Source organism: Leisingera sp. ABM4_103 (assembly GCF_056158685.1).
In genome coordinates, this window is record NZ_JBSWTU010000005.1 from 1,355,814 (window position 1) to 1,466,916 (window position 111,103).

At 63.5% G+C, this 111,103-nt stretch carries 106 protein-coding genes, 4 tRNA genes, 1 pseudogene and 2 riboswitches (2 of these 113 only partly in view); of the genes and pseudogenes, 59 read left to right on the top strand and 52 right to left on the bottom strand.

Features of this window, described 5'->3' with window-relative positions:
- From addA to regB, 7 genes are all read right to left on the bottom strand, one after another.
- Positions 1 to 1,331: the beginning of a double-strand break repair helicase AddA gene (gene addA / locus ACXAED_RS08060; RefSeq protein ID WP_475048557.1), read on the bottom strand. Its footprint begins 2,023 nt before the window's first position; the window shows 1,331 of its 3,354 coding nt (coding positions 1-1,331); the start codon lies at positions 1,329 to 1,331; its stop codon lies off the left edge, out of view.
- A complete protein-coding gene (gene addB / locus ACXAED_RS08065) occupies positions 1,328 to 4,261 on the bottom strand; it encodes a double-strand break repair protein AddB (RefSeq protein ID WP_475048559.1) in 2,934 nt (977 codons plus the stop codon). Before addB ends, addA begins: the two co-directional genes overlap by 4 nt.
- Positions 4,251 to 4,943, bottom strand: a complete 693-nt coding sequence (locus ACXAED_RS08070) for a nucleotidyltransferase family protein (RefSeq protein WP_475048560.1) — start codon at positions 4,941 to 4,943, stop codon at positions 4,251 to 4,253. Before ACXAED_RS08070 ends, addB begins: the two co-directional genes overlap by 11 nt.
- Entirely contained in the window at positions 4,943 to 5,941 is a 999-nt protein-coding gene (locus tag ACXAED_RS08075) for an aminoglycoside phosphotransferase family protein (RefSeq protein WP_475053052.1), read from the bottom strand. Before ACXAED_RS08075 ends, ACXAED_RS08070 begins: the two co-directional genes overlap by 1 nt.
- Positions 5,938 to 6,414: a tRNA (adenosine(37)-N6)-threonylcarbamoyltransferase complex ATPase subunit type 1 TsaE gene (gene tsaE, locus ACXAED_RS08080; protein WP_475048563.1), complete on the bottom strand. Its 477-nt coding sequence runs from the start codon at positions 6,412 to 6,414 to the stop codon at positions 5,938 to 5,940. Before tsaE ends, ACXAED_RS08075 begins: the two co-directional genes overlap by 4 nt.
- A gap of 50 nt (positions 6,415 to 6,464) precedes the next feature.
- Positions 6,465 to 8,012: a PAS-domain containing protein gene (locus ACXAED_RS08085; RefSeq protein WP_475048564.1), complete on the bottom strand. Its 1,548-nt coding sequence runs from the start codon at positions 8,010 to 8,012 to the stop codon at positions 6,465 to 6,467.
- 89 nt (positions 8,013 to 8,101) lie between these two features.
- On the bottom strand, positions 8,102 to 9,496 hold the full coding sequence (gene regB, locus ACXAED_RS08090; RefSeq protein ID WP_475048565.1) for a sensor histidine kinase RegB: 1,395 nt from the start codon (positions 9,494 to 9,496) through the stop codon (positions 8,102 to 8,104).
- Between the two features lie 116 nt (positions 9,497 to 9,612).
- Between regB and ACXAED_RS08095 the strand changes: the two genes are divergently transcribed.
- Together ACXAED_RS08095 and ACXAED_RS08100 are read left to right on the top strand one after the other, a co-directional pair.
- On the top strand, positions 9,613 to 10,233 hold the full coding sequence (locus ACXAED_RS08095) for an SCO family protein (protein WP_475048568.1): 621 nt from the start codon (positions 9,613 to 9,615) through the stop codon (positions 10,231 to 10,233).
- Positions 10,234 to 10,311: 78 nt separating this feature from the next.
- Complete coding sequence (locus ACXAED_RS08100; protein WP_475048571.1) at positions 10,312 to 10,866, top strand: ActR/PrrA/RegA family redox response regulator transcription factor; 555 nt, start codon at positions 10,312 to 10,314, stop codon at positions 10,864 to 10,866.
- 3 nt (positions 10,867 to 10,869) lie between these two features.
- Here ACXAED_RS08100 and ACXAED_RS08105 read toward each other — a convergent pair whose 3' ends face one another.
- Positions 10,870 to 11,466: an HD domain-containing protein gene (locus ACXAED_RS08105; protein ID WP_475048573.1), complete on the bottom strand. Its 597-nt coding sequence runs from the start codon at positions 11,464 to 11,466 to the stop codon at positions 10,870 to 10,872.
- Positions 11,467 to 11,700: 234 nt separating this feature from the next.
- On the opposite strand from ACXAED_RS08105, the gene ACXAED_RS08110 reads away from it, so the two are divergent.
- Positions 11,701 to 12,015 carry a hypothetical protein gene (locus ACXAED_RS08110; protein ID WP_475048575.1) on the top strand — a complete coding sequence of 105 codons (315 nt, stop codon included), beginning with the start codon at positions 11,701 to 11,703 and terminating at the stop codon, positions 12,013 to 12,015.
- Positions 12,016 to 12,167: 152 nt separating this feature from the next.
- Entirely contained in the window at positions 12,168 to 13,556 is a 1,389-nt protein-coding gene (gene ahcY, locus ACXAED_RS08115; protein WP_475048577.1) for an adenosylhomocysteinase, read from the top strand.
- Between the two features lie 69 nt (positions 13,557 to 13,625).
- Here the strand turns inward: ahcY and ACXAED_RS08120 are convergent, their stop codons facing one another.
- The 6 genes from ACXAED_RS08120 to tsaD all read right to left on the bottom strand — a co-directional run bounded on the left by ACXAED_RS08120 (position 13,626) and on the right by tsaD (position 17,472).
- Entirely contained in the window at positions 13,626 to 13,898 is a 273-nt protein-coding gene (locus tag ACXAED_RS08120; protein WP_475048579.1) for a DUF4242 domain-containing protein, read from the bottom strand.
- Positions 13,899 to 14,277: 379 nt separating this feature from the next.
- Positions 14,278 to 14,673, bottom strand: coding sequence for a DUF1761 domain-containing protein (locus ACXAED_RS08125; protein WP_058287398.1), 396 nt, complete (start codon positions 14,671 to 14,673; stop codon positions 14,278 to 14,280).
- A 46-nt stretch (positions 14,674 to 14,719) separates the two neighbouring features.
- Positions 14,720 to 15,142, bottom strand: coding sequence for an EVE domain-containing protein (locus ACXAED_RS08130; RefSeq protein WP_475048581.1), 423 nt, complete (start codon positions 15,140 to 15,142; stop codon positions 14,720 to 14,722).
- Positions 15,142 to 15,414: a YciI family protein gene (locus ACXAED_RS08135; protein ID WP_475048583.1), complete on the bottom strand. Its 273-nt coding sequence runs from the start codon at positions 15,412 to 15,414 to the stop codon at positions 15,142 to 15,144. Before ACXAED_RS08135 ends, ACXAED_RS08130 begins: the two co-directional genes overlap by 1 nt.
- A gap of 1 nt (position 15,415) precedes the next feature.
- A complete protein-coding gene (locus ACXAED_RS08140) occupies positions 15,416 to 16,378 on the bottom strand; it encodes an NAD(P)H-dependent glycerol-3-phosphate dehydrogenase (protein WP_475048584.1) in 963 nt (320 codons plus the stop codon).
- Positions 16,375 to 17,472 (bottom strand): tRNA (adenosine(37)-N6)-threonylcarbamoyltransferase complex transferase subunit TsaD, encoded by a 1,098-nt coding sequence (tsaD, locus tag ACXAED_RS08145; RefSeq protein WP_475048586.1) that lies wholly within the window; start codon positions 17,470 to 17,472, stop codon positions 16,375 to 16,377. The genes ACXAED_RS08140 and tsaD overlap by 4 nt, the downstream gene beginning before the upstream one ends.
- 74 nt (positions 17,473 to 17,546) lie before the next feature.
- On the opposite strand from tsaD, the gene ACXAED_RS08150 reads away from it, so the two are divergent.
- The 3 genes from ACXAED_RS08150 to ACXAED_RS08160 are packed head-to-tail and all read left to right on the top strand — an operon-like array spanning position 17,547 to position 21,132.
- On the top strand, positions 17,547 to 18,272 hold the full coding sequence (locus tag ACXAED_RS08150) for a uroporphyrinogen-III synthase (RefSeq protein ID WP_475048589.1): 726 nt from the start codon (positions 17,547 to 17,549) through the stop codon (positions 18,270 to 18,272).
- A 51-nt stretch (positions 18,273 to 18,323) separates the two neighbouring features.
- Complete coding sequence (locus ACXAED_RS08155) at positions 18,324 to 19,625, top strand: COG4223 family protein (RefSeq protein WP_475048590.1); 1,302 nt, start codon at positions 18,324 to 18,326, stop codon at positions 19,623 to 19,625.
- A gap of 10 nt (positions 19,626 to 19,635) precedes the next feature.
- The gene (locus ACXAED_RS08160; RefSeq protein WP_475048592.1) at positions 19,636 to 21,132 is read left to right on the top strand and encodes a heme biosynthesis HemY N-terminal domain-containing protein; all 1,497 of its coding nucleotides are present in this window, start codon (positions 19,636 to 19,638) and stop codon (positions 21,130 to 21,132) included.
- Between the two features lie 144 nt (positions 21,133 to 21,276).
- On the opposite strand, the gene ACXAED_RS08165 is transcribed toward ACXAED_RS08160, so the two are convergent.
- Together ACXAED_RS08165 and ACXAED_RS08170 are read right to left on the bottom strand one after the other, a co-directional pair.
- Positions 21,277 to 21,363 (bottom strand) — tRNA-Leu (locus ACXAED_RS08165).
- Positions 21,364 to 21,441: 78 nt separating this feature from the next.
- Positions 21,442 to 21,852 carry a globin domain-containing protein gene (locus ACXAED_RS08170; protein WP_475048594.1) on the bottom strand — a complete coding sequence of 137 codons (411 nt, stop codon included), beginning with the start codon at positions 21,850 to 21,852 and terminating at the stop codon, positions 21,442 to 21,444.
- 239 nt (positions 21,853 to 22,091) lie between these two features.
- On the opposite strand from ACXAED_RS08170, the gene ACXAED_RS08175 reads away from it, so the two are divergent.
- Positions 22,092 to 23,081 carry a complex I NDUFA9 subunit family protein gene (locus tag ACXAED_RS08175; protein ID WP_475048597.1) on the top strand — a complete coding sequence of 330 codons (990 nt, stop codon included), beginning with the start codon at positions 22,092 to 22,094 and terminating at the stop codon, positions 23,079 to 23,081.
- A 61-nt stretch (positions 23,082 to 23,142) separates the two neighbouring features.
- Here the strand turns inward: ACXAED_RS08175 and ACXAED_RS08180 are convergent, their stop codons facing one another.
- Entirely contained in the window at positions 23,143 to 23,949 is an 807-nt protein-coding gene (locus tag ACXAED_RS08180; RefSeq protein ID WP_475048600.1) for an undecaprenyl-diphosphate phosphatase, read from the bottom strand.
- A 241-nt stretch (positions 23,950 to 24,190) separates the two neighbouring features.
- On the opposite strand from ACXAED_RS08180, the gene ACXAED_RS08185 reads away from it, so the two are divergent.
- The 7 genes from ACXAED_RS08185 (at position 24,191) to ACXAED_RS08215 (ending at position 35,610) form a co-directional block, all read left to right on the top strand.
- Positions 24,191 to 25,630, top strand: coding sequence for an NAD(P)-dependent oxidoreductase (locus ACXAED_RS08185; RefSeq protein WP_475048603.1), 1,440 nt, complete (start codon positions 24,191 to 24,193; stop codon positions 25,628 to 25,630).
- A gap of 111 nt (positions 25,631 to 25,741) precedes the next feature.
- Complete coding sequence (locus ACXAED_RS08190; protein WP_475048605.1) at positions 25,742 to 26,176, top strand: GFA family protein; 435 nt, start codon at positions 25,742 to 25,744, stop codon at positions 26,174 to 26,176.
- On the top strand, positions 26,173 to 30,705 hold the full coding sequence (gene gltB, locus ACXAED_RS08195; RefSeq protein WP_475048608.1) for a glutamate synthase large subunit: 4,533 nt from the start codon (positions 26,173 to 26,175) through the stop codon (positions 30,703 to 30,705). Before ACXAED_RS08190 ends, gltB begins: the two co-directional genes overlap by 4 nt.
- A 242-nt stretch (positions 30,706 to 30,947) precedes the next feature.
- A complete protein-coding gene (gene mtgA, locus ACXAED_RS08200) occupies positions 30,948 to 31,685 on the top strand; it encodes a monofunctional biosynthetic peptidoglycan transglycosylase (RefSeq protein WP_475048609.1) in 738 nt (245 codons plus the stop codon).
- Positions 31,686 to 31,750: 65 nt separating this feature from the next.
- Positions 31,751 to 32,416, top strand: a complete 666-nt coding sequence (gene fzlA / locus ACXAED_RS08205; RefSeq protein ID WP_475048611.1) for an FtsZ-binding protein FzlA — start codon at positions 31,751 to 31,753, stop codon at positions 32,414 to 32,416.
- Between the two features lie 71 nt (positions 32,417 to 32,487).
- Positions 32,488 to 33,531, top strand: a complete 1,044-nt coding sequence (queG, locus tag ACXAED_RS08210; protein ID WP_475048613.1) for a tRNA epoxyqueuosine(34) reductase QueG — start codon at positions 32,488 to 32,490, stop codon at positions 33,529 to 33,531.
- Positions 33,532 to 33,603: 72 nt separating this feature from the next.
- A complete protein-coding gene (locus ACXAED_RS08215) occupies positions 33,604 to 35,610 on the top strand; it encodes a hydantoinase/oxoprolinase N-terminal domain-containing protein (RefSeq protein WP_475048614.1) in 2,007 nt (668 codons plus the stop codon).
- Positions 35,611 to 35,760: 150 nt separating this feature from the next.
- On the opposite strand, the gene msrA is transcribed toward ACXAED_RS08215, so the two are convergent.
- The 8 genes from msrA to ade all read right to left on the bottom strand — a co-directional run bounded on the left by msrA (position 35,761) and on the right by ade (position 42,505).
- Positions 35,761 to 36,276 carry a peptide-methionine (S)-S-oxide reductase MsrA gene (gene msrA, locus ACXAED_RS08220; protein WP_475048615.1) on the bottom strand — a complete coding sequence of 172 codons (516 nt, stop codon included), beginning with the start codon at positions 36,274 to 36,276 and terminating at the stop codon, positions 35,761 to 35,763.
- Positions 36,273 to 36,722 (bottom strand): peptide-methionine (R)-S-oxide reductase MsrB, encoded by a 450-nt coding sequence (gene msrB, locus ACXAED_RS08225; protein ID WP_475048616.1) that lies wholly within the window; start codon positions 36,720 to 36,722, stop codon positions 36,273 to 36,275. Before msrB ends, msrA begins: the two co-directional genes overlap by 4 nt.
- A gap of 126 nt (positions 36,723 to 36,848) precedes the next feature.
- Positions 36,849 to 37,412, bottom strand: a complete 564-nt coding sequence (locus ACXAED_RS08230; RefSeq protein ID WP_475048619.1) for a DUF4202 domain-containing protein — start codon at positions 37,410 to 37,412, stop codon at positions 36,849 to 36,851.
- Between the two features lie 110 nt (positions 37,413 to 37,522).
- On the bottom strand, positions 37,523 to 38,428 hold the full coding sequence (locus ACXAED_RS08235) for a DMT family transporter (RefSeq protein WP_475048621.1): 906 nt from the start codon (positions 38,426 to 38,428) through the stop codon (positions 37,523 to 37,525).
- A gap of 50 nt (positions 38,429 to 38,478) precedes the next feature.
- The gene (locus ACXAED_RS08240) at positions 38,479 to 38,646 is read right to left on the bottom strand and encodes a hypothetical protein (protein WP_475048624.1); all 168 of its coding nucleotides are present in this window, start codon (positions 38,644 to 38,646) and stop codon (positions 38,479 to 38,481) included.
- Positions 38,647 to 38,811: 165 nt separating this feature from the next.
- Entirely contained in the window at positions 38,812 to 39,099 is a 288-nt protein-coding gene (locus ACXAED_RS08245; protein WP_008553440.1) for an HU family DNA-binding protein, read from the bottom strand.
- Positions 39,100 to 39,239: 140 nt separating this feature from the next.
- The gene (locus tag ACXAED_RS08250; protein ID WP_475048625.1) at positions 39,240 to 40,706 is read right to left on the bottom strand and encodes an AMP nucleosidase; all 1,467 of its coding nucleotides are present in this window, start codon (positions 40,704 to 40,706) and stop codon (positions 39,240 to 39,242) included.
- Positions 40,703 to 42,505, bottom strand: a complete 1,803-nt coding sequence (gene ade / locus ACXAED_RS08255) for an adenine deaminase (protein WP_475048627.1) — start codon at positions 42,503 to 42,505, stop codon at positions 40,703 to 40,705. Before ade ends, ACXAED_RS08250 begins: the two co-directional genes overlap by 4 nt.
- A 141-nt stretch (positions 42,506 to 42,646) precedes the next feature.
- Here ade and ACXAED_RS08260 point away from each other — a divergent pair, with 141 nt between their 5' ends.
- Positions 42,647 to 43,069 (top strand): VOC family protein, encoded by a 423-nt coding sequence (locus tag ACXAED_RS08260; RefSeq protein WP_475048628.1) that lies wholly within the window; start codon positions 42,647 to 42,649, stop codon positions 43,067 to 43,069.
- An 83-nt stretch (positions 43,070 to 43,152) separates the two neighbouring features.
- On the top strand, positions 43,153 to 44,343 hold the full coding sequence (locus tag ACXAED_RS08265) for a hypothetical protein (protein WP_475048629.1): 1,191 nt from the start codon (positions 43,153 to 43,155) through the stop codon (positions 44,341 to 44,343).
- Positions 44,344 to 44,364: 21 nt separating this feature from the next.
- Here the strand turns inward: ACXAED_RS08265 and ACXAED_RS08270 are convergent, their stop codons facing one another.
- Complete coding sequence (locus ACXAED_RS08270; protein ID WP_475048630.1) at positions 44,365 to 45,324, bottom strand: GlxA family transcriptional regulator; 960 nt, start codon at positions 45,322 to 45,324, stop codon at positions 44,365 to 44,367.
- Positions 45,325 to 45,403: 79 nt separating this feature from the next.
- On the opposite strand from ACXAED_RS08270, the gene ACXAED_RS08275 reads away from it, so the two are divergent.
- From ACXAED_RS08275 to ACXAED_RS08290, 4 genes are all read left to right on the top strand, one after another.
- A complete protein-coding gene (locus tag ACXAED_RS08275; protein ID WP_475048633.1) occupies positions 45,404 to 46,567 on the top strand; it encodes an acyl-CoA dehydrogenase family protein in 1,164 nt (387 codons plus the stop codon).
- Positions 46,568 to 46,570: 3 nt separating this feature from the next.
- Complete coding sequence (locus ACXAED_RS08280) at positions 46,571 to 46,867, top strand: Rdx family protein (RefSeq protein WP_475048635.1); 297 nt, start codon at positions 46,571 to 46,573, stop codon at positions 46,865 to 46,867.
- Positions 46,868 to 47,110: 243 nt separating this feature from the next.
- Positions 47,111 to 49,141 carry an acetate--CoA ligase family protein gene (locus ACXAED_RS08285; RefSeq protein ID WP_475048637.1) on the top strand — a complete coding sequence of 677 codons (2,031 nt, stop codon included), beginning with the start codon at positions 47,111 to 47,113 and terminating at the stop codon, positions 49,139 to 49,141.
- Between the two features lie 50 nt (positions 49,142 to 49,191).
- On the top strand, positions 49,192 to 49,989 hold the full coding sequence (locus ACXAED_RS08290; protein WP_475048639.1) for a carnitinyl-CoA dehydratase: 798 nt from the start codon (positions 49,192 to 49,194) through the stop codon (positions 49,987 to 49,989).
- Between the two features lie 202 nt (positions 49,990 to 50,191).
- Here the strand turns inward: ACXAED_RS08290 and ACXAED_RS08295 are convergent, their stop codons facing one another.
- Positions 50,192 to 50,827: a class I SAM-dependent DNA methyltransferase gene (locus tag ACXAED_RS08295; RefSeq protein WP_475048641.1), complete on the bottom strand. Its 636-nt coding sequence runs from the start codon at positions 50,825 to 50,827 to the stop codon at positions 50,192 to 50,194.
- A 74-nt stretch (positions 50,828 to 50,901) separates the two neighbouring features.
- Here ACXAED_RS08295 and ACXAED_RS08300 point away from each other — a divergent pair, with 74 nt between their 5' ends.
- Positions 50,902 to 51,771, top strand: a complete 870-nt coding sequence (locus tag ACXAED_RS08300) for an SDR family oxidoreductase (protein ID WP_475048644.1) — start codon at positions 50,902 to 50,904, stop codon at positions 51,769 to 51,771.
- Between the two features lie 59 nt (positions 51,772 to 51,830).
- Here ACXAED_RS08300 and dxs read toward each other — a convergent pair whose 3' ends face one another.
- The 6 genes from dxs to ACXAED_RS08330 form a co-directional block, all read right to left on the bottom strand.
- Positions 51,831 to 53,759, bottom strand: coding sequence for a 1-deoxy-D-xylulose-5-phosphate synthase (gene dxs, locus ACXAED_RS08305; RefSeq protein WP_475048646.1), 1,929 nt, complete (start codon positions 53,757 to 53,759; stop codon positions 51,831 to 51,833).
- A 52-nt stretch (positions 53,760 to 53,811) separates the two neighbouring features.
- On the bottom strand, positions 53,812 to 54,696 hold the full coding sequence (locus ACXAED_RS08310; RefSeq protein WP_475048649.1) for a polyprenyl synthetase family protein: 885 nt from the start codon (positions 54,694 to 54,696) through the stop codon (positions 53,812 to 53,814).
- A gap of 3 nt (positions 54,697 to 54,699) precedes the next feature.
- A complete protein-coding gene (locus ACXAED_RS08315; RefSeq protein WP_019297546.1) occupies positions 54,700 to 54,942 on the bottom strand; it encodes an exodeoxyribonuclease VII small subunit in 243 nt (80 codons plus the stop codon).
- Positions 54,939 to 55,865 (bottom strand): histone deacetylase family protein, encoded by a 927-nt coding sequence (locus ACXAED_RS08320; RefSeq protein WP_475048652.1) that lies wholly within the window; start codon positions 55,863 to 55,865, stop codon positions 54,939 to 54,941. The genes ACXAED_RS08315 and ACXAED_RS08320 overlap by 4 nt, the downstream gene beginning before the upstream one ends.
- 257 nt (positions 55,866 to 56,122) lie before the next feature.
- A complete protein-coding gene (locus ACXAED_RS08325) occupies positions 56,123 to 56,824 on the bottom strand; it encodes a response regulator (protein ID WP_475048654.1) in 702 nt (233 codons plus the stop codon).
- On the bottom strand, positions 56,821 to 57,333 hold the full coding sequence (locus tag ACXAED_RS08330; protein WP_475048657.1) for a MarR family winged helix-turn-helix transcriptional regulator: 513 nt from the start codon (positions 57,331 to 57,333) through the stop codon (positions 56,821 to 56,823). The genes ACXAED_RS08325 and ACXAED_RS08330 overlap by 4 nt, the downstream gene beginning before the upstream one ends.
- Positions 57,334 to 57,496: 163 nt before the next feature.
- Here ACXAED_RS08330 and ACXAED_RS08335 point away from each other — a divergent pair, with 163 nt between their 5' ends.
- The 4 genes from ACXAED_RS08335 (at position 57,497) to ACXAED_RS08350 (ending at position 60,646) form a co-directional block, all read left to right on the top strand.
- Complete coding sequence (locus tag ACXAED_RS08335) at positions 57,497 to 58,363, top strand: branched-chain amino acid aminotransferase (RefSeq protein ID WP_475048660.1); 867 nt, start codon at positions 57,497 to 57,499, stop codon at positions 58,361 to 58,363.
- Positions 58,364 to 58,572: 209 nt separating this feature from the next.
- Entirely contained in the window at positions 58,573 to 59,043 is a 471-nt protein-coding gene (locus ACXAED_RS08340) for an MgtC/SapB family protein (protein ID WP_475048663.1), read from the top strand.
- Between the two features lie 133 nt (positions 59,044 to 59,176).
- Entirely contained in the window at positions 59,177 to 60,136 is a 960-nt protein-coding gene (locus ACXAED_RS08345; RefSeq protein WP_475048665.1) for an AraC family transcriptional regulator, read from the top strand.
- Positions 60,137 to 60,274: 138 nt separating this feature from the next.
- Entirely contained in the window at positions 60,275 to 60,646 is a 372-nt protein-coding gene (locus tag ACXAED_RS08350; RefSeq protein WP_475048667.1) for an SPW repeat domain-containing protein, read from the top strand.
- Between the two features lie 3 nt (positions 60,647 to 60,649).
- On the opposite strand, the gene ACXAED_RS08355 is transcribed toward ACXAED_RS08350, so the two are convergent.
- Positions 60,650 to 61,486 carry a LysR substrate-binding domain-containing protein gene (locus ACXAED_RS08355; RefSeq protein ID WP_475048670.1) on the bottom strand — a complete coding sequence of 279 codons (837 nt, stop codon included), beginning with the start codon at positions 61,484 to 61,486 and terminating at the stop codon, positions 60,650 to 60,652.
- Between the two features lie 96 nt (positions 61,487 to 61,582).
- Between ACXAED_RS08355 and ACXAED_RS08360 the strand changes: the two genes are divergently transcribed.
- Positions 61,583 to 62,287 (top strand): SDR family oxidoreductase, encoded by a 705-nt coding sequence (locus ACXAED_RS08360; RefSeq protein WP_475048672.1) that lies wholly within the window; start codon positions 61,583 to 61,585, stop codon positions 62,285 to 62,287.
- Positions 62,288 to 62,342: 55 nt separating this feature from the next.
- On the opposite strand, the gene ACXAED_RS08365 is transcribed toward ACXAED_RS08360, so the two are convergent.
- Entirely contained in the window at positions 62,343 to 63,278 is a 936-nt protein-coding gene (locus ACXAED_RS08365) for a DMT family transporter (RefSeq protein ID WP_475048673.1), read from the bottom strand.
- Between the two features lie 94 nt (positions 63,279 to 63,372).
- Here ACXAED_RS08365 and ACXAED_RS08370 point away from each other — a divergent pair, with 94 nt between their 5' ends.
- Positions 63,373 to 64,875, top strand: coding sequence for a malonate--CoA ligase (locus ACXAED_RS08370; RefSeq protein ID WP_475048674.1), 1,503 nt, complete (start codon positions 63,373 to 63,375; stop codon positions 64,873 to 64,875).
- A 92-nt stretch (positions 64,876 to 64,967) separates the two neighbouring features.
- Here ACXAED_RS08370 and ACXAED_RS08375 read toward each other — a convergent pair whose 3' ends face one another.
- The gene (locus tag ACXAED_RS08375; RefSeq protein ID WP_475048677.1) at positions 64,968 to 65,606 is read right to left on the bottom strand and encodes a cation efflux transmembrane domain-containing protein; all 639 of its coding nucleotides are present in this window, start codon (positions 65,604 to 65,606) and stop codon (positions 64,968 to 64,970) included.
- Positions 65,607 to 65,679: 73 nt separating this feature from the next.
- On the opposite strand from ACXAED_RS08375, the gene ACXAED_RS08380 reads away from it, so the two are divergent.
- Positions 65,680 to 66,096, top strand: coding sequence for a MerR family transcriptional regulator (locus ACXAED_RS08380; RefSeq protein WP_475048678.1), 417 nt, complete (start codon positions 65,680 to 65,682; stop codon positions 66,094 to 66,096).
- 65 nt (positions 66,097 to 66,161) lie between these two features.
- Here ACXAED_RS08380 and aroC read toward each other — a convergent pair whose 3' ends face one another.
- Complete coding sequence (gene aroC / locus ACXAED_RS08385; RefSeq protein ID WP_475048680.1) at positions 66,162 to 67,262, bottom strand: chorismate synthase; 1,101 nt, start codon at positions 67,260 to 67,262, stop codon at positions 66,162 to 66,164.
- A 229-nt stretch (positions 67,263 to 67,491) separates the two neighbouring features.
- Positions 67,492 to 67,583: riboswitch (TPP riboswitch) on the top strand.
- A 32-nt stretch (positions 67,584 to 67,615) separates the two neighbouring features.
- Here aroC and thiB point away from each other — a divergent pair.
- The 3 genes from thiB to ACXAED_RS08400 are packed head-to-tail and all read left to right on the top strand — an operon-like array spanning position 67,616 to position 70,804.
- Positions 67,616 to 68,593 carry a thiamine ABC transporter substrate binding subunit gene (gene thiB / locus ACXAED_RS08390; protein WP_475048683.1) on the top strand — a complete coding sequence of 326 codons (978 nt, stop codon included), beginning with the start codon at positions 67,616 to 67,618 and terminating at the stop codon, positions 68,591 to 68,593.
- Complete coding sequence (locus ACXAED_RS08395) at positions 68,569 to 70,125, top strand: thiamine/thiamine pyrophosphate ABC transporter permease ThiP (protein ID WP_475048684.1); 1,557 nt, start codon at positions 68,569 to 68,571, stop codon at positions 70,123 to 70,125. Before thiB ends, ACXAED_RS08395 begins: the two co-directional genes overlap by 25 nt.
- The gene (locus tag ACXAED_RS08400; RefSeq protein ID WP_475048686.1) at positions 70,112 to 70,804 is read left to right on the top strand and encodes a thiamine ABC transporter ATP-binding protein; all 693 of its coding nucleotides are present in this window, start codon (positions 70,112 to 70,114) and stop codon (positions 70,802 to 70,804) included. Before ACXAED_RS08395 ends, ACXAED_RS08400 begins: the two co-directional genes overlap by 14 nt.
- A gap of 67 nt (positions 70,805 to 70,871) precedes the next feature.
- Here ACXAED_RS08400 and ACXAED_RS08405 read toward each other — a convergent pair whose 3' ends face one another.
- Positions 70,872 to 71,309 (bottom strand): 6,7-dimethyl-8-ribityllumazine synthase, encoded by a 438-nt coding sequence (locus ACXAED_RS08405; RefSeq protein ID WP_475048687.1) that lies wholly within the window; start codon positions 71,307 to 71,309, stop codon positions 70,872 to 70,874.
- Between the two features lie 79 nt (positions 71,310 to 71,388).
- Positions 71,389 to 71,538, bottom strand: a riboswitch (FMN riboswitch).
- 51 nt (positions 71,539 to 71,589) lie between these two features.
- Complete coding sequence (locus ACXAED_RS08410) at positions 71,590 to 71,886, bottom strand: antibiotic biosynthesis monooxygenase family protein (protein ID WP_475048688.1); 297 nt, start codon at positions 71,884 to 71,886, stop codon at positions 71,590 to 71,592.
- A gap of 112 nt (positions 71,887 to 71,998) precedes the next feature.
- Here ACXAED_RS08410 and ACXAED_RS08415 point away from each other — a divergent pair, with 112 nt between their 5' ends.
- The 4 genes from ACXAED_RS08415 to ACXAED_RS08430 all read left to right on the top strand — a co-directional run bounded on the left by ACXAED_RS08415 (position 71,999) and on the right by ACXAED_RS08430 (position 75,529).
- Positions 71,999 to 72,601, top strand: a complete 603-nt coding sequence (locus ACXAED_RS08415) for a glutathione S-transferase (RefSeq protein WP_475048690.1) — start codon at positions 71,999 to 72,001, stop codon at positions 72,599 to 72,601.
- Between the two features lie 212 nt (positions 72,602 to 72,813).
- Positions 72,814 to 73,374 carry a ubiquinol-cytochrome c reductase iron-sulfur subunit gene (petA, locus tag ACXAED_RS08420; protein WP_475048691.1) on the top strand — a complete coding sequence of 187 codons (561 nt, stop codon included), beginning with the start codon at positions 72,814 to 72,816 and terminating at the stop codon, positions 73,372 to 73,374.
- 12 nt (positions 73,375 to 73,386) lie between these two features.
- Positions 73,387 to 74,721 (top strand): cytochrome b, encoded by a 1,335-nt coding sequence (gene petB / locus ACXAED_RS08425; RefSeq protein WP_475048693.1) that lies wholly within the window; start codon positions 73,387 to 73,389, stop codon positions 74,719 to 74,721.
- A gap of 19 nt (positions 74,722 to 74,740) precedes the next feature.
- Positions 74,741 to 75,529 (top strand): cytochrome c1, encoded by a 789-nt coding sequence (locus ACXAED_RS08430; protein WP_475048696.1) that lies wholly within the window; start codon positions 74,741 to 74,743, stop codon positions 75,527 to 75,529.
- 85 nt (positions 75,530 to 75,614) lie between these two features.
- Here ACXAED_RS08430 and ACXAED_RS08435 read toward each other — a convergent pair whose 3' ends face one another.
- Complete coding sequence (locus tag ACXAED_RS08435) at positions 75,615 to 76,052, bottom strand: glyoxalase superfamily protein (protein WP_475048698.1); 438 nt, start codon at positions 76,050 to 76,052, stop codon at positions 75,615 to 75,617.
- A 403-nt stretch (positions 76,053 to 76,455) separates the two neighbouring features.
- Between ACXAED_RS08435 and ACXAED_RS08440 the strand changes: the two are divergent.
- Positions 76,456 to 76,803, top strand: a pseudogene (locus tag ACXAED_RS08440) (nuclear transport factor 2 family protein); the annotation flags it as partial.
- A 17-nt stretch (positions 76,804 to 76,820) separates the two neighbouring features.
- Here ACXAED_RS08440 and mtaB read toward each other — a convergent pair.
- Together mtaB and dapF are read right to left on the bottom strand one after the other, a co-directional pair.
- On the bottom strand, positions 76,821 to 78,083 hold the full coding sequence (mtaB, locus tag ACXAED_RS08445) for a tRNA (N(6)-L-threonylcarbamoyladenosine(37)-C(2))-methylthiotransferase MtaB (RefSeq protein ID WP_475048701.1): 1,263 nt from the start codon (positions 78,081 to 78,083) through the stop codon (positions 76,821 to 76,823).
- Entirely contained in the window at positions 78,080 to 78,922 is an 843-nt protein-coding gene (dapF, locus tag ACXAED_RS08450) for a diaminopimelate epimerase (protein ID WP_475053055.1), read from the bottom strand. The genes mtaB and dapF overlap by 4 nt, the downstream gene beginning before the upstream one ends.
- A 187-nt stretch (positions 78,923 to 79,109) precedes the next feature.
- Here dapF and ACXAED_RS08455 point away from each other — a divergent pair.
- The 6 genes from ACXAED_RS08455 to ACXAED_RS08480 all read left to right on the top strand — a co-directional run bounded on the left by ACXAED_RS08455 (position 79,110) and on the right by ACXAED_RS08480 (position 84,354).
- A tRNA-Lys gene (locus tag ACXAED_RS08455) sits at positions 79,110 to 79,185 on the top strand.
- Between the two features lie 344 nt (positions 79,186 to 79,529).
- Positions 79,530 to 80,228, top strand: a complete 699-nt coding sequence (locus ACXAED_RS08460) for a fumarylacetoacetate hydrolase family protein (protein ID WP_475048702.1) — start codon at positions 79,530 to 79,532, stop codon at positions 80,226 to 80,228.
- A 322-nt stretch (positions 80,229 to 80,550) separates the two neighbouring features.
- Entirely contained in the window at positions 80,551 to 81,594 is a 1,044-nt protein-coding gene (locus tag ACXAED_RS08465) for a TRAP transporter substrate-binding protein (protein WP_475048703.1), read from the top strand.
- 81 nt (positions 81,595 to 81,675) lie between these two features.
- Positions 81,676 to 82,257: a TRAP transporter small permease gene (locus ACXAED_RS08470; protein WP_475048705.1), complete on the top strand. Its 582-nt coding sequence runs from the start codon at positions 81,676 to 81,678 to the stop codon at positions 82,255 to 82,257.
- Entirely contained in the window at positions 82,254 to 83,759 is a 1,506-nt protein-coding gene (locus ACXAED_RS08475; protein WP_475048707.1) for a TRAP transporter large permease, read from the top strand. The genes ACXAED_RS08470 and ACXAED_RS08475 overlap by 4 nt, the downstream gene beginning before the upstream one ends.
- 166 nt (positions 83,760 to 83,925) lie before the next feature.
- Positions 83,926 to 84,354 (top strand): acyl-CoA thioesterase, encoded by a 429-nt coding sequence (locus ACXAED_RS08480; protein WP_475048710.1) that lies wholly within the window; start codon positions 83,926 to 83,928, stop codon positions 84,352 to 84,354.
- Positions 84,355 to 84,360: 6 nt separating this feature from the next.
- Here the strand turns inward: ACXAED_RS08480 and ACXAED_RS08485 are convergent, their stop codons facing one another.
- Both ACXAED_RS08485 and ACXAED_RS08490 read right to left on the bottom strand, forming a co-directional pair.
- Positions 84,361 to 85,563, bottom strand: a complete 1,203-nt coding sequence (locus tag ACXAED_RS08485; protein WP_475048712.1) for a winged helix-turn-helix domain-containing protein — start codon at positions 85,561 to 85,563, stop codon at positions 84,361 to 84,363.
- Positions 85,563 to 86,588 (bottom strand): LacI family DNA-binding transcriptional regulator, encoded by a 1,026-nt coding sequence (locus ACXAED_RS08490; RefSeq protein ID WP_475048714.1) that lies wholly within the window; start codon positions 86,586 to 86,588, stop codon positions 85,563 to 85,565. The genes ACXAED_RS08485 and ACXAED_RS08490 overlap by 1 nt, the downstream gene beginning before the upstream one ends.
- Positions 86,589 to 86,734: 146 nt before the next feature.
- Here ACXAED_RS08490 and ACXAED_RS08495 point away from each other — a divergent pair.
- Positions 86,735 to 86,811 (top strand) — tRNA-Arg (locus ACXAED_RS08495).
- A gap of 130 nt (positions 86,812 to 86,941) precedes the next feature.
- Here ACXAED_RS08495 and ACXAED_RS08500 read toward each other — a convergent pair.
- Positions 86,942 to 87,961, bottom strand: coding sequence for an AraC family transcriptional regulator (locus ACXAED_RS08500; protein ID WP_475048715.1), 1,020 nt, complete (start codon positions 87,959 to 87,961; stop codon positions 86,942 to 86,944).
- Between the two features lie 125 nt (positions 87,962 to 88,086).
- Between ACXAED_RS08500 and ACXAED_RS08505 the strand changes: the two genes are divergently transcribed.
- Together ACXAED_RS08505 and ACXAED_RS08510 are read left to right on the top strand one after the other, a co-directional pair.
- Positions 88,087 to 88,530 (top strand): cupin domain-containing protein, encoded by a 444-nt coding sequence (locus tag ACXAED_RS08505; protein WP_475048718.1) that lies wholly within the window; start codon positions 88,087 to 88,089, stop codon positions 88,528 to 88,530.
- Between the two features lie 11 nt (positions 88,531 to 88,541).
- Positions 88,542 to 90,029 (top strand): flavin-containing monooxygenase, encoded by a 1,488-nt coding sequence (locus ACXAED_RS08510; protein ID WP_475048720.1) that lies wholly within the window; start codon positions 88,542 to 88,544, stop codon positions 90,027 to 90,029.
- A 94-nt stretch (positions 90,030 to 90,123) separates the two neighbouring features.
- Here the strand turns inward: ACXAED_RS08510 and ACXAED_RS08515 are convergent.
- Positions 90,124 to 90,210 (bottom strand) — tRNA-Leu (locus tag ACXAED_RS08515).
- Positions 90,211 to 90,428: 218 nt separating this feature from the next.
- On the opposite strand from ACXAED_RS08515, the gene hemN reads away from it, so the two are divergent.
- Positions 90,429 to 91,784, top strand: a complete 1,356-nt coding sequence (hemN, locus tag ACXAED_RS08520; protein WP_475048722.1) for an oxygen-independent coproporphyrinogen III oxidase — start codon at positions 90,429 to 90,431, stop codon at positions 91,782 to 91,784.
- Between the two features lie 335 nt (positions 91,785 to 92,119).
- On the opposite strand, the gene ACXAED_RS08525 is transcribed toward hemN, so the two are convergent.
- The gene (locus ACXAED_RS08525; protein WP_475048723.1) at positions 92,120 to 92,914 is read right to left on the bottom strand and encodes a formylglycine-generating enzyme family protein; all 795 of its coding nucleotides are present in this window, start codon (positions 92,912 to 92,914) and stop codon (positions 92,120 to 92,122) included.
- 76 nt (positions 92,915 to 92,990) lie between these two features.
- On the bottom strand, positions 92,991 to 94,115 hold the full coding sequence (gene nirK / locus ACXAED_RS08530; RefSeq protein WP_475048725.1) for a copper-containing nitrite reductase: 1,125 nt from the start codon (positions 94,113 to 94,115) through the stop codon (positions 92,991 to 92,993).
- Positions 94,116 to 94,387: 272 nt separating this feature from the next.
- Between nirK and ACXAED_RS08535 the strand changes: the two genes are divergently transcribed.
- The 5 genes from ACXAED_RS08535 (at position 94,388) to ACXAED_RS08555 (ending at position 100,265) form a co-directional block, all read left to right on the top strand.
- Positions 94,388 to 95,224 carry a flagellar motor protein MotB gene (locus ACXAED_RS08535; RefSeq protein ID WP_475053057.1) on the top strand — a complete coding sequence of 279 codons (837 nt, stop codon included), beginning with the start codon at positions 94,388 to 94,390 and terminating at the stop codon, positions 95,222 to 95,224.
- Positions 95,225 to 95,348: 124 nt separating this feature from the next.
- Positions 95,349 to 96,656, top strand: a complete 1,308-nt coding sequence (locus tag ACXAED_RS08540) for a flagellar hook protein FlgE (RefSeq protein ID WP_475048728.1) — start codon at positions 95,349 to 95,351, stop codon at positions 96,654 to 96,656.
- Positions 96,657 to 96,702: 46 nt separating this feature from the next.
- Positions 96,703 to 98,151, top strand: a complete 1,449-nt coding sequence (flgK, locus tag ACXAED_RS08545; RefSeq protein WP_475048729.1) for a flagellar hook-associated protein FlgK — start codon at positions 96,703 to 96,705, stop codon at positions 98,149 to 98,151.
- Positions 98,152 to 98,154: 3 nt separating this feature from the next.
- Complete coding sequence (locus tag ACXAED_RS08550; RefSeq protein WP_475048731.1) at positions 98,155 to 99,162, top strand: flagellin; 1,008 nt, start codon at positions 98,155 to 98,157, stop codon at positions 99,160 to 99,162.
- Complete coding sequence (locus ACXAED_RS08555) at positions 99,159 to 100,265, top strand: flagellar basal body P-ring protein FlgI (RefSeq protein ID WP_475048733.1); 1,107 nt, start codon at positions 99,159 to 99,161, stop codon at positions 100,263 to 100,265. The genes ACXAED_RS08550 and ACXAED_RS08555 overlap by 4 nt, the downstream gene beginning before the upstream one ends.
- A 475-nt stretch (positions 100,266 to 100,740) precedes the next feature.
- On the opposite strand, the gene fliP is transcribed toward ACXAED_RS08555, so the two are convergent.
- The 4 genes from fliP to fliF are packed head-to-tail and all read right to left on the bottom strand — an operon-like array spanning position 100,741 to position 104,039.
- Positions 100,741 to 101,484 (bottom strand): flagellar type III secretion system pore protein FliP, encoded by a 744-nt coding sequence (fliP, locus tag ACXAED_RS08560; RefSeq protein ID WP_475048735.1) that lies wholly within the window; start codon positions 101,482 to 101,484, stop codon positions 100,741 to 100,743.
- A complete protein-coding gene (locus ACXAED_RS08565; RefSeq protein WP_259967947.1) occupies positions 101,481 to 101,777 on the bottom strand; it encodes a FliM/FliN family flagellar motor C-terminal domain-containing protein in 297 nt (98 codons plus the stop codon). Before ACXAED_RS08565 ends, fliP begins: the two co-directional genes overlap by 4 nt.
- Positions 101,770 to 102,369: a FliH/SctL family protein gene (locus tag ACXAED_RS08570; RefSeq protein WP_475048738.1), complete on the bottom strand. Its 600-nt coding sequence runs from the start codon at positions 102,367 to 102,369 to the stop codon at positions 101,770 to 101,772. The genes ACXAED_RS08565 and ACXAED_RS08570 overlap by 8 nt, the downstream gene beginning before the upstream one ends.
- A complete protein-coding gene (fliF, locus tag ACXAED_RS08575) occupies positions 102,369 to 104,039 on the bottom strand; it encodes a flagellar basal-body MS-ring/collar protein FliF (RefSeq protein ID WP_475048740.1) in 1,671 nt (556 codons plus the stop codon). The genes ACXAED_RS08570 and fliF overlap by 1 nt, the downstream gene beginning before the upstream one ends.
- 119 nt (positions 104,040 to 104,158) lie before the next feature.
- Here fliF and ACXAED_RS08580 point away from each other — a divergent pair, with 119 nt between their 5' ends.
- The 7 genes from ACXAED_RS08580 to flhA form a co-directional block, all read left to right on the top strand.
- The gene (locus tag ACXAED_RS08580) at positions 104,159 to 104,683 is read left to right on the top strand and encodes a flagellar basal body-associated FliL family protein (protein WP_475048742.1); all 525 of its coding nucleotides are present in this window, start codon (positions 104,159 to 104,161) and stop codon (positions 104,681 to 104,683) included.
- A 9-nt stretch (positions 104,684 to 104,692) separates the two neighbouring features.
- Positions 104,693 to 105,139 carry a hypothetical protein gene (locus tag ACXAED_RS08585; protein ID WP_475048745.1) on the top strand — a complete coding sequence of 149 codons (447 nt, stop codon included), beginning with the start codon at positions 104,693 to 104,695 and terminating at the stop codon, positions 105,137 to 105,139.
- A complete protein-coding gene (locus ACXAED_RS08590) occupies positions 105,139 to 105,753 on the top strand; it encodes a MotE family protein (RefSeq protein ID WP_475048747.1) in 615 nt (204 codons plus the stop codon). Before ACXAED_RS08585 ends, ACXAED_RS08590 begins: the two co-directional genes overlap by 1 nt.
- Positions 105,754 to 105,831: 78 nt before the next feature.
- Positions 105,832 to 106,701, top strand: coding sequence for a flagellar motor stator protein MotA (gene motA, locus ACXAED_RS08595; RefSeq protein WP_475040211.1), 870 nt, complete (start codon positions 105,832 to 105,834; stop codon positions 106,699 to 106,701).
- Entirely contained in the window at positions 106,698 to 107,195 is a 498-nt protein-coding gene (locus ACXAED_RS08600; RefSeq protein WP_475048749.1) for a hypothetical protein, read from the top strand. The genes motA and ACXAED_RS08600 overlap by 4 nt, the downstream gene beginning before the upstream one ends.
- 110 nt (positions 107,196 to 107,305) lie before the next feature.
- Positions 107,306 to 109,147, top strand: a complete 1,842-nt coding sequence (locus tag ACXAED_RS08605; RefSeq protein WP_475048751.1) for a hypothetical protein — start codon at positions 107,306 to 107,308, stop codon at positions 109,145 to 109,147.
- A 459-nt stretch (positions 109,148 to 109,606) separates the two neighbouring features.
- On the top strand, positions 109,607 to 111,103 hold the 5' portion of the coding sequence (gene flhA / locus ACXAED_RS08610; protein ID WP_475053059.1) for a flagellar biosynthesis protein FlhA. The gene runs 537 nt beyond the window's last position; only the first 1,497 of its 2,034 coding nucleotides appear in the window; it begins with the start codon at positions 109,607 to 109,609; the stop codon falls past the right edge of the window.

Consider the following 111,103-nt stretch of genomic DNA (forward strand, 5'->3'; position numbering starts at 1 on the left):
GCATCCGGGTCAGCGCCCTGGAAGGAATAGATCGACTGTTTCTTGTCGCCGACCACAAAAATCGTGCGTTCCACGTCCGAGCGCGCGCCTTCGCCGGCGGTAAATTCCTGCGCCAGCTTCTCGATCACGTCCCATTGCACCGGGCTGGTGTCTTGTGCCTCGTCCACCAGGATGTGGTCGATACCGCCGTCCAAGCGGTAGAGCACCCAGGCGGCAACGCCGGGGTCGTTCAGCAGCTGGCGGGCCTTCAGGATCAGGTCGTCAAAGTCGAGCCAGCCGCGCAGCTGTTTGCGGCGCTCGTATTCCGGCAGGAAGGCGGCGGCAAAACGGTGCAGATCATGGCTCTTGCGAGCGGCCGTGAGGGCGAGGCGTTCGGCACGCGCATCTTCCACCCGCCGCATCAGCGGTTCCAGCTGATCCATCAGGGACAGGTGGGATTCGCGCAGTTTCTTGGTTGGGAACTTGTCTATCTTGGCGGTGAAAGGCTCCTTGGCGCCGGCACCGGTCAGAAAGACGTCTTCCATTGTGCTCAAATCGGCGAGCGTGGGCTTTGTGATGCCGGCGAGCTTGGCTGCTGCCTTCTGATCCATCGTGCCGCCCTGTCCCAGCATCTCGCGGGTGCGTTGCAGCACTTCTTGCTCGCCGCCCAGGAACACCAGCGCCTCCAGCGCGGTCTCGTCAAATCCTTCGGGCAGGCCGAACAGCTCCAGCAGCCCGTTCCAGTCCAGCGGTTCGCCGAAATCGGCGCGACGCTGGCAGATGGCGGCGGTAAGCGTTTCAAAATCGCTGTCACTGACATGGCGCGCCAGGGCGTCGACCTGCGGTGCTTGCGCGCCTTGGGCAAAGTTCTCCATGATCTCTGCCCGCAGCAGTTGGCCTGCGCGGTCGTCCATCTCGGAAAACTGAGGGCTGACGCCGGCCTCCAGCGGGAAGCGGCGCAGCAGCGAGGAACAGAAGGAGTGAATGGTCTGGATCTTCAGCCCGCCCGGCGTTTCGATGGCGCGGGCAAACAGGGTGCGGGCCTTGGCCAGATCCTCGGCTGCGGTGTTGACCTCCCCCAGCTCGGTCAGTGCTGCGATCAGCGCCGGATCGCCCAGCATCGCCCATTCGCCAAGCCGTTTGAACAGCCGGTTCTGCATCTCGCTGGCGGCAGCCTTGGTGTAGGTGAGGCACAGGATATGCTGCGGTTGAACCCCCTTCAGCAGCAGCCGCGCCACCCTGTCGGTCAGCACCTTGGTCTTGCCGGAGCCCGCGTTGGCCGCCAGCCAGGTGGAGGCATCGGGACGGGCGGCGCGGAACTGCGCCTCGGAGGCAGCGTCGCGGATGGTCATGCCAGATCCTCCGGTTGCGGTTCGGCGCTGCGGTCCCATTCGCCGTAGCGCGCAAGGTGGTCATAATCGCCAGAGATGTCGTCACGGTGCACCATACGCCGGCTGGAATAGCCTTGGTTAGGCTCGAAATAGGCTCCGATCAGAGTACGCAGCTCACCCCAGACCTTTGCGGGGGGCTCATCCTCCAGCGGCGCGCGCACTTCGTTCAGTTTACTGCCCAATCCTATGAACAGCGCCCGCGCCACTTCCGCCGGACCGAGGTCGTCAAATGCGCCTTCCTCGGCCATGGCGGCCTCTATCAGCAGCTGTTTTTCGAATTTCTTCTGCTGTGCCTCGCTGGGCGGTGTGCCGGTCTTGTAGTCGTAGAGATGCAGGAAGCCGCGGTCGTCCATGTCGATCCGGTCGGCGCGGCAGGCGATGGTGAAATCCAGGGGGTCCAGCCGGGCGCTGCCCTTGGCCTCGAAGGCGACCGGCTTGGCGCGGGCTTGGCGCTCCTGCTCGGCCAGGATGAAATCGCCGGCAATCTTGCGGATGCGGCTGTGCCACAGGATGCGGGCGACGGGCCAGGGCACATGGGTCTCCAGCAGGTCTCGCGTCTTGCCGATCAGCTGCTCCGCCGTCAGCAGAGACGGATCGGCCTGGGCGTCCTTGATGAAGTGCTCGAACACCTCATGCACCACAATGCCGCGCAGCAGGGCGTCGGGCTCTTGCACCAGCGGGTTGAGCGGTTTCAGCCGCAGCACATGCTTGGCATAGATCGCGTAAGGATCGCGGATCAGCCGCGGAATTTCGGTGATCGTGAGCCGCCGCGGGCGGGCCGCCACCGGCGGGCACGGGGACGGGCGGCGATATTGCGGGATCGGCGTGGGTTCTTCCAGCGCTTCCGCCCAGCCAAGCCACTGGCGGCCCTTGGCGCGCATGGCGTCCAGCGCCGCGCGGCCGCCTTGCTCCGGAAGCCCGGACAGCAGGTTGGTCAAGCGGTTCAGCCAGCGCGAGGGCACGGTGTCCGCCTCTTCCGAGCGTTCGGCACGGGTCAGCCAGACCTCGGGCGCGGCGATGGCCTGCTGGAAGTCATGCGCCGACAACCCGATGCGGCGTTCTGGCAGCAAGAGCCCCGCTTGGTTGCGCAGCTGGCGGTTCAGCCAGGGGTCGGGTGAGGCGGCCTCGGGCCAGCTGCCTTCGTTCAGGCCGCCAAGGATCACCAGATCGGCGCCTTGCACACGCGCCTCCAGCGTGCCCCAGATCATGATAGAGCCATAAGGCGCATCGCGGTCGCGGACTTCTCCCTGGCTCAGAAGCGCGCCCAGCAGGTCGGCGAAGTCACGGGCAGTCATATCGCCGCCGTACGGTGCTTCGGCCTCCAGGTTTTCGATGCAGGCGAGGGCGGCCTGACCGGCCTTCTTATCCCACAGCGTGCCGGCGCCATCGGCCTGGCTGCCGGCCGCAATGCGTTCGGCCTGGTCGCGCAGACGCTGAACCCAGCCGGTTAGAGGCAGGGTGCCGGCAATCTCCTGGTCCGCGAAACAGGCAGACAGCCAATCCGTCCAGCCCGGCGTCAGCTCCCGGCCGTTCTCAAAAGCGGCAAAGGCCGCGGCATCCGGGAAAGGCGGGCCGTTGCGGCGCAGGGACAGCTCCAGTTCGCGGGTCTGGCGCAGGTGGTTGCCGCGGTCCGCGCCGTCATGGGTCAGCGGGTGTTTCAGCAAAGTCAGCAGACTGTCGCAGGCCAGCGGTTTGCAGAACAGCCCCGCCACGTGGCGCAGGAACCGGCCTGGCGGAGACAGCTGCAACGGCTGGCCGGCCGAGTCATCAGGCAGGATGTCCCAACGGTCCAGCGCGGCGGAGACTTGGCGGGTCAGCATCCGGTCCGGGGTGATCAGCGCCGCGGCCTGGCCGTCCTCCGCCGCCTGGCGCAGGCGCAGCGCGATGGCCAGCGCCTCGGCGCGGGGGCTGGGGGCCTCAATCAGGGTTACGTTTTCGGTGGCTTTGTCCAAACCGGTCAGCAGCGGGCCTTCGCTCATCCAGGCGTCGGTGACTGGGGCAGGCCGCAAGGCGAGGGAAACCAGCCGGTTGCGTTCTGGGGAGACCGGCGGGGTTTCCGTCCAAGGCTGCACGTCACCGGGCGCGAGCTCCAGATCCTTCATCAGCTTGTAGAACCGGTACTGGGGGTGATCTTCCGAGATCAGCGGATCATCCAGCCCGGACCAGACATGCTCCGGCTGGTCAAAGTCGAACCCGGGCAGCACCACAGCCCCTTGCGGCAGGCGCGCGATGGCTTGCATCAGCATCAGCGTCGTGCCGCGCGAACCGGTGGAGCCGGCCAGGATCACCGGATGCTGCGGGGGATTTACCTGCCACTGGCCGATCAGGTTCAGCACCACTTGGCGCTGCCGGGCCTGGGCATCCATCGCGCCCTCATGCAGGCCGGTGAATTCATCGGCAATGCCGATGAAGGCCTGGGCGCGGGCCCAGTGGCCGGACATGTCGGAGACATCAAGCTCGCGGATGGCATCGGTGCTGACGCCTTCGCCCTGCATTTCGTCGATCAGCGCAGCCAGGCTGTCGGACAGATCATAAAGCGAGGCGCGGGAAGCCAGATCAGGCTGGGCGTCCAGCAGCTTGGCAATCAGCTGCGACAGCTCCAGCCGGCGTCGCAACGGGGGCAGGGCGGGCGGCAGGCCGTCCAGTGTGGCGCGCTGGGCCAAGTCGGTCAGCAAGAGCATCCGCGGCAGCAGCATGGCAGGGCCGGCATCGAACAGGCCGCGCACCCGGCGGGCCATGCGGGCGGTGTTGACGATCAGCTCTGCCCTGGCCAGCGCCTCAGGTGGCAGGCCCTGGCTGCGGCTGCGCAGGCCCTCGACCAGCGCACGGGGGAAATCAACGCCGCAGGGCACGGCAAACAGGCGCGGTTTGGCGGACGGTTCAAACATCATCTGCGGCAATCAGGTCCTCGGCCAGTGTGATCCCTTCGGGATGGCCCACATCGCACCAGCGGCCGGGATATTCCAGCGCAAACAGCCGGTCCGCTGCGGCCATCTGGTTCCAAAGCACGTTCAGGGAGAAAACCTTGTCTTCAACCTGGTGCAGCCCTTCCGTTTTCAGGATCTGCACCCCGCCATAGACCAGATCGCCGCCGCGGCTGATACGCCCCTCGGCGTCCGCCGAGAAGTCTCCGCCGCCGGTGCGGCCAACGGCACGGGCCAGCGGCACGCAAACCAGCAGCGCATCCATGCGCTTCGGATCCCAGGCGTCCTGCGCCAGCTTCAGCGGGTTCGGGCCTTTCCAGATGGCGTCGGTGTTCATGGTAAAGACCGGGCCGTCCCCCAGAAGCGGCAGCGCCTGGCGCAAGCCGCCGCCGGTGTCGAGAATGACCGGTGTCTCGAGGCTGAGGTGCACGTTTTCAGGCTCTAATAAGGCCTTCAGCGGCTCTGGCTTGTAATGCAGGTTAGCGGCGATCCGGGCCGGATGGATGGCTTGGGCCAACTCCAGCGCGTGGGAGATCAGCGGCCGGCCTGCCACCGCGATCATCGGTTTTGGCTTGTCGCGGGTCAGCTCCCGCATCCGGGTGCCAAAGCCGGCGGCAAACAGCATGACGGCATCGGGGGAGCGCTGCATCAGGGCCTCAGTTTGTCCAGGTTTTCCGGGGTGGGGACGGGCAGGCTCTCGCGCAGCAAAGCGCCGATCCGGGCCAGCGCCGGGTGCTCCAGCCCGCGTATGAAATGGTCCCAGACACGCGGGATCAGATCCACGTAATGGGGTTTGCCGTAATCCATGCTGAGCCGGGCAAAGACGCCGAGAATGCGCAGGTTCCGCTGCACGCCAAGCACGGTATAGGCGGTACGGAAGCCAGTCTCGCCGGCACCGGATGCCGTGATATAGCGGTCTATCATCCGCATTTCGATGCCGGCGGGTACGTCGCGGCGGGCATCTTGCAGCAGCGACACCAGATCATAGGACGGGTGGCCGGCACGGGCGTCCTGGAAATCCAACAGGCCGACGCGGGCGACGCCCTCGCGGCCCGGCAGCCACAGCAAGTTCTCGGCGTGATAGTCGCGCTGCACCAGCACCGGATCGCCTTTGACGGTCTCTCGCAGAATGTCTTCGAACAAGTCCTCGAACCGGGCTTGCAGATCCGCATCCTGGCTGCCGAGGATACCGGCGCGGTACTTTGACAGCGCCAGCCCGGACATCTCCGCCATCATCCGCGGGCCATAGGGCTCCAGATCCGGCATCGGCGCCTGGTGCAACGCCACCAGCGCATCGGTCGCCGCTTCGTATAGCTCCTTTTCCAGCGCCGGTTCGCGCAGGATGACCCGTGCGTACAGATCGTCTCCCAAATCCTCCAGAAGCAAGAAGCCGTGTTCAATGTCCTCGGCCAGGATTTCCGGGGCGCTGAGGCCCTGGTCCCGCAGATATCGGGCGACGCGGATGAAGGGGCGGACGTCCTCGCCCTTCTCCGGCGGGGCGTCCATCAGCACCACGGTTTCGCCGCCGACGGCGGTCAGCCGCTCATAGCGACGGTTGGAGGCGTCGCCGGCGAGCGGGCCGCGCTGCCAGCCGGCATAAGGTGTTGCGGACAGGAAGGATTCGCAAAGTTTACTGCGGTCGGTCATGCGCAGATGCGCTCCATCAGGGGCTGCCATTTCGGATCGCTCCAGCGGAGTGTCAGATGGCGGCGGTCTTCATGATCGGGGTCCAGCGCCAGCGTCAGGTGCATGGCATGGGGAGGGGTCAGCTCAGCTAGCCGGTCGGGCCATTCGACCAGGCAGATCGCGGTTTCAAACGCTTCGGTCAGGCCCAGCTCCTCCAGTTCATCCAGCGAGGACAGCCGGTAGAGATCGGTGTGCCACAGCTCGCCGGCGGGCACGTCATAGGTCTGCACCAGAGTGAAGGTGGGGGAGGGCACATCCTCCGGGACTTCCATCAGAGATTGGATCAAGTGGCGGGCGAAGTGGGTCTTACCGGCACCGATCACCCCCTCCAGCAGCAGGCAATCGCCGGGGCGCAGGGCCCCGGCGATTTGTGCGGCCAAGCGGGCCGTTTCATCCGGTGAGTTCAGCGTGCAGGCCGCGGTGTGCGTGGTCATGGCGGTACAATGCCGCCGCCGCCGGACTGCTGCAAGCGGGTTTCCCCTGATCAGCCCTGGGTGATGGCGGGGAAACGCTCCTGGCTTGCCGGCAGGGCAGTGGTTTCCGGCGGGCGGAAGCTTACCATTGTGGCGCCGTTCTGGATCGCCGAGACCTTGCAGACCAGCGGAGTGCCATCGCGCAGCTGGACGCGGGACCACCATTCCTCCCGCCCTTCGTAGCCGGCGACAAAGTCGCGGATCTCTCCCCAGACCGGGGTCGGGGCGCTGGTGTTCTGCCAAACCCTGCTGGCATCCATGATCGAGACTTTGGCAAAGCTCGTTTCCGGATCCATCTGCCACAGGCTGCCATAGGCGGTGTTGGAGAAGGTCATCGTGCCGTCGCTGGCAAAGACCGCGATCGCTTCGTCCATCTGGTCCAGGATCGACTGGCCCATTTCCAGCTCCGAGCGGAACTGGCGGGTGAGGGTCACCTCGGCGGTGATGTCCTCGAACAGGAAGGCAATGGCGCCGTCCGGATGCGGGCGGCCTGACACCTTGTAGACGGAACCCGACGGCAGCGACCAGGTTTCCTGGTACCGGCCTTCGGCGGCGGCTTCCAGCAGGTCGGCCATCTGGTGGCGCCAGCTGGAATAGCTTTTGGGTTCGGGCATCATCCTCTGATCGCGCAACCGGTCAAAGAAGGTGAGCAGATTGGGCCGCGAGCTGAGGAAATTGGCGGGCAGGGCGGTGAGGTCGATCAGCACCGGGTTGAACAGCACCAGCTGGCGGTTGCGGTCAAAGATCGCGAGGCCAATCGACAGCTGGGCAAAGGTCTTGGCCAGGGTTTGCACAAAATTGCGCTGGGCCACTTCCGCATCGACCACGGCGTTCACGTCGACCGCGTGGCACAGCCAGCCGGCCTCTGTTTCGGTGGTCGAGACGTTATACCAAAGTTTCTTCTTGCTTTCCGGCAGAGGGATGGAGATCCGTTCCGGCTTGCCGCTGGTCATCGGGTCATGGAGATCGGTGAACAGGGGCGCGGCAAAATCCGTGTTGCGTCCACGAATCTTCTGGCTGAGATCATCGTAGGCGAGGTTGGACCAGGTGACATTGCCATCTTCCGATTGCAGCCAGACCGGATAGGGCGCCTGATGCACGGCGGCGCGCAGGGTGGTCAGTTCCTGATCGAGGGATTTGTTCTGCTCTTCCAAGGTGCTGCGGCGCAGCTGCACCCGGGTCACTCCGTCAATCCATTCGCAATGCGCTTCGCGGCTTTCGGCGGCGGCAGTGCCGGAAAGAACCAGCGGGCCGACATCCTTGAGGAAACCCGGAGACTGCGGCAGGCCCGGGTGGCTGCGGGCGAGCTGGTCGCGCAGCATGCTCCAGTCAAAGTTTTCAGCCTGGTCGCCGATGAATTTGCGCGCGCCCGAGGACCAGCCGATCAGGCTGTTGTCATCGAACAGGAACACCGCATCGGTGCGGCCATCGGCGGCCAGCAGGTCATGCTCCATGCTGCGGCGGCGGTGTGTGGGCGACAGCCACCAGACCGCGGCAGCAGCCGTTGCAGCGCACAGCGCTACCAGTACAAACCATTCGATCGAAGCGAAGTTCTGCATTTCGTTCTGCCCAGTTCAGCTCTCGTTTACCCGCATGGTTCCGCAATAATGGTTAAATGAAGTTTAATTGGTTGCCCAAAAGTGAATAGTTAAATTTCTAAAGGTATATTTTTCCCGATGACAGGGCCGCCGTCCTCCATAGCGTCGATTTTTTCACGCGGCCAGGCCACCTCGACAATGGCGCCGCGCCGTTCGCGGAAGGGGCTGAGGGTCTGGAACGGGTCCGACCCATTGGCGAATCTCAGTTGGGCGCCAGTGCGCTGCAGCAGGGTTTTGGCAATGAACAGGCCCAGCCCCATGCCCTCATACTCCGGCCGTTGCTTCAATTCGCTCTCGCCGCGGCGGCGGCGCACGAAGGGGTCGCCGATCCGGCCCAGCAGCTGCGGCGGGAAGCCCTGTCCGTCATCGCAAATCCGCAGGATGATCCGGTCGTCATTCCAGGCGGCATCAATCCAGACGGTGGACTGGGCAAAGTCGACGGCGTTCTGCACCAGGTTGCGCAGCCCGTGGATGATCTCAGGCTTGCGCAGCACGGTCGGCTGCTGGAAATCGCCGCCCTCCAGCGGTTCTTCGTGATAAACGACAGTCTTGCCCCGGTTCATATGCGGCTCAGCGGCCTCGGTCACCAGGGTCGAAAACGGTGCCTGGCGCAGGTGCAGGTCGTCTTTTCCGGCGCGGCCCATACTGCGCAGGATGTCGCGGCAGCGGTCGGCCTGCTCACGGATCAATGCGGCATCCTCGCGCAGGTCGGGGCGGTCGTCCAATTCCTCGATCAGCTCGGCACTGGCTAGTTTAATAGTGGCCAGGGGCGTGCCCAGTTCATGCGCGGCAGCGGCAACCACGCCGCCGAGATCGGTCAGCTTCTGTTCGCGTGACAGTGCCAATTGGGTGGCGCTCAGCGCGTCGGACATCGAGCGCATTTCATTGCTGACGCGGAAGGAATAGGCGCCGATGAACAGGATGGCGATGACGATGGCAATCCAGTTGCCGAAGATGAACACATCGGGGATGCGCAGAATGAAGCCCAGCTCGGTGCGCAGCGGCAGGTGGAATTCTGCCAGCAGGGTAACCAGGATGATGGCCGTAGCACCGATGATCAGTGTAGAGCGCAGCCCCATTACCGCGGCGGAGATTGTCACCGGACCCAGCACCAGCAGCGCAAAGGGATTGTTCAGGCCGCCGGTGAGATACAGCAGAAAGGCCAGCTGCAGCAGGTCGAACAGCACCATGAGGAAATTCTCGAACTCGGTCAGGCGCTTGTTTTCAGGAAAGGCAATGATAGCGATCAGGTTGCCCGCCGCAGAGATACCGATAGCGAGGTAGCACAGGCCCAGCTCCAGCTGCAGGTTGAAGCGGTGCTGCGCCACGGCAATGGCGGTGATCTGCCCGGCAATTGCTACCCAGCGCAACAGGATCAAAGTCCGCAAACGGATCCAGTGGCTGTGTTCATGGCTGCCCGCCAGCCTGAAGATGCGATCGCTCATATAGTCCGTTGCTCCCGCAGATGTGACGCCGTGCGCCAGTTGCATCGGCTGTATTTCTTGATAGGTCTGGCGCCGCAAACGATCAACAACCCTTCCCTGACGAAAAGTGTGATCTCATGACCCGCGTATATGCTCTTCTTGCCGTTGCCTTTGTTGCTGCCTTGGTTGGCGGCGCCTGGTTCCTGACGCGCGGGGGCAGCGGGGGTGACAAATTCGCACAGTGCCGCAGCAGCCAGATTGCGGGCGGGGCGGACACCATCGGAGGGGCATTCGAACTGGTCAATGCCAACGGTGAGACGGTGACTGACGAAGACGTAATCACCGAACCGTCGATCGTCTACTTCGGTTACACCTTCTGCCCGGATGTCTGCCCGATGGATTCGGCCCGCAATGCCGATGCCGTCGACGTTCTGGCTGAGCGTGGCATCAGCGCGACGCCGGTATTCATTTCCATCGATCCGGACCGCGATACCCCTGAAGCGGTTGGCGATTTTGCCGCGAACCTGCATGAAAAGATGATCGGGCTGACCGGCTCGCTGGAGCAGGTGAAGGCCGCCAGCAAGGCTTACAAGACCTATTTCAAGAAGAACGAAGGCGACGAGGACTACTACTTGGTCGACCATTCCACCTTCTCCTATCTGGTGCTGCCCGAGGAAGGTTTCGTGGAATTCTTCCGCCGCGACGAAACCGCAGAGCAGATGGCCGACAAGGCCGCCTGTTTCATTGAAAAAATCTGAAGCAGGATAGCTGTTTGACCTTTCCCCTTGCCCGGACATATTCTTGCGTGAACTGAAATACTTCGCGGAGGACCGGGCATGGCCGAAACTGCTCTGCAGGACATTGGACCCGATAAATCGCTGCTGCTGGTCGATGATGACGAGCCGTTCCTGCGGCGTCTGGCCAAGGCAATGGAGAAACGCGGCTTTGAGGTGGAAACCGCAGGCTCTGTCGCTGCCGGCAGTGCCATCGCAACCGCCCGCCCGCCGGCCTATGCGGTGGTCGACCTGCGGCTGGAAGACGGCAATGGGCTGGATGTGGTCGAGGTGCTGCGCGAAAAACGCCCGGACAGCCGGGTGGTGGTGCTGACCGGCTATGGTGCCATCGCTACGGCGGTGGCTGCGGTCAAGATCGGTGCGACGGATTATCTGTCCAAGCCGGCCGATGCCACCGACATTATGAACGCGCTTCTCACTACCGAGGATGAGCTGCCGCCGCCGCCGGACAACCCGATGAGCGCGGACAGGGTGCGCTGGGAGCATATCCAGCGGATCTATGAGCTGTGCGACCGCAATGTTTCGGAGACCGCCCGGCGCCTTAACATGCACCGCCGCACGCTGCAGCGGATCCTGGCCAAGCGCAGCCCGCGCTGAGCCTCACAGCCGGCCCATTAACTCCGCGTGGCGGCGCATGAACGCCATGCGGGTTTCCACCGGCGGCCGCAGCATAATCTTCAATCCATCCACGATCTCAGGCTTCGGACGGCCGAAAAACCGGCTGGCTTCCTGCTCCGAAAACCCTGCAATCTGCACCGCCTCCATCCAGGCGCTGACCTTGTCGGCGCGTTTGATTTGCGCCTTCACTGTCTTGGGCAAAGCTGCCGGCAAGCCGAACCGCAGATGAATGGCGGCCGTCAGCCGCTGGTCCAGATCGCCATAACCGGGACCCACCGCGGCTTTGACCGGTGAGATCATGTCGCCGATCACATATTCAGGCGCATCATGCAGCAGCGCTGCCAGCCGCCATTTGACCGGCGCCTTGGGGTTCAGACGGGCAAAGATATCTTCGACCAGCAGCGAATGCTCCGCCACCGAATAGGCGAAATCCCCCTGTGTCTGACCGTTCCAGCGCGCCACGAAGGCCAGCCCGTGGGCGATGTCCTCGATCTCGATGTCCACAGGGGTCGGATCCAGCAGGTCCAGGCGGCGGCCGGAGAGCATGCGCTGCCAGGCGCGGGCGGGTTTGGCGGGCATCGAAGGTGTCCTGTCGCAGAATTCGCCCCATTGACTACCTGTTGAGCGGCACCCGGGCAATGCCTCGAACTTGCGGATGTTCACGGTCCGGACACGGATGAGAACCAGGTGTTTATGCGCCGTGAATTTGAAACCAGCGCGTTCTGACCCAATATTATAAGGGTACAAGGGGCACCGCCCCCTCACGCGGCAAACCCCTTTCGTGACGTGACACAGAATGGAAAGGAGTTTGTCATGTTCAAAAGACTGCTTGGTATTTCTCTGCTTTTTGGCATGGCCGCGACTGCACCGCCTGCCTTGGCTGCCAGCTGCGGCGACCGCACGATGATGACCGAGAAGCTGGCAAGCGGATATTCCGAACGGCTGACCGCCGGCGGATTGCAGAAAGGCCGCACCGAGGCCACTGTGATTGAGGTCTGGGCGTCGGATGAAACCGGAACTTTTACCGTTCTGGTGACACACGCAAACGGGATCAGCTGCGTTGTCGCGACCGGATCCTCATTCTTCCACCTCCCGGAAACAGAGCCGGATCCGGGCACGCCAAGCTGAATTAGCGGTTTGACAGGCTCTCCCCCCTACAGCCTGACCATTTGCAAAAAGCCAGAGCCTTCGGCTTCGGTTGCGGGTATCTTCGTTGAATATCAACACATGCAGTGTTAGGCCCTGCAGCTAGTGTACACGTAACCGGAATGGAGCAGACTATGGCCGGGGATTATATCGTCAAGGACATCGCGCTGGCCGGATTCGGCCGCAAAGAGCTGGATATCGCCGAAACCGAAATGCCGGGGCTGATGGCCTTGCGCGAAGAGTACGGCGAAAGCAAACCGCTGAAGGGCGCGCGTATTGTCGGCTCGCTGCACATGACCATTCAGACCGCGGTTCTGATCGAAACCCTTGTGGCGCTGGGTGCAGATGTGCGCTGGGCGTCCTGCAACATCTTCTCGACACAGGATCACGCCGCCGCGGCAATTGCCGAAGCCGGCATCCCGGTCTTTGCGATCAAGGGCCAGACGCTGGAAGAGCATTGGGACTACCTGGATAAATCCTTCATGTTCCCTGAAGGCGCCAACCTGATCCTCGATGACGGCGGCGATGCCACCCTGTATGTGCTGCTGGGCGCGCGTGCCGAAGCGGGCGAAGACATCATCCCGGTGCCGCAGTCCGAGGAAGAGGCCGTCATCAAGGCGCAGATCTTGAAGCGCATGGAAGCGTCGCCCGGCTGGTTCACCAAAACCCGCGACGCGATCCTGGGCGTGTCCGAGGAAACCACCACCGGCGTCCACCGCCTGTATGATCTGCAGAAAAACGGCCAGCTGCCGTTCCCGGCGATCAACGTCAACGACTCGGTCACCAAGTCCAAGTTCGACAACAAATACGGCTGCAAGGAATCGCTGGTCGATGGCATCCGCCGCGCCACCGACACCATGATGGCCGGCAAGGTTGCCGTGGTTTGCGGTTATGGCGATGTTGGCAAGGGCTCCGCTGCCTCCCTGCGCGGCGCCGGCGCCCGGGTGAAAGTCACCGAGGCTGACCCGATCTGCGCCCTGCAGGCGGCAATGGACGGTTTTGAAGTGGTGCTGCTGGAGGATGTCGTATCCTCCGCCGATATCTTCATCACCACCACCGGCAACAAGGACGTGATCCGCATCGAGCACATGCGCGAGATGAAGGACATGGCGATCGTTGGCAACATTGGCCACTTCGACAACGAAATTCAGGTCGCCAGCCTGCGCAACCACAAATGGACCAACATCAAGGACCAGGTGGACATGATCGAGATGCCCTCGGGCAACCGTATCATCCTCCTGTCCGAAGGCCGCCTGCTGAACCTCGGCAACGCCACCGGCCACCCGTCCTTTGTGATGTCGGCCTCCTTCACCAACCAGGTGCTGGCCCAGATCGAACTGTGGACCCGCGGCGACAACTACGAAAACCAGGTCTACATCCTGCCCAAGCATCTGGACGAGAAGGTTGCCCGCCTGCATCTGGGCCGCATCGGCGTCAAGCTGACTGAGCTGAGCGCTGAACAGGCCGCCTACATCGGCGTCAAGCCGGAGGGCCCGTTCAAGCCGGAGCATTACCGCTACTAAGCGGAAGCAAGACAAACGGAAAGGCGCCGCCAGAATGCTCTGGCGGCGTTTTTTGTTGCATTGATTGCTTTAGCCTCCGGTGGCGGGGTCGATGACCGTCTCTATCCTGGTGATCTTGCTGGCCGGGAAACCGCTTAGCTTCGAGTGTTCGTGAATCGCTTCTTCGGACTCGGCCAGATAGATGCAGAAGGTCTTGTCGCCGGCGACGTAGGAGTGCTGCCATTGGACTCGCGGAGCCAATTTGGCCAGAGCCTCATTGGAGGTACGCGCTGCACCCCCTAACTCGTCATTGCTCATGCTGCCGACCTTCGGAATTTCCCTTTCAATGAGGAACTTTTGCATGACTTGATTTCCTCCGCTTCAGTGGTTTGCAGGCCTCGATATAGGCCCGCATTCAAGAAAGGCTTGAGGTTCAGCACTGCCGGCGGCGGAATTTGGCCCAGGGAAGTCTGGACCATCGGTCAAGAGAGCTTTGGAACTCACCGTTTCTCCAGCGGACTTTACCCCAGGGTGAAGTCCAAAGACCCGGTTCGTGCTGTTTCTGATTTAGCTCACATTGTCCAGGTAATTGCTTTGCGGAATCGCGATGTCACCCGCTATACAGGAGTTACCGGCCAGGACGGCCAGGAACCAGATTTTTTCATACGCGTGTGGTGGATAGTGGAGCACGCGGGGTGGAAGGGAAGGTCCTGTTTGTCCGCAGGTCCTTCCCTTTTTCATTTTAGAACAGCGTCAGAACCAAACCCGCGGCCGCGCAGGCGAGCGTCGCATAACCGCCGTCAATCAGCGTCAGCTTCACCGGCCGCATGCCGTACATGTTGTTCAGCGCAATCCAGGGGCTGATGAAGAACAAGCCGATGCCAGCGCCGCCGATCAGCCCGGCGCCCAAGGTTTCAATGCCGGACAGGCTGAATACATGGCGCATCATGCCCGCGACGATCAACTGCAGGACGAAGGCCATCGCAAAGATCATCGGGCTTTGGCCACCTTTAGGCTTGCCGGTTTCGTCGCATTCAACGCCGGAGGCCTCGACCCAAGGCTTGGCCAGGGCGCCGTAATATACTGCCCCCAGCACAAATGCTGCCGCTGCCGCCGCAATCACACTCAGAAATTCCATGATGCTCCCCTCAATGGTTTCAGCCACTTGAGAGCAGAGTGGCAGATCAGCCGGGATCTGTCTCCCCCAGCGCGCAGACAGCGGCCCATTCCGCCTCGCTCACCGGCTGCACTGACAGGCGGGAGTTTTTCACCAGCACCATCTCTTCCAGCCGCGGATCGGCTTTGATCTGATCCAGGCTCACCGGCTTGGTAAAGGGGCGCACCGCCTTGATGTCGACGCACTCCCAGCGGTCGTCCTCGGTGGTGCTGTCCGGGTGTGCCTCGGCACAGACCTCGACGATGCCGACCACGGATTTTTCCTTCTGCGAGTGATAGAAGAACCCGCGGTCGCCAATGTTCATTTCGCGCATAAAGTTGCGCGCCTGGTAGTTGCGTACGCCGTCCCATTCCTCACCCGCGTCACCTTTGGAGACCTGGTCATCCCAGCTCCAGGTGGAAGGTTCGGATTTAAACAGCCAGTAGCGCATCAGCCGATAACTTTCTTCCAGGTGATCAGTTCGACAGCTTCAAACAGTCCGGCCTTGTTATAGGGATCATTTGCCGCCCATTCCTTGCCTGCTGCCATGTCTTCGACGTCCAGGATAATCAGAGAGCCGGCCATATTACCATCCTGATCCAGCAGCGGACCCGCCTGCGCCACGGCGCCGGTGTCGTCAATATAGGCCAGATGGGCGTCGCGGTTGTCCAGACGGGTCTGCAAATAGCCGGGTTTGTCGCGGGCGATCAATGCGATGAGCATTTTATTCCTCTTTTAGCGGTCTTTTAAGCAATTGAGCCGCCGCTTCGGCAATGGTCAAGCGCTGATCGAGCAAATTGGTTACCGTCTGCGTGATTGGCATATCCAAGTGCATTTTCTGCGCTTGTTCAGCCACCGCATGCGCAGTTGCGGCACCTTCGACCGTGATACTGGAATCAAAGGCCTCGCCGCGCCCGATCGAGAGGCCCAGCCGGTAGTTGCGGGACAGGTCGGAGGTGCAGGTCAGCGCCAGATCGCCAAACCCCGAAAGCCCGGCCATCGTTTCGGACTTGGCGCCGCAGGCCAGCGCCATGCGCTGCATTTCCGCATACCCGCGGGTCATCAGCGCGGCGCGGGCGCTATCGCCCAGCCCGGCGCCAATCACCGCGCCGCAGGCGATCGCCATCACGTTTTTAAGCGCCCCGCCCAGTTCGGCACCTGTGGTGTCATTGGTACGGTAAAGGCGCAGGTTTGCGGTGGTCAGCTGCTCTTGCAGCGCTTTACACAGGGCTGCGTCGCCGCAGGCAAGCGTCAGCGCGGTCGGCAGGCCGCGGGCGATATCCGCGGCAAAGCTCGGCCCGGTCAGCAGCGCCGCCGGCAACTCCGGGAGCGTTTCCTGAATGACTGCGACCGGACCAAGCCCGGTGTGCAGCTCAATACCCTTGCAGCAGGCCACCAGGGTCTTTCCGGTCAAATGCGTCCTATGCTCTTGCAGGACGCTGCGCAGCATCTGCATGGGGACCGCCAGCAACAGCACCTCTGAACTGCAAGCCTGGGCGATATCCCCAGTAGCGGTGAGGGGGGCAGGCAGATCAACACCGGGCAGGCGGGCCTCGTTCCGGCGGCTGTCCTGCATTGCTTTGGCGTGATCCCCATCACGCGCCCACAGGGTCACCGGCCCGTTGCCGGCCAGTGAAATCGCGAGCGCAGTGCCAAAGGCACCGGATCCAAGAACCGAAACTTTCATGCTTTGGCTCCTTTACGGCCGGATCCGATCAGCGCCGGGCTGCTTTGGTCCAGCGGCCAGCGGGGGCGGGCGGTCAGGTCCAGACCATCGCGTGCCCCGGTTTTGAAACGCTCGAGCCCGGCATAGGCAATCATCGCGGCATTGTCTGTGCACAGGCGTAGCGGCGGCGCGGTGAAGGCGGCGCCGGCCTCAGCGCAAACAGTCTCTAATGCAGCGCGAATAGCGGTGTTTGCCGCGACACCGCCGGCGACGGCGACGGTTGGCGCCGGGGGCTGTTCTTTCAGGTAAAGGCGGATGGCGCGGCGGGTCTTCTCCGCCAGGGTGTCCACGACGGCGGCCTGGAACCCCGCACACAGGTCAGCCCGGTCCTGGCGGGTCAGGCCGCCTTTCTCAGCCACGATCTGATCGCGCATCCGCATCAGGGCGGTCTTCAGACCGGAAAACGACAGGTTGCAGTCCGGCCGGTCCAGCAAAGGCCGCGGAAAGCGGAACCGCTTGGGATCACCGTTGTCCGCCTCAGCCTGCACGGATGGGCCGCCCGGCTGCGGCAGGCCCAGCAGGCGGGCGGTCTTGTCGAAGGCTTCGCCGGGGGCGTCGTCGATTGTACCGCCCAGGCGGGTGAAATCCTCCGCCCCGCGTACCAGCAGGTACTGGCAATGCCCGCCAGAGACCAGCAGCATCAGGTACGGATAGGCAACCCCATCGGTCAGCCGCGGGGTCAGCGCATGGCCTGCCAGATGGTTCACCCCGATCAGCGGCAGGCCTGTGGCGGCAGCAATCCCCTTGGCGCACATCACGCCCGACATCACCCCGCCGATCAGTCCCGGGCCGGCGGTCACGGCAACGGCATCCATGTCCTTCAGGGTCAGCCCGGCCTCTGTCAGCGCATCGCGCACGCAGATGTCCAGCTTCTCGGCATGCGCGCGCGCGGCGATCTCCGGCACCACGCCGCCAAAGGCGCTGTGCAGCTCGGTCTGGCCGAAGACGACTGACGACAGCACCTCGGGTTGCGCGCCCTCTGCCTGCCGCACCACCGCGGCGGCCGTGTCGTCACAGCTGCTTTCCAGCCCCAGAATGGTCAGGGTTTTTGTCATGGCCTTACCGTTGCATCGAATTGCCGCCGGGGCTACCACCTATGAGGCCTGCAAACAATCCCGGGAGCCCCGCGATGGTGCCTTTGCTAATGACACGCCCGCTGGCGGCGGCAGAGCGGTTCGTGACCAGCCTGCCCGAAGCGGCGCGTGCCGGGCTGCGGGTGATCTATGCGCCGCTGATGGAAATCCGGCCAGAGAAGGCGTCGGTCAGCTTGCAAGACGTCAAAGGTGTGATCTTCACCTCCGCCAACGGGGTGGAGACCGCTTCACGTGAAACCGCCGCGCGCCTGCCGGCCTATTGCGTGGGGGAGCGCACGGCCCGTGCCGCAGCTAAGGCGGGCTGGCAGGCGTCCTGCCTGGGGCAGTGCGCTGAGGAATTGGTTCAGGCGTTGCTCAGCCAGCGCCCCAAGGCGCCGCTGCTGCATCTGCGCGGCGCACATGCACGTGGCGACATTGCCGGGCGGCTCACCAGCGGCGGCATCCCCTGCCGGGAGCAAATCCTGTATGATCAGGTGCTTCTGCCGCTGACCGAAGAGGCCACGGCCGCGCTTGCTGCGCAAACCGACGTGATCGTGCCGCTTTTCTCTCCCAGAACTGCGCGCCATTTTGCCAATCTGTGCGGGGATGCTGCACATTTGCATCTGATTGCCCTCAGTCCGGCGGTGGCGGAACCGCTGAAAGGCTTGAATTGCAAGACGTTGCGGGTCACTAAGACTCCGGACGCTGCGGCATTGGCAGCTGCTGTCCTTGTTGCCGCAGCGCAGCTGTCGCAGCTTGAGGGGGACTGGCGCGCAGAGTAGTGTCCAGCGTGTTCGCAGGAATGTATTTTAGGAATTGAGGGGGAGGCCGGCGTGGCTGACAAGAAAACTCCGGAAGACGTTACTGAGCCTGGCCCCGGTGAATCAAAGCCGGCTGACGAAACCACGGAAGCGTCCGAGGTGGATGTGACCGAGGAGCGTGCCGGCGAGGCGGTTGACACGCCGGCGGACGCGGATTCCCCGCTTTCCGAGACCGAGACCGAGACCGAGACCGAGACCGAGACCGAGACCGCATTTGTGTCTCCCTTCGAACGGGAAACCCCGCAAGAGGACACCCCAGCTGAGCCTGCGGAACATGACGCCGCGGCAGAGGCACAGCCGCGCGAAATCGAGCGGGTGGTGGAAAAGCGCGGCGGCTTCGGCGCAGCCCTCTTGGGCGGTGTGGTGGCCGCAGGGATCGGCTTTGTGGCCGGACAGAGCGGCTGGCTCGACTCCGTGCTGCCGCAATCGCTGAAAGGCAGCAGCGTGGATTTGACCGCGCTGGAAACCAGCCAGGCGGAGATGCAGGCGGCGCTTGCCGCGCTGAAGCAGCAGGTTGAGGACAACAGCGCCCCTGACATTGCTCCGCTCGCCGAACGCACCGACACCCTCGCCGCAGAGGTTGCAGCGCTGAAAGAGACGCAATTCGCTGAGGCCCCGGATGATACGCTGCGCGCGGATCTGCAGGCCCTGGCGGAACGTGTATCCGCATTGGAAACCCGCCCGCTGGAAGGTGCATCGCCGGAGGCGGTTGCAGCTTTCGAGGCGGAGCTGGGCAAGCTGCAGGAGAGCCTCGCGGCGCAGCGGGCCGTAGTCGATCAGAAGCTGGCAAAAGCAGAGGAAATGGAGACGGCCAGCGCCGAAGCCGCCCGCATCGCCAGCGCCCAGACTCAGCTGGCGCAGCTGCGGTCCGCCTTGGACAGCGGCAACAGCTATGACTCCAGCGTGCAGCAGCTTGAACTTTTGGGCGTCGCAGTGCCGCCAGAACTTGCCGGACCGGCGGAAACCGGTGTGGCCACCCTGACCGCCCTGCGCGACGGGTTCGCCCCGGCCGCCCGCGAGGCGCTGGCCGCCGCCCGCGAAGAGGCAAAAGGCGGCGGCAGCCTGATGGATTATGTGAACCGCCATCTTGGCGCCCGTTCCGTAGCGCCGCGCGACGGCGATGATCCGGATGCCATCCTGTCCCGGGCCGAGGCCGCCGTGGCCGCGGGCCGGATCGAGGAGGCACTGGCAGAACTCTCCGCGCTGCCGAAAACCGCACGTGCTGCCCTAGCCGGCTGGGAAGCGGCGGCAAACGCGCGGGTGGCAGCGGTGAACGCTGCCGCTGATCTGGCCCAAAGCCTGCAAGCCAAATAAGGAAGCCGCCATGCTCTGGTCGTTGTTGAAGATCCTCGTATTTGTCGCGATTGTCGCGCTTCTGGCATTTGGCGCGGGCCTTTTGATGGAAACCGCCGGCGGGGTGCAAATCACCGTTGCCGGCACCGAGTACACCCTCAGCGCGCTGCAATCGGTGATCGCGCTGGGCGTGCTTGTGGTTGCGGTCTGGCTGTTTCTCAAGCTGCTGTCGCTCTTGGTGGCCACGCTGCGCTTCCTGAACGGTGACGAGACTGCCCTGTCGCGCTATTGGGACAAGGGGCGTGAGCGCAAAGGCTACCGGGCCCTGTCCGAAGGCCTGATGGCGCTGGCCTCCGGTGAAGGACGGCTGGCCCTGGCCAAGGCGGCGCGCGCGGAAAAATACCTGCAGAACCCTGAGCTGACGGACCTGCTGGTGGCGCAGGCTGCGGAAATGAGCGGCGACACTCACAAGGCGGCGGAGGCCTACAAACGGCTGCTGTCGAACCAGCAGACCCGCTTTGTCGGGGTGCGCGGGATCATGAAGCAGAAACTGTCCGAGGGCGATACCGACACCGCCCGCCAGCTGGCCGAGAAGGCACTGGCGCTGCGGCCCAAGCATGAAGAGGTGCAGGACACCCTTCTGCGCCTGCAGGCCCAGGCCGAGGATTGGGCCGGTGCCCGCAAGACGCTGTCGACTAAGCTCAAGACCGGCACCCTGCCGCGCGATGTCTACAAGCGCCGCGATGCGGTGCTGGCACTATCGGCCTCCAAAGGGGTGATCGACGAAAACGCCACGATCGAGCAGCGGGAGCAGGCGATCGAGGCCAACCGGCTGTCGCCCGACCTTGTTCCCGCCGCGGCAATGGCGGCCCGCGCCTATCTCGCCAAAGGCAAGAAGCGCCCGGCGGTCCGGCTGCTGAAAAAGACCTGGCAGAGCCAGCCGCATCCAGACCTGGCCCATGCCTTTGCCGAGGTCGAGCCGGACGAAAGCGCCGCGGAGCGCGTTGCCCGCTTCGACCAGCTGGCCCGGCTCAACCCGCTTGATGACGAGACCCGCCTGGTGATGGCAGAGCTGAACATCGTTGCAGAGGACTTCCCCGAAGCCCGCCGCTGGCTGAGCGACCTGACAGAGCGTGCCCCGGACGCGCGGGCGCTGACGCTGATGGCAGCGATCGAGCGCGGCGAAGGCGCGGATGACAAGGTGGTGCAGGGGTGGCTGGCCAAAGCGCTGACGGCTCCGCGCGGGCCGCAGTGGGTTTGCACCAATTGCAACCATATCCATGCGGAATGGGAGCCGGTCTGCGAGCATTGCACCAGCTTTGACACCCTGTCTTGGAAGCGCCCGGAGACACCGGAGGTTGCCAGCCATGCGGCGGCACATATGCTGCCGCTGATCACCGGTGCTCTGGACAACAAGCAGACTGATACAGCGGAAGATGCGGAAGAAGCAGACTTCGCGGAATCCGGGCCGGACGCTGAAGGGAAGCCGGAAGCGGAGCGGCAGGACGCGGTAAAAGAGCCGAACTGATAATTTTGGAAAGACTGCGAACGGCGGGGGCTTTCCTGCCGTTCTGCCCGTTTACCGGCATAGACCAATAAGCATTATAAACAGCGTTGCCGGACCGGAAAGGCGCCGTGCGGTTCTGCAGATTTTGTGACTGATGCAGGGGAATGGTGCCCAGGAGAGGACTCGAACCTCCACGTCCATACGGACACTAGCACCTGAAGCTAGCGCGTCTACCAATTCCGCCACCTGGGCAGGTGTCGTGGGACCGGCGTATAAGGCGGTTCGGGAGGGGCGTCAAATGGAAAACGGCAGCACATGCAGGGCCGCTGCCTAGCGCTGCACCGTGAAATTCATTTTGCCCGCTACAAATGCCAAGAATCTGGTCCAGGCCAGCTCCGCTTCTGTACTCCAATCCGGGTCGAGTGTTTCCGACAGGGCGCCGGTGAAACTGGTAATAAAACCCTTGAAATGCGCATCTGACACTTCCCGCTCGCGGTGCTTTTCCCCCTGCTGCCTGAGGATTTCATTCAACCGCGCGGAATCGTCCAGCGCTTCTGCAATATGGGTCAGGATGGCCAGCAGCTTTTCCTCCTGCCTAGTCATATCGCGGGAAAACAGGGGGCGGACTTCGGGGCAGGCGGCAAAGAACTTGGCGTAGAAGGCGGTGGCGAAGGCATCAAGATCCATTCGCTCGCTCTCGAAACTTTTGCGGACCAGGGATTTGTCATTTTCACTGATCATATGAGCTGACCTCTTTAAACCGACAATTAAACCGCCAAAACAGGTGTTTCGGGTACACCAAATTGCCTTAACCCTGAGGGGCTGAAGGCGACGTTAACCAAATAAGGCAATTCCGGGGAAGCTGTTAACTCGGCTTGCGTCTTCGGCAGCCATTGTGGCCGTAATCCCACGTTTTGCGCCTTGTTTGACGCCCGTTGCGGCGCTAAGGCATAGGGGCAGCTAAGTTCAGGAGCCAAAAGATGTCCAAACTGGTCACGATCTATGGCGGATCCGGTTTCGTGGGCCGCTACATTGCGCGGCGCATGGCCAAGGAAGGCTGGCGTGTGCGGGTGGCGGTGCGCCGCCCCAATGAAGCCATGCATGTGAAACCCTATGGTGTTCCGGGCCAGGTGGAGCCGGTGTTCTGCAACGTCCGCGATGACATGTCCGTGGCCGCAGTGATGCAGGGTGCGGATGCAGTGGTGAACTGCGTGGGCGTCCTGAACGAGCTGGGCAAGAACACCTTTGGCGCCGTTCACGCCGAAGGCGCGGGCCGCATAGCCCGCATCGCGTCGCAAGAAGGTGTCGCCAGCCTGGTGCATATCTCAGCGATTGGCGCTGATGCGGATGCTGCCAGCGAATACTCCCGCACCAAGGCCGCGGGCGAAACTGCTGTTCTGCAGCACTTCCCGGGTGCCGTGATCCTGCGCCCCTCGGTGATCTTTGGGGCCGAGGACGAATTTTTCAACCGCTTTGCGGGCATGACCCGCCTGTCGCCGGTTCTGCCGATTGCAAGCGGCGCCACCCGGTTCCAGCCGGTCTACGTTGATGATGTGGCCAAGGCCGCGGTCAAGGGTGCAACCGGCGCGGCGGAGGGCGGCATCTATGAACTGGGCGGCCCTGAGGTCAAGACCTTCCGCGAGCTGATGGAGCAGATGCTGGAGGTGATTCACCGCCGCCGCCTGATCCTGTCGCTGCCCCGCCCCGCCGCCTGGCTGGTAGCCTTTGGCTTTGACATGCTGCAGGCGGCCAGCTTCCAACTGATCGAAAACAAGACGCTGACCCGCGACCAGCTGCGCAGCCTGAAGTCGGACAATGTGGTGTCCGAAGGCGCCAAGGGGTTTGGCGATCTGGGTATCAGCCCGGTCAGCCTGGAGGCGGTTCTGCCGGACTACCTGTGGAAATTCCGACCCTCCGGCCAGTATGACGAGATGACAAAATCGGCCCGCAACCTGCGCAACGGCACCTGATTGTCGCTACGGTCCAGGGATTCGAAAGCGCGGGGATTTCCCCGCGCTTTTCGTTTCCGGCTCAGCTGCTGTAGGCGATCGCGAGCAGGATGCTGCCCAGGATCACCCGGTAGATCACGTAAGGCGTGAAGCTGACAGAGCGCAGCAGCCGCATCATCAGGCTGAGTGCGCCCAGCGCAGACAGCATCGCCAGCACTGCGGCGATCCCTGCGTCGCGCATCAGGGCGGTGTTGGCCTCCAGCGCTACCTCCGTGCCCAGCAGCACGCCCGAAGCGATGATGGTGGGGATCGACATGAGCATGGCGATGCGGGCGCCGTCCTCGCGGGTGTAGCCCAGATGGCGCGCGCCGGTGATGGTGATGCCGGAGCGCGAGGTGCCGGGGATCAGCGCCAGCATTTGCCACAGCCCCATAATCAGCGCGTCGCGCCGGCCCCAGTCTCCGGCCTGTTTCACCTCGGCGCCTTTCTGGTCGGCCCAGTACAGCACGAGGCCAAAGCCCAGCATTGTCCAGCCGATCACCGCCATCGACCGCAGCGCATCGCTGAGGCCGGTGAAATGCAGCACCGCACCGAACAGAACGGTTGGGATGGTGGCGATGATCAGCCCCATGGCGAGCCGGGCGCCGGGCGTGTCCGTGCGGCCTGTAAGGGCGCGGGGCAGGCCGATAAGGCCTTCGCGCACATCGCTCCAGAAATAGATCATCACCGCGGCCAGGGTGCCCACATGCACGGCGACGTCGATCACCTGCCCTTGATCATTCAGCCCGGTCAGTCCGGGCAGCAGAATCAGATGGCCGGAGGAGGAGATGGGCAGGAATTCGGTAATGCCCTGGATCAGCGCTACCAGGACGAGCTGGAAAAGAGGCATACTAAAAACGTCCTTTGCTGGCCGCGAACGGGCCGTAAACTGTCGCGACCCTGTATAATTCCCGCCTCTGAATTGGGAAGCGGATATTATGGTCCGATCCGGACCTAAAATTTCTGTACATTTCCGCCGAACACGGTATCAGAGGAAAAGCGCTGGCAAAATAGGTCAGCATAGTTGACATAAAGCGTTCCAGTACCTGCAAAGGTGCCCTCGCAGCCAGACAAACGATGGAGTCCAGCCCGTGGCCAAGCAACCGATGCTGAAATTTGTGCAGATCGAACGCGACATGCCTCAAAAGCGTGACGCGAGTGTACGCAAGGAAGACTTCAATGAGATTTACGCGGAGTACGCTGCTGCCAAGGCTGAGGAACAGGCCAGCCGCTGCAGCCAGTGCGGCGTGCCGTATTGCCAGAGCCACTGCCCGCTGCACAACAACATCCCCGACTGGCTGCGCCTGACCGCAACCGGCCGCCTGGAAGAGGCCTATGCCACCTCGCAGGCCACCAACACCTTCCCGGAGATCTGCGGCCGCATTTGCCCGCAGGACCGCCTGTGCGAAGGCAACTGCGTGATCGAACAGTCCGGCCACGGTACCGTCACTATCGGATCGGTCGAGAAGTACATCACCGACACCGCCTGGGAAAAAGGCTGGGTCAAGCCCGCAGCGCCGCTCGCTGAGCGCAGCGAGAGCGTTGGCATCATCGGCGCCGGCCCCGGCGGCCTGGCGGCGGCGGACATGCTGCGCAAGGCCGGTATCCAGGTAACCGTCTATGACCGCTATGACCGCGCTGGCGGGCTGCTGATGTACGGCATCCCCAGCTTCAAGCTGGAAAAGGACGTGGTCGAGCGCCGCAACAAGCTGCTGGCCGATGGCGGCGTGACGTTCAAGCTGAACTGCAACGTGGGCGAAGACATCTCGTTTGAGGACATCCGCGCCAAGCATGATGCGGTGATCATTGCCACCGGCGTCTATAAATCGCGCGATCTGGCGATGCCGGGCAGCGGTTCCGAAGGGATCGTCAAGGCGATCGATTTCCTGTGTGCCTCGAACAAGAAGAGCTTTGGCGATGCGGTTGAGGAATTCGACAACGGCAGCCTGAATGCCGAGGGCAAGAAGGTCGTCGTGATCGGCGGCGGCGATACCGCGATGGACTGCGTGCGGACCTCGATCCGCCAGGGCGCGACCTCGGTCAAATGCCTGTACCGCCGCGACCGCGCCAACATGCCGGGCTCGCAGCGCGAGACCCAGAACGCCGAGGAAGAAGGCGTGATCTTTGAATGGCTGTCGGCGCCTAAGGGCTTCACCGACGACGGAGGCAAGGTTGCCGGCGTGATGGTCCAGAAGATGCGCCTGGGCCAGCCGGATGCTTCGGGCCGTCAGGCGCCGGAAGTGATCGAGGGCGCGGACTACGCTGAAGAAGCCGACCTGGTTATCAAGGCGCTGGGCTTTGAGCCGGAAGAACTGCCCACACTGTGGAACCAGCCGGAGCTGCCGGTGACCCGCTGGGGCACCATCAAGGCCGCGTTCCAGACCGGCGCCACCGAGCTGGACGGTGTCTATGCGGTGGGTGACATCGTGCGCGGCGCGTCGCTGGTGGTTTGGGCGATCAAGGACGGCCGCGATTGCGCCGAGGCGATCATCGAAAAGCTGAACAGCAAGGCCGCGGTGGCCGCGGAATAACCCGGCACCCCCCCCCCGTACACCGCTTGTGCACCCCCTGTGCACCGGCGGGCAGCAACAGAGCAGCGCCAAGGTCAGCACTGCTGACCCAGCCAGCAAAGGACAATGGACATGAGCGAATTGCAGGGACAGTGCATGTGCGGCGCAGTGAGCGTCACCGCGACGCCCGCGCGCGCCTCTATTTCCGCCTGCCATTGCGAGATGTGCCAGCGCTGGGCCAGCGGCCCGTTCCTGAGCTTTCAGGCCGGAAGCGGCTACGCTGCGCTGGGTCCGGTGCGGACCTATCAGTCCTCGCCGTGGGCGGAGCGCGCGTTCTGCGGCGAATGCGGATCGGCGCTGTGGTACCGGATGACCGCAGGAGAACATAAGGGCCAAACGCAAATGTCGGCTGGCCTGTTTGAAAACGCAGGCGGCAATGAACTGCGCCTGGAACTTTACATCGACAAGAAGCCCGCGGGCTACGCCTTCAGCAGCAGCTGCCGGAAACTGACCGGCGCTGACGTGATGGAGATGCTTGCCCCCGCCGTAGAAGGAAACAGCCAATGACCAAATATGATGCCGATTGGGTGCGCGCCGAGGAAGCCAAGCGCAAATGGATGGCTGAAAACGGTCTCTATTCCGAGGAAGAGGAGCATTCGTCCTGCGGTGTGGGGCTGGTTGTCTCGGTTGACGGCAAGAAGAGCCGCAAGGTGGTTGAGGCCGGCATCGACGCGCTGAAGGCGATCTGGCACCGCGGCGCGGTGGACGCCGACGGCAAGACCGGCGATGGCGCGGGCATCCATGTGCAGATCCCGGTGCCGTTCTTTTATGACCAGATCCGCCGCACCGGCCACGAGCCGCGCCAGGATGAGCTGATGGCGGTGGGCCAGGTGTTCCTGCCGCGCACCGACTTCGGCGCCCAGGAGCGCTGCCGGACCATCGTGGAAACCGAAGTGCTGCGCATGGGCTATTCCATCTATGGCTGGCGCCATGTGCCGGTGGATGTGTCCTGCCTGGGGGAAAAGGCCAATGCCACCCGACCGGAGATCGAGCAGATCCTGATCTCCAACTCCAAGGGCGTGGACGAGGAAACCTTTGAACGCGAGCTGTATGTGATCCGCCGCCGGATCGAGAAGGCTTCGTCGTCGGCCGGCATCTCCGGCCTCTATATCGCGTCGCTGTCCTGCCGCTCGATCATCTACAAGGGCATGATGCTGGCGGAGCAGGTGGCGGTGTTCTACCCGGACCTGATGGATGAGCGGTTCGAGAGTGCCTTTGCGATCTATCACCAGCGGTATTCCACCAACACCTTCCCGCAGTGGTGGCTGGCGCAGCCGTTCCGGATGCTGGCGCACAACGGCGAGATCAACACGCTGAAAGGCAACCTGAACTGGATGAAGAGCCATGAGATCCGCATGGCGTCTTCGACCTTTGGCGACTATGCCGAGGACATCAAGCCGATCGTGCCGGGCGGCGCTTCCGACTCCGCAGCGCTGGACGGCGTGTTCGAGGTTCTGGTGCGCGCGGGCCGTTCGGCGCCGATGGCGAAAACCATGCTGGTGCCGGAAAGCTGGTCCAAACAGGCGGTGGAGCTGCCGCAGTCCTGGCGCGACATGTACTCCTACTGCAACTCTGTGATGGAGCCTTGGGATGGCCCCGCCGCGCTGGCGATGACCGACGGCCGCTGGGTCTGCGCGGGCCTGGACCGCAACGGGCTGCGCCCGATGCGTTATGTGGTGACCGGCGACGGGCTCGTGATCGCGGGGTCCGAGGCTGGCATGGTGCCGGTTGACGAAGCCACCGTGGTTGAGAAGGGCGCGCTGGGCCCAGGCCAGATGCTTGCCGTCGACATGGAAAAGGGCAAGCTGTTCCGCGACACCGAGATCAAGGACAAGCTGGCGCGCGCGCTGCCGTTCGGCGATTGGGTAAAGCGGATCAACGATCTGGACACAACCCTCGCCAGCGTCACCGAACAGCCGCTGTTCAGCGGCGAGGAGCTGCGGCGCCGTCAGGTTGCGGCCGGGTATACAATCGAGGAGCTGGAGCAGATCCTGGCGCCGATGGCCGAGGACGCCAAGGAATCGCTGGCGTCGATGGGTGATGACACGCCCTCTGCCGTGCTGTCCAAGATGTACCGCCCGCTGAGCCACTTCTTCCGCCAGAACTTCAGCCAGGTGACCAACCCGCCGATCGACAGCTTGCGCGAATACCGGGTGATGTCGCTGAAGACCCGCTTTGGCAACCTCAAGAACGTGCTGGACGAGGACAGCTCCCAGACCGAGATCATCGTTCTGGAAAGCCCCTTTGTCGGCAACGCCCAATGGGACAAGCTGGTGCAGCAGTTCAACGCGCCGCTGGCCGAGATCGACTGTACCTTTGCACCAGGCCGCGGCGCGCTGAACGCGGCGCTGGAGCGGATCCGGGCCGAGGCCGAGGAAGCGGTGCGCTCGGGTGCGGGCCATATCGTGCTGACGGACCAGTATTCAGACGCCAGCAAGGTGGCGATGCCGATGATCCTGGCGACCTCTGCCGTGCATTCGCATCTGACCCGCAAGGGCCTGCGCACCTTCTGCTCGCTGAATGTGCGCTCTGCCGAGTGCATCGACCCGCATTACTTTGCGGTGCTGATCGGCTGCGGCGCCACCGTGGTGAACGCCTATCTGGCCGAGGATTCGCTGGCCGACCGCATCGAGCGCGGCCTGCTGGACGGCACCCTGACCGAGAACGTCGCGCGCTACCGTGAGGCCATCGACCAGGGTCTGCTGAAGATCATGGCCAAGATGGGGATCTCGGTGGTGTCCTCCTACCGCGGCGGCCTGAACTTTGAGGCTGTGGGTCTGTCCCGCGCCATGTGTGCCGAGTATTTCCCGGGCATGACCTCGCGCATTTCCGGCATCGGTGTGACCGGTATCCAGACCAAGGCAGAGGAAATCCACGCCAAGGCCTGGAAGGCGCCGGAGGGCGTGCTGCCCATCGGCGGTTTCTACAAGGCGCGCAAGTCGGGTGAGACGCACGCCTGGGAAGCGACCTCGATGCATATGATGCAGATGGCCTGCAACCGCGCGTCTTATGAGCTGTGGAAGCAGTATTCGGCGAAGATGCAGTCGAACCCGCCGATCCACCTGCGCGACCTGCTGCAGATCAAGCCGCTGGGCAAGCCGATCCCGCTGGAGGAAGTGGAGAGCATCACCGCGATCCGCAAGCGGTTCGTGACCCCGGGCATGTCCCTGGGCGCGCTGAGCCCCGAGGCGCACAAGACCCTGAACGTGGCGATGAACCGCATCGGCGCCAAGTCCGATTCCGGAGAGGGCGGCGAGGATCCGGCACACTTCGTGCCGGAGCCGAACGGCGACAACCCGTCCGCCAAGATCAAGCAGGTGGCATCGGGCCGCTTTGGTGTGACCGCGGAATACTTGAACCAGTGCGAAGAGCTGGAAATCAAGGTGGCCCAGGGCGCCAAGCCCGGTGAGGGCGGCCAGCTGCCGGGCATGAAGGTCACCGACCTGATCGCCCGCCTGCGCCACTCGACCAAGGGCGTGACCCTGATCTCGCCGCCGCCGCACCACGACATCTACTCGATCGAGGACCTGGCGCAGCTGATCTATGACCTCAAGCAGATCAACCCGCGCTGCAAGGTGACGGTGAAGCTGGTGGCCTCCTCGGGCGTCGGCACCATCGCGGCCGGCGTGGCCAAGGCGAAGGCTGACATCATCCTGATCTCGGGCCACAACGGCGGCACCGGGGCGTCGCCTGCGACCTCGATCAAATACGCGGGCCTGCCGTGGGAGATGGGCCTGACCGAGGCGCATCAGGTGCTGGCGATGAACAACCTGCGCGAGCGGGTGACGCTGCGCACCGATGGCGGCCTGCGGACCGGCCGGGATATCGTGATGGCAGCGATGCTGGGCGCCGAGGAATACGGCATCGGCACCGCGGCGCTGATCGCCATGGGCTGCATCATGGTGCGCCAGTGCCAGTCCAACACCTGCCCGGTGGGGGTCTGCACCCAGGACGAATCCTTGCGTGCCAAGTTCACCGGCAACGCCGACAAGGTGGTGAACCTGATCACCTTCTACGCCCAGGAAGTGCGGGAAATCCTCGCTTCCATCGGCGCCCGCAGCTTGGATGAGGTGATCGGCCGGGCCGACCTCTTGGCGCAGGTGTCGCGCGGCTCTGCGCACCTGGACGACCTGGACCTGAACCCGCTGCTGATCACCGTCGATGGCTCCGCCAGCATCGTCTACAACCGTGACAAGGAGCGCAACGCGGTGCCGGACACGCTGGATGCGGAGATCGTGCGCGATGCCGCCCGCTTCCTGCAGGACGGTGAGAAAATGCAGCTGTCTTACGCGATCCAGAACACCCACCGCACCGTGGGCACCCGGACCTCCAGCCACATCGTGCGCAACTTTGGCATGCGGAACTCCTTCCAGCCGGATCACCTGACGGTGAAGCTGCAGGGCTCTGCCGGCCAGGCGCTGGGCGCCTTTGCGGCGCCGGGGCTGAAGCTGGAAGTGTCGGGCGATGCCAACGACTATGTCGGCAAGGGCCTGTCGGGCGGCACCATCGTGGTGCGCCCGCCGCAGGTAAGCCCGCTGGTGGCCTCGGAGAACACCATCATCGGCAACACTGTGCTGTACGGCGCAACCGATGGCTACCTGTTTGCGGCCGGCCGCGCGGGCGAACGCTTTGCGGTGCGCAACTCCGGCGCCAAGGTGGTGATCGAGGGCTGCGGCTCCAACGGCTGCGAATACATGACCGGCGGCGTTGCGGTGATCCTCGGTTCGATCGGTGCCAACTTCGGCGCGGGCATGACCGGCGGCATGGCCTATCTCTATGACCCTGAGGGCAAGGCCGCGACCCTGATGAACATGGAATTGCTGGTCACCTGCCCGGTCACCGTGGCGCATTGGGAAGCAGAGCTGAAAAGCCTGATCGAACGCCATCAGCAGGAAACCGGCAGCCGCAAGGCCGCGGAGATCCTGCAGCATTGGGATATCGAGAAGGCGAACTTCCTGCAGGTCTGCCCGAAGGAGATGCTCGACAAGCTGGCGCATCCGGTGATGCAGGAGCAGGCTGCGGTTCCGGCGGAGTAAGCCGGGCCAGAGACTGAAACCGGACCCCGCAGGCGCAGGCTTGCGGGGTTTTTCTTGCCAGCGGGCCGCGTCTTGCCGGGCCCGGGTCTTCTTCTGGCTAAAAATATCCCGGGGTGAATTGAGCCGCAGGCTCAAGAGGGGCAGCGCCCCTTCCCTTGCTCCCGGAAAATCCCAACCGGCGGATTACGGCAGCAGGGCAACTGACCCTTTGTGAATGCCCTACTGCCGTCCTATAGAGGGTCATGGCTAAGGCAGTGGCAAAGAAGAAGAAACCCAAGAGCAGCAAGAAGACGGCGAAGCGGCAGATTCAGCCGCTGCGCTGGCTGCGGCGCTGGGCGTTGCGCGCGGTGCTGGCGGTGGCGGCGGTATTCCTGTTCCTCATCCTGCTGTTTTCGGTGGTGAATCCGCCGGTCACCCATACCATCTGGGCCGAGCAGCGCCGCTTGGGCGAGGTGGACCGGATGTGGGTGCCGCTGGAGGAGATGGCGCCGGTGCTGGCGCGCTCTGTCGTGGCGGCGGAGGATGCGCAGTTCTGCCGCCATTGGGGCTTTGATGCGCGCGCCATTCAGGCCGCGATCGAGGCGGGCGGCAGCCGCGGCGGCTCGACCATATCGCAGCAGGTCGTCAAGAACGTGTTCCTGTGGCAGGGCCGCAGCTGGCCGCGCAAGGTGCTGGAGACGCTGCTGACTCCGGTGGTCGAGGCAGTCTGGAGCAAGCGGCGGATCCTTGAGGTCTATCTGAACGTTGCCGAGATGGACGAGGGCGTGTTCGGTGCCGAGGCCGCGGCGCGCAAGTATTTCGGTGTCGGCCCGGATCAGCTGAGCGCCCGCCAGGCGGCGCTGATCGCCGCGGTTCTGCCCAATCCCAAGGAACGTTCGGCCCGCAAACCCTCGAACTTCGTGCAGCGCCGGGCGCGGCAGATTCAGGACGGGGCGGCCACGATTCGCGCAGACGGGCGGGCGGATTGTTTCGAGGATTGAATCTTTCTCCCGGCCAAGGCATTGCTGGGTATCCGTAGTCACGTTTCTGGAGATCCCCTGTAGCCATGGCGCGCCTGTACCACGTTCCCCTGTCCCCCTTTTGCCGCAAGGTTCGGCTGTCGCTGGCGGAGAAGAAGATCGAGGTTGAGCTGGTCGAGGAGCGCTATTGGGAGCAGGATCCCGATTTCCTGCGCCGCAACCCGGCGGCCAAGGTGCCGGTGATCCGGCTGGACGGCCAGATGATGGCCGAAAGCGCGGCGGTCTGCGAATACCTGGAGGACACCAGGCCGGAGCCGCCCTTGATGCCAAAGGATGCCGCGGGCCGCTATGAGGTGCGCCGGCTGGTGAGCTGGTTTGATGACAAGTTCCACCACGAGGTGACCTCCAAGCTGCTGTATGAGCGGGTGAACAAGAAGATCACCGGCGAGGGCTATCCCGACAGCCGCAACGTCAAGGCGGGCGCCAAGGCGATCAAATACCATCTGGATTACATGGCCTGGCTCCTGGACCACCGCCGCTGGCTGGCCGGGGACATGATGACGCTGGCGGACTTCGCCGCTGCCGCCCATCTGTCGTCGCTGGATTACATTTCGGACGTGGACTGGAACCGCTCGGCGGTGGTCAAGGACTGGTACGCCAAGATCAAGTCGCGGCCCGCGTTCCGCTCGATCCTGGCCGATCAGGTGCCGGGCTTCCGGCCGCCGCCGCATTACACTGATCTGGATTTCTGATATCAACGGGTTGAGGGGCGCTGCCCCTCTTGGGCCTTAGGCCCAATTCACCCCGGAGTATTTGGGGAAAGATGAAAGACGGATCCGGCATCAAGCAAAGACTGGTTGCGCAGGCGCTGGCGGAGGGGTTTGTCGCCTGCCGGGTCTGCCGCCCGTGGGACGTGCCGGAGGTGCCGGGACGGCTGCAGGCCTTTCTGGAGGCGGGCTATCACGGACAGATGGGCTGGATGGCGGAGCGCACCCATTGGCGGGGTGATCCGGCGCAGCTGTGGCCCGAGGCGCGGTCGGTGATCATGCTGGCCGAAAGCTATACGCCTGATGAGGATCCGATGGCGGTGGTGGGGCAGGCGGACCGCGGTGCAGTCTCGGTCTATGCCCGGAACAAGGATTATCACGACCTAGTCAAGAAGCGGCTGAAGCGGCTGGCGCGCTGGCTGATTGCACAGGCCGGAGAGAACTGCGAGGTGAAAGTCTTTGTCGATACCGCGCCAGTGCCGGAAAAGGCGCTAGGCCAGGCGGCGGGCTTGGGCTGGCAGGGCAAGCACAGCAATCTGGTGAGCCGGGATTGGGGTAATTGGGCCTTTTTAGGCTCTGTTTTCACCACGTTGGAGCTGCCTGCGGACGAGGCGGAGCGGGACCGCTGCGGGTCCTGCCGGGCCTGTCTGGACAGCTGCCCGACCGATGCCTTTCCGGCGCCCTACCAAGTCGATGCGCGGCGCTGCATTTCCTACCTGACCATCGAGCACAAGGGGGTGGTGGCGGAGGAGCTGCGGGAGAAGATGGGCAACCGGATTTACGGCTGCGACGACTGCCTGGCGGCTTGCCCGTGGAACAAGTTTGCGGTGGCCGCCAGCGACATGCGCTATGCCGCGCGCGAGGAGCTGAAGGCGCCGAAGCTGGCGGAGCTTGCCGCCCTGGACGATGCGGCGTTCCGGTCGATGTTCTCCGGCTCGCCGATCAAGCGGATCGGGCGCGACCGGTTTGTGCGCAATGTGCTTTACGCCATTGGCAATTCCGGTCTGCCGGAGCTGCGGCAGGTGGCGCAGCGGCTGGCGGAGGATCCGGACCCGGCGGTGGCGGATGCGGCGGCTTGGGCGGTTCAAAGGCTTTCGTGACGCAAACAGGATGGACGGGCCGCAAATAGGCGTTACACCCGGTCCGGCGAACAGAGTTTGAGAGGGCTGGGCATGGCGCTGTTGCTGGGAGTGGACACGGGCGGAACCTATACCGATGCGGTGCTGATCCGCGACGAGAAGGAGGTGATCGCTTCAGCCAAGTCGCTGACCACGCGCCAGGATCTGGCGATTGGTGTTGGCGGCGCGATCCGGGCGGTGCTGGAGCAATCCGGTGTCAAGTCCGAGGACGTGTCGCTGGCGGCGCTGTCCACTACTTTGGCCACTAATGCGCTGGTCGAGGGGCAGGGCGGCCGGGTGGCGCTGATCTATATCGGCTTTAAAGAGGACGATTTGGACCGGCACGGGCTGCGGGACGCGCTGAAGGGCGATCCGTCGCTGGTGCTGCCGGGCGGCCATACCCATGCGGGCAGCGAGGCGGCGCCGCTGGACGTGGAGGCGCTGGAGATGTTTCTGCGCACCGAGGGGCAGGGGGTGACGGGTTTTGCCGTTGCCGGTGTCTTTGCCACCCGGAACCCGGCGCATGAGATGGAGGCCGCGCGGATCATTCATGAGCTGACCAGTGCGCCGGTCACCTGTTCGCACCAGCTGTCGGCCAAGCTGAACGGGCCCAAGCGGGCGGTGACGGCAGTGCTGAACGCGCGTCTGATCGGGATGATCGACCGGCTGATCGGCCGGGCGCAGGACACGCTGCGCGACCTGGGAATCGAGGCGCCGATGATGGTGGTGCGCGGCGACGGGGCGCTGATGAGCGGCGAGCAGGCGCGGGAGCGGCCGATCGAGACCATTCTGTCGGGGCCGGCGGCCTCGATCGTGGGGGCGCGCTGGATGACCGGTGTGGAGCATGCGCTGGTCAGCGACATCGGCGGCACCACCACCGATGTGGCGCTGATCCGGGACGGCAAGCCGGCGATTGACCCGGCCGGTGCCCGGGTCGGCGAGTTCCGCACCATGGTCGAGGCGGTGGCGATGCGGACCACCGGTCTCGGCGGTGACAGCCAAGTGCATCTGAACACCAGCGGCCTGTCTGGGGGGCTGACCCTGGGGCCGCGACGGGTGGTGCCGGTCTCGCTGATAGCCACGGATGCGCCGGAGGTGGTGCATGCGGCGCTGGACGAACAGCTGCGCAATACAACGGTGGGCGAGTTCGACGGGCGTTTCGTGCGGGCGGTGCCGGGGGTGCCGGTGGCGGGGCTGAGCGAGCGCGAGGCCGGGCTGCTGGCGCGGATCGGGATGCAGGTGCACCCGCTGGGAAGCATTCTGCGCACCCGGATGGAGCACGGCTCGCTGAACCGGCTGGTGGACCGCGGGCTGGTGCAGGTGTCGGGGGTGACGCCTTCGGACGCGAGCCATGTGCTGGGCCGGGTCGCTGCCTGGGACCGGGAGGCGGCGGAGAAGGCGCTGACACTCTTTGCCCGCCGCCGGGTGGGCAGCGGCGACATGGCGGCGAAGGATGCGGAAACGATGGCGCAGATGATCATTGATCAGCTGACCGAACAGACCGCCCTGACCCTGTTGGAGTTTGCCTTTGCCGAGGAGGCCGAGAGCTTTGGCCTGCCGGAGAAGGAGCTGGCGCGGCATGTTCTGCTGCAAAAGGGGCTTGCCCGGCACCGCGGCCTGCTGGCGCTGGATGCCTCGATGAATGTGGATGTGGTGGGGCTTGGCGCCTCTGCCCCCGGCTATTACCCGGCGGTGGGGGAGCGGCTGCATTGCAACATGATCCTGCCGGAACACGCGGGCGTGGCCAATGCCATTGGCGCGGTTGTGGGCCGGGTCACCATGCGGCGGAGCGGCACCGTGACGTCCCCTGCGGAGGGAAAGTACCGGGTGCATCTGGAGAGCGGCCCGGTGGATTTCCCGGCCTCTGACGACGCGCTTGCTGCGTTGGAGGCAGCCTTGGCCGAAGAGGCGCGCGGCGCGGCGGAGGAGGCCGGTGCCGAGGATATTCATGTGCATGTGGAGCGGGATATCCGCACCGCGCAGGTGGAAACGCGGGAGGTGTTCGTCGAGGGCACGCTGACGGTGGAGGCCAGCGGCCGGCCGCGGGTGGCGCACGCCTAGGTGTCTTGGGCTGTAAAGCGGGTTTTCCGGGAAAACCCGCTGCCTCCGGCGGGGATATTTTAGGCCAGATGAAGCACGGATGCTTGCTGGAGATCCGGCAAGTGAAATGCCCCGCCGGGTGCGGCGGGGCTGAAAGCGCTTTGTCAGAGCCTATTCCGCGGCGGCGCCGCGTTTGGGCAGCACCCAGTCGGGGCGCGGGAAATGGCAGGTGTAGCCATTGGGCAGCCGCTGCAGGTAGTCCTGATGCTCCGGCTCTGCCTCCCAGAAATCGCCAACCGGCTCAACCTCAGTCACCACCTTGCCGGGCCAAATGCCGGAGGCGTCGACGTCGGCGATAGTGTCCTCGGCCACCGCTTTCTGAGTGTCGTCCACGTAGTAGATCGCCGAGCGGTAGCTCATGCCGATGTCATTGCCCTGGCGGTTCAGGGTGGTCGGGTCATGGATCTGGAAGAAGAACTCCAACAGCTCCCGGTAGGAGGTGACGGCGGGATCGAAGACGATCTCGATCCCTTCGGCATGGGTGCCGTGGTTCTTGTAGGTGGCGTTGGGCACGTCGCCGCCGGTATAGCCGACGCGGGTGCTGATGACGCCGGGGCGCTTGCGGATCAATTCCTGCATGCCCCAGAAACAGCCGCCTGCCAGGACGGCGCGTTCGGTGGTGCTCATTTCACGGTCTCCACTTGGTTGATGTAGGCGCCATAGCCCTCGGCTTCCATGTCGTCCAGATGCACAAACCGCAGGGAGGCGGAGTTGATGCAATAGCGCAGGCCGCCCCGGTCCATCGGGCCGTCGGGGAAGACATGGCCCAGGTGGCTGTCGCCATGGGTGGAGCGGACCTCCGTGCGGATCATGCCGAGGCTGCGGTCCTCCAATTCTTGGATATGGGCGGATTCGATCGGCTTGGTGAAACTGGGCCAGCCGCAGCCTGACTCGTATTTGTCGGAGGAGGCAAACAGCGGCTCGCCCGAGACGATGTCGACGTAGATGCCCGGCTCCTTGTTATGGAGCAGCTTGCCGGTGCCGGGGCGTTCGGTGCCCGCATTCTGGGTCACATAGAACTCTTCCTCGGAGAGGGCGGCAACGGCGTCCGGGTTCTTGAAGTATTTGGTCATGGTGTCCTCCCGCCTGTTCGCGTTTGGTGCAGAACATGGGGTCTGGATGCGCAAATGCAAAGCCCTGTTACAGGCGGCTCGCAAAGCCGTGTGCTGCAGAGGCCGGACCCGGGGGCGGGCGCGGGGTCAGGCCGCGAAGGCGCCGGCCAGGTCGCCGGGCAGGTCAAATTCCCGCAGCACCCGGGCGCGAGCCTCTGCCGACATCTTGCGGGCGGTCTTTTCGACGATGCGCTGCACTTTGTCCGCCGGATGCTTGGCGGCGAAGGGGGCGAAATACCACTTGAGGAAGACAAAGCAGATGATGTCCTCCAGTGCCTGCACCTGATCGTCGCGCTTGATGCCTTCCTTGCGCAGCATCCTGGCGGCGGCCTCCGTATCTTCGGCGCCATAGCCTGCGTCCTGCATCAGGGAGGTGACCACATCGGCGTGGTGCACTGCCTCGGCCTTGCGCCAGGCGAGATAGCCGGCCCGGCCTTCGGGGAAGGCATCGCGGGCGAGCTTCCAGCGTTCCACATGCTGGCCGCGGGCGGCGATCTGCAGCACCTCGGAGGCGTCCGGGAACAGGCGTTGCTGCTCCTGGCTCATCCGCTGGCCATAGAGCAGCGCGGCGGGCTGGCCGTCTTCCAGGTTGGGGTCCTGGGCGTTGGCGGCGTCGATCGCCTCCAGTACCTGGGTCAGTTTCGCGCTCATGCGGCGTCCTCCTGTTGGGGTCTTGAGGGTCAGGTTAAGCCGTAAGCGCGAGAGGTTGCAACGGGCCGCGCCGCGTCAGCGGCAACGGGTCCAAGGGGCGGGGACGGGCGTCAGCCCGGCTTTGCCGCGCGGGAGAGCTCCGTTTTACGCCGGTCCGCCTGTCTTGCGAGCTGAACGGCCAGAATGCCGCCGGTAACGATGGCGACGCCCAGCAGGTCGAGCGGCCCCAGTTTTTCGCCGAGCAGCACGCTGGCGATGGCCACGCCGAACACCGGGTTCAGGAAGTGAAACGTCGCAGCGCGCACCGGGCCGATGCGGTTCAAGAGGAGCACCCAGATAAACGTGGCCATCAGCCCTGGCACGATGGTGGTGTAGGTAAAGGCCAGCGCCAGACGCCAGGTGGGGGTGATAAAAATCTCCTCCGTCAGCGGCGCCGCCACGAACAGGATGGCGGAGCCGACCAGCATCTGCAGCCCGACCACCATCATGAAGTTGCCGCCCGAGGTGGCGCCGCGCAGGGCGAGGGTTGCGGCAGTGAGGGCCAGCACACCGATGACGCAGAGGCCAACGCCCAAGAGGTCGACACCTGCGCTGAGCCGTGTGCCCATGATCAGCGCGACGCCCAGGATGCCGGCCGCCAACCCGGCGTATCCCAAGGGGCGCAGCCGCTCGCCGAACAGGGCCCAGCCGGCCAGCGCCACCAGCAGCGGCATGGTGGAGGCGATGATTGCGGCCAAAGAGGCCTCGATCCATTGCATGGCGACGAAGTTCAGGCCGAGGTAGAGCGCGTTCTGGCAGATGCCGAAAATCACCGTGGCCCGCCACTGGCCCGGCGTCAGCCGCCAAGTCTGCCCCATGGCGCGGGCGATGGCGACACCGATCAGGCCGGAAATCAGAAAGCGGACCGCCAGCGAGAACAGCGGCGAGGCGTCCTGCACAATGATCCGCGCCGAAGTGAAGGCGGAGGACCACATCAGGGCAAAGGCCAGCCCCATGGCAATAGCGCGCGCATCCATCGTGAGTTCCTTTCTCCCGCGGCGGACCTTCGGGGAAATGCGGGTAGAGATCAAGCCGGACAGAGCCGTGGCCAGCTGAGCCGGGCCATCAGGACCTGCCAGCTGGCGGCGAGGCCGCGCTGCAGAGAGGTGCCGGCAATGGTCCGCGTTGCAGGGCCGAGGCTGGTGCCGGGCAGCAGCGCCGCGCTCAGGATCAGTATAAGGTTTACTTCAGTCATCCGGCAGCGCTCCCCCTCGTTTACCGGAGGGTGCGCCCGCTGTGCCGCGTTGGCAAGCAGCAACGCTGCGGCGGCGGGCGAACAATCAGCCGGCGCCCACTCATAGGCAAAAGAAAAGGGCCGCCCGCTGGGGCAGCCCTGAAACCGTCCGGAATTTGTCCGGTATCAGCCGTTGACGCTGTCTTTCAGCGCTTTGGCGATGGTCATCTTGACCACCTTGTCGGCTTCCTTGGTGAACTTCTCACCAGTGGCCGGGTTGCGCACTTCGCGCTCGGGGCGCTCACGGCAGTAGATCTTGCCGACGCCCGGCAGGGTCACGGCACCGCCGCCCGACACTTCGCGGGTGATCAGCGAGCAGACCGCTTCCAGCGCAGAACCTGCAGTTTTCTTGTCACTGCCCATTTCCTCGGCCAGTGCGGCTACAAGCTGGGTTTTGGTCATCGGTTTGGACATTCTTCGTCTCCTTAAAGCTGCCCGAACTGTGGGGCCTCATCGCGAGACATTATCGTTATGTTGTATGGTAACACAACTTCTTGTGTGCTCCACATAAGGCAAAACAGGCATTTTTTCCCGGAAAACAGCGAAAATCAGCCTTACAAGAAGGCGGTTTCGTCGAACGAGCGCAATTTCCGGCTGTGCAACCGCTCCAGAGGCATGCCGCGCAAACGCTCCATTGCTCTTATGCCGATTTGCAGGTGGCGTGCAACCTGGGTCCGGTAAAAGTCCGACGCCATGCCTGGCAGTTTCAGCTCGCCGTGCAGCGGCTTGTCTGAGACGCAGAGCAGCGTGCCGTAGGGCACCCGGAAGCGGTAGCCGTTGGCGGCGATGGTGGCGCTTTCCATATCCAGCGCGATGGCGCGGGATTGGGACAGGCGCTGTACCGGTCCGGATTGGTCGCGCAGCTCCCAATTGCGGTTGTCGATGGTGGCGACGGTGCCGGTGCGCATGATCCGCTTAAGGTCGAAGCCTTCGTATTCGGTGATCTCCGCCACCGCTTCTTCCAGCGCGACCTGGATTTCCGCCAGCGCCGGGATCGGGGTCCATATCGGCAGGTCATCGTCCAGAACGTGATCCTCGCGCAGGTAGCCGTGGGCAAGGACGAAGTCCCCCAGCGCCTGTGTGTTCCGCAACCCTGCGCAATGGCCAACCATCAGCCAGGCATGCGGGCGCAGAACCGCGATGTGGTCGGTGGCGGTCTTGGCGTTCGAGGGGCCTACGCCGATGTTGACCAGGGTGATGCCGTTCCCGTCCTCCCGTTTCAGGTGGTAGGTGGGCATCTGCGGCAGCTTGGCGATCTCCGGGATTTTAGAGGCCGGGTCGGTGATCTCGTGGTCGCCGGTGCTGACAAAGCTGGTGTAGCCGGAACTGGGATCCGCCAGCTGGGCGCGGGCATAGGCCTCGAACTCTGCCACGTAGAACTGGTAGTTGGTGAACAGAACGTGGTTCTGGAAATGCTCGGCGCTGGTGGCGGTGTAGTGGGTCAGCCGGGCCAGTGAGTAGTCGATGCGCTGGGCGGTGAACAGCGACAGCGGGCCGGTGCCGTTGGCGGGCTGATGGGTGCCGTTGACGATGTCATCGTTGGTGGTCGACAGGTCCGGCACGTCAAAGACGTCGCGAAGGGTGAAGCCGGCGGCGCCGTCCTGGGGCACCGTCAGGTCCGGGCGCGAAGCCACCGCGAAATGCACCGGGATCGGGGTGTCAGAGACGCCGATGATCACCGGCTGGCCGTGGTTGCGGATCAAGAGGCCGATCTGCTGGATCAGGTAATTGCGGAACAGGTCCGGCCGCGTCACTGTGGTGGCATAGGTGCCGGGCGCAGAGACATGGCCAAAGCTGAGGCGGCTGTCCACCTGGGCGAAGGTCAGGGTGGAAAAGCGGATCTCCGGGTAGAAGGCGCGGATGCGCTGGTTGTCCGGCGCGCCGTCGGCCATCGCGCGGGAGAATTCCTCGCAGATGAAGCCGGTGGCCTGCCGGTAGAGCAGCTCCAGCCGGTCGACGGCCTCGGTTGCGTCGTTGAAGCTTTCGTCCGGCGGGTGGCCGGGATGTTTTGTTGTTATCATTGCGCGGGCTCGATTACCGGGATTTTCTGGAATGTGCGGACGTCGACAAGGCCCAGGTCGGAGATCCTGAGTTCCGGGATCACCACCAGCGCCAGCAGCGAATGCTGCATATAGGCGTTGTTGAGGTTGCAGCCGCAGGCCTGCATCGCCTCCATCATCACCTGCGCCTTGGCGGCCACTTCGGTGGCCGGGCTGTCGGACATCAGGCCTGCAATCGGCAGCTCGACCAGGGCCAGCTCCTCGCCGTCCTTGTAGAGTGTGATGCCGCCGCCGACCTCGGCCAGCCGGTTGGCAGCCAGCGCCATCTGTTCGCGGTCGGTGCCGACGACGATCATGTGGTGGCTGTCGTGCGCCACGGTGGAGGCCATCGCCATCCTGCCAGTGTAACCGAAGCCCGAGGCAAAGGCGTTGGTGACGCCGCCGGTGGCGCGGTGGCGCTCGACCAGAGCGATCTGGCAGACTTCATCGGTGCCCTCGACCAGCCCGTCCACCACCGGCAGCTCGGCGCGCAGCGCCTTGGTCGGGGCCTGGTTTTCGACCACGCCGATCACGTTGGCGGTGACTGCATTGGCGCCCTCGGGGGCGGCGAGTTCGAAGTCCCTGGCGGTCAGCTCATGGTCCAGATGCACGGTGCCGCGGGCGCTGGCGGGCCAGTCGTAATGCGGGCATTCGACCTTGATAGAGCCTGATTCCGCAACGATCTGGCCGCGGGCCACCACCACCTCGATGGGCAGTTCGCGCAAGTTCGAGGTCAGGATCACATCGGCGCGGCGGCCGGGGGTGATGGAGCCGATCTCGCGTTCCAGCCCGAAATGGGTGGCGGTGTTGATCGTCGCCATCTGCAGCGCGATCACCGGGTCGCAGCCGCAGGCAATGGCGTGGCGCACCACCCGGTTCATGTGGCCGTCGTTGACCAAGGTGCCGGAGTGGCAGTCATCGGTGCAGAGGATGAAGTTGCGCGGATCCAGGCCCTTTTCGGTGACGGCGGTGATCTGGCTTTCGACGTCATACCAGGCAGAGCCCAGCCGCATCATCGATCGCATCCCTTGGCGCACCCGGGCGATGGCGTCGGCCTCGCAGGTGCCCTCGTGGTCGTCCGCCGGGCCGCCCGCCACATAAGCCGCGAAATCGGGGCCAAGGTCGGGGGAGGCATAGTGGCCGCCCACGGTTTTTCCCGCGCGCTGGGTGGCGGCGATTTCCGCCAGCATCTTGGGGTCGGCATTGGCAACACCGGGGAAGTTCATCATCTCCCCCAGGCCAATGATGCCAGGCCAGTTCATCGCCTCGGCGACGTCCTCGGCCGAGATTTCATAACCGGTGGTCTCCAACCCCGGTGCAGAGGGCGCGCAGCTCGGCATCTGGGTGAAGATGTTGACCGGCTGCATCAGCGCCTCGTCATGCATGTAGCGCACGCCGTCCAGACCCAGCACATTGGCGATCTCATGCGGGTCGGTGAACATCGAGGTGGTGCCATGCGGGATCACCGCGCGGGCGAATTCCGCAGGCGTCAGCATGCCGGACTCAATATGCATATGCGCGTCGCACAGGCCGGGGATCATGTAGCGGCCGTTTGCCTCGATGATCTGCGTCTCCGGACCGGTGCAATAGGAGGCATCCGGCCCGACATAGGCGATGCGGCCCGCCTTGATCGCAATATCATGATCCGGCAGCTGCTCGCGGGTGTGGACGTTGACCCAGATGCCCTGGCGGATCACCGTATCGGCCGGCGCACGGCCTGCGGCTACTTCGATCAATTGCGGGGCGGTGTCGGGCCAGCTCGGGAAAATAGTATCTGACATAATCCAATTGTTCCGATTGCGGGCGGGAAGGCAAGCGGATTGCTTGCATTGCCATCAAAGCTTCACACCAGCGGTGGAAAGGCGCCGAAGGCTGACGCATTTGGCGTTGCCGCGGGAAGGCGTCCTGAGAAGACTGCGGGCATGGATTATGACACAACAGACGCGGAGAGTTTCGGCCGCTCCCTGCGCGGGATCGGGATTAACCTGCTGGTGCGGGATGTTCCGGCTGAAGTTGCCTTTTTAGAGACTGTTTTTGCCATGAAGGGCCATCGGGTGAGCAAGGATTTCGCCATCATCACCTATGGCGGTCATGTGTTTCAGCTGCACAGTGACGGCACCTATGCGGAAAATCCGCTGCTGGGGCTGCTGCCGGAAAACCCGCCGCGCGGTGCCGGGATTGAGGTCCGGCTTTATGACACCGATCCGGATGCGGCATCGGCGCGGGCGGAGGCGGCGGGCTTTACCGTCATGCAAGCGCCCGCGGACAAGCCGTACGGCCTGCGCGAAGCCTATATCCTGTGTGAAAACGGCTATGCCTGGGTGCCCAGCCGGCCCAAGGGGTAAGCTATGGAAATTCCTCCCCTTTCGCTGGGGCGCCGGCCGGTCCATGCTGGGCGGAACCATTTGGATGCCGCGAGGGACCGCTGATGCACGCCATTGCCGATACAACTGCCCTGGTCGAGGAGGGAGTGCTGACCCCCGATCAGGCCCGCACCATCGAGACGCGCTCGCGCGAGGTGATGGTGTCGCTGGCGGTGAATGCGATCCTGTGTTTCGGGATCATCGCCGCCACCGCCGGCTTCATCTTCTGGCTGGCCGATCCGCTGGCGGTGGCGGCCACCGGCATCCTGATGCTGGGCGGCGGCCTGGCGGTTCTGGCGCGCGGAAGCGAGACGCTGCGGATGTTCGGCAACTCCGCCACGCTGATCGGGGCAGGCATGCTGATGGGCGGCGCCGGGATTGAGCTGGTCGACAAATACGAGGACATCGCCGGCTGGGTGATGCTGCCCGCCGGTGCGCTGGTGGCGCTGATCTGCACCTGGCGCTGGCGGCACGGGGCCTGGTCCACGGGGTTCGTTTTGGGGGCGGTCCTGCTGATGGGGCTGGCGATGCACCTGGCGGGGATCGAGCTGCTGCTGCAGCGATACGGCATCGGCTCACCGCTGCGGAACCTGGCGCTGCTCTATTACGCGGCGGCGCTGGCGCTGGCCGGCTGGCAGGTGGACGTGCGCTTTGTCACGGCACTGGCGATTGCCCCCTTTGCCCAGATGCTGGAGACCGGCACCAGCTATTTCCACGCGGCCTATGTGTTCTATTCGCCAGAATCGACGCTGACGATTCTGCAGATGGTGCTGCTGATCGTGCTTTGCGTCTGGGGCGCGTCCCGGCTGGCAGAGCGCGACGCCCGGCATCTGCGCATTCTGGCGATCCTGGGATTTGTGGTCGCGAACCTCTGCGCGCTGGTCGGCTCCTTGTGGGGGGATGTGGTGGGTGAAACCGTTTGGGGGCCGGGCCGCTACAGCGATGGCTACGAGGACTGGGAAGCCTATGCGGCTGCACGCGATACCTTCCGCGACAGTGCGCTGTTCATTTCTGAGAATGTCTATTCGGTGCTGTGGGCGGCTGTACTTGCGGCGGTGATCTTCTGGGCGGCGCAGCGGCACCAGCGCGGGCTGTTCAACGCGGCGCTGACCTTTGCCGCGATCCACGCCTATACCCAGGTGTTCGAATCCTTCGCAGATGAGCCGCTGGCCTATGTGATCGGCGGCCTGGCCGCGATCCCGCTGGCCTGGGGGTTGTGGCGGCTGAATCTGTGGATGGCCGCCAAGCAGGGCTAACGGTGGGCGGAATCGCCCACCCTACGTAGGGTGGGCAATTTGCCCACCACCGCGCAAGGTCCGCGGAGTGACACCAAACTCCGCCTTGAACGCCCGTGTCAGCGCGCTGGGGTCGTCATAGCCGCAGCGCAGGGCAATCTCCGAGACGCTCAAAACAGTCTCTAACACAAGCTTTCTCGCCTGTATCAGCCGCAGCCGCCGGTAAACCGCCTGCGGTGTCGCGCCGAGTTCGGCGTTCATCCGCGCCTCCAGGTCCTTTTGGCTGCGGCCCGCTTTCCTGGCCACGGCAGCAATCGGCAACGGCGCCTCCAGATTGGCCTGCATCACCGCAACCGCGCGGGCCACGGACTTGCCGCGCACCAGGATCGGGTCCTGGGTTTCGGTCGCCTCGGGTGCCATGAACAGTGTGGCAACCTCCAGCCGCAGGGCTGCTCCGTGCTGCTCGCCGATCAGCTCCATCATGGTGTCAAAGGCCGCAAGAGCGCCAGTGCAAGTGAAGCGGTTGCCGTCCCAGACCTGCCGCGCGCGCTCGGCTTGCACATCTGGAAAGGCCTCCGTGAAGCGGTTCAGCTCCTCCCAGTGGATGGTGGCGCGCTTGCCGTCCAGCAGCCCGGCTGCGGCCAGCAGCCAGGCACCGGTGTCGAAACCGGCCATAGCCTCATACCGCCGCGCCGCGGACTTCAGCGCCCGGGCGGTTGTCACAGTGGCATGGCGCAGGAAATCGTAGGAGGGCATCGCGATCAGCAGGTCACCGCTGCAATCGCCCAGCGTCGCATGCGCCCGTACCTCCATGCCCGAGGACGAAACGGCTGGCCCGCCATCCAAGGTCAGGAACCGCCAGGCATAGACCCGCCGCCCGGCGAAAGTGTTGGCGGCGCGCAGCGGCTCTACCGTGTTGGCCAGGCAATGGGCCGAGAAGGCATCAAACAGCAGCACATCCAATTGCTGCGTTGCAGCGGTATCTTTTGTCCAACTTCGCATGATCTTGTCTATCCCTGCATGATGGGTGCCGACAAGCGGCGTATTCTGATCCGCAACAGATTTGCGAAGGAACACCGCCATGCAGTTCGGGATGACCGAAGAACAGTCGATGATCGTGGAGACCACCCGCGCCTTTGTGGAAAAGGAGCTCTATCCGCATGAGGCGGAGATTGAGCGCACCGGCCATCTGGATATGGACGTGATCCGCGACGTGCAGAAGAAGGCGATGGAAGCAGGGCTTTATGCCGCCAACATGCCCGAGGACGTGGGCGGTGCCGGCCTCGATACCCTGACCTGGCTGATGTACGAAAAGGAGTTGGGCCGCGCCAACTATGCGCTGCACTGGACCGGTGTTGCGCGGCCGTCGAACATCCTGCTGGCGGGCACCGAGGAGCAGAAAGAAAAATACCTGTTCCCCTGCATGAAAGGCGACAAATGGGACTGCCTGGCGATGACCGAGCCAGACGCGGGCTCCGACCTGCGCGGCATGAAGGCGACTGCGCGCCAGGACGGCGATGACTGGATCCTGAACGGCACCAAGCATTTCATCAGCCACGCGGACATCGCCGATTTCGCGATTTGCTTCATGGCCACCGGGGTTGAGGACACGCCGCGCGGGCCGAAGAAGAAGATCACCGCCTTCTTTGTCGACAAGGGCACGCCGGGGTTTGAGGTGCGTGACGGCTACGGCAATGTCAGCCACCGCGGCTACACCAACGCGGTGCTGGAGTTCGACGACTGCCGCCTGCCGTCCTCGGCCATTCTGGGCGAAGTCGACAAGGGGTTCGAGGTGGCCAACACCTGGCTGGGCGCCACCCGCCTGCAAGTGGCCGCCACCTGCCTGGGCCGCGCTGAGCGTGCGCTGCAGCACTCGATCGAATACGCCGCCGAGCGCAAGCAGTTCGGTCAGCAGATCGGCAAGTTCCAGGGCATCTCTTTCAAGCTCGCCGACATGGCGCTGGAGCTGAAGGCTGCGAACCTTTTGACCTGGGAGGCCGGCTGGAAGTTCGACCAGGGCACCGTCACCGAGAGCGACATGTCGATGGCCAAGCTGAAGGCAACCGAGATGCTGGCCTTTGTCGCGGACGAGGCGATCCAGATCCACGGCGGCATGGGCCTGATGGACGAGCTGCCGCTGGAACGCATCTGGCGCGACGCGCGGGTGGAGCGTATCTGGGAAGGCACCAGTGAAATCCAGCGGCACATCATCAGCCGCGAGATGCTGCGCGCCGTCGGAGGCTGATCTATGACCCGATCCGGGAAACCTGTTGTTACCATTACCTACTGCATAGGCTGCAACTGGCTGCTGCGGGCGGGCTGGATGGCGCAGGAGCTGCTGCAGACCTTCCAGGACCAATTGGGCGGGGTGACACTGGTTCCCGGAGATTTGGGCGGGATCTTTGAGATCCATGTTGACGAGGAGCTGGTCTGGGAACGCAAACGGGACGGCGGCTTTCCGGATGTGAAAGAGCTGAAGACCCGCGTGCGCGACCGGATCGACCCGGAGCGGGATCTGGGCCATCTCGACCGGCCGGCACCTTGAAACCCAGCAGTTTTTTCGCCTTCGGCGAGGATATTTGAAGGCCAGAAGAAGAATGAAACCAGATCCAGCCCCCAGAGGGCAACACCGCAACCGGGGGCCTTCTCCTGGAGCGGTCATCGGCGTCCCCGCCTGTACCGCGGAATCAGCGTTGCCGATTCTGGTTAATGAAACCCTACGCGTCTTCTGGCTGAACATATCCCCGCCGGAGGCTCCCGAACTCTCAACCAGCGGAACCGCCAGAAAATGACACGCGACCTTTCACGCCTTTTCCGTCCCAAATCCATTGCTGTAATCGGTGGCGGCGCGTGGTGCCGCCTGGTGATCGAGCAATGCCAGAAGATGGGGTTTGAGGGCACTATCTGGCCCGTCCACCCAAAGGCCGAAGAGGTCGCGGGCTTGCCTGCCTTCAAGGACGTGGACAGCCTGCCGGAGGCGCCTGATGCAGCCTTCATCGGGGTGAACCGCTTCGTCACTATCGAGGTGGTGCGGGGGCTTTCGGCGCGCGGTGCCGGGGGGGCAGTGTGCTTTGCTTCCGGTTTCCTGGAGGCCGCCGCTGAGGATGCCGAGGGCGCGGACCTTCAGGCGCAGCTCTTGGAAGCGGCAGGCGACATGCCCTTCCTCGGCCCTAACTGCTATGGCTTCATCAACTACCTGGACGGCGCACTGCTGTGGCCGGATCAGCATGGCGGGGTCCGGGCGGAAAAAGGCGTGGCGCTGGTCACCCAAAGCTCCAACATTGCGATCAACCTGACCATGCAGAAACGCGGCCTGCCGGTGGCCTATGTGGTGACCGCGGGCAACCAGGCGCAATCGGGTATTGCCGCAATTGGCGAGGCGCTGCTGGAAGACGACCGTGTCACCGCGCTGGGCCTGCATATCGAGGGCTTTGGCGATCTGCGCGCGTTTGAGGCGCTGGCCGCCCGGGCCCGCGAACTGGGCAAGCCGATTATCGCTTTGAAGGTCGGTAAATCGGCCGAGGCCCAGGCCGCAACTGTTTCTCATACCGCCTCGCTTGCAGGCGGCGACGCGGGGGCCGGGGCTTTGCTCTCACGCCTTGGCATTCCGCGTCTTGATGACCTGCCGTCCTTTCTGGAGACGCTGAAGCTGTTGCATGTGACGGGGCGTCTGCCCTCGAATCGCATCGCAACCATCAGCTGCTCCGGCGGGGAGGCAAGCCTGGCCGCAGACACCGGCCACGCGCGGAGGGTGGAGTTCCCGCCCCTGAACGACCGCCAGAAAACGGACCTGCGGGAGGCGCTGGGCCCTATGGTGGCGCTGGCCAATCCGCTCGACTACCACACCTATATCTGGCGCGATGCCGAGGCGATGACCCGGGCGTTTGCGGCGATGATGGACCCGCAGCTGGCGATGACCATGCTGATCGTCGACTTCCCGCGCGGCGACCGCTGCGATGCGTCGGACTGGGAATGCGCGATCCAGGCCGCCATCGGCTCGCACGAACGGACCGGGGCCAACGTCGGTCTGGTGGCGACGTTGCCCGAACTGCTGCCGGAGGATGTGGCGGCTCGGCTGATGGAAGCGGGGGTGGTTCCATTTGCCGGCCTCAGCGAGGCCATCGCCGCCTGCGAGGCCGCCAGCCTGCCGCTGCCGGATGCGCCGGCACCGCTGTTGCTGCCGACACCAGCCGTGGACCCTGACCTGGTGCCGGAGGCCGAGGCTAAGTGGCAACTGGCAAGTTACGGTCTGCGCGTTCCGCGCTCCAAACGGGCGGCCTCGGCCACAAACGCCCGCGCGGTAGCGGTGGATGTCGGCTTCCCGGTGGTGCTGAAGGGCGAGGGCGTGGCCCATAAGACCGAGGCAGGCGCCGTGGCTTTGAACCTGAACTCTGGACAGGAGGTGAGCGACGCTGCCTTCAACATGCCCGCCTCGCGCTTTCTGGTCGAGGAAATGGTCACCGGTGCGGTCGCGGAGCTGCTGATCGGCGTGGTCAAGGATCCGGCGCATGGCTTTGTCATGACCTTGGCAGCGGGCGGCACCCTAACCGAGCTGATGCAGGACAGCGCCTCCTTCCTGCTGCCGGCTTCGGATGCGGAAATCGAAACCGCACTGAAGTCCCTGCGCATGGCGAAGCTGCTGGAGGGCTACCGCGGCGCCCCTGCGGCGGACCGCGAGGCGATCCTGCGCGCCATCCGCGCGGTGGAAGCTTATGTGATGGAAAACGCGCTGGGTCTGGAGGAGATCGAGATCAACCCGCTGCTCTGCACGCCTTCGGATGCGGTGGCGGCGGATGCGCTGATGCGCCGGAAATACTGAGGCTTCGGCCTGGACAAGGAACGGCATGACCCATGCCAGGAGGAGACGACATGAGTGAAAGCCCAGAGAACAGCCCCGTGAAAACCCGCCGCGACGGCGCCATTCTGGAAGTGACGCTGGACCGGCCCAAGGCCAACGCCATTGATCTGGCCACCAGCCGGGTGATGGGAGAGGTGTTCCGTGATTTCCGCGATGATCCGGAACTGCGGGTGGCGATCCTGACCGGCGGCGGCGAGAAGTTCTTTTGCCCCGGCTGGGACCTGAAGGCGGCGGCTGACGGCGATGCGGTGGATGGCGATTACGGCGTCGGCGGTTTCGGCGGGCTGCAGGAGCTGCGCGATATGAACAAGCCGGTGATTGCCGCGGTGAACGGCATCGCCTGCGGCGGCGGGCTGGAGCTGGCGCTGTCGGCGGACATGATCATCGCCGCCGATCACGCCAGTTTTGCGCTGCCGGAAATCCGCTCCGGCACTGTGGCGGATGCAGCCAGCGTCAAGCTGCCCAAGCGCATCCCCTATCACATCGCCATGGAGCTGTTGCTCACGGGGCGCTGGTTTGATGCCGAGGAGGCCAACCGCTGGGGCCTGGTCAATGAGATCGTGGCGGCGGATCAGCTGATGGACCGCGCTTGGGAGCTGGCGCGCCTCTTGGCCTCCGGCCCGCCGCTGGTCTACGCGGCGATCAAGGAGATCGTGCGCGACGCCGAGGACAGCAAATTTCAGGACGCGATGAACCGGATCACGCAGCGCCAGCTCAAGACGGTGGATGTGCTCTATGGTTCCGAGGACAACCTGGAAGGCGCCCGCGCCTTTGCCGAGAAACGCGATCCGGTCTGGAAGGGGCGCTGACACAGCACGCCGTCAGGCGGGCTGCCGGGCCCAAGGCTGCGGGTGGCATCGAAGATGCCGCCCAAAGGCGCGGGAGCTCCCGCCTGCTCCGGTACATCTGAAAATGTCCCTGCACAGTTGGGCCCGGCGCCGCGCGCTGCGCGGCGCTCTCCCTTTCCGGCGAACTGGCTGCCTGACCTTGAACCGGACTGAGTTTGGCCAGCTACACTTTCTGGAAAAGGGCTATCAGTGCAGTGTCGTTCTTGTGCGCTCCGGTGGCGCCCGGGCCGTAGATCGGCACTTCAGTCAGGGTGAGGTTCTTGGTCCATTGTCCGCGCAGCAGCCGGTCGAAGGCGTCTGTAAACCCGGCTTTCTCGTAAAACCTGGCATTCACGGAAAGGGCAAACCAGGCATCGGGCGCGGCCACCCTTAGCAAGGCGGGCAGCACTTCAGGCCCGAGGTGGCCATGGGTGAAGGTGCCGGAGGAGACCACCCCGCGATAAGAGCTGCGCGGAACCGGGATCCCTTCCAGCAGGTCGGCCTCGATCACGTCGCGGTAGGCATCCTTGCGCAGGGCTTCGGCCAGCATGGCAGCGCTGATGTCGGTGGCGTCGACGGGTTCTACCCCATACGTCCGCAAAGCTTGCCCGCAGAGGCCGGTGCCGGCACCCACGTCCAGAACCGGGCCGGTTCCCCCGGCATCGGTAAATGCCTTGGCAGTCAATCCGGGCAGGAGGTAGTCCTGCCCGGCGGCGAAATCCTGATCGTATGAGTCGGCCCAATCCCCGTACAGCCGTTTGGAATCGGCAGGTGTCTGCAGGGCGTAGGCGTCTGAAAGTCCCGGTTTCCGATTGTCCATGGCGGCCATGAAAAGGCGGAAGTAGATTCGAATCAACCCTTGCGCCCCGGGCGTGGCCAACGCATCTAGGAGACATGGAGAAAACGCTGCTTTGTCTTGGATTTGGCTATACCGCACGGGCGCTTGCACGGCATCTGCCTGCTGAGGGCTGGCGGATCATCGGCACCTCGCGCGAACCGGTCGAGGCTGACGGGGTGGAGATGATCACCTGGCCAGGGCAGGAGGTGCCGCTGGATGGCGTGACCCATATTCTGGATTCCATCGGCCCCAATGCAGAGGGCGACCCGGTGATGGCGGCGATGGGGAGCAGGATTGCCGCGGCTCCCGATCTGGAATGGGTAGGCTACCTATCCACCACAGCTGTCTACGGGCACCACGACGGCGCTTGGGTGGACGAGGATACGCCTGTAACGCCTTCCAGCCAGCGCGGCGACTGGCGCGCCCTGGCGGAGGCGCAATGGCAGGCCATCCCCGGCCTGCCGCTGCACATCTTCCGCTTGGCCGGCATCTATGGCCCAGGCCGCGGCCCCTTTGCTAAGCTAATGGCGGGCAGGGCGCGGCGGATCATCAAGCCGGGGCAGGTGTTTTCCCGCATCCATGTCGACGATATCGCCCAGGTGCTTGCGGCCTCCATCGCACAACCGCGCTCCGGTGCCATCTATAACGTCTGCGATGACGACCCGGCCCCGCCGCAGGATGTGCTGGGCCATGCCGCCGAGCTGCTGGGCTTGCCAGTGCCGGCCGAGGTGCCCTTTGACGAGGCCGGCATGACCCCGATGGCGCGCAGCTTCTATGGCGAGAACAAGCGGGTGCGGAACCGCCGCATCAAGGACGAACTGGGGGTGGAGCTGCTCTATCCCACCTACCGAGAGGGGCTGCGGGCAGTGCTGGAGGCCGAGGATATGGAGAGCTTTGTGCCGCCAGCCGAGCCGCCGGGAGTGTGACATAAGTCAGCCGTGGCACTTGCGTCCCGGCCTACGGCTAACCCCTGGTGACGGGCACCTTAAGCCCGCTTTTCCCCAATTGTCGCCACGCCCAGAACCTCCAGCACCTTGGCTTCGATCTGCGGCGCGTTCATGGCCGCAATCTCATACATGTCTGCCGGGCTGGCCTGGTCGATGAAAGTATCGGGCAGCACCATCGAGCGGTACTTGAGGCCGCTGTCGAACACGCCTTCCTCAGCCAGCAGCTGCGCGACGTGGGAGCCGAAGCCGCCCACCGCGCCTTCCTCGATGGTGATCAGCGCTTCGTGTTCGGCGGCAAGTTGCAGGATCAGGTCCCGGTCCAGCGGCTTGGCAAAGCGGGCGTCGGCGATGGTCGGGGTGATGCCCTTGGCCGCGAGCGATTCTGCCGCTTTTTTAACCTCGCCCAAACGGGTGCCAAAGGACAGGAGCGCAACGCGCTTGCCCTGCTGGATCATCCGGCCCTTGCCGATCTCCAGCACCTCCGGGGTGTCGGGCATCTCGACGCCTTCGCCCTCGCCGCGCGGGTAGCGGAAGGCGATGGGGCCGTCGTCATGGGCGGCGGCGGTGGCGACCATATGGACAAGCTGGGCCTCGTCAGCGGCGGCCATCACAACCATGCCGGGCAGGTTGGACATGAAACCGATGTCGAAACTGCCGGCGTGGGTGGCGCCGTCTGCGCCCACTAGACCTGCACGGTCGATGGCAAAGCGAACCGGCAGGCGCTGGATTGCCACGTCATGCACCACCTGGTCATAGCCGCGCTGCAGGAAGGTGGAATACATCGCGCAGAAGGGCTTCATACCGCCCGCGGCCAGCGCTGCAGCAAAGGTGACGCCGTGCTGTTCGGCAATGCCGACGTCAAAGCAGCGCGAGGGGTAGCGTTCGGCCATCAGGTTGAGGCCGGTGCCATCGGGCATCGCCGCGGTGACGGCGCAGATCTTGTCGTCCTTGGCGGCGTGCTTCACCAGCTCATTGCCGAAGACAGAGGTGTAGGAGGGTGCGTTGGAGGGCGCCTTCTTCTGCTCGCCGGTCACCATGTCGAACTTGGCAGTAGCATGGCCCTTGTCGCGGGCGCGCTCGGCGGGGCCGTAGCCCTTGCCCTTCTTGGTCAGCACATGGATCAGAATCGGGCCGGTGGCACGCGCCTTGACGGTGCGCAGAACCGGCAGCAGCTGGTCCATGTCGTGGCCATCGATGGGGCCAAGGTAGGAGAACCCAAGTGCTTCGAACATCGTGCCGCCGACGGCCATGCCCTTGAGCATGTCCTTGGCGCGTTTGGCACCTTCGCGGAAGGGTTCCGGCAGCAGCGAGACCGCGCCCTTGGCGGCGGCCTTCAGCTCCTGGAACGGCTCGCCCGCGTAAAGGCGCGAGAGGTAGGAGGACAGCGCGCCCACTGGCGGGGCGATCGACATTTCATTGTCGTTCAGGATCACGAACAGCCGCTTGCCCAGGTGGCCTGCGTTGTTCATCGCCTCAAACGCCATGCCGGCCGACATTGAGCCGTCGCCGATCACCGCGATGGCGTCGCCGTTGCCCTCGGGGATCACGCCGCCCAGGTCGCGCGCCACGGCAAAGCCAAGCGCGGCGCTGATCGATGTGGAGCTATGGGCAGCACCGAACGGGTCGTAAGGCGACTCGGAGCGTTTGGTGAATCCGCTGAGGCCGTCCTTCATCCGCAGGGTGCGGATTCGATCGCGGCGCCCGGTGAGGATCTTGTGCGGGTAGCACTGGTGGGACACGTCCCAGATCACCTTGTCGCGCGGGGTGTCGAATACTGCGTGCAGGGCGGTGGTCAGCTCCACCACGCCAAGGCCCGCGCCGAGGTGGCCGCCAGTGACGGAGACGGCGGAAATGGTTTCCTGCCGCAGCTCGTGGGCCACCTGCACCAGCTGGGCATCCGTCAGCCCCTTCAGATCCGCGGGGCGCGTGATCTGGTCCAGAAGCGGGGTCTTGGGCCGGTCGGGCATGGTGTCTCCTTGGGCTGCGCCGGGCGGGATGCCAGGGCGTTGCGCGCGGTGTTTAGCTGTCGCGCGCAATAACGAAACGCGCAGCTTCCTTCAAGGTTGCAGCGTTTTCGCCATAATGTGACAACGCGGCGCAAGCCTCGCCGCACAGCGCGTTTGCGCGGGCTTTTGCTTCTTCCAGACCCAGCAGCGAGACAAAGGTCGCCTTGCCGGCGTCGGCGTCCTTGCGCACGGCTTTGCCGACCTTGGCGGCATCGCCTTCCACATCCAAGATGTCGTCAGCGATCTGGAAGGCAAGGCCAAGGGCGCGTGCGTATTGCCGCAGCGGTGCCGGGTCCGCACCCGCCAGCACGGCGCCGGCGGTGGCGGACCATTCGATCAGGCAGCCGGTCTTGCGGCCCTGCAGCCTGGTGATCTGGTCCAGCGTCAGCGGTTCGGCAGCACTTTCCGCTGCAATATCAAGCATCTGGCCAGACACCATACCGTCCTTGCCGGAGGATTGCGCCAGATCGCGGATCAGGGTCAGCGCATGGGGGCCAACCTTGGGGTTTGCCAGCAGTTCAAAGGCGAAGGTTTGCAGGCTATCGCCTGCCAGCACCGCCATTGCCTCATTCCATTTCCGGTGCACGGTCGGCTGGCCGCGGCGCAGGTCATCGTCGTCCATGCAGGGCAGATCGTCATGCACCAGGGAATAGGCGTGGATGCATTCTATGGCGAGCGCCGCCTCGATGGCTGCGTCTTGCGGCACGCCGTGCAGACGGGCGCTTTCCAGCACCAGAAAGCCGCGCAGCATCTTGCCGCCGGTGATGGCATAGCGCATGGCGGCGTGCAGTTCGTCACTTCCTGCCAGCCGCAGCTCCGTATGCGCGGTGATGCGGGTCTGTGCGTCTTTCAGCGCCTCTGTAAAGGGGCGCGTCTGGGTGTCTGCGGCGGCGGTCATGAGTTAGCCGGCGTCCAGCGGCTGGGTGCCCTTGGGGGTGCCGTTAGCGTCCAGGGTGATCGCGGCGACCTTTTCCTCGGCGCGTTTCAGCTCATCTTCGCAGCGTTTCTTCAGCGCCGCGCCGCGTTCGTACAGAGCGATGGAGGCATCCAGCGCCACGTCGCCGCGCTCCAGCTGGTCCACCACGCCTTCCAGCTCACGCATCGCCTGTTCAAAGCTCATCTGGTCTACGGGGGTCTCAGTCATGCCGGTGCCTTTGTCAGTTCTTCCACATGCGCGCGGGTTGCCGCGGCCAGCGCGTTCAGATCATATCCGCCTTCCAAAGTCGAGACGATACGGCCCCCGCAGAGTTCGCTTGCGAGTTTGCAGAGTTCGGCGGTGAGCCAGGCGAAATCCGCGGTCGCCCAGTTCAGATTGGCAAGCGGGTCGTCCTGATGAGCGTCAAAGCCCGCGGAGATGATGATCAGCTCCGGATTGAAGGCGCGCAGGCGGGGGAAGGCCTGGCCCTCATAAGCGGCCTGCATCTCTGCCCGGCCGGAGCCCGGCGCCAGCGGCATGTTGAGGATCTGGCCATCAGCGCCGTCCTCATCCGGGCGCCCGGAGCCGGGCCAGAGCGGCATCTGCTGGCTGGTGATCACCAGCGCGCGCGGCTCGTCCCACAAGAGGTCCTGGGTGCCGTTGCCGTGGTGCACGTCGAAGTCCACCACCGCCACGCGGCTGAGGCCGTGATGGTCCAGCGCGTGTTTGGCGGCCAGGGCCGCATTGCCGAACAGGCAGAAACCCATTGCAGTGTCTGTTTCCGCGTGATGCCCCGGCGGGCGCACCGCGGCAAAGGCGTTCTGCACCTCGCCGCCCAGCACCATGTCGACGCCGCGCACCACCGCGCCGGCAGCCCGGAAAGCCGCGTCCAGCGAGCCGGGGGACATGAAGGTGTCGCCGTCGATCTGCGCCCAGCCCTCCGCCGGGGACGCCTTGCGCAGGTCCGAGAGATAGGACGCCGGATGGATGCGCAGGATGTCGTCTTCGGCGGCCATCGGCGCGGTGACCCGCTTCAGGTCCAGCGGCTCCAGCGCGTGCAGGATGTGCTCCAGCCGTGCCACCCGTTCGGGGTGGCCTTCGGGTGTGAGGTGATTGAGGCAATCCGCGTGGGTGATCAGGGCGGTGGTCATGGGCGTGTTCCTCCGGCTGCGGGGCTTGGCGCGACCCTAGGGGGCGGGGGGCTGTGGCTGCAAGGGGAATCACGGGGTGGCATGCGTGCACCGCCTGTGCACTCCCCCGGTGCCATTTCGCCGGACGGATGGGGGCACTGCCCCGGCCCTGCGGAGTGGGGCTCTGCCCCGTTCGGCCCTGAAACCGTCCCCCGGACGGTTTCCAAGACGGGCCTCACCCCCCGGGATATATTTGGCAAGAGGAAAGCAGGGAAGTGTTAGTCGGGCGCCAGCATGTAGCCCGCGCCGCGGACCGTTTGGAGGTATTGAGGCTGTTTCGGGTTCGGCTCGATCTTGCGGCGCAGGCGGGTGATCTGGACGTCCACCGCGCGCTCCTGCGCCTGGCCGCGGTCGCGGCCCAGATCCTCGACCAGCTTGGTGCGGGAGACCGGCTCGCCGGGCTGGGCCGAGAAGATTTTCATCAGCTGGCTTTCGGTGCCGGTGAGGCGGATCAGCTCGTCACCCTGCCACATCTCGCCGCGCTCGATGTCATAGCGGATCGTGCCCAGATGCAGCACCTTGGGGGCAGCCTCTTGTGCAACCGTGTCCGGCATCCGCCGCAGGATGGCGTTCACCCGCAGCAACAGCTCCTTGGGCTCGAAGGGTTTCGGCAAATAGTCGTCCGCGCCGGCCTCCAGCCCCGCGATGCGGTCCTCGGTCTCGCCCTTGGCGGTCAGCAGCAGGATCGGGGTGGTCATGGTCTCGCGCAGCGATTGGGTCAGCGAGATGCCGTCCTCGCCCGGCATCATCACGTCCATGATGATCAGGTCGAAATCCAGCCCCGCCAGCACCCGCCGGGCATGGGCCGCATCGCGCGCCGCGGTGACCAGGAAGCCCGAGCGCATCAGAAATTTCTTCAGCAGGCCGCGGATCCGCTCATCATCGTCAACGATCAGGAGATGGGCGTCATTCATGCTCATGCACCCGTTTCCCGCAGCTTGGCATAGGCGCGGCGCATGTCGGCGTCCATCATCGCCTCCAGCACCTTTTTGAAACCCTGCACCGCTTCGGGGCCTGCGTCCTTGTAGGCGGCGCGCATCCGGGCGCGCTGGGCGTCCGACAGGGTGGCTTCCAGCGCTGCGCCCTGTTCGGTCAGGTAGAGGTGGCGTTCGCGCTTATCCAGCTCGCCCACTTTGCTTTCGACCAGGCCGTCGCCGATTAGGGTGCGCAGCACCCGGTTCAGCGATTGCTTGGTGACGCCCAGAATGCTGAGCAGGTTGTTCACCGTGGTGCCGGGGGAGCGGTTGATGAAATGGATCGCCCGGTGGTGCGCCCGGCCATAGGATATTTCCGCGAGGATCCGGTCCGGATCGGCAGTAAAGCCGCGGTAGGCAAAGAACATCGCCTCGATCCCCTGGCGCAGCTGCTCATCTGTCAGAAACAGCAGGCTTTCGCCGCTGTATCCCTGCCCTGTCCGGCCTTCAGGCATTCGGTGCCCCCTCATTTGTCTTGCCGGTCAGTTTATGTCAGTGTTGTTGACATTCCAAGGGTGAAGATGTATCGAATCCCAGCTTTGGCGCAATATTATGTCCGTTGCGGCCGTAAATTGCGCAATTATTGAAAATCACCGCAGAGTTTCAGGAGGGTGCGGCATGGCAGGTTATGACGACCGCGACGGTGTGATCTGGATGGATGGAGAGCTGGTCGACTGGCGGGATGCCAAGGTGCATATCCTGACCCATGCGATGCATTATGCCTCCTCCGTTTTCGAAGGCGAGCGCGCTTATAACGGCAAGATCTTCAAGAGCCGGGAGCATTCCGAGCGCCTGATCGCCTCGGCTGAGGCGCTGGATATGCCGATGCCCTATACCGTCGATCAGATCGAGGCGGCGAAGGAGGAAACCCTCAAGGCCTCCGGCCTGCAGGACGCTTATGTGCGGGCGCTGGTGTGGCGCGGGTCGGGTGAGGACATGGGCGTGGCGTCGGCCAAGAACCCGGTCCGGATGGCGATCGCGGTCTGGGGCTGGGGCGCCTACTATGGCGATGCCAAGATGAAGGGTGCCAAGCTCGACATCGCAGAATGGAAACGTCCGAGCCCGGAAACCATTCCGGTCCATGCCAAGGCGGCGGGCCTCTACATGATCTGCACCATCTCCAAGCACAAGGCGGAGGCCAAGGGCTGCTCCGACGCGCTGTTCATGGACTGGCGCGGTTATGTGGCCGAGGCCACCGGCGCCAACGTGTTCTTTGTGAAAGACGGCGAAGTGCACACCCCGCTGGCGGATTGCTTCCTCAATGGCATTACCCGCCAGACCGTGATCCAGATGCTCAAGGACAAGGGCATTACTGTGCACGAGCGCCGCATCAAGCCGGAAGAGATGGAAGGCTTTGAGCAGTGCTGGCTGACCGGCACCGCCGCCGAGGTGACCCCGGTCGGGCAGATCGGTGAGTACACGTTCGAGGTCGGCGACCTGACCCGCGAGATCGCCGAGGACTACGAGAAACTGGTCCGCGCTTAAGCGCCCGCCAGGACAGACCGGAAAACCCCCGCCTGCGTGCGGGGGTTTTTCTTTGCGGCTGCAGGACTGCGTGGCATGTCGCAGCACATAGCGGCTAACTCCCTTTTCCTTCACAGTTCCAATTAGTGTGCCATAGTCGGGCATATTGCTGAAAAGTCATTCCAGGGCATGCTGCGTGCTGCTGCCCGATAAGGAGGAGCAGGAACGCGATGGACCTGAGCATTGCCTACGTAAGTTATTTTGAGCTGGGCCTGCGGCTGCTGTGCGCCGCGGCTGCCGGGGCGCTTTTGGGTCTGGACCGGGAGCTGCGGCACCGCAAGGTGGGCATGCGGACCTACATGATTGTTTCGCTTGGGGCGGCGGGATTCACGCTGATCACCATGGAAATGTCGATGGAGGCGCTGAACCTTGAGATGGGGGCTGACCCCACCCGGATCATGCAGGGGCTGGTCGGGGCGATCGGCTTTCTCGGCGCCGGGGCGATCATCCAGGGGGACGAGCGTGTTGGAGGTATGGCGACCGCAGCCAGCCTGTGGGTGGCCGGAGGCGTCGGCATGGCTTCGGGACTTGGGTATTATGTGCACGCGGTGCTGCTGGCAGCGGGCGCGGCCGGCATTCTGGCGATGAGCCGGCTGATGAGCAACCGCGGGCGCAAGGACCGGCCGGACATCCATGACTGACGTCGTGCAGGAGCATTGCCGCTAGGCTGCGCCGTTCCTGCGGCTGTGGCGAGGCTTTGCCTGAGCGTTCACATTCCCTTGCAGATCGTCCGGGACCATGGACGGCGGGTGCCAGACGCCTAACATCAAGGCCATGTTGGATCTGCTCAGCGATATCCTCACCCGGCTGTCCCTCAGGGGGACGCTTTATTTCCGCACCTCCTTCACCCCGCCGTTCGGAATCCAAGTGCCGGATTACGAAAACGTAGCGCGGTTCCACTTCGTTCAGCGCGGCGAGCTGAATGTGCATGTGCCGGCGAGCGGCGAGACGCTGCGGCTGAAGCAGGGCGATTTGGTGCTGATCCCGCATGGCGCGGCGCATATGCTGCTGTGCAACGAGGTGCAGCCGCTGGAGGCGCTGCCGTTGGAGCAGGTGCTGCAGGAGGCGGGCTATGACGGCGGCGGGGTGCTGGTCTATGGCGGCGCGGAGGAGGTGCGCGATACCCGGCTGATCTGCGGCCATTTCTCCTTTGCCGCGATGCCGGGGCGGCGCGGTGCCGGGCATATGCTGATCGACCGGCTGCCGCCCCATATCGTGATCGAGAACTACGGCGAGGCTGCCGGGGCCTGGATCGAGGCGACGCTGCGGATGATCGGCTCCGAGGTGCAGGGTGCCCGCATCGGCGGCGATCTGATTGCGCTGAAGCTGTCCGAGGTGCTGTTTGCACAGGCGATCCGCGCCTATCTGGAGCATCAGAGCCCCAGCGGATCGGCGCTGGCTGGGTTTGCCGACCCGCGCATCTCGCGGGCGCTGACGGCGTTTCACCAGGCGCCTGCCAGGGAGTGGAGCGTGGAAGGGCTGGCGCGCGAGGCCGGGATGTCGCGCACCGCCTTTGCCCAGGAGTTCACCGCCAAGATGGAGGTGACGCCGATGCAATACCTGACCAGCTGGCGGATGCAGATCGCCTGTCAGGGGCTGGCGGAGCAGGGGCTGAACGTGGCCGATGCGGCGGAGATTGCCGGCTACGCGTCCGAGGCGGCGTTCTCGCGCGTGTTCCGAAAACAGGTGGGCATGTCGCCTGCGGCCTACCGGCAGCAGCATGCAGCGGCCTGACTTGCTGAGGCGTCCGCAGTTTGGACGATCTGCATAGTTTGCGGGAGGATCTGAAATTCACCGTCCGGGATGACTGGGCCAATCTGGGGGCAGAGCCGTTTCAGCGGCCAAGACACCTCAGTAACAAGGACCTGAGCCATGCCCCTGCGTTTCGTGACCCGTACCATCCATGCCTATCTCGACTATCCCGTGGCCGTCGCCCTGATGGGGCTGCCGTTTCTGCTGGGTCTCGGCGAAAGCAATCCGCTGGCGCTGTGGCTGTCGGTGGCAACCGGCATCGCCGCCTTGGTGCTGACGGTGCTGACCGACCATCACCTCGGCCTGATCCGGGTGCTGCCCTACAAGCTGCACCTGACCGTTGACCTGATTGTCGGGATCACCTTTCTGGCAGCCCCTTTTCTCTTCGGCTTTGCCGGGCTTGATTCTGCCTTCTACTTGCTGAATGGGGCTGCGGTGGTTGCGGTGATCTCGCTCACCGCGCCGGAAGAGGCCGAGGAAGCCTCTGCCTGACCGTTATTGGCGCAAGAGCCAGTCCACCACTGTCTTGGCCCGGCCCTGTGCGCTGGGCCAAAGCACATAGAACCCCTGGTCTCCCAGGCGCGGTGCCTGCCACAGGATTTCCAGCGGCTGGCCGCCCAGGAAAATGCGCGGTACCAGGGCAATCCCCTGGCCGTTCATCGCAGCATCCATCGCCAGTGCGGTCTGGTTGAATTGCAGGACCCGGCCCTTGGCGGTGAGCCCCTCCTGCCGCAGCAGATGGTCCCAGTGCCGGTGCCCGTCCTGGATCAGCGTATGCTGGGCGAGATCAGCCAATTCCAGAACTTTTTCCTGTGTTAGAGCCGAATCCGGCCTGGCCACGGCCACCAGATCCACCAGCGACAGGAGGGCGGAGTTCAAACTGCTTTCCTGCGGTTTGCTGCCCTGGCGGATGGCAATGTCGATGCCGTCGCGCTTGAAATTTGTCAGGTTTTCCTCGGCGACCACCCGCAGGTCGATGTCCGGGTGCCGCGCCTCGAATTCCGGCAGCCGGGGCACCAGCCATTTGGCGGCAAAGGAGGGCGGCACCGACAGCGTCACCCGCTGTACAGCCGGGGCCAGCTTGTCAGTCGCCTCCCGGATCAGCGTCAGGGCCTGTTGCACCGGCGCATGGTAGCTGCGCCCGGTGTCAGTCAGTGTCAGCCCGCGGGCGTGGCGGTGGAACAGCTTGTGTCCCAGATCCGCCTCAAGCCGCCGCACCTGCTGCGCCACCGCACCTTGGGTCAGGTGCAGCTCCTCCGCCGCGCGGCCGAAGTTCAGGTGGCGGGCGGCAGCGTCGAACATCCGCAGGGCGTTGAGGTTGGGAAGGCGCATCGGGTCTCAGCCAGTAGATTTCCTACAGTCTGGCGTGATGAGACATGATTGGTCAAGCGCGGCTGCAACGGCCATCTTGGAGGCAAGCAAAGGAGTATGGATATGACCAAGGTTGCTCTCTTCACCGCCGCGGGCAGCGGCATGGGCGCGGATGCTGCCCGCCATCTTCATTCGCAGGGGTATGAGGTTGCGATCCTCTCCTCCTCCGGCAAGGGAGAGGCCCTGGCGCAGGAGCTGGGCGGGGTAGGCCACACCGGCTCCAACCTGGAGCAAGGCGATCTGCAGGCGCTGGTGGACAAGGCGATGGATCGCTGGGGGCGGATTGATGTTCTGGTCAATTCCGCGGGCCACGGGCCCAAGGGCGATATCATGGAGATCAGCGACGATGACTGGCATCAGGGGATGGAATACTACCTGATGAACGTGATCCGTCCGGCACGGCTGGTGGCGCCGATCATGGCGGCGCAGGGCAAGGGGTCGATCATCAATATCTCCACCTTTGCGGTGTTTGAGCCGGATCCGCTGTTCCCTACCTCCGGCGTGTTCCGGGCCGGGCTGGCGAGCTTTACCAAGCTGTTTGCAGACAAGTTTGCAGGCCAGGGCGTGCGGATGAACAACGTGCTGCCGGGCTTTATCGACAGCCTGCCGGAGACTGAGGACCGCAAGGCGCGGATCCCGATGGGCCGCTATGGCGCTGCTCGTGAAGTGTCGGCGCTGATTGCCTATCTGGCCTCGGATGATGCGGCCTATACCACCGGACAGAACATCCGCGTTGACGGAGGACTGACCCGTGCAATCTGAGACGGGCTGCCTGGGGCACAGGCTCAACTGGCGCAAAACCCCTTGTTAGAGCCTGTTATCCACCCTTGGGGTCTATCATCGGCTTGGCCTTGCCGCGCTGCAGGCCCAGCCGGTGCTCGCGCCAGATCACCAGCACATTGCCGGCGATGACCAGCGCTGCGCCTGCCAGCATAACCAGCGTCGGCCACTCATCGAACCAGACGTAGCCGATGACGATGGCAAATATCATCGAAGCGTAATCGTAGGGCGCCAGCATCGAGGCCGGAGCAAAGCGGTAGGAGGAGGTGACCAGGATCTGCGCCACCCCGCCCACCAGCCCGGCGCTGACCAGCAGCGCGGCGGTTTGCGCATCCGGCATCACCCAGCCAAAGGGCGCGGTCAGCAGCGCGAGGCCGGAGGCGGTCAGCGAGAAGTAGAACACGATGGCCGCGGTATGCTCCGACTGCACCATGCGGCGGATGTGGATTTGCACGAAGCCGCGGGCGACGGTGGCGGCGACCACCAGCAGCACCCCCAGCATGGCGCCATCCTCCAGATCGCCGCCAAGGCGGGGCCAGATCATGATCAGCACACCCAGCAGGCCGATGGCCACAGCGCTGATCCTTACCATGCGGATGGTCTCGCCCAGGAACAGCGCTGCCAGAATCAGCGTGAAGATCGGGGTGGCGTATCCGATGGCGGTGACCTCAGGCAGCGGCAGCAGCGCCAGCCCCATGAAAGTCATCCCCATCGCCGAGGTGCCGACCAGCCCGCGCCACACGTGAAACATTGGCTTTTTGGTGATCAGGCCGTGCCGCAGCTCTCCGCGCGCGACGAGCCAGGCGACGATGACCGGGATAGCAAAGAAGGAGCGGAAGAACACGGCCTCTCCCGCCGGCACGGTTTCGGAGGTGGCCTTGATGATCCCGGACAGCGCGGTGAACAGCGCAATTGCGGTCACTTTCAGCAGGACCGCCAGAACAGGCCGATGCGATGTTAAGGATTCCGCCATGGCGCGACCCTGCGCCCAAGCGCCGCAAAGATCAATGGCTTGATTTCGGCACGCGGGGGCGCGCAAATGGCGCCGACAGATGAAGGAGCCGCCGATGTATGACGCCAACCACCTGATCCGCCAGCTGCACGTGTCGTCCCTGGGGCGGGAGGACGATGTCTTTGCCAGGCTTCCCGGTGGCGGCACGGTTACCTTTGGCGCGCTGTTTGCCGGGGCGGAGCGGATGGCGGCGGCGCTAGCGGGCCAGGGGGTGCAGCCGGGGGACCGGGTGGCGGTGCAGGTTCAGAAAACCATCCAGGCGATTGAGCTTTACCTGGGTACGGTGATGGCGGGCGGCATCTTTCTGCCCTTGAACACTGCTTATACCGGGCCGGAGGTCGCCTATTTCGTCGGCGATGCAACGCCCCGGGTGGTGGTCTGCGATCCTGCACGGCGGGAGGAGATCAGCGCGGTCTCCGGGGAGGCCAAGGTGCTGACACTGGATGCGGCGGGGCAGGGCAGCTTGCGGGATCTGGCGGACGGGCAGGGCGGCTTTGATCCGATGGCCCGGCAGGCGGATGATCTTGCGGCGATTCTCTACACCTCAGGCACCACCGGCCGCTCCAAGGGTGCTATGCTGAGCCATGATAACCTTGCCTCCAATTCGCTGACCCTGCGGGATTACTGGCGGTTCACCAAGGACGACGTGCTGATCCATGCGCTGCCGATCTTCCACACCCACGGGCTGTTTGTGGCGACCAATGTGGCGCTGTTTGCGGGTAGCCAGGCGGTGTTTCTGCCGGGGTTCGATGCCGATGCCATTCTTGAGGCGATGCCCAACGCCACGGCGCTGATGGGGGTGCCGACGTTCTATACCCGGCTGCTGGCGGATGACCGGCTGACGCCGGAGCGCGCTGCAAATATGCGGCTTTTCATCTCCGGCTCCGCACCGTTGCTGGTGGACACCCACGAGCAGTGGGAGGCCCGCACCGGCCACCGCATCCTGGAACGCTACGGGATGACCGAAACCAACATGAGCACGTCGAACCCCTATGACGGAGAGCGCCGGGCCGGCACTGTCGGTTTCCCGCTGCCTGGGGTGGCGGCACGGGTGATCCGGGACGGAGCTGAGGTGCCCGCCGGAGAGATCGGTGTGCTGGAGGTGCGCGGGCCGAACGTGTTTCAGGGCTATTGGCAGATGCCCGAAAAGACGGCGGAGGAGCTGCAGCCGGACGGATGGTTCATCACCGGCGACATGGCGAAGGTTGATGCCGATGGCTATGTCACCATTGTCGGGCGCGAGAAAGATCTGATCATCACCGGCGGCTTCAACGTCTACCCCAAGGAAGTGGAGAGCCTGATCGACGACCTGCCTGGCGTGCTGGAAAGCGCGGTGATCGGGGTGCCGCATCCAGACTTTGGCGAGGGTGTGGTGGCCGTGGTGGTGCCGGAGGGTGAGGGCACCAGCGCGGCGGCGATCAAGGCGGCGCTGTCCGGGCAATTGGCCAAGTTCAAGCAGCCCAAGGAGATCCTCCTGCTGGACGCGCTGCCGCGCAACACCATGGGAAAGGTGCAGAAGAAAGCCCTGCGTGAGGAATTCGCAGAGCTGTTTGGTTAGTACCTGATCCGCCCGGCCGATAGGCCGGGCTGCGCCTGCCTGCCCACGGCAGGCGCATTCGCGCCCGCCCAGACAGGCGCAGCCCTCAAGTCTTAAGACGAGTGCGCTGCCGTATGCGCCTCTTCCTCGCGCCATTCCCGCACCGCCTGCACCAGGATCTGGAAGGCGGAGTTCAGGAACAGCCCGCCCATGATCCCGGCCACAATGAGGTCGGGCCAGCCGGTAGCGGTGCCCCAGACGCCAAGCGCCGCGATCATCACCGCTACGTTACCGATGGCGTCATTGCGCGAGCACAGCCAGACCGAGCGCACATTGGCGTCGCCGTCCTTGTAGCGTGCCAAGAGCAGCACCGAGATCAGGTTGGCCGCCAGCGCCATGAAGCCGATCACCCCCATGATATGGGCCTGCGGCACGCCGACGTAAAACACCTGATAGATCGTGGAGCCGAACACCCAGAGTCCCATCAGCAGGAGGCTGATTCCCTTGCCGAGTGCCGCCAGCGCGCGGGTGCGCAGGGTGGCGCCGATCACCGCCAGCGAGATGCCATAGGTCAGCGCATCGCCCAGAAAGTCCAAGGCGTCCGCCTTCAGCGCCTGGCTGCCGGACAGCTGGCCCGCGCCCATTTCCACCGCGAACATGCCGGCGTTGATGGCGATCACCAGCCAAAGCCTGCGTTTGTAGTCCGCCGATACCCCGTCAAACCGGGCCTCATGATTGCAGCAGCCTGCCATTGCTCTTGTCCTCATCCCTGATTCGAGATCAATTTAGGGCCTCTAGTCACTAGAGCATCAAGAGGTCATTGCGATGTTTTCCATCGGTCAGCTGTCCAAGGCCACCGGCGTGAAGGTTCCGACCATCCGCTATTACGAGGAGATCGGCCTGCTGCCGGAACCGGGCCGCAATGCCGGCAACCAGCGCCGCTACGGGCAGGACGGCATGCAGGCGCTGGGCTTCATCAAGCACGCCCGGGACCTTGGCTTTTCGCTGGAGGACATCAAGGCGCTGATGGGGCTGGACGGGCAGCTGGGCGATGATTGCGCCGAGGCCGACCGGCTCGCCCGCAGCCAGCTGCGGAACGTGCGCGCGCGGATTGCGAGGCTGGAGCGCCTGGCCGCGGAACTGGAGCGGATCAGCCACCTGTGCGACGGCGGCAATGGCGGCTGCTGCAAGGTGCTGACCGCGCTGGGCGATCACAGCCAATGCGCAAGTGAGCATGATTGAGGACGCAGGCTGAGAGGAATTGCCCGAACTGCACTCGGGCAAACTCCTTTGTTAGAGCCTGATCTTTAGCCGATGCGGCCCTGGTTTTCGCCGATCTGACCGCGGTGCAGCAGCAGGTGGTCCAGGATCACGCAGGCCATCATTGCCTCCGCCACCGGCACCGCGCGGATGCCGACGCAGGGGTCGTGGCGGCCCTTGGTGATCACCTCGGTGGCGGAGCCGTCCTTGCGGATCGACTTGCGCGGGGTGAGGATCGAGGACGTCGGCTTCACCGCAAAACGCACCACCACATCCTGCCCGGTGGAGATGCCGCCGAGGATGCCGCCGGCGTGGTTGGAGGAGTATTCGGGGCCGTTTGCGCCCATGAAGATCTCGTCAGCGTTTTCCGAGCCCTTCAGGCGCGCGGCGTTCATGCCCTCGCCGATCTCGACGCCCTTCACGGCGTTGATCGACATCATCGCGGCGGCCAGATCGGTGTCGAGCTTGCCATACACCGGCGCGCCGATGCCGGCGGGAACGCCGCGTGCCACCACCTCGACCACGGCGCCAACCGAGTCATGCGCCTTGCGCAGGGCTTGCAGGTAGTCTTCCCACTCCTGAACCGCGCCTGCGTCGGGGATCCAGAAATCATTCTGTTCAATCGCGTCCCAGTCAAACCGGCTGCGGTCGATCTCCAGCTCACCCATTTGGGTCATGTAGCCCTTGATCTCCAGCCCCGGCACCAGCGCCTTGATTGCTTCACGTGCAACACCGCCGGCCGCAACCCGCGCTGCGGTTTCGCGGGCAGAGGACCGGCCGCCGCCGCGGTAGTCGCGGTTGCCGTATTTCTGGAAATAGGTGATGTCGGCGTGGCCCGGGCGGAAGGTCTGGGAAATCTCGCCGTAGTCCTTGGAGCGCTGGTCGGTGTTTTCGATCATCAGCTGGATCGGGGTGCCGGTCGATTTGCCCTCGAACACGCCGGACAGGATCTTGACCGCGTCGGGCTCGTTGCGCTGGGTGGTGTTCTTGTTCTGGCCGGGGCGGCGCTTGTCGAGCCACTGCTGCAGCATTTCCGGTTCCAGCGGCACATTCGGCGGGCAGCCGTCGACGGTGGCGCCTAGCGCGGGTCCGTGGCTCTCGCCCCAGGTGGTGACGCGGAAGAGGTGTCCAAAGCTGTTCATCGACATGCGGCGCGGTCTCCTTTGGGCCGTGCTTAGCGGGCGGGGGCCTGTCTCTCAAGAGGTTTCCTGTGCGGCAAACCGGGCAGGGGCGCTGCCCCCGCCGCCTGCGGCGGCTACCCCGGGATATTTTCAGCCAGAAGAACAGGGGATCCCGGTTGCGGGCGGTCCAGTTTGCCCGGAGCATAGGTCCTGACGGCGCTTTGGCTTGTTATTGCTGCATCCTGGGTCTAATGTCCGCGCCACCTCGGGGTGCGCCTTGGCGCTGAGATGACACCCGTTGAACCTGAACCGGATCACACCGGCGGAGGGAAGGTACTGGACAGCCTCCACCCTTGCCCAAAGCCGCAAAGGAGGATGGCATGAAACATCTTGCATTTGCAGCGGGACTGCTCGGCGCCTCGGCAGCGTTTGCCGACACGCCCGAACTGGTCGTTTACACCTATGACAGCTTTGTTTCCGACTGGGGCCCGGGCCCGGCGGTGGAGAAAGCCTTTGAAGAGGTCTGCGGCTGCGACCTGAAGCTGGTCGGCGCGGGCGACGGCGCGGCGCTGCTGGCGCGGGTCAAGCTGGAGGGCGAACGCTCGGACGCTGACGTCGTGCTGGGCCTCGACACCAACCTGACCTCGGCGGCCAAGGAAACCGGCTTGTTTGCCGAGCATTCGGTCAGCGCCGATTACGCGCTGCCGGTTGAATGGAACGACGCGACCTTTGTGCCCTATGACTGGGGCTACTTTGCCTTTGTCCATAACGCTGACGCCGCGGCGCCTGCGGATTTCAAGGCGCTGGCCGCCAGCGACAAGAAGATCGTGATCCAGGACCCGCGCTCCTCGACCCCCGGGCTGGGCCTGCTGCTGTGGGTGAAGGCGGCCTATGGCGATGAGGCGCCGGAGATCTGGAAGGGTCTTTCCGACAATGTCGTGACCGTGACCAAGGGCTGGTCCGAGGCCTATGGCATGTTCCTGGAGGGCGAGGCTGACATGGTTCTCTCCTACACCACCTCGCCTGCGTATCACCTGATTGCGGAGGAAGATGGCTCCAAGGCGGCGGCGGCCTTTGATGAGGGCCATTACATGCAGGTGGAAGTTGCCGGCAAGCTGGCAAACAGCGACCAGCCGGAGCTGGCGGACCAGTTTCTGGCCTTCATGGTGTCGGACGCGTTCCAGTCGGTCATCCCGACCACCAACTGGATGTATCCGGCGGTGACACCGGCGGCGGGTCTGCCGGAAGGATTCGACACCCTGATCGCGCCGGAGAAATCGCTGCTGCTGAGCGAGTCTGAAGCGGCTGAGGTCCGTGATGCGGCGCTGGGCGAATGGCTGGACGCGCTCAGCCAGTAAGCGCCTTTCCCGGGATCAGCGCAGCCCTGCTGGTGGCTGCGCTGATCTTGGGGACGCTGGGGGCTGTGGCCCTCAGGGCGGAGGCCGGCAGCGGGTTTGGCGCCAGTGACTGGGCCGCGCTGCGGTTCACGCTGACACAGGCAAGCCTGTCGGCGCTCTTGAGCGTCGGCCTTGCCGTTCCCGTCGCCCGCGCGCTGGCGCGGCGGCGGTTTCCGGGGCGGAGCCTGTTGATTGCCCTGTTGGGCGCGCCGTTCATCCTGCCGGTGATTGTTGCCATTCTTGGCCTGTTGGCGGTCTTTGGCCGCGCTGGCTGGTTGAGCCAGGGGCTGATTTCCCTCGGGTTAGAGCCTGTTCAGATCTACGGCCTGCACGGGGTGGTGCTGGCGCATGTGTTTTTCAACCTGCCGCTGGCGACCCGGCTGATCCTGCAAGGCTGGCAGGAGATCCCCGCCGAACGCTTCCGCCTGGCGGCGCAGCTCGATGCCGGGCCGCTGGCGATGTGGCGGCTGCTGGAAGGGCCGATGCTGCGGCGGGTGGCGCCGGGGGCGCTGGCGGTGGTCTTTGCCATTTGCTTGTCGAGCTTTGCGGTGGCGCTGACCTTGGGGGGCGGCCCCCGGGCCACCACGATTGAGCTGGCAATCTATCAGGCGTTCCGGTTTGATTTCGACCTGGGCCGGGCGGCGCTGTTGTCGGGCCTGCAGCTACTGCTGACAGGCGCCGCCGCGATGGTGGCGCTGCGGGTTTCGGCGGGTGAGGGTTTTGGTGCCGGGCTGGACCGCGTGGTGCGGCGCTGGGACGGGCAGAGCGCCTCGGCGCGCGGCCTGGATGGCTTTTGGATTGTGCTGTCCGCTGCCTTTCTGCTGCTGCCGCTGACGGCAATTGTGCTGGCCGGGCTGCCGGGGCTGGCGGGCTTGAAAGGCACGGCCTGGCAGGCTGCCGGGACCTCCATTCTGGTGGCTGCGCTCAGCACCGTGATCCTGCTGCTGCTGGCCCTGCCGATGGCCGCCGCCGTGGCGGCGGGGCGGAACGGCGTGACCGAGCTGTCCGGTATCCTGGGGCTTGCGGCCTCACCGCTGGTGATCGGCACCGGGCTGTTCATTCTGATCTACCCCATAGCCGATCCGTTTGCGCTGGCGCTGCCGGTGACGGCGATGGTCAATGCGGTGATGGCGCTGCCTTTCGCGATGCGGATCCTAGTGCCGCGGGCGCGCGAGGTGCTGGCGCGTTATGGCCGCCTGTCGCTGTCGCTGGACATGCGGGGCTGGGCTTTTGTCCGGCGGGTCTACCTGCCGCGGATGCGGGCGCAGACGGGGTTTGCCGCCGGGCTGGCGGCTGCGCTGTCGATGGGCGATCTGGGGGTGGTGGCGCTGTTTGCAGATCCGGACTTCGCGACGCTGCCGCTGCAGATCTACCGCTTGATGGGGGCCTACCGGATGGAAGCGGCTGCGGCTGCGGCGCTGCTCTTGCTGATTCTGTCGATGGGGGCATTCTGGATCTTGGACCGCGGGGGACGCTGGCATGCTGAGGCTTGAGACCTGCCGGATCATGAACGGCGATTACGCGGTGGAGGCGGACCTGGAGATCAGCCCCGGCGCTTGCGTGGCGGTGATCGGCCCGTCCGGTGCCGGGAAGTCCACGCTGGTGGAGGCGGTTGCCGGTTTTCTGCCGGTCACCCGCGGGCGGATTTCGTGGAACGGGTCGGACCTGACGCACAGGCCGCCGGGCAAGCGTCCGGTGGCGATGCTGTTTCAAGACGGCAACCTGTTCCCGCATATGACTGTGGCGCAGAATGTGGGCTTGGGGCTGCATGCGAACCTGCGGCTGAGCCAGACGGAGTGGAGCCGGGTGGACGCGGCCTTGGAACGGGTCGGGCTTGGCGGCATGGGCGCGCGCAAGCCAGCGGCGCTGTCGGGCGGCCAGCAGAGCCGGGTGGCCTTGGCGCGGGTGCTGGTGCAGGGGCGCGATATTCTGCTGCTGGATGAGCCCTTTGCGGCGTTGGGGCCGGCCCTGAAGACGGAGATGCTGGACCTGGTCGCGGAGCTGGCGCGCGAGAACGGCGCGACAGTGCTGATGGTCAGTCACGATCCCAATGACGCGCGCCGGATTGCCGATCAGGTGGTGCTGGTGGCGGAGGGCAGGGCTTATCCGCCGAGAGCGACGGCGGAGCTGCTGGATAACCCGCCGCCTGCCCTGAAGGCGTATTTGGGGTAGTCTTTGGCCGGGCCGCTTGTGGCCAGGCCTGCGCCCGCCTGCTCCCGGGCGGGCGCAGGCCTCTGTTTTATGCGGCCCGCGCCGTTTCCCGCGTTTTGGTGATCATCAATGCGGCACTGGCGGCTTCGTTGCCTTTCTGCACGAAGTGCGCGCGGTAGATCGCGTTGTGATGCTCCGTCTCCTGATACTGATGCGGGGTCAGCGAGACCGAAAGCACCGGCACCCCGGTGTCCATGCTGGCGCGCATCAGACCGTCGACCACGGCCTGGGCCACAAAGTCATGCCGGTAGATGCCACCGTCGACGACTAGCGCAGCGCAGGCGACGGCGGCGTATTTGCCGGTCCTGGCCAGCTCCTGTGCCAGCAGCGGCATCTCGAAGGCTCCGGGGGCGTCGAACACGTCGACCTGATCCGCCGGGATCAGCTGGAGGAAGCCTTCCAGCGCGCGGTCGACAATATCTGCGTGCCATTGCGCCTTGATGAAGGCGTAGCGGGTGTGTGTCATGTCGTAATCTCCTTGTGTGTCTGACACGTCACCCAAGGCGATCACGAACAGACGGGCGTACGCCTGGCGCCGCCCTTCTGCACGTTCTCTTCCATCCGGACTGTGACCGTCGGCTCTGGAGTTGCACCAGATCTGCTGACACTTCCGAAACCTCGGAAGCCGCTCGCGGGCTTGCGGGACGTGCCCGCTTACCGCCGGTGGGGAATTCCGCCCCGCCCTGAGAACGCCGGGACTGTGGCAAGCGGCGGGGATTTCTGCAAGCGGGAATTGCGGCACGGTGTCAGGTCTCGACCAAGTCGTAGTGCTTGATGGTGCGCGACTCGACCAGCTCAGCCTCGGCGGGGTCGATGTGCGGGCTGGTGTAATCCTCGCCCACGAAGGCCTTGAGGGAGGCCAGGTCCTTCCAGACCATGACAAAGCTGAATTCTCGCGGGGTTCCGGCGCGCGGCGCGCCGGGCAGGACAGAGACGATGCCGTCGGTGCCTTTCATCAGCGGGATTGCTGTTTCATGGAAGAACTTGCTGAACTCGGCTTCCTTGCCCGGACGGATGACAACCTGGAATATTCGCATGATCATTGGGGGTCTCCTGCCACTTGTTACACAGACCCAGTTTAACACAGTGCGGTGATTGCCCCTTCCCCTCAGGCCCGCTTGCATTAGGCTGCGGCCAAACAGCGGAGGATTTTCCATGAGGCTCACCTATTCCCAAGCATCACCCTTTGCCCGCAAGGTCGTTGTGTTGCTGCATGAAACCGGGCAGGCGGACGATGTTGAAATCTTTGATGTCACTACCACGCCCTTGAAGCCCAGCCCGGATGTGAAGGCCAGCAACCCGCTGGCCAAGATCCCGGCGCTGGAGCGCAATGACGGGCCGGCGCTGTATGACAGCCGGGTGATCTGCGCCTATCTGGACGAGCGCGCGGGCGGCAAGCTGTATGGCCGCGGCTGGGACAGCAAGGTGCTGGAAGCAACCGCTGACGGGATCATGGATGCGGCCGTGCTGATGTCCTATGAAAAACGGCTGCGCCCAGAAGAAAAGCAGTGGGACGGCTGGCTGGACGCACAGCAGAGCAAGGTTCTGGGCGGCTGCGCGGCGCTGAATGCGCGATGGATGAGTCATCTGCGGGGGCCGTTGGATATCGGACAGATCGCGGTGGCCTGCGCGCTGGCCTATGTGGACTTCCGCCACCCGGATACAAACTGGCGCCAGGGCAACGAGGCGCTGGCTGAGTGGTTTTCCGAGTTCGAATCGCGCCCGTCGATGCAGGCGACAAAACCGCCTGCGGCGTGAGCCCAGCCTCTTGAAACGGACGGGTGCCGCAACGATATGGGTGCGGCACTGTCACACAGGCGTGACAGAATTGCCTTCTGCGGCTTTCTGCGCGCCCATGACCGCTGGACGAACGGCTCTCTCCCCGCTAGACACGCGCCAGAGTCACTGCGAGCAATCGCGGTGCATGCGCATGTTTGCCCTAAACGGGCGCTGGAATTGGAGAAAACCTCGTGTCCCACGCAGAAGACCACGAAGGAACCCGGAGAGATTTCCTCTACTACGCCACTGCCGGCGCCGGGGCAGTGACCGCGGGTGCCGCCGTATGGCCCCTGGTCAACCAGATGAACCCCTCCGCCGACGTTAAAGCGCTGTCCTCGATCCTGGTCGATGTCAGCGGCGTGGAAGTAGGCACGCAGATTTCGGTCATGTTCCTGGGCAAGCCGGTGTTCATCCGCCGCCGCACCCAGGAAGAGATCGAGGCCGCCCGTGCCGTGGAGCTGTCCGACCTGATCGACCCGCGGTCGGAAAACCCGAACAAACCGGGCACCGACGCGGCGGACGTGAACCGCACCATGGATGACGCCGGCGAATGGCTGGTGATGATGGGTGTTTGCACCCACCTCGGCTGTGTGCCGCTGGGCGACGGTGCCGGCGAATTCAACGGCTGGTTCTGCCCCTGCCACGGCTCGCACTACGACACCGCAGGCCGCATCCGCAAAGGTCCGGCGCCGGAGAACCTGCACGTGCCGGTGGCTGAGTTCACCGACGCCAACACCATCAAGCTGGGATAAGGAAACGCGCTCATGTCCGGTATTCCCCACGACCATTACGAGCCGAAGACAGGCGCAGAGAAGTGGCTGCACAGCCGCCTGCCCATCGTCGGCCTGATCTATGACACCATCATGATCCCCACCCCCAAGAACCTGAACTGGTGGTGGATCTGGGGCATCGTCCTGGCGTTCTGCCTGGCGCTGCAGATTGTCACCGGCATCGTCCTGGTGATGCACTACACCCCGCATGTCGATATGGCGTTTGCCTCCGTCGAGCACATCATGCGCAACGTGAACGGCGGCCATATGCTGCGCTACCTTCACATGAACGGCGCTTCGCTGTTCTTTGTTGCTGTCTACATCCACATCTTCCGCGGCCTGTACTACGGCTCCTACAAGGCGCCCCGCGAGATCACCTGGATTGTCGGCATGCTGATCTACCTGCTGATGATGGGCACTGCCTTCATGGGCTACGTGCTGCCGTGGGGTCAGATGTCCTTCTGGGGCGCCACCGTGATCACCGGCCTGTTCGGCGCGATCCCCTTCATCGGTGAACCGATCCAGACCTGGCTCTTGGGCGGACCGGCGGTGGACAACGCCACCCTGAACCGCTTCTTCTCGCTGCACTACCTGCTGCCCTTCGTGATCGCAGCGCTGGTGATCGTGCACATCTGGGCCTTCCACACCACCGGCAACAACAACCCGACCGGCGTTGATGTCCGCAAGGGCTCCAAGGAAGAAGCCAAGAAAGACACCCTGCCGTTCTGGCCGTACTTCGTGATCAAGGACTTCCTGGGCCTGGCCGTGGTGCTGGTTGTGTTCTGGGCGATTGTCGGCTTCATGCCGAACTACCTGGGCCACCCGGACAACTACATCGAAGCCAACCCGCTGGTGACGCCCGCGCACATCGTTCCGGAATGGTACTTCCTGCCGTTCTACGCGATCCTGCGTGCCTTCACCTCGGAAGTCTGGGTTGTGCAGTTCGCATCCTTCATCACCGGCGGCATCGTGGATGCGAAGTTCTTTGGCGTGATCGCCATGTTCGGCGCGATCCTGGCGATGGCCCTGGCGCCCTGGCTGGACACCTCGCGCGTCCGTTCGGGCCGCTACCGTCCGATGTTCAAGTGGTGGTTCGCGCTGCTGGTGATCGACTTCTTCGCCCTGATGTGGCTGGGCGCGATGCCGGCGGAAGAGCCTTATGCATCGTTCTCGCTGATCGCATCGGCCTATTGGTTCGGCTACTTCTTCGTGATCCTGCCGCTGCTGGGCGTGATCGAGAAGCCGCTGCCGCAACCGGCGACCATCGAAGAGGATTTCGAGGCCCACTATGGCAAGAAATCTTCTGCTGAAGCCACTCCTGCCGAGTAAGAAGAAGGAACACCTAGCAATGTTCAAGAAACTGGCAACCGGTGCCGCCTTCGCTCTGGCCCTGATCCCTGCTGCGTCTTTCGCAGCAGGCGGCGGCGAGCAGCACATCACCGACTACGACTTCTCGTTCGAGGGGCCGTTCGGCACCTATGACCGCAACCAGCTGCAGCGCGGTCTGCAGGTCTACACCGAAGTCTGCGCAGCCTGCCACGGTCTGAAGCTGGTGCCGATCCGCACCCTGTCGGACGAAGGCGGCCCGCAGATGCCCGAAGATCAGGTGCGCGCCTACGCAGCTGACAACTTCAGCGTCTACGATCCGGCACTGGACGAAGACCGCCCGGCCAAGCCGGTCGATAACTTCCCGGAGAACAACAACGCCGGCGCCCCGGACCTCAGCATGATGGCCAAGGCGCGTGCGGGCTTCCACGGCCCCTACGGCCTGGGTCTGAACCAGCTGTTCAAGGGCATGGGCGGTGCCGAGTACATCGCCTCGCTGCTGGCAGGTTACACCGGTGAGGAAAAGGAAGAGGCTGGAACCATCTTCTATGAGAACACGGCCTTCCCGGGCGGCTGGATCTCGATGGCGCCGCCGCTGTCGGATGAGCAGGTGGAATACGCCGACGGCCACGCCAACGACGTGGAAGCCATGTCGCAGGACGTCGCGGCCTTCCTGATGTGGACCGCCGAGCCCAAGATGATGGCGCGCAAGCAGGCCGGTTTTGTCGGCGTGCTGTTCCTGACCGTGCTGTCGGTGCTGCTGTATCTGACCAACAAGAAGCTGTGGGCGCCGGTTAAGGGCAAAGAGTGATCCCTGGCTGGCTGACAGCTTGAAACAAGGAACCCCCGCAGAGTTCTGCGGGGGTTTTTATTTCTTGAGGGCGCGGCCCGGCAGATTATGCCAGCGGGCTGACCGTCAGGTGGGGGAGGCCGTTTGAGGTCTTCTGCGGCGAGCGGTCGTCTGCATTGATGACTGCCGACACCCGGTGGCGCCAGGATGAGAAGCTGTCGAATTGGACCACATCGACGGGCGCGTCGAACTGCAGCGTGACCCGCCGGTGGCCGCTGCTGCCGCAAGCGGCGAGACCGTGGACATAACCGGTGAACGGCTGTCCCAGGTAGCGGCCTGCGACCCGCATGCCGACCTGAAGCTCCGGCGTGTTGGACGCGCGCGCAGAGAGAGTGTTCCAGTCGCGGAAGCCATAATACTGGGCGATCCGTTCCAGTGCGGTGCTATGGCTGATGGGCTGGCCCTGAGCCACGGAATGCTTGCGCAGCAGGCGTGCTTCGGCCTTGAGCTGCGGAACGGCCGGAAGGGCAGAGTGTGTCTGCATGGATGTACCTTTCGCAATAGGGTGCATTTGCCGTTGCAGACAGGGCTCGCGTTGCTGTCCGGGCGTGCACCCAGGCGTCAGGAAGTCTCCTTATCCGGATTTCACCATGGCCAGAGGCCGCGAGCGGCAGGTATCCGGGACCGTGGCAAGGTCATAGCGTGGCCAGTGCCGGGGCGCAAATCTTTAAAGACTGGGCCTGCCGGGGCAGTTGCGTCGGCGCCACTCCTCTCGCGCTGGAACTCTTGCGCCTCGCTTCCTGTCTGTGACACGCTTGACGGACTGGAAGGCAGAGGCGCACACTTTAAAGGTTGTATTTTTACGAGTGGGAGGAGTTGCAATGTCCGGTCAATCGAATGCAGAGATCCTGCGCGAGGCCATGGACCGCTAGAACGCCTGCAAAGCGGGGGATCTGGCTATGTGGGACGAGTACACCAGTGAGGACATGTGCCTGCGCTCGCTGGCGGAGGGGGGCCACGGCCTGGAATTCAGTGCTGCGCGGAACGGGCGCGAAGAACTGCGCAGCTATTTGTCGGAATTGACCAGCGCCTTCGCAATGGAGCATTGGACGCTGGAGGAAACGGTTTCAGAAGGCGACCGGGTGGTGGGGCTTGGCACAACTGCCTGGACTTGCAAGGCCACTGGCAAGCGCGTGGAGACTCCTATCGCCGTAGTGTGCCGGTTCCGGGACGGGCGTATCTGCGAACTGCATGAGTTCTACGACACGGCGTCGGTGGCAGCCGCTGCCTGCTAAAACGAGCAGGGTGTTGATCAGGCCGTCAGCTGGCTGCCGTCGATGCCGGTAATCGCGGCGGTAACAATTTGGCCTTCGTCCTGCGGCGCCGCAAAGGTCACTTCGGTGAATTGCTCGGTGCGGCCCATGTGCGGGTTTTCCATCAGGATACGGTGGATCTTGCCGACCTGCCCGGCCAGATGGCGGGAGACCTGGGCATCGCCAGCTGCGCGCAGGCGGGCGGCGCGGTCCTTGATCACGTTGCCGTTCACCTGGTTCGGGATCTTCGCCGCCGGGGTGCCCTCGCGCTTGGAATAGGGGAACACGTGCAGCCAAGTTAGATCGCAGTCGGTGACCAGTTTCAGCGAGTTCTCGAAATGCGCATCGGTTTCGGTCGGGAAACCCGCGATGATGTCGGCGCCAAAGGTCATTTCCGGGCGCAGCTTGCGGGCCTCCTCGCAGAAGGCGATGGCATCGTCGCGCAGGTGGCGCCGGGCCATGCGCTTGAGAATCAGGTCGTCCCCGTGCTGCAGCGACAGGTGCAGATGCGGCATCAGCCGCGGCTCGGTGGCGATCGCCTGCATCAGGTTGTCGTCCGCCTCGATCGAATCGATCGAGGAGATGCGCAGGCGCGGCAGGTCCGGCACCAGCTTGAGGATCCGCATCACCAGGTCGCCCAGGCGCGGCTGTGCGGGCAGATCGGCGCCCCAGGAGGTGAGGTCCACGCCCGTCAGAACCACCTCGTTATAGCCCTTGTCCACCAGCCGCTTGATCTGATCGATCACCACGCCTGCGGGAACAGAGCGGGAGTTGCCGCGGCCGTAGGGAATGATGCAGAAGGTGCAGCGGTGGTCGCAGCCGTTCTGGACCTGCACATAGGCGCGGGAGCGGGTGCCGAAGCCGTCGATCAGATGGCCTGCGGTCTCGGTCACCGACATGATATCGTCGACCTGGACCTTCTCCGTGGTGCCGATGAAATCCGGGCCCTTGGCGATTTGCTGCCAGGTTTCCGGCTGCATCTTCTCGGTGTTGCCGATGACGCGGGTGACCTCTTCCATGGAGGCGAAGGTCTCCGGCTCGGTCTGGGCGGCGCAGCCGGTCACGATGATCGGTGCCTCGGGGTTTTCGCGGCGCAGCTTGCGGATCTCCTGACGCGCCTTGCGCACGGCCTCCGCCGTTACCGCGCAGGTATTCACCACCACGGCGTTCTCCAGGCCAGCTTGCTGGCTCAGCTCCTTCATCGCCTCTGTCTCATAGGCGTTGAGGCGGCAGCCAAGGGTCGTGAACTTGGGCACGCTCATGCCAGGGACTCCAGGAATTCACGGGTGAAGGTGCCGTCGAAGACATGCATGGTCGGGCCGGTCATCCAGACACCGTCCTCGGCCCAGTCGATCCAAAGGGTGCCGCCATCCAGGTCGATCTGCACTTTGCGGCCGGTCAGGCCGCGCCGGGCGGCTGCTACGGCCGTCGCGCAGGAGGAGGAGCCGGAGGCCAGTGTCACCCCCACCCCGCGCTCCCAGACGCGCATGCGGATGCGATCGGGGCCGGTCACCTGCGCGACCTGCACATTGGTGCGCTGGGGGTAGAGCGGGTGGTGCTCGTAGCGGTGGCCGAATTCCTCCAGCGGAATGACCTCTGCGTCCTCGACAAAGAAGGTGCAATGCGGATTGCCCATTCCGGTGGCAGTGGGTCCGCCCTCGATCGGCAGCTCCAGCGTGTCCGCTTCCTCGGCCAGCGGAATGTCTTGCCAGTCAAGCTGCGGCGCGCCCATGTTGACGGAGGTGAGGCCATTGCCGGCATCGCGGGCGTAAAGATCGCCGCGGCCGGTGGTCAGGTGCAGCTCGGGCTTTCCGCTTTCCAGGATCAGGTGGCGCGCCACGCAGCGGGTGGCATTTCCGCAGGCGCCGGAGGTGGAGCCATCGGCATTGTAGAAGGTCAGATGCGCGTCGCCCTTGCCGTTTGATATCACGGTCAGCTGGTCGAACCCGACGCCGAACTGGCGGTGGGCGATTCCCTTTGCCATTGCCGGAGTGATGGCAATGTCCTGCGCGCGCGCATCGACAACGACAAAGTCGTTGCCCAGCCCGTGCATCTTCATAAAGGGGAGTGCGGTATCTGCGGAGGTGCTCATGGCGGGCATATAGACCCGGCGCAAAGATGAATCCAGCCTTCGGCGAGAAAAGTTGAAAAAAGGGGTTGACCCCCCGCGCTACTCCCCCTAGATACGCCGCCTATCGGGACAGCGAGACACACGCTGCCAAGCAGTTCCGAAGCGAAATAAGTGCTTGAACCTTCTGGGAAAAACACTTAGACCGCGACGAAGAAGTGGGCCGTTAGCTCAGTTGGTAGAGCAACTGACTTTTAATCAGTGGGTCGCAGGTTCGAATCCTGCACGGCTCACCACTTCCTCCTAAAAACACCGCTGAATACCTTTAAGACGCTGATCCCCTTCGGGATTCCTGCGGCCCTCCGGATGTGCATACCGGCGTTTACAAGAGAGTTGGCGAAGCCCTCCCCCTTTCGGTTTAAACGCTGGGTGTTTGAGCTCGCTTCAGCCAAGTTCGTTTCCTGCTTTGAGGCAGCAGCGTGCTTCAACGGGGCAGGGCAACCGGCGGAAAATCGGCGGAGGCGCCGATGGTCTGTGCATGGGTTAGGAAATTCAACTCGTTAGGTGCCGTAAGCAGGGTTTACAGGATCATTGTTTGTGGGTCTGACTAGGCGGGAGGCCATACCAAAAGGATATTCAGATGGGTGAGGTACTGTTTGCTCTGCCGGCGACGCCGGTGATTCCGGTTGCCCGGGAGGCCGCAGGCTATTCCGTCGGGCGGGTGTTTTGTGTCGGACGCAATTATGCAGCACACGCCGCTGAGATGGGAAACGAAGTTGATCGGGAGGCCCCCTTCTATTTCACCAAGGCGGCGGTCAATGCGGTGCTGTCAGGTTCGGAGGTGCCCTATCCGCCGGGCACGGAGAACTTCCATTATGAAATGGAGCTGGCCGTGGCCATCGGGGCGCCGGTGTTCCGGGCGTCACCGGAGGAAGCCCGGGATGCGGTTTTCGGCTACGGCTGTGCGCTGGACATGACCCGGCGTGATCTGCAGATCCGCGAACGGCAGAAACAGCGGCCCTGGGATCTGGGCAAGGACCTGGAGAACGGCACGGTCCTGGCACCGCTGACCCGGGCGGCAGACTGGGGCGGCCCGGAGAAGCAGCGGATCTGGCTGGAGGTGAACGGGGAGACCCGGCAGGATGCCACGCTGGAGGAAATGATCTGGTCGGTGGAGGAGATCATCTGCCATCTGTCAGGGTTTTACCATTTGCGCCCCGGGGACCTGATTCTGACCGGCACGCCTGCCGGGGTAGGCCCGGTGCAAGGCGGCGACCGGATTCGCGGCGGGATTGACGGGCTTGTGCCTGTAGAGCTGTCCCTGACTGCAGCGGAATGACGCAAGGCTGGGCAGCAAACGAATATTGTTGCTTTGCCGCGGTTTCAATATGTATCAATTTGAATGTGATTGCGGGGGCTTCGTAACATATCAAGCGGAGAATCTGCCTGCGGCAAGAGTTGGCAGGCAGATTTCATGAGTAAAAAATGCATAATCTGCTGTTGATGGTTACAAACGCACCTAATAGCAGGGAGGCAGCCGGTTCGATAAACGAACCTTTTGCGGGGCTCTGACGGCAGAAACGGAAAGATAATCGCTGGTTTCCGCAGCAAAGTTGCACAGGCGGGCATCCGGCAAGGGATGAGGTCAAAGGGAGGACGATATGACCACACGGAGAAAGCTACTGGGCGCCGTTGGCGCGGCAGCTGTTGCGGCATTCTGCGCGGCACCGGTATTTGCGCAGGAGGTAACGCTGAAACTGCACCAGTTCCTGCCGGCGCAGGCGAACGTGCCGAAACTGATCCTGGATGTCTGGGCGGACAACGTCGAGGAATCCTCGGGCGGGCGCATCAAGGTTGACCGCTTTCCCTCGATGCAGCTGGGCGGCAAGCCGCCGGAGCTGATGGACCAGGCCATCGACGGCGTTGCGGATATCGTCTGGACCGTGGTGGGCTATACCCCGGGCCGCTACCCCTCGACCGAAGTGTTTGAGCTGCCGTTCATGATGACCAACGCACGCGCCGTGTCGCATGCCTATTGGGAAATGTTCGACAAGCACATGAAGGACACCGAGTTCAAGGATGTGAAGATCCTGGGCACCTGGGTGCATGGGCCGGGCATGATCCATACCGCCGATCCGGTGGAGACTCCGGAAGATCTGGAAGGCATGAAGATCCGCGGAGGCGGCCGTTCGGTCAACGCGCTGCTGACCGAGCTGGGCGCGACCCCGGTCGGGATGCCGGTTCCGGCGATCCCGGAAGGCCTGTCCAAGGGCGTGATCGACGGCACCACCATTCCGTGGGAAGTGACCGCGGCGCTGAAGGTTCCGGAGCTGGTGGAGAACCACACCGAGTTCACCGGGAAGGCGCTTTATACTCTCACCTTCGTTCTGGCGATGAACAAGGAGAAGTACGAGAGCCTGCCGGATTACCTGAAAAAGGCCATCGACGACAACTCCGGACTGGAGTTCTCGGTCTTTGCCGGCGGCACACAGGCGGATTCGGACGGCCCCTCGCGCGAGATGGCGCTGGACCTGGGCAACAACGTCATCACCCTTGACGAAGACCAGACTGCAATCTGGCGCGAACGTGCGCAGCCGATCTACGACCAGTGGATCGCTGACATGAAGGAAAAAGGCATCGACGGTGCCGCGCTGATCGAGGAAGCCAGCGGGCTGATCGAGAAATACACGCCGCAGTACCAGTAAGGCGTTTGAATTGATAAAGGTGAAGGGCCGCGCGGCATTGGCACTGCGGCCCTTTGCATACCGGAACAAGGCAACTGAACCATGCACAAGCTCATGATGCGGCTGGCCAAATCAATGGCCTACCTGGGCGGTGCGGTCCTTACTCTTCTGATCATTCTGACATGTGTTTCGATCGCTGGGCGTTTGCTCAACGGTTTCTTCCATGGCGATTTGATGGAACGGATTGCACCAGGGTTTTCGAAATGGATGACGGGCTGGGTCGGGCCAGTGAACGGCGACTTCGAGCTGGTTGAGGCCGGTGTGGCCTTTGCCATCTTCGCCTTCTTGCCGCTGTGCCAGATCACTGCGGGCCATGCCTCGGTCGATGTGGTGGCCAATGCGTTTCCGCGCGGCGTGAAACGGTTTCTGCGGATGGTGACCGAAATTGTCTTTGCCGCGGTGCTGGTGCTGATCGCCTGGCGGCTGGGGGCAGGGCTGGCAGGCAAGTATTCCAATGGCGAGACCTCCTTCCTGCTCGAGTTTCCGATCTGGTGGGCCTACGCCATCAGTCTGGTGGCAGCCGTCGTGGCGGCCATCGTGGGCACTTACATGGGTGCGGTGCGCACCATCGAATTCTTTACCGGCCGGATCCTGATCTGGGACGGCGTGGAGGGTGAACAGTGACGGCTCTTGAAATTGGCATTGCCTCCTTTCCGGTTTTGATGATTCTGATCTTTCTGCGGGTGCCGATCGGGCTCTCGATGTTCCTGGTCGGCCTTGGCGGGCTGATCTGGGTGACGGATGGCACGCAGGTCGCATTCGGGCGGCTGAAAAGCGAGACCTATACCACCTTTTCCTCCTATTCGCTGACCATCGTGCCGATGTTCCTGCTGATGGGGCATTTCGCGACGCTGGGGGGCATGTCCACTGCGCTGTTCAAGGCGGCAGAAGGGTTCCTGGGCCACCGCAAGGGCGGGGTCGCCATGGCCGCTATTGGCGCCTGTGCGGGCTTTGGCGCGATCTGCGGCTCGTCTCTGGCTACAGCGGCCACCATGGGCCGGGTCGCGCTGCCGGAGCTGAAGCAATACGGCTATGCCGGCGGGTTTTCGACCGCGACACTGGCGGCAGGCGGCACGCTGGGCATCCTGATCCCACCCTCGGTTGTCCTGGTGATCTATGCGATCCTGACCGAGCAGAACATTGCCAAGCTGTTCCTGTCGGCCTTCATCCCCGGCCTGCTGGCGGCATTGGGCTATGTGATTGCGATTTCCATTTACGTCCGTCTGTTCCCGGAAAGCGCAGGCACCCGCCCGCCGGTTCCAATGCGTGACCGCTTTGCCGCGCTGTTCCATGTCTGGCCGGTGCTGCTGGTGTTTGGTCTGGTTGTCGGCGGCATTTACCTGGGCTGGTTCACCCCGACCGAAGGCGCGGCCGTGGGGGCCTTTGGCACCGGCTTCATTGCCTGGACCAATGGCGGGCTGAACCGCGAGACTCTGGCGGACAGTTTCCTGGTGACGGCGCGGTCTACCGCGATGATTTTCTTCATCGTGCTGGGCGCGGGCTTCTACAACGGGTTCCTGGCGCTGACCAAGGTGCCGCAGGAACTGGCGGACCTGGTTGTCAGCCAGGGCCTCAGCCCCTGGATGGTGCTGGCGCTGATCCTCGCCTTCTATCTGGTGTTCGGCTGTCTGATGGACTCGCTCTCGATGATCCTGCTGACCATCCCGATCTTCTTCCCGGTGATCTCTGCCTTGGACTTTGGTCTGCTGTCCCTGCCCGCGATGCAGGCGGATGCCGCGATGGAGGTGCTGAAGGCCGGCGTGCCGGAGGGGATGGGGGCAGAAATGCTTGCCTCGATACAGGATGCCATCGCCACAGGGGCGGAGCTGACCCGTGAGCAGATGAAGGAGCTGGGCATCCGGGTGACCGAAGGCCGGGTGAACCGGATCGAGGCGGAGTATGTCGCCATCTGGTTCGGCGTGCTGGTGCTGATCGTGGTGGAGGTTGGCCTGATCACCCCGCCGGTGGGCATGAACCTGTTCATCATCAACGCGATGGACCGCAAGACCAAGATGATCGACACCTACAAGGCGGTCATGTTCTTTGTCGCCTCCGACCTGATCCGGGTGGTCATTCTGGTGGCCTTCCCGATCATCACGCTGCTGCCGCTGATGCTGATGCAGTAACGCGCTGCCCTCTCCCGCGTCGTGCGGGGGGGCTGGCTGCCGGATTTGATCCAGTGCCGCAACCGCGCCTGTTTGTTGACGCAGCGGCGCTTAGGGTCCGTGCCGTTTGATACCGCGGACTCGCGCCGGTAGGATCCAAATAAAGAAATATGCAGGGCGGCAGGAAATGGCAGGGCAAGACGCATTCGTTCATGAAATCCGTGTGGGCTGGGGCGACTGCGACCCGGCGCGGATCGCCTATACCGGGCGGCTGCCTGCCTTTGCCTTGGAAGCGATTGACGCCTGGTGGGAGCATCACCTGGACGGTGACGGCTGGTATCAGATGGAACTGGACCGCGGCACCGGCACGCCGTTTGTGCATATGAGCATCGACTTCCGGTCCCCTGTTACGCCCCGCCACCGGCTGATGTGCGAAGTTTGGCCGGCTGCCTTGGGCAGTAAGTCGGTGACCTTCCGGGTCAATGCACGGCAGGACGGGGTGCTGTGTTTCGAAGGCAAATTTATCTGTGTCTTCATCGCCCCTGAGACCTTCACCGCCAAATCCGCACCGGAAGACTACCGGGCGGTGATCGAGGCGCAACTGCGGCCCGAGTAGGGCCGGTCAGCGCAGCCAGCCATCAGAGAACGCCACCGCGCTGACACCTGCAAACCGCGCCACCCGGTCCAGCTCCGCCTCCAGCCGCCTGATGCGGGCCGCGCCCCATTTCACGCCCCTCTCCGGCCAGACGGCGGTCACGCGCAGCAAGTCTGCGTCGCGGTCTGCTTTCATGTCGATGCGGCCCGCAAGGCGTTCGCCCTCCAGCAGCGGGAAGACATAATAACCGTATTGGCGTTTGGGGGCGGGGGTGAAGACCTCGATCCGGTAGTGAAAGCCGAACAGCCTGTCGGCCCGCTTACGGTCGCGCAGGGCCGGATCAAAGGGGCTGAGCACCCGCATCCGTCCCGGCGCCGGCCCCAGCTCTGCCGCTGCTTCAATGGTGCCGGGCCGGGTGAACACCTTGCGCAGGTTGCCATCCGCCTGCTCGATTTCGATCTCCTCTAGCTCGCCCAGGCGCAGCTGATCCGCGCACCAAGCCTTGGCCTCCGCCGGAGAGGCGGTGTCCCAGAAGGCGGCGAGCTCTCCCGATGTGGCAAAGCCCAGCCGGCCGAGGGCGGCCGAGCACAGCCAGTTGACCGTCGCCGCTTCATCGCAGCGGGCATCAGGACGCAGATGCTCCTCAATCACCCGTTCCGTCAGGTCATAGCGTTTCTGAAACCCCTCGCGCCCCACCACCGTCAGTGCGCCGGAGCGCCAAAGGTATTCCAGCGCGGTTTTGGACGGGTGCCAGTCCCACCAGCCACCAGAGCCCTTTTTCTCGTCCTTGCCGACATCGGAAGAGCTGGCGGGCCCGTGATCGCGGACGTGGTTCAACACGGTTTCAAACTGCGCATCGAACCCGTCGCGCCGCCAGTTGCGCCAGCGTTTGCGCAAGAGTTCGGTGTCGCGCTGAAACCTGAGATGCCAATGCGGGTAAAACGCCATCGGTATCATTGCGGCGTCATGGGTCCAATGCTCAAACAGCCCGCGGTCCCGCTCGTAAAGCCGTTTGAGGTTTTGCGCCCGGTAGCCCGGCCGGCGTGAATACAGGATCACGTCATGGGCGCGCGCAACGGTGTTGATGCTGTCGAGCTGTACGAAACCCAGCCGCTGGATCAGGTCCAGCAGATCCGCACCTTTGGCCGGGCCTGCGGGCTGTTCCAGCAGCGCGTGGCGGTCCAGGAACAGCCGCCGCGCGCTTTGGTTGCCGAGCCTCTGCAGCGCCATCAGCGCCGTTTCAGCGTATCGCCATAAGAGATGGTCGGGGTCAGCGTGACATGAGACTCAATCTCTGCGTCCGGATCCTCCAGCTGGGCGGCAATGATCTCAGCCGCCTTGCGGCCGATTTCCAGGCGGCAAGCATCCATGGTGGCGAGCTTGCGCGGCAGCCCCTGCAGCAGCTCCACGCCGTTGAAACCGGCAAGGCCGATCTGGCCGGGCACGTCGATGCCCTGATCCAGCAGGTACAACAAACCGCCTGCACCGATCATGTCGTTGGAATAATAGAGGAAATCCAGTTCCGGTGAACGTTCCAGCATTGCTTGGGTCATCTCGCGCCCCTTGGCCAGGGCCGAGCCGCCGGAATAAAATTCGCGGTCCTCGATCTCCACACCTTCCTTGGCCAGCGCCTCGGTGAAGCCTTCGAAGCGTTTGCGGGCGCGGTGGTCGAGCGGCATCTTGGTGCCCATGAAGCCGATGTGGCGGTATCCTGCCTTGAGGATCGCCTTGGCCATCTCACGCCCCGCACGGCGGTGGGAAATGCCGACCATCGCATCTACCGGCTTGCCGTCGGTATCCATGATCTCCACCACCGGGATGCCAGCGCTGTTCAGCATGGCGCGGGCGGCTTCGGTATGCTCCAGCCCTGCGATGATCACGCCGGAGGGGCGCCACGAGAGCATCTCGTACAGCACCTTTTCCTCTTTTTCGGGCTGATAGTCGGTGACGCCGACAACCGGCTGCAGCTCAGTATTCTCCAGCACCTTGTTGATGCCGGTCAGCACCTCGGGGAACACCATGTTGGACAGTGACGGGATGATCACCGCAACCAGGTTCACCCGGTTCGAGGCCAGTGCACCTGCGATTTTGTTGGGCACATAACCCAGTTCCTTGGCGGCGCTCAGCACTTTGGTGCGCGTCTTCTCCGACACGTCCCCGCGGTTGCGCAGCACGCGGCTCACGGTCATTTCGGAAACACCGGTCGCCTCTGATACATCGCGAAGGGTGAGCGGGCGCTTGCTGTCCGTTGTCACGTTATTGAGCCTCTTGTTACTGCTGCATTCAGGTTAGCGCAGACATCTGCTGCTGCACAATGGAAACTGCGCGCGGCAAAACGGCTGCTGGCACGGTCCATCCCATTGTGATCGCAGGATGGATTTGCTATCGCGTAAACACGCGCGGCCCCGTGGCTCAACTGGATAGAGCAGCCCCCTCCTAAGGGGCAGGTTGCAGGTTCGAATCCTGCCGGGGTCGCCAATTTCTGCAATCAAAAATCCGTGGATTCACTTTTGAATTCCTTGGCTGGCTGACCTTTGTTGGTTCCAACGACGCTACCGGAAGCTGGATGCGCCCGCCAAGCAAACTTGGCGTGTCCGGGAGATCATGATCAAGAGGATGGTTCCGGTAAGCCGGACGCCGCGCGGGTGGTGCTGGGCAGTTCGCCAAAGCGCGCGCGGTAAAGCTGGGAAAACCGGCCCAGGTGGGAAAAGCCGCTGTCATATGCGATGCTGCTGACCGGCGTCCCGGCAGGGCGGGACAGCAGCAGGTAGCGGGCCAGATCCAGCCGCAGGTCGCGCAGGTATTCCACCGGGCTCAGGTCGAAATGCTGGCGGAACCCGGCTTGCAGTGTGCGGATGCTGCAGCCGGCCGCGGCGGCAATGGCAGTGACAGTCAGCGGCTCAGCCGCGTTAGCGTGGATAAAGTCCTGCGCACGGCGGATCTGCAGGCTGCTGCCTTGAGGTGCGCGAGGGGACAAAAGATGGCGGATATTGCTTTGCTGGTGGGTCAGCAGGCCTAGGATCAGCTGCTCCTCGATCACCTGCTGCTGCATCGCGCTCCAGTGGCCGAAACCGGCCCGGGCGTCGGTGGCGCGGACACAGGCGATGAATTGCCGGGTCCAGCTCTGCAGAGGCCCGGTGCCGAGTGGTGCCGCAGTGTCAAAGACCACCGGCTCGGACAGTGGCAGCCCGGCTGCACGCTCGGCTAACCCGTGCAGTGCGTCCCGCTCGATTTGCAGAAGCAGCATCTGGCAGTCGGCGTGCCAGGTCATCCGGGTTGCCCGGGTCGGGTTGAGAACGGTGGCCTGGCCAGTGTGCGAGTCCACCGCTGCGGCGCCGTTGGCGACTTGGGCGGTGCCGCAGAGGGGCATTTGCACCAGATAGAAGTCCCTCAGTTCACCGGGGTCGATCTGCACGGCGGAGCCATAGCTCAGGTAATTGAGAGACAGGCTGCCCCCGGGCACATGGTTGTGGCGGGTGCCGAAACCGCGGGTCCTGCCGGCAGGCTGCAAGCGGTGGTCGCAGAATTTCTGCGCCACCAGCGCGCGGGCCTCGTCAAGGTCGCGGCTGTTAAATTGCCGCCACGCGCGCAAAGGCTCGTGGTTCGGTGATGGCTGCTGCCGAGTCATCCGCGCAGCCTAACACGGTTCTGAAATCAGGCAATCGCGCGCGTCTGCGCTATTTTGCGCATTCTGGATAATCCTTTTCCACTGCTGCCCCTAGGCTCGGTGATTGAGCGATAAGGGAGGAAACCATGGCTCTGGATCAGGGAATCACCAAGGTGACGGATGGGCTGGAGGGCTTGTCCTGGAATGTCGTCGGGCACACCTACACGCCCAAGCTGCACAGCGAGAACGCCTTTATCTGGCACGCGGTCATTCCGGACGGAACCTTTGTGCCGCCGCATGTGCACCCCACCCAGGATGAGTGGATCACCATGCTGGAAGGCACGCTGGACGTCGAGTTCGGCGGTGAGGTTTACCAGGCCGGGCCGGGCGACACGGTGCGGATGCCGATGGGGGTGGCGCATGGCATCTTCAACCGCTCCGGCGCACAGGCCACCTGCGTGTTCGGGGTGGCGCCCTCGCGCAAGCTGTTCGAGCTGTTCTGTGCGCTGGACGGGGTGACTGATCCGGAAGAGCTGGTGCGGCTGTCGGCATTGCACGAGGTCGATTTCCTGCCGCCGCCGTCGGAATAAGGGAGGCGGACATGGTGAAACGCAAGACGGTCGCCGTAATCGGCGGCGGGGTAAGCGGGCTGGCTGCGGCCAAGGCCTTTGCCGAAAAGGGGCATCAGGTTCTAGGCTTCGAACGCAGCCACGATCTGGGCGGGGTGTGGGAGCCGTCGCGTTCCTACCCCGGGGTGCAGACGCAATCGCCCAAGGACCTGTACTGCTATACCGACCATCCGATGCCGGATGATTACCCGGAATGGCCCAAGGGGCCGCAGGTGCACGCCTATCTGCATTCCTATGCGGACAAGCACGATCTGCACCGGCTGTTCCATCTGAACACCAATGTGCTGGAGATGGACCGGCGCCCGGACGGTCAGCCGGGCTGGCGGCTGGTTATTGAGGCGGGTGGCGAGACCCGGGCGCAGGACGTGGATTTTGCCGTAGTCTGCACCGGGCAGTTTTCCGAAAAGAACATCCTTACCCATCCCGGGCAGGAGGCCTTCACCGCGCAGGGCGGGGAGGTGATGCACTCCTCGGAGTACCTTGATCCGGAGCACGCGCGCGGCAAGCGGGTGGTGGTGCTGGGCGGCTCGAAATCCGCGACCGACGTGGCGGTGAATGCGGCGCAGAACGGCGCCAGGCGGGTGCATCTGGTTTACCGGCAGAATGTCTGGCGGGTGCCGTATTTTGTTGGCGGCATCAACTTCAAGAAGCTGCTCTACATGCGGGCGCAGGAGGTGCAGTTCAACGGCTGGGGCCGCAGCTGGCTGCACAAGGCCTTCTATGGTTTGGCCAAGCCGCTGATCTGGGTCAACTTTCGCGGTCTTGAGGCGCTGTTGAAGTTGCAGCTGGGGTTGAAGAAGTGGGACATGGTGCCCGAGATCCCGATCGAAAAGGATGTCTCCTGCTCGGTGCCGATCGTGACGCCGGGGCTGTTCGAAGGCTTCAAGGACGGCTCGATCCTGCCGCACCGCACCACCTTCTCGCATTATGACGGTGACGAAATTGTGCTGGAAAATGGTGAGCGTATCGGCGCTGATCTGGTGATCTCGGCGGTCGGTTGGAAGCTGGGTATTCCCTATCTGGCGCAGCGGCATCTGGACAAGCTGATCGAGGCGGACGGCCAGTACCGGACCTACCGCCTGGCGGTGAACCCGGACCTGCCTGAGATGGGCTTTGTCGGTTTCAACTCGAGCTTCTGCACGATCCTGTCGGCGGAGATGGTGGCGAACTGGCTGGTCCGCTATGCCGACGGGAAGCTGGCGCGGCAGCCTTCGCGGGCAGAGATGGAGAACAATATTCAGATGATGCTCGATTGGCGGCGCAAGGAGCGTCCGGCGGCGCAGATCTATGGCGGGCTGTGCTCGGCGCCGTTCCATTTCAAGCACTTCGATGAGCTGCTGATGGATATGGGCGCGACGCAGTGGAAACGGTCTAATCCGCTGGCTGAGCAATTCGCACCGCCCGATGCCAGCGCCTATGGCCGGTTCCTGGCATCGGCTCCGCAATATCAGGCGGCCTGAGCGACCCTGCGCCTGCCGGAAACGGCGGGCGCACATGCCTAACAGGGCACGTTATCTTGCCGCTGCCGTCAGCTGTTTTTCGAGTGAGGGGGGATGGTGCCCAGGAGAGGACTCGAACCTCCACGTCCATACGGACACTAGCACCTGAAGCTAGCGCGTCTACCAATTCCGCCACCTGGGCAGGTGTCGTGAGGAGGGCGTATAAGCGGAGTCTCAGGCGGCGTCAAACGGAAAATGTGTGCCTTGGAAGAATTTCCTGAAAATCTGCCGGCTGTAAGGTTTTCCCAAGTGAATCCAGTGCGTTGATGGAAAAGACCGGATTTCCGGCCCGCCGGAATTCCGGGTGCCGGTTTGATCCTGCGCAAAGTGGCGGATTCGCAAAAGGGGCATAGGAAAGTCATGAAACAGATTGACCGCCTCCAAGCCCTTGGACTGTTCGACAGCCGGGTGCCCCGCTACACCTCTTATCCGACCGCGCCGGTGTTCTCCGCAGCCGTTGGGGCCGCCGATCAGGCCCGCGAGCTGCAGGCGCTGGATCCGGATGTGCCGGTTTCGGTCTACTTGCATATCCCGTTCTGCGAGCGGTTGTGCTGGTTCTGTGCCTGCCGGACCCAAGGCACCCAGACGCTGAGTCCGGTGGAGAGCTACATCGGCACGCTGGAGCAGGAGCTGAAGCTGGTGGCGCCGCTCTTGCCCAAGGGCTTGCGGATGGGGCGGATGCATTGGGGCGGCGGTACGCCGACCATCCTGCCTCCGCACTTGATCCATCGGCTGGCACAGGCGGTGAAGGCAGTGTTCCCGCACACCGATGACTGGGAGTTCTCGGTGGAGATTGACCCGACCATGGTTGACCGGGACAAGATCGCGGCGCTGGCGGCGGAAGGTATGAACCGGGCCAGCATCGGTATTCAGGACTTTGACCCGCTGGTGCAGCAGGCGATCGGGCGGGCGCAGCCGTTTGAGGTGACCAAGGCTTGTGTCGAGGATCTGCGCGCGGCGGGGATCAATTCGCTGAATGCCGATCTGGTCTATGGGCTGCCGCACCAGACGCAGGCGCGGATGGCGGACACGGTGGAGAAGGTGCTGAGCCTGAACCCCGACCGGCTGGCGCTGTTCGGGTACGCGCATGTCCCGTGGGTGGCCAAGCGGCAAAAGCTGATAAAAGAAGAGACACTGCCCCACGATCTGGCGCGGTATCATCTGGCCGGGCTGGCGGCGGAGAAATTTGCGGAGGCGGGCTTTGCCGCGATTGGCATCGACCATTTCGCCAAACCCGGCGACGGGCTGGAGGCGGCGGCCCGCACCGGCCATCTGCGGCGCAATTTCCAGGGCTACACGGACGACACTTGCCCGACGCTTATCGGGTTCGGTGCGTCCTCGATCTCCCGCTTTGCCGGGGGCTACATCCAGAATGCCGCCGCAACGCCTGCCTATGTGCAGCGGGTTGAGGCCGGGCAGCTTACTGGCGCGCGCGGCCATGTGATGAGCCAGGAGGACCTGCTGCGCGGCCGTGCCATCGAGATGCTGATGTGCGATTTCCGGCTGGACCGGGCAGAGCTGCGGCAGCGCTTTGGGAGTCTGGCGGCAAGCTTGGATGCAGATCTGGCGCAGATCGCGGCCCGCTTTGGCGATCTGGTGAGCTTGGACGCGGAAGCGCTGGAGATCTTGCCCGAGGGCCGTCCGCTGACCCGGATCATTGCCAGCAGCTTCGATGCACATGTGCCCGAAGGTGTGCGTTACAGCAGGGCGTCCTGAACCGGGAGCGGCGTGCTCCCGCCTGTTCAAGAGCCTCCTGCCGGAGGCCCCTCACAGTTGGGCGTGGCGCTGTGCTGGCGCACAGCGCGGCCATCCTCATCACCTGGCTCCGCTCGCCAGCACCGGGTTAGGGACTGCAGGTGCAGCGCCTTGGTGCGGTTTGCCTTAGAGGCGGGTTTGACCGGCCAATAATCGGAAGAGCCGTTCAAGGCAGGCGTGTCTTTGAACGGCTATTGACGGGACAGGCAGCGCAGCTGCCGGGCCCAAGGCCGCGAAGGAGTTCCGGCGCAGCCGGGGCACCTGCGGGCGCGGGAGTACGCCCCTTTTTCCTAGCGTCAGCCGTCTTTCACCAGCCGGAATCCCAGATAGTCCGGCGGCAGCCCGACCGCACAGCCGCCGACGCTGGCATCCCGGATGAAATCGATCACCACCGCCCGGTGGCGGCCGCCGGTGATGCGGGCGCTGCAGTAAGGATCGCCCAGCTCCAGGCTGCCGTCCTTGCGCACCTCGCCGTTCTGCATGCAGCCGCCGGTCCATTCCCAGATGTTACCGCCGAGCCCGCTGAGGCCGTTGCTATTGGCGCTGGGCTCGCTTTTCGGGTCCTGAGCAGGTCCCGGCAGGCCGCGCAGCGTGACGCCGCGGGCGTATTGGCGCAGCCAGCGCTGGGCCGGGTCGCCGCCATCCGTCTCAACCGCCTCGTCGCCAAAGATTTCGGCCGCAGCGAGCTGCCATTCGGCTTCGTCCGGCAGCCGCCAGCTCTCTCCGGTTTCCTTGGAATACCATTGAGCATAGGCAGTGGCGTCGTGCCAGCTGACATGGGTTTGCGGCTGGCTGCCTTCTGCCGGGGTGCTGTCCGCTTCCTTGCAGGCGCCCGCTGCCACGCAGGCCGCATAATCCGCGCCTGAAACCTGATGTTTCATGATTTCAAATGCCGCAACAGGCCGCCGCTGTTCCGGCGGCACCACGCTTTTGCCGTTGCGGTGAAAGTTTCCGATCGGGCGGTAGGCGATTGTGTCTGCAGCGATAGACACGGTTTCGGCCTGCGGCGCCGGTTCCTTGACGGCGGAATACCAGAACCCCGGCAGGCCAATGGCGGCGGCAAGCCCGGCGGCAATCAGCTCAACTTTCATGTCTGTGTCCCCTTCAGGCAAAAACGGGCGGCCGCGTGCTGCGGCCGCCCTGTCCAGTTTTGCTTCCGGCCGGAGGTCAGGCGCCGGAGTACTCGGTCGGGGCGACCACCTGTTCCATCAGGTCGTTGTTCCATTCACCTTCGACCACCACATGCGCGGTTGCGCCGAGGTTCACCGCCTCGATCAGGTTGTGGTTCACGTAGGCATAGACACCCGGCTGCAGGAACTCATAGAGCGCTGCCCCGGCCGAACCGCCGCGGATGAACCAAGTTTCCAGATCCCGGTCCGGCACGTTGTTGAACTTACCGGCTTCCCAGACCAGGTCGCCGTGACCGCCGATCAGGTGTGGACGGCTGTCGCGGTTGGCCTGACTGTGCACGAACAGCACTTTCTCGCCCTGCTTCGCCTTCATGGCGTTCTCACCGGTCAGCGCGCCAACAGCACCGTTGAACACCACATGGCTGGGGATCAGCCCGTTCATGACTTCCAGCGTGTCGGGATAGCTTTCACCCACGTCCTCATAGCGGATGTAGTCGCCGTTTTCGTCCTTTGGAATGTAAAACTCGTTTTCGCCGATGTAGTAGACGCGATCGTATTTCACCGGGTTGCCGTTGTGGTCCGACAGCCCTTCGCGCGGCAGCACCATGATGGTGCCGGCCATGCCCGAGGCGACGTGCCAGGGGATCATGGGGCCGCCCGGGGCGCAGTGGTAGACAAAGGTGCCTGGGCGGGTGGCCTTGAAGCGCAGCACGGTTTTCTCGCCCGGGTTCACCAAGGTCAGCGCGCCGCCGCCCAGGGCGCCGGTGGCTGCGTGGAAGTCGATGTTGTGCTGCAGCATGTTTTCCGGCGGGTTGATAAGGGTGAGTTCGACATAATCGCCCTCATGGACCACCATCATCGGACCTGGGATGGAGCCGTCAAAGGTCATCCCCTGAAGGTAGGCGCCCTGGTCGACCTCGATCTCCTTTTCGATGATCTTCATCTCGAATTCGACGATGCGGGGGGCACCCGGGGCGATCTGCTCGTGTTCATGCACGAAGGGCGGTGCAACCAGCTCGCGCTTGATGCGCTTGAGGCTGGACAGGTCCACAGGCGCCGCGGCCTCGTGGACGGATGTGCTCTCGGCCTTTGCGGCTTTGGCCAGTACAGGCAGCGCTGCTGCGCCGGCTGCCCCCATCAGTGCGGCTCTGCGGGTCAGCATGATGATCTCCTTTCAGTGTTCAATGTGCTGTGTTGAGGAGACCCTAGCGCCGCGCGCTGTACAGGTGTTTGTCCCTTATCAACCTTCGATATGAATTCTTGATGGCAAGATAAGAGGTTTTTAACATGCAGGATTTGCCGCTGTAGAACTTGGCCAAGGCTGCGTGATCAACGAAGCGGTTTAGGAAGGAACTGCCGGCAAATTTAATTGTTAAGGCTCGTTTAACGCGCCGCCTGCTATTTCAGGGATGGGTGAAAATAGTGGTGGTGGATATGAGCGCACAGAGCAATGTGGCGCCCATTATCATCAAGAAGAAAAAAGTCAGTGGTGGCGATGGCCATCACGGTGGCGCGTGGAAGGTGGCCTATGCCGACTTCGTGACCGCGATGATGGCCTTCTTTATGCTGATGTGGCTGCTGAACGCGACGACGGAAAAACAACGCAAGGGGCTGGCGGATTACTTCTCGCCTTCGATTCCGCTGAGCCGGGTTTCCGGCGGCGGCAATGGTGCGTTTCAAGGTGACAGCATGTTCACCGAAGACATCAAACCGCAGTCTGGTACTGGGGCAACGGATATCAACCCGATGGATGCCCAGCAGGCGCAGGGTGAAACCGGGGTTGAGTCCAACGAGAATCGCGAGGAAGAGGATTCCAAATTCCGCGCAATCGAGGAACAGCTGTCCGGGCGCGGCGGCGAGAGCATGGTGTCGGTCGCAATGTCCCGCCATATCGTGACCCGGGTCACCGACGAAGGGCTGATCATCGAGTTGTTCGCCACCGAGGACATGCCCCTGTTCAAACAGGATCAGGCGGAACCGGAACCGCTGTTCAGGGATCTGGTCAGGATGATTGCGCGGGTCTCTGAAAGCGTGACCAGCAATGTCGCTATCGGCGGCCATATCCGGTCCCACCCGGTTGTTCTCGCGAAGAATCCGGTTTGGGAGTTGTCCCACGCGCGGGCGGACAAGACGCGCACGCTGCTCGAATTGGGCGGTCTGGCCGCGGGCCGGGTTTACAGGGTGACTGGGCACGCCGACCGTAAGCTGGCTGTCGGAAATCCCATGGCCGCTCGCAACGACCGGATCGAGATCATCTTTTTGCGGGAATAAGTCCCTGAAAACATTGAGGCAGGCGGCTGACAGATAGGTCATATTTTATCTGTTAGCCGCCCGTTAATCGCTCCTGCGCTAGCTGTTGCAACCAGAATGATTAGATGCAGCAGAAAGGCGTGCTATGACCATTTCTTCGTCGCTGAACGCGGGCGTTTCAGGATTGAGCGCCAACGCCAGCCGGTTGGCTTCCATTTCCGACAACATCGCCAACTCCTCGACCCGTGGCTACAAGCGAGTCCAGACCGATTTCCATTCCATGGTCTTGTCCGGTTCCGGCGGCACTTATTCTGCGGGTGGTGTGCGCGCGACCAACGTCCGGCTTATCGACGAGCGCGGCCCGCTGGTTTCGACCAACAACGCCACCGATCTGGCAGTGCGCGGCCGCGGCATGCTGCCGGTGGCCTCGATCACTGAGGTGGAGGCTGGCGGCAGCCCGTCGATGATGCTGACCAGCACCGGCTCTTTCCGGACTGATTCCAACGGGTATCTGTCGACGGACTCAGGCTTGGTCCTGATGGGCTGGCCCGCGCTGGCTGACGGCACGGTTCCGGATGCGGCCCGCGATACCAGCGACGGCCTTGAACCCGTCCGGATCGACCTCAACAGGCTGTCGGCGGAACCAACAACGGAAATCAGCCTGACGGCAAACTTGCCCGCCGCCGAAACCGATCCGGGTGCCTCCGGAGCCGTTGTCGAACAGGTGGTACAGTATTACGACAACATGGGCCGCTCCGAAGAGCTGACGATCACCTATACGCCCACGGTTGCAACGCTGCCGGCTACCACCGGTACGAACGAATGGACAATGCAAATCGTGGACTCCGCGACAGGCGCAACGGTCATCGGCGAATACACACTGACATTCGATGACAGCGCATCGTCGGCCGGCACGCTTCAAAGCGTAGCAACCGTAACTGGTGGTGCCTACGACGGAACCGCCGGCTCGGTGACCATCAACGTTGCGGGCGGCCCGGTCGAGATCAACATCGGTGTCATTGGCGAACAGAACGGGATGAGCCAGCTGGGCGACGAGTTCGTGCCTGGCACGACTGAGAAGGACGGTACGGCAGTCGGTTCCTTCGTTTCGGTTGAGGTCAACGCCTCCGGTGAGGTGATTGCCGCCTATGACTCCGGCGATACGAAGGTCATCTACAAGGTTCCGCTGGCGGATGTCTCCAACATCAACGGCATGCGGGCGCTGGACAGCCAGACCTACAAGCCGACTGACGATTCCGGGGCGTTTTACCTGTGGGATGCCGGTGACGGGCCGACTGGAGAAATCCTGGGTTACGCACAGGAGGAATCGGCGGTCGACGTGGCGACAGAGCTGACCGACATGATCCAGACCCAGCGAGCCTATTCGTCCAACGCCAAGGTAATCCAGACCGTTGACGAGATGCTGCAGGAAACCACCAACATCAAGCGCTAAAGCGCTTGATGCTCCCTGACATTGGCTTCACGAAAGCAGGCTGAACATGTCTCTTTACACCGCCCTTAACAGCGCGATGAGCGGGCTGACCGCGGCCGGCCGGTCCTCGCAAGTGGTCTCGGAAAACCTGGCCAACGCGCTGACCCCGGGCTACACGCGACGGGTTCTGGATCTGAACAGCCCGGGCGTCGGCGTTCCCGGTGTCCAGACCGGCAATGTCCAACGCATGAATGATCCGGTGCTGATCTCCAACCGCCGGGTTGCCGAAGCGGAATACGGGGCCGCCAAGGCGGAGGCCGATTTCTTCGGCCGGATGTCCGATCTGGTGGGCACTGTTGATGACGGGATGTCACTGGCCGCGCAGCTCTCGGACTTCGAATCTTCGCTGATCGAAGCGGTCTCGAGACCGGACTCGCAACCCCGTCTGAACGACCTTGCGGTCAAGGCCAACTCCTTGGCAAACTCGATATCGCGCACGGCTGAAGGGCTGCGCGACCTGCGGATCAATGCGGACAGTGCGATCGGCAGCCAGGTCAATACGGTGAACCAGGCACTGAAAGAGATCGAGAAGCTCAACGCGCGTATTATGGTGGTGGAAGCAGGCGGCATGGACGCCGTGGCAATGCATGACCAGCGTGACCAGCTGGTTGACCAGGTGAACGGGATTATTCCGGTCAATGTTGTCCGCCGCGACAACGGCCAAGTAACCCTGTATTCGACCGGCGGAGTGATGCTGCTGGATCACAAGGCGTCTGAGCTGAGCTTCACGCCTTCGCGCGATATCATGCCGCACATGACATTGGGCAACGGCATGATTTCCGGCCTCCAAGTCAACGGTAAAACAATCGACACCAGCCCGGATGGTCCGCTGCGCGGCGGCACCCTGACCGCGCAGTTCGAAATCCGTGATGTGACCGCGGTCGAGGCTCAGGAGGATCTGGACGCCATGGCCGCCGATCTTATCGAGCGTTTTCAGGACCCGGCACTGGATGCCAGCATCGGGGTCACGGACGCAGGTATTTTCACTGATGATGGGGCCTTCTACGACCCGTCGAATTTCGTCGGAATATCCAACCGGATTGAGCTGAATGATCTGGTGGCTTTGGACGGCACCGGTGAGACTTGGCGGTTCCGCGATGGCCTTTATGCAGCCGGCCCCGGAGATCCTGGCAATTCCAGTTTGCTGCAGGCCTATTCCGACACGCTGAACACCACCCGTACGGTGTCCTCTGTCGGACTTGGGACCGCAGACATGACAGCTGCGACGCTAAGCGCGAACCTGCTGTCGCGATTTGCACAGGATAACGAAACCGCCTCGCGTGCATCAACTTTTGCCGCAACCAGTTTCAACGAGCTGAGCCAAGCGGAACTGGCGCTGGGTGTCGACACCGACGCGGAGCTGCAGAACTTGATGCTGGTTGAGAAGTACTATGCCGCCAACGCCCGCGTGCTCACCGTTGTCGACGAACTTATGGAAACACTTTTGAGGATCTGACCCATGATTTTGAATTCATACGGCGATATGGCGCAGCACCTCTTTCTCCGCAGCCGCAATACGGAACTGAAGGAAAACGTCACCACCCTGTCCGAAGAGTTTGCCACCGGTAAAACGTCCAATTTGAGCGAGCGGCTCGGCGGCGATTTCACTTATCTTGCAGATCTCGAGAGCTCGCTGAACAGGATCGACAGCTATATGGTTGCCAATGGAGAAGTGCAGTTGTTTGCCACCGCCACGCAAGGCAGCCTTGATAAAGTGCACAGCCAGGTGGAGGCGATGCGCAACGACATCCTGAGGCTGTCGCCCGCGATCGACACGGATAACGCGCAGCAGTTCGGCAGCCAGGCCAAGCAGCGAATGTCCAGCGCCATCAACCTGATGAACACCTCGGTCGGGGGACGGACGATCTTTGCGGGCACGGCGACGGACACCAAACCTCTGAATGACGCCAGCACCTTAATGACTGCCGCTCTCGCGGAAGTCGCAGGGCTGACAACCAGCAATGACATCATCCAGGCCGTCAAGGACTGGTTCGACGATCCTGCCGGCTTTGACACCGTCATGTATCAAGGCTCCACAACGTCGCTGCAGCCGGTTACAGTCGGCGAAGGAGAACAGGTGACCCTGGGCATCCGCGCCGATGATGACAACCTCAAGCATGCCCTGCAGAGTTATGTGATCACTGCTCTGGCGGATGAACCCAGCCTCGGCCTGACCGATGACGTGCGGATCGACCTGGTCATCGAGGCCAGCAGCGAGCTGTCCGAAAGCGCGGATAAGCTGATTGATCTCCAAGCCGATGTGGGGTTCATCGAAGGCCAGCTCGAGGCAGTCAACACCCGCAACGAGGCTTCGAAAACCAGCCTGAGCATTGTCAAAAACAATCTGGTATCAGCCGATCCTTATGAGACCTATACCCGGCTGCAAGAAGCGCAAACGCAGCTGGAAGGACTGTACACCATCACAGCCCGCAGCTCGCAGCTTTCCTTGCTGAAGTACATCTCATGATGGGTTTCTTGCGTCTCTTACTCGCTTGCCTGTTTCTGCTGCCTGTGGTGGCGCAGGCAAGCACCATCCGGCTCAAAGATCTGGTGGAATTCGACGGGGTTCGCGGCAATGACCTGGTCGGCTACGGTTTGGTTGTCGGCCTGGATGGCACCGGCGACGGACTGCGTAATTCGCCGTTCACCGAAGAAATCATGTCCAACATTCTGGAGCGGCTTGGCGTCAACGTGACTGGCGAGCAGTTCCGGCCCAAGAACGTGGCGGCGGTTTTTGTGACGGCGACCCTGCCGCCCTTTGCCCGCGTCGGCAGCACTATTGATGTGACAGTGTCGGCCATCGGCGATTCCAAAAGCCTGATGGGCGGCACGCTGATCATGACACCTCTGAATGCCGCGGATGGCCAGATTTATGCCGTTGCCCAGGGGACGATCCTGGCTGGCGGTGCGGTGGCTGAAGGTGAAGCCGCCACGGTTACCCAGGGGGTGCCGACGGCTGGCGTGATCCCGGCCGGTGCGCGTGTCGAGCGGGAGATCGATTTTGATCTGGCTTCGCTGAGCTCAATGCGGCTGGCGCTGCGGGAGCCGGACTTTACCACTGCCGGGCGGATCGAGCGGGCGATCAACAACGAATTTGGCCGCAACGTTGCTTTGATGCGCGATTCCGGTACGGTCGAAGTCGACATTCGCCGAACCAATACACGTTCCACAGCGCATGCGGTGGGCAGGATTGAAAACATCTTGGTTGAGCCACAGCGCAAGGCGCGGGTGGTGGTCGACCAGCGCTCCGGCACCATCGTGATGGGCAGCGACGTGCGGATTTCCCGCGTGGCTGTTGCCCAGGGGAACCTCACCCTTCGGATCGAAGAGACGCCGCTGGTTGTTCAGCCCAATCCCTTTGCAGATGGTGAAACGGTTGTGGTGCCCAGAACCGGTGCCGCCATCGAGGAAGAGGAGGGGATCCAGCTGGCGGAAGTGCCCGAAACAACCTCGCTTTCAGAAGTTGTGGCAGGCTTGAATGCCCTGGGAGTGTCCCCGCGGGACATGATCGATATCCTGAAAAGCCTCAAAGCCGCAGGGGCCCTGCACGCGGAGTTCGTTGTCCGCTGACACGCGCGCCAGTTCCGACGGAACACGCCCCGGCTTCATCTGCTGAAGCCGGGGTATTTATTTGCTTTTCCCTAAACCACTCGTCTCCGGCGCTCACCTGGCTGTGAATAGCGCTCAGGCCCTGTGCTGGATGTTTGCTTCCAGGATCTCGGAGCGCAGCCAGGGCAGGAGGCAAACTATCAAAGAGCTTTGGGTATTTATCGGGACTTGCAGTGGTGACCGAGCGCGCATTTTCCTTGCCCACTTCAGACAAGCGGCTGTGCTTGAGGGGACGCAAGCGTCTGGCCACTTTCCGCGGCGGGCGGAGCGAGCGGCCCGAGGGCCGGACCAGCGCAGTGCCGGACCTCATGCAACTCAATCCCCCCCTTCGGCTTTCAAGGAGCACCAGTTTCTGGCAACGGCAAGAGTGCCCGCACAGGAAAAAGCCCGGGCACATGATGTGTCCGGGCTATTCCTAGTGTGTGGGTTCAGATGTTTAGGGGTAGTAGCTGCGAACAAGCGCGGTGGCGATCAGGCTCCAGCCATCGGCGACAACAAAGAACGCCAGTTTGAACGGCAGGGACACGATGGCCGGTGGCACCATCATCATACCCATCGACATCAGGATGGCGGCGACCACAAGGTCGATCACCAGGAAGGGAAGAAAGACCAGAAAACCGATCTGAAAGGCGCGTGCAATTTCCGACAGCAGGAAGCTCGGGATCAGTGCGGACAGCGGCGCTTCTGGCACCGGGTCCATGCCCTGAGTTTCCGGTCTGAGATCAGCAATGGCATAAAACGTGTCCGGATCCAGACGGTTGGCCATAAACGCCCGGAATGGTTCCAGGCTGCGGGTGATGGCCTCGCCCGGTTCAAGCCGCTCCTCCAGCAGCGGGTTGATTCCGGTGCTCCAGGCCTCGGTAAAGACCGGCTCCATCACAAAATAGGTCAGGAACAGCGCCAGGCTGATGATCAGCATGTTCGGCGGCGCCTGCTGCAGCCCGATGCCCTGGCGCAGGATCGACAACACCGTCACTAGGAATGGAAAGCAGGTAACCATGATCAGCAGGCCGGGGGCCAGGCTGAGCACGGTAATCAGAAGGATCAGCTGGATTGAGCGGGCCGAAATCGACTCGCCGTCTGCCAGCGAAAGGCTCAATTCTTGAGCCAGGGCGGTTTGCGGCAAGGCCAGCAGAAGCGCTGAAACCAGGGCCGCCCGCACAATCGTCTTGTGTGTCATCCCAAACCGCTTTGCAGATCGGCAATTTCCGTCAGGCGTACGGCCAATTGGCCTGCTTGCTCGCCTTCCAGCTCTTCCAGCTGGCCGCGGGCGACCAGCCGGTCCCCGACATAGAGGTCGACAGGGTCTTCGACCCGTTTGTCGAGCGTCAGGATCGCATTTTCACCCAGGCTGACCAGATCTCGGATCAGCGGCCGGGCCTTGCCGACCGAAACAACCACTTCGACGGGAACCGAAACAAAGGGGTTGTTTGCATCAGCGGCTTTCATGTTCAGGTCGGCGGCGTCATCCATACTGGCTGTCCTCTTTCGCGTGGTAGGTGAAGGCCTCAATCGAATCCTGGATCGATTCGAGAAGGGCATCGCAATTGATTTCGCATTCGGTGCTGCCGACGCTCAGATAGGCTTGGCCGGAAGACAGCGCGCTGTCTTCCCGAACGGTCACCGGAACAGAGAAGTTCTGCGGCAGCAGGCTGCGTACAGGCGCCCCTTCGCCCGGAGAAACCACGATTTGCATCGGCTGGTCGGTCTGCCCTTTCGCCATTCCGGCAAGCTGATCAACAATGTGGTGCCCAAAGGAGGCAGCCATGGCATCCGGCAGTATGGCACTGGTCAGCACTTTGAACATCGGATCCAGCGAATCGAGCAGCTGGCTCTGCGCTTCGTGATAGGTAAAACTCAGATCTTCCAGCGAGTTGGCCAGCTCAGTGGATATCCGGATGGTTTCCTGATCCTTGGCGGTCACGGCGTCGTCCCAGCCGGCGCTGTAACCCTTCTCAAAGGAGGCCAGCCGCTGTTCTTCGATGACCTCTTCGGACACCGTCGGCAGTACCGGTGCCGCCGGTGTGTTGAACCCGAAATCTTCAAGCAAATGCGCAATTGTCATCAGGCTTGCTCCCTATTTTCTTCCAGCCAGCCGCGCAGGATCTGGACGGTTTCCTCCTGCCGCTCACCAATCAGGTTACGCAGCCGGTCGACGGGATCATCCATGCCGCCGCCCAAGGCCGGCAGCCCGGCGGCGCCCATCATGTCGCCCGTGCCCATAGCCGGCAGGCCGCCCATCGGTTCGAACTGCCCGGTTTCGTTGTTTTCGATTTCACCATCAAGCGCGAGCCCCGCGCCCAGGTCCGGAGCGGTCATGAAGCCGTCGCCGCCAACGCCGGGCAAACCAGGCAGGTCGCCTCCTTCGGGGCTTGGCAGCGCTGCCACCGGCGCGGCTTGATTCGACAGGATCGGCCGCACCACGAAGAGGCCCAGGATCAGGCTGACTAGAGCCAGCGCGCCGATCTGGATCAGCGACATAGCGTCGAAGTAGAGATTGTCGAAGAAGGAGGCCGTGGCCACCGTGCCCTGCGGCTCCACCGCCGGCAGCTCCATGGACTTAAGGGTAATGACGTCTCCACGATCCTCGTCAAAGCCGACGGCTGCGGAAATCAGTTCCCGCATTGCGGCGAGTTCGTCTTCCGGCCGGGGCTGGAAGACTGTTTCCCCAGCAGCGTTGGTGATTGCTGTGCCGTTCACGAGGACGGCGACAGTCAGACGCTTAATGGCGCCGGGTCCGCGTAGAATTTCCTTCTCAGTTTCGGAGATTTCATAATTGATCCGCTCACGGGTTGCGCTGGTATTGGCCTTGGACCCTTGGCCGGAGGCGGCATCGCCATCGGGAATATTGGAGGCAACGGTGACTTCACCCGCCTGATTGGTGGAAGAATTGGCGCGTTCCTCGACATCGGTGCTAACCGCGACCCTGCTTTTGGGATCCACGCGCTTTTCGCGGATGGATTCTGTGTCGGTTACGGTTTCGACACTGACCTCGACCACGGCGTTGCCTTGGCCGACGCGGGCCTCGACAAGGCGCATGACACGTTCGCGAATCATCTGGGAGCGGTCATCGGTGCCGGCACCAGCTGCAGCAGTGGCATCCGACGACCCGATCAGAGCGCCATTGGCATCGATCACGGCAACATTTTCCACCGCAAGGCCGGTGACAGCGGAGGACACCAGGAAACGGATTGCGTTGGCCTGCGCAGGCGTGATCGGCGAACCCATGGGCACGATGGAGACCGATGCGGTTGGTTCAACCGTGCGCTGGAAGGGATTCAAACCTGTGTTGGCGATATGCACCCGGGCTTGGCTGACATGCGGGCTGGCGACAATGGTGCGGGCCAGTTCACCTTCCTTGGCACGCCAGTAGGCGGCGTCGAACATCTGCGAGGTGGTGCCAAAGCCGCTGAGCGAATTGAGCAGCTCATACCCTTTGCCGCCATTGGCCGGAAGGCCCTCGCTGGCCAACGTCATCCGCAGTTCGTCACGCTGCGTCGACGGCACATAGATAGAGCCGCCACGCACTTCATACTGGGTGCCGCGCTGTTCCAGCGCCCGCACCACATCTCCGGCCGAGCCGCTTTCCAGCCCGGCATATAGCAGTGTCATTGATGGCTTGCTTGCCACATGGGACATCGCGATGACGCTGAGAATCATAATTACCGTGGCACCCACGGCAATCAGACGCTTTCGCATGTCCATCTCTGCCCAGACATTCTTGATCTGCTGCACATTAACCTCCGTCGCACCGGCGTTCTGTCCGGCGTGCAACCTTTTTGACGGATCGGCCTTAACATTCGGTTAGTTCCTCGCAGGTTATGAAGATGCTGCACGACGTTTTAGGGATAGCCATGACAGACGCTGCAGTAGATACAGAAGCAGAAGCCCCGGCCAAGAAAAGCAAACTGCCCCTCATCATCGGGGTGGTGCTGGCACTGGTTGGCGGCGGCGGCGGATACTTTGCCGTTCAGTCAGGCCTTCTTCCCTTTGGTCAGAAAGCAGCGCCAGAACCGGCGGCTGCGGCCGAAGAGGCGCCAGAAGGCGTGGACACTGGTGAGACGGCGGAGGATATCGCCAATCTTGCCTTCATCGAAATGGACCCGATTGTGATTACCCTGCGCAAAGCCAGCGGTATCAAGCATTTGCGGTTCCGCGCGCAGCTTGAGGTCGACCTGGCGCACCAGGCCGAGGTCGAGAAAATCCTCCCGCGGGTTGTCGATGTCCTGAACAGCTACCTGAGAGCACTGGAGCTTGAGGATCTGACCGATCCGATGGCTCTGCCGAAACTGAGAGCGCAGATGCTGCGGCGGATCAACATTGCCACCGGCCAGGGCCGGGTGCGCGATCTGCTGATCATGGATTTCGTACTGAACTAGGAGGACAGGATGGACATTATTGCTGATATCCTGCTTGCGGCCGGGGCGCTGGGCGCCGGATTCTATTGTCTGGTGCTGTCGCGCCGTCTCAAGCGGTTCAATGATCTGGAGAAGGGCGTGGGTGGTGCAGTTGCTGTTCTGTCCGCCCAAGTGGATGATCTCAACAAATCATTGCAGGCGGCGCAGCAGGTGTCTGATGGCTCCAGCAAGGCGCTGCAGCAGCTGACGGGCCGGGCTGAAACGGTCGCGCAGCGCCTGGAGCTGATGATGGCGTCGATGCATGACATTGACGAAGCCGAAGCTGCGGCACCAGCGCCAGAGCCCGCTGCGGAAGATGAGGAAATGGCAGCTGCTTATGAGGCTGAAGCGCAACCGGAAGAGGATAAACTGGAGGAGAGCAAACCCTCCGGCTTGATGTTTGTCCGCCATAACCGCAGCCAGAACCGGGTGGCGTGATGGCAAAGGCGGCGAAGAAATCCAAACATTTGCGGCGTGGCAGCACACTGATGATGCTGGCGGTTCTGCTCATGGGCTCTGCCGCGGTGCGGCTGGGCCTGGAAGCCGGGCCGGCAATTGCCCGTGAAGTGGCCAGCTTGAAGGAGCCGGGTGGCGAAGAGCAGGCACACAAGGGCGAGCCGCACCGCGAATCCATGCCGACTTCGGCCGAGCTGCAGACGATGCTGGCCGCATTCCAGGAGCGGGAACAGGCATTGGCTGCCCGGGAAGCGGAGATTCAGGACCGGATGAAGGCGCTGGAAATCGCTGATCAGGCGATCGACAAGAAATTGGCGGCGCTGGAGCAGGCGGAAGAGAAGCTGCGCGCGACCCTGGCACTGGCTGACGGTGCGACTGAGGCGGATGTGACGCGTCTGACCTCTGTCTATGAGCAAATGAAGCCCAAGGAGGCTGCAGCCCTGTTCGAGGAAATGGATCCTGCGTTTGCGGCTGGCTTCCTTGCCCGGATGCAGCCGGAGGCCGCGGCAGGAATCATGGCGGGGCTCAGCCCGGAGGCGGCTTACACCATCAGCGTTGTCCTGGCCGGACGCAACGGAGCTGTGCCCACGGAATGAGTTGGGCGCGCGGGCTTAGTCTTTCCTTAGGACGACTCGTCTAAACTAATAAAAACCAACGGAATTCGGAGTGGACCTATGATCGGGATTGTAGGCATTGTGGTGATCTTTGCCATGGTGTTCGGCGGATACCTTCTGGCCGGCGGCAAACTGGCGATCATCATTAAGGCGCTGCCATTTGAAATGATGATGATTGGCGGGGCGGCTGTTGGCACCTTCCTGATCAGCAACGACATGGGGGGCATCAAGCACACGCTCAAGGATGTCGGCAAGGTGTTCAAGGGCCCCAAGTGGAAGCCGGATGACTACCGCGACTTGCTGTGTCTGCTGTTCGCCCTGATCCGGATTGCGCGCGCGAACCCGGTTGAAGTTGAACAGCACATCGAAGACCCGGAAAATTCCTCTGTCTTCAACAAATACCCCAAGATCCTGGGAGACAAGGAAGCGGTGAACCTGATCTGCGATACCATGCGTTCGGCATCGATGAACTATGACGATCCGCATCAGGTGGAAGAGGTGCTTGAGAAGCGGATCGAGGCGAATCATCACCATGCCATGCACGGCAGCCATGCGCTGCAAACCCTGGCTGACGGCCTTCCCGCGCTTGGGATCGTTGCGGCGGTTCTCGGTGTGATCAAGACCATGGGATCGATCGACCAGCCGCCAGAGGTTCTCGGCAAGATGATCGGCGGCGCTCTTGTGGGGACCTTCCTGGGCATCTTCCTGGCTTACTGTCTTGCGGCGCCCTTTGCCGGCAAGGTGAAGACCGTGGTCGAGGAAGATGCACACTTCTACCAGCTCATCCGCGAGGTGTTGGTGGCCAATCTGCACAATCACGCAGCAGCTATCTGCATTGAAGTCGGCCGCCAGAATACCCCGTCGCATTTCCGCCCCGGCTTCTCGGAGTTGGAAGAAGCCCTAAAATCGGTGAAACAGGACGCAGCATGATCTGGCGAGCACTTGCCACGGCGGCTGTTGTCCTGACAGCCGGCACCGTCCAGGCGCAGACCATTGTGACCCGCTCGGGGGAACACAAGGGGTTCACGCGCCTGGTGATGCGCCTTCCGAACGGCGCGGACTGGTCGTTGACCCAAAGCGGCAATACGGCGACGGTCAACATTGACGCGCCTGAGGCGGTCTTTGATACAACCCGGGTCTTCAACCTGATTCCCCGCACCCGGCTGCAATCCCTCAGACAGAATGGACCGGGCCAGCCGCTGCGGCTGCAATTGGGGTGCGAGTGCACGGTAACCTCCTATGTGCAGGAGGATGGCTATCTGGTGGTCGATATCCGCGATGGCGGTAAACGGGCGCAGCAGCCGCAATATTCCACGGCAGGCAGCATTCTTCCGGTGACCACGCCGGCTGCGGGGCCGGCTACCGGTTCAGTTTCTCTCAGTCGGCCTCAGCGGATGCGCGGACGGCCTTGGCCGCCGCAGTAGCGGGGCGGTCTGATCCGGGGAGTACAATACGGCCTCAAGAAGACAACCTGGCGCTGGATCTTGCGCCTGAACCTGCTGCGTCTGAAGAACCGGCAGCAGAGGATATCGTTTTGCCGCTCGACGGAAGCAGCTACCGCGTGGACGCGGAAGGCATCACCGAAGACGCCCCGCAGGCGCTGCCGCAGACCGGGGCGCTTATCAATCTGGCGGAAACCGAGCGTGCTGCGGTGGTCAAAGAGTCCGAGCAGCGGTTGCTGCAGCAGATTGGACGCGCGGCGAACCAGGGCCTGGTGAGCGTGGCCGCGGACGGGCTGCCCGCCGCGGAAGCAGCGGCCGGGCTGGATCCTCTCGGGCGTTCGGATAGGCCCCTGAACCCGCTCGACCATATCTCCGTGACTTCCGCAATTGACCGTGAAACCGGACTGATGGCCGTCCTTAGCGATGGCAGTCCCGAGGCATCTCATTGTTTGCCTGACAACGCAGTGGCCATCAGCACTTGGGGCTCCGACAGCCCGTTTTCCGACCAGATTGGTCCGCTGCGCAGCGCGCTGGTCCGCGAGTTCGACGACATCAACCCGGCGGGCGTCTTTGCGCTGGCACGGATCTATCTCTATTTCGGCTTCGGAGCGGAAGCCCGGTCCATGCTGGCAATCTTGCCGCCCGGGGACCGGGACGGCGCGGAGGCTGCCTTGCTGACGGCCATGGCTCTGCTGATGGATGGTGCGGAGCTGCCACCGCAGCATCCCTTCTCGGCGCAGCAGGGCTGCGAAGGAAGCAGCGCCCTCTGGGGAGTTCTGGCTGACGGTGCGGTCAAGAAAAGCGCCAATACCGATGCTATCCAGCAGGCGTTCTCGAAGATGCCGACCCATCTGCGGGTTCATCTGGGGCCGCGGGTCAGCAAGATGTTTGCCGAAGCTGGCGATCATCATGTGGCGGAAGCGGTGCTGCGTGCCGTGGACCGGACTGGAATTGAGGACGTGCCGGAAATCAACCTGGCTGAGGCGGCAATTGCCGAATTGGAAGGTGATTCTGAGAAGGTGGCCGAAGAGCTGACGAGCGAAGTCGCGGAGCGTACAGGCAATGCACCGGCCGCGCTGATTGATCTGGTGGCCCTCAGCGTAAAGGAGCGCAAGGCGCTTTCGCCGGATGTGCCGGATCTGATTGCCTCTTATGAACTGGAGAACCGGGAGACGGAGCTGGGTGCTGAGCTGCGTAAAGCCCAGGTATCTTCTCTGGCGCTTATGGGGCAGTTCCAGGACGCGTTTCATGAGCTCAAGGGCCTGACGGAACGTGATGGCCCAGGTGCCAGGGCTGCTGCGCTGGAGCCGCTGATGCTGCTGCTGGCAGAACGCGCGGACGATGTGACTTTCCTGCAGTACGGGCTGGTCTTCGCAGGGCAGGCCACGGCAGCTGAGGCTGCCCCGGTCGCCGTGCCGGTGGCCCGCCGGTTACTGGATCTTGGGTTTGCGGACCAGGCTCTGGTGCTGCTCAACAAGCTGTCGCTGGCGCCGGAAGATGAGGCCCGCCGTCTTATGATGGCCGAAGCTGCGTTGGCGCAGGATAAACCGCATCGGGCTTTGGTTGAGTTGATGGGGCTTGAAGGATCCAGGGCCAACCGCCTGCGCGCCGAGGCTCTTTGGCGCAATGGCGAGTATGCCCGTGCTGGGGAGTATCTCCTGGCCGAGGATGACAAGGATGCAGCCGCCCGCGGTTTCTGGCACTCTGAGGATCTGGGAGTGATCGAGGCAAACAAGCCGGAGGAAGGGGCGCAATTCGGAACTGTCGCCTCTGTCACCACAAAAATTGGTGAAACCGTCCAGGATCCGGACAATCTGCCGCCGCTGGCATATGCGCGGGCACTGGTGGAGAGCAGCGAGGGGACGCGGGGTGGTATCGCCGACTTGCTGAACCAGGTCGGCACAACACTGGACGCACCTGAAGAAAGTCAGTGATCCGGAATTCGGTTTTCTGTTTGTTGGCCGTCCCGCCCGGGGCGGCCTTTGCGTTCTGCTGATAACACTTTGTCAACTGGCTGCCGGTAACCTGGGTAACGGGTGAATCCTGATCTGGAACGGGCAGAATGCCGGAAAACAACTTTAAACTTTGCCTGCAAGGGCCGAGTCCGCGCGCAACGCACAGGGCACGCGAGGCTATTGGCGCCACTGGTGCCACTCTCACACATTTCTCCAAGGTTAATTCCGGATGGCTTGCAGAGGCAGCCGCCGGGTCGATGCCAGCCGGCACCGAGCGGGCTGCTGACTGGCTAACATCCGGATGGCTGCCGTTTCTGGCTGTGGCGCCCACTGAGATTTTCAATCAATTGAAAAACTATAATAAATGGGGCCGAAACTGTGCCTAAGCTGACGACAGAACAACTTTTCAGCCCCACTGTCCTGCTGGCGCTGGCGCTGATGGCGATTATCGTAATGATGATCCTGCCCATGCCGGCCTGGGTGCTGGACGTCGGGCTGGCGGCTTCATTTGCGCTTGCGATCCTGATCTTCACCATCACGCTGTTCATCGAACGGCCGCTGGATTTCTCCTCCTTCCCGACAGTTCTTTTGGCCTCGCTGATGCTGCGCCTGTCGCTGAACGTCTCCTCGACCAAGCTGATCATCGGTCAAGGCCACTCCGGCACCGATGCGGCTGGTAACGTCATCGAAGGGTTTGCTCAGTTCGTCATGGGCGGCAGTGTGTTCCTCGGCCTGGTGGTCTTTGGGGTACTTTTGATCGTTAACTTCATGGTGATCACCAAGGGCGCCGCCAGGATGGCCGAGGTGGGTGCCCGTTTTGCCCTGGACGGAATGCCCGGCAAGCAGCTCGCCATTGACGCCGATATGTCTGCAGGCGCCATCGATCACCAGACCGCCAAGGAACGACGCGAGCGCGACCAGCAAGAAACGACCTTCTTCGGTTCGCTGGACGGTGCGTCGAAGTTCGTCAAGGGCGACGCCATTGCCGGTTTGTTGATTACCCTGCTGAACCTCGTCATGGGGCTGATCATGGGGGTGCTGGTCCACGGCATGCCGGTTGGGGCCGCGTTTGAGACCTATGCTATTCTGACCGTAGGCGATGGCCTGGTATCGCAGATCCCCTCGGTGATTATTTCGATTGCGGCCGCATTGCTGCTGGCGCGCGGCGGCACTACGGGTGCAACCGACACCGCATTGTTCGAACAGTTTGGCCGGCACCCCGCTGCATTGACCACCGTTGCAGTGCTGATGGTGCTGTTTGCGCTGGTGCCGGGGTTGCCGTTTCTGCCCTTCGTGATCGGAGGGGGAGTTCTGGGTTACACGGCGTTCCGGATGGCGAAGAAGAAGCAGGACGATGAAGAAGCCGAGATCGAAGAAAAGATCGAAGAGGCCTCCGATCCCTCTGCCGCGCGGCCGCTGGGCGACATTCTGGATCTCGACGATCTGCATCTGGAGTTCGCGCCCGATCTGGTCAGCATGGTGCTGGACCATGGCACTGGGCTTGATGCGCGGATCGCAAACATGCGGTCCCACATCGCCACGACATTCGGCCTGATCCTGCCGGAGATCCGCCTGACCGATCAGCACGATCTCGAGCGGGGCACCTATGTGATCAAGGTGCAGGGTGTCGAACAGGTGCGCGGCACCCTGCATCCCGATATGGTCCTGGCGCTGATGCCGGACAACCATGATGCTTTGCCCGCCGGCGCGGACGTGACGGAGCCGGTCTACGGTGCCCCGGCGCGCTGGATTTCCGCCAAGGCACAGGAGCAGGCGGCGCTGGCCGGCGCAACCGTGGTCACGCCGCCGGAAATCCTGGCGACCCACCTGCTGGAGATAATTAAGCAGAACTTCAGCAGACTGCTGACGCTCAAGTCCCTGCGCAGGCTGCTTGACGAAATGACACAGCTTACCGACAGCTTCCGCGCCGAGGCG

Bases quoted from the DNA above. Each gene is read 5' to 3' on its own strand.
- ACXAED_RS08435 (WP_475048698.1), bottom strand. From the start codon at position 76,052: ATGCAGACACACTCTGCCCTTCCGGCCGTTCCGCAGCTCAAGGCCGAA.
- ACXAED_RS08125 (WP_058287398.1), bottom strand. From the start codon at position 14,673: ATGGAATTTCTGAGTGTGATTGCGGCGGCAGCGGCAGCATTTGTGCTG.
- ACXAED_RS08360 (WP_475048672.1), top strand. From the start codon at position 61,583: ATGGATATGACCAAGGTTGCTCTCTTCACCGCCGCGGGCAGCGGCATG.
- ACXAED_RS08215 (WP_475048614.1), top strand. From the start codon at position 33,604: ATGGCGCTGTTGCTGGGAGTGGACACGGGCGGAACCTATACCGATGCG.
- mtgA (WP_475048609.1), top strand. From the start codon at position 30,948: ATGGCTAAGGCAGTGGCAAAGAAGAAGAAACCCAAGAGCAGCAAGAAG.
- ACXAED_RS08335 (WP_475048660.1), top strand. From the start codon at position 57,497: ATGGCAGGTTATGACGACCGCGACGGTGTGATCTGGATGGATGGAGAG.
- ACXAED_RS08310 (WP_475048649.1), bottom strand. From the start codon at position 54,696: ATGACCGCCGCCGCAGACACCCAGACGCGCCCCTTTACAGAGGCGCTG.
- ACXAED_RS08135 (WP_475048583.1), bottom strand. From the start codon at position 15,414: ATGCTCATCGCATTGATCGCCCGCGACAAACCCGGCTATTTGCAGACC.
- ACXAED_RS08275 (WP_475048633.1), top strand. From the start codon at position 45,404: ATGCAGTTCGGGATGACCGAAGAACAGTCGATGATCGTGGAGACCACC.
- ACXAED_RS08170 (WP_475048594.1), bottom strand. From the start codon at position 21,852: ATGATCAGTGAAAATGACAAATCCCTGGTCCGCAAAAGTTTCGAGAGC.
- ACXAED_RS08110 (WP_475048575.1), top strand. From the start codon at position 11,701: ATGTTCAAAAGACTGCTTGGTATTTCTCTGCTTTTTGGCATGGCCGCG.
- ACXAED_RS08070 (WP_475048560.1), bottom strand. From the start codon at position 4,943: ATGCAGCGCTCCCCCGATGCCGTCATGCTGTTTGCCGCCGGCTTTGGC.
- tsaD (WP_475048586.1), bottom strand. From the start codon at position 17,472: ATGACAAAAACCCTGACCATTCTGGGGCTGGAAAGCAGCTGTGACGAC.
- ACXAED_RS08325 (WP_475048654.1), bottom strand. From the start codon at position 56,824: ATGAGCATGAATGACGCCCATCTCCTGATCGTTGACGATGATGAGCGG.
- ACXAED_RS08375 (WP_475048677.1), bottom strand. From the start codon at position 65,606: ATGGCAGGCTGCTGCAATCATGAGGCCCGGTTTGACGGGGTATCGGCG.
- aroC (WP_475048680.1), bottom strand. From the start codon at position 67,262: ATGTCGATGAACAGCTTTGGACACCTCTTCCGCGTCACCACCTGGGGC.
- tsaE (WP_475048563.1), bottom strand. From the start codon at position 6,414: ATGACCACGCACACCGCGGCCTGCACGCTGAACTCACCGGATGAAACG.
- ACXAED_RS08540 (WP_475048728.1), top strand. From the start codon at position 95,349: ATGACCATTTCTTCGTCGCTGAACGCGGGCGTTTCAGGATTGAGCGCC.
- msrB (WP_475048616.1), bottom strand. From the start codon at position 36,722: ATGACCAAATACTTCAAGAACCCGGACGCCGTTGCCGCCCTCTCCGAG.
- ACXAED_RS08140 (WP_475048584.1), bottom strand. From the start codon at position 16,378: ATGAAAGTTTCGGTTCTTGGATCCGGTGCCTTTGGCACTGCGCTCGCG.
- ACXAED_RS08105 (WP_475048573.1), bottom strand. From the start codon at position 11,466: ATGCCCGCCAAACCCGCCCGCGCCTGGCAGCGCATGCTCTCCGGCCGC.
- ACXAED_RS08295 (WP_475048641.1), bottom strand. From the start codon at position 50,827: ATGGACAATCGGAAACCGGGACTTTCAGACGCCTACGCCCTGCAGACA.
- ACXAED_RS08580 (WP_475048742.1), top strand. From the start codon at position 104,159: ATGACAGACGCTGCAGTAGATACAGAAGCAGAAGCCCCGGCCAAGAAA.
- ACXAED_RS08245 (WP_008553440.1), bottom strand. From the start codon at position 39,099: ATGTCCAAACCGATGACCAAAACCCAGCTTGTAGCCGCACTGGCCGAG.
- hemN (WP_475048722.1), top strand. From the start codon at position 90,429: ATGAAACAGATTGACCGCCTCCAAGCCCTTGGACTGTTCGACAGCCGG.
- ACXAED_RS08400 (WP_475048686.1), top strand. From the start codon at position 70,112: ATGCTGAGGCTTGAGACCTGCCGGATCATGAACGGCGATTACGCGGTG.
- ACXAED_RS08350 (WP_475048667.1), top strand. From the start codon at position 60,275: ATGCCCCTGCGTTTCGTGACCCGTACCATCCATGCCTATCTCGACTAT.
- ACXAED_RS08100 (WP_475048571.1), top strand. From the start codon at position 10,312: ATGGCCGAAACTGCTCTGCAGGACATTGGACCCGATAAATCGCTGCTG.
- thiB (WP_475048683.1), top strand. From the start codon at position 67,616: ATGAAACATCTTGCATTTGCAGCGGGACTGCTCGGCGCCTCGGCAGCG.
- ACXAED_RS08150 (WP_475048589.1), top strand. From the start codon at position 17,547: ATGGTGCCTTTGCTAATGACACGCCCGCTGGCGGCGGCAGAGCGGTTC.
- ACXAED_RS08365 (WP_475048673.1), bottom strand. From the start codon at position 63,278: ATGGCGGAATCCTTAACATCGCATCGGCCTGTTCTGGCGGTCCTGCTG.
- dapF (WP_475053055.1), bottom strand. From the start codon at position 78,922: ATGCCCGCCATGAGCACCTCCGCAGATACCGCACTCCCCTTTATGAAG.
- ACXAED_RS08340 (WP_475048663.1), top strand. From the start codon at position 58,573: ATGGACCTGAGCATTGCCTACGTAAGTTATTTTGAGCTGGGCCTGCGG.
- ACXAED_RS08300 (WP_475048644.1), top strand. From the start codon at position 50,902: ATGGAGAAAACGCTGCTTTGTCTTGGATTTGGCTATACCGCACGGGCG.
- gltB (WP_475048608.1), top strand. From the start codon at position 26,173: ATGACCAAATATGATGCCGATTGGGTGCGCGCCGAGGAAGCCAAGCGC.
- fliP (WP_475048735.1), bottom strand. From the start codon at position 101,484: ATGACACACAAGACGATTGTGCGGGCGGCCCTGGTTTCAGCGCTTCTG.
- mtaB (WP_475048701.1), bottom strand. From the start codon at position 78,083: ATGAGCGTGCCCAAGTTCACGACCCTTGGCTGCCGCCTCAACGCCTAT.
- ACXAED_RS08370 (WP_475048674.1), top strand. From the start codon at position 63,373: ATGTATGACGCCAACCACCTGATCCGCCAGCTGCACGTGTCGTCCCTG.
- ACXAED_RS08410 (WP_475048688.1), bottom strand. From the start codon at position 71,886: ATGATCATGCGAATATTCCAGGTTGTCATCCGTCCGGGCAAGGAAGCC.
- ACXAED_RS08535 (WP_475053057.1), top strand. From the start codon at position 94,388: ATGAGCGCACAGAGCAATGTGGCGCCCATTATCATCAAGAAGAAAAAA.
- ACXAED_RS08265 (WP_475048629.1), top strand. From the start codon at position 43,153: ATGCACGCCATTGCCGATACAACTGCCCTGGTCGAGGAGGGAGTGCTG.
- fzlA (WP_475048611.1), top strand. From the start codon at position 31,751: ATGGCGCGCCTGTACCACGTTCCCCTGTCCCCCTTTTGCCGCAAGGTT.
- ACXAED_RS08460 (WP_475048702.1), top strand. From the start codon at position 79,530: ATGGGTGAGGTACTGTTTGCTCTGCCGGCGACGCCGGTGATTCCGGTT.
- ACXAED_RS08405 (WP_475048687.1), bottom strand. From the start codon at position 71,309: ATGACACACACCCGCTACGCCTTCATCAAGGCGCAATGGCACGCAGAT.
- ACXAED_RS08480 (WP_475048710.1), top strand. From the start codon at position 83,926: ATGGCAGGGCAAGACGCATTCGTTCATGAAATCCGTGTGGGCTGGGGC.
- ACXAED_RS08085 (WP_475048564.1), bottom strand. From the start codon at position 8,012: ATGCAGAACTTCGCTTCGATCGAATGGTTTGTACTGGTAGCGCTGTGC.
- ACXAED_RS08470 (WP_475048705.1), top strand. From the start codon at position 81,676: ATGCACAAGCTCATGATGCGGCTGGCCAAATCAATGGCCTACCTGGGC.
- petB (WP_475048693.1), top strand. From the start codon at position 73,387: ATGTCCGGTATTCCCCACGACCATTACGAGCCGAAGACAGGCGCAGAG.
- ACXAED_RS08235 (WP_475048621.1), bottom strand. From the start codon at position 38,428: ATGGATGCGCGCGCTATTGCCATGGGGCTGGCCTTTGCCCTGATGTGG.
- ACXAED_RS08280 (WP_475048635.1), top strand. From the start codon at position 46,571: ATGACCCGATCCGGGAAACCTGTTGTTACCATTACCTACTGCATAGGC.
- ACXAED_RS08525 (WP_475048723.1), bottom strand. From the start codon at position 92,914: ATGAAAGTTGAGCTGATTGCCGCCGGGCTTGCCGCCGCCATTGGCCTG.
- ACXAED_RS08485 (WP_475048712.1), bottom strand. From the start codon at position 85,563: ATGGCGCTGCAGAGGCTCGGCAACCAAAGCGCGCGGCGGCTGTTCCTG.
- ACXAED_RS08315 (WP_019297546.1), bottom strand. From the start codon at position 54,942: ATGACTGAGACCCCCGTAGACCAGATGAGCTTTGAACAGGCGATGCGT.
- ACXAED_RS08180 (WP_475048600.1), bottom strand. From the start codon at position 23,949: ATGCCTCTTTTCCAGCTCGTCCTGGTAGCGCTGATCCAGGGCATTACC.
- ACXAED_RS08550 (WP_475048731.1), top strand. From the start codon at position 98,155: ATGATTTTGAATTCATACGGCGATATGGCGCAGCACCTCTTTCTCCGC.
- motA (WP_475040211.1), top strand. From the start codon at position 105,832: ATGATCGGGATTGTAGGCATTGTGGTGATCTTTGCCATGGTGTTCGGC.
- ACXAED_RS08355 (WP_475048670.1), bottom strand. From the start codon at position 61,486: ATGCGCCTTCCCAACCTCAACGCCCTGCGGATGTTCGACGCTGCCGCC.
- ACXAED_RS08190 (WP_475048605.1), top strand. From the start codon at position 25,742: ATGAGCGAATTGCAGGGACAGTGCATGTGCGGCGCAGTGAGCGTCACC.
- ACXAED_RS08095 (WP_475048568.1), top strand. From the start codon at position 9,613: ATGACCCGCGTATATGCTCTTCTTGCCGTTGCCTTTGTTGCTGCCTTG.
- ACXAED_RS08465 (WP_475048703.1), top strand. From the start codon at position 80,551: ATGACCACACGGAGAAAGCTACTGGGCGCCGTTGGCGCGGCAGCTGTT.
- ACXAED_RS08585 (WP_475048745.1), top strand. From the start codon at position 104,693: ATGGACATTATTGCTGATATCCTGCTTGCGGCCGGGGCGCTGGGCGCC.
- ACXAED_RS08285 (WP_475048637.1), top strand. From the start codon at position 47,111: ATGACACGCGACCTTTCACGCCTTTTCCGTCCCAAATCCATTGCTGTA.
- ACXAED_RS08075 (WP_475053052.1), bottom strand. From the start codon at position 5,941: ATGACCGACCGCAGTAAACTTTGCGAATCCTTCCTGTCCGCAACACCT.
- ACXAED_RS08590 (WP_475048747.1), top strand. From the start codon at position 105,139: ATGGCAAAGGCGGCGAAGAAATCCAAACATTTGCGGCGTGGCAGCACA.
- ACXAED_RS08230 (WP_475048619.1), bottom strand. From the start codon at position 37,412: ATGAGCGCGAAACTGACCCAGGTACTGGAGGCGATCGACGCCGCCAAC.
- ACXAED_RS08330 (WP_475048657.1), bottom strand. From the start codon at position 57,333: ATGCCTGAAGGCCGGACAGGGCAGGGATACAGCGGCGAAAGCCTGCTG.
- ACXAED_RS08270 (WP_475048630.1), bottom strand. From the start codon at position 45,324: ATGCGAAGTTGGACAAAAGATACCGCTGCAACGCAGCAATTGGATGTG.
- addB (WP_475048559.1), bottom strand. From the start codon at position 4,261: ATGATGTTTGAACCGTCCGCCAAACCGCGCCTGTTTGCCGTGCCCTGC.
- ACXAED_RS08160 (WP_475048592.1), top strand. From the start codon at position 19,636: ATGCTCTGGTCGTTGTTGAAGATCCTCGTATTTGTCGCGATTGTCGCG.
- ACXAED_RS08570 (WP_475048738.1), bottom strand. From the start codon at position 102,369: ATGACAATTGCGCATTTGCTTGAAGATTTCGGGTTCAACACACCGGCG.
- ahcY (WP_475048577.1), top strand. From the start codon at position 12,168: ATGGCCGGGGATTATATCGTCAAGGACATCGCGCTGGCCGGATTCGGC.
- ACXAED_RS08510 (WP_475048720.1), top strand. From the start codon at position 88,542: ATGGTGAAACGCAAGACGGTCGCCGTAATCGGCGGCGGGGTAAGCGGG.
- regB (WP_475048565.1), bottom strand. From the start codon at position 9,496: ATGAGCGATCGCATCTTCAGGCTGGCGGGCAGCCATGAACACAGCCAC.
- ACXAED_RS08320 (WP_475048652.1), bottom strand. From the start codon at position 55,865: ATGACCACCGCCCTGATCACCCACGCGGATTGCCTCAATCACCTCACA.
- ACXAED_RS08260 (WP_475048628.1), top strand. From the start codon at position 42,647: ATGGATTATGACACAACAGACGCGGAGAGTTTCGGCCGCTCCCTGCGC.
- ACXAED_RS08250 (WP_475048625.1), bottom strand. From the start codon at position 40,706: ATGATAACAACAAAACATCCCGGCCACCCGCCGGACGAAAGCTTCAAC.
- dxs (WP_475048646.1), bottom strand. From the start codon at position 53,759: ATGCCCGACCGGCCCAAGACCCCGCTTCTGGACCAGATCACGCGCCCC.
- nirK (WP_475048725.1), bottom strand. From the start codon at position 94,115: ATGCTGACCCGCAGAGCCGCACTGATGGGGGCAGCCGGCGCAGCAGCG.
- msrA (WP_475048615.1), bottom strand. From the start codon at position 36,276: ATGAGCACCACCGAACGCGCCGTCCTGGCAGGCGGCTGTTTCTGGGGC.
- ACXAED_RS08600 (WP_475048749.1), top strand. From the start codon at position 106,698: ATGATCTGGCGAGCACTTGCCACGGCGGCTGTTGTCCTGACAGCCGGC.
- ACXAED_RS08130 (WP_475048581.1), bottom strand. From the start codon at position 15,142: ATGCGCTACTGGCTGTTTAAATCCGAACCTTCCACCTGGAGCTGGGAT.
- ACXAED_RS08345 (WP_475048665.1), top strand. From the start codon at position 59,177: ATGTTGGATCTGCTCAGCGATATCCTCACCCGGCTGTCCCTCAGGGGG.
- ACXAED_RS08380 (WP_475048678.1), top strand. From the start codon at position 65,680: ATGTTTTCCATCGGTCAGCTGTCCAAGGCCACCGGCGTGAAGGTTCCG.
- ACXAED_RS08500 (WP_475048715.1), bottom strand. From the start codon at position 87,961: ATGACTCGGCAGCAGCCATCACCGAACCACGAGCCTTTGCGCGCGTGG.
- ACXAED_RS08555 (WP_475048733.1), top strand. From the start codon at position 99,159: ATGATGGGTTTCTTGCGTCTCTTACTCGCTTGCCTGTTTCTGCTGCCT.
- flgK (WP_475048729.1), top strand. From the start codon at position 96,703: ATGTCTCTTTACACCGCCCTTAACAGCGCGATGAGCGGGCTGACCGCG.
- ACXAED_RS08415 (WP_475048690.1), top strand. From the start codon at position 71,999: ATGAGGCTCACCTATTCCCAAGCATCACCCTTTGCCCGCAAGGTCGTT.
- ade (WP_475048627.1), bottom strand. From the start codon at position 42,505: ATGTCAGATACTATTTTCCCGAGCTGGCCCGACACCGCCCCGCAATTG.
- ACXAED_RS08430 (WP_475048696.1), top strand. From the start codon at position 74,741: ATGTTCAAGAAACTGGCAACCGGTGCCGCCTTCGCTCTGGCCCTGATC.
- ACXAED_RS08240 (WP_475048624.1), bottom strand. From the start codon at position 38,646: ATGACTGAAGTAAACCTTATACTGATCCTGAGCGCGGCGCTGCTGCCC.
- ACXAED_RS08120 (WP_475048579.1), bottom strand. From the start codon at position 13,898: ATGCAAAAGTTCCTCATTGAAAGGGAAATTCCGAAGGTCGGCAGCATG.
- ACXAED_RS08175 (WP_475048597.1), top strand. From the start codon at position 22,092: ATGTCCAAACTGGTCACGATCTATGGCGGATCCGGTTTCGTGGGCCGC.
- ACXAED_RS08395 (WP_475048684.1), top strand. From the start codon at position 68,569: ATGGCTGGACGCGCTCAGCCAGTAAGCGCCTTTCCCGGGATCAGCGCA.
- ACXAED_RS08290 (WP_475048639.1), top strand. From the start codon at position 49,192: ATGAGTGAAAGCCCAGAGAACAGCCCCGTGAAAACCCGCCGCGACGGC.
- ACXAED_RS08505 (WP_475048718.1), top strand. From the start codon at position 88,087: ATGGCTCTGGATCAGGGAATCACCAAGGTGACGGATGGGCTGGAGGGC.
- ACXAED_RS08565 (WP_259967947.1), bottom strand. From the start codon at position 101,777: ATGGATGACGCCGCCGACCTGAACATGAAAGCCGCTGATGCAAACAAC.
- queG (WP_475048613.1), top strand. From the start codon at position 32,488: ATGAAAGACGGATCCGGCATCAAGCAAAGACTGGTTGCGCAGGCGCTG.